Source organism: Rhizobium sp. A37_96 (assembly GCF_053521765.1).
Genome location: NZ_JBNWDS010000005.1, coordinates 229630 through 344189, shown reverse-complemented (window position 1 = coordinate 344189; position 114560 = coordinate 229630). Strand labels below are relative to the sequence as shown.

The 114560-nt window shown below is 61.5% G+C and carries 102 protein-coding genes, 2 pseudogenes and 1 riboswitch (2 of these 105 only partly in view); of the genes and pseudogenes, 49 read left to right on the top strand and 55 right to left on the bottom strand.

Features of this window, described 5'->3' with window-relative positions; all coding sequences use genetic code 11:
* The 3 genes from ACQZ6J_RS17155 to hpaR form a co-directional block, all read right to left on the bottom strand.
* Window positions 1-605, bottom strand: the beginning of a protein-coding gene (locus ACQZ6J_RS17155; RefSeq protein WP_449084948.1) for an aldehyde dehydrogenase family protein. 802 nt of this gene lie to the left of the window's left edge; the window shows 605 of its 1407 coding nt (coding positions 1-605); it begins with the start codon at window positions 603-605; its stop codon lies off the left edge, out of view.
* A 102-nt stretch (window positions 606-707) separates the two neighbouring features.
* Window positions 708-1694 (bottom strand): helix-turn-helix domain-containing protein, encoded by a 987-nt coding sequence (locus tag ACQZ6J_RS17150; RefSeq protein ID WP_449084947.1) that lies wholly within the window; start codon window positions 1692-1694, stop codon window positions 708-710.
* A 97-nt stretch (window positions 1695-1791) separates the two neighbouring features.
* Window positions 1792-2313, bottom strand: coding sequence for a homoprotocatechuate degradation operon regulator HpaR (gene hpaR / locus ACQZ6J_RS17145; protein ID WP_163985551.1), 522 nt, complete (start codon window positions 2311-2313; stop codon window positions 1792-1794).
* Between the two features lie 164 nt (window positions 2314-2477).
* Between hpaR and ACQZ6J_RS17140 the strand changes: the two genes are divergently transcribed.
* Both ACQZ6J_RS17140 and ACQZ6J_RS17135 read left to right on the top strand, forming a co-directional pair.
* Complete coding sequence (locus ACQZ6J_RS17140; protein ID WP_449084946.1) at window positions 2478-2894, top strand: NUDIX hydrolase; 417 nt, start codon at window positions 2478-2480, stop codon at window positions 2892-2894.
* A gap of 339 nt (window positions 2895-3233) precedes the next feature.
* Entirely contained in the window at window positions 3234-3698 is a 465-nt protein-coding gene (locus ACQZ6J_RS17135; RefSeq protein ID WP_163985553.1) for a Ros/MucR family transcriptional regulator, read from the top strand.
* Window positions 3699-3719: 21 nt separating this feature from the next.
* Here ACQZ6J_RS17135 and ACQZ6J_RS17130 read toward each other — a convergent pair whose 3' ends face one another.
* Window positions 3720-4991, bottom strand: a complete 1272-nt coding sequence (locus tag ACQZ6J_RS17130) for a CynX/NimT family MFS transporter (RefSeq protein ID WP_449084945.1) — start codon at window positions 4989-4991, stop codon at window positions 3720-3722.
* Complete coding sequence (locus tag ACQZ6J_RS17125; protein WP_449084970.1) at window positions 4988-5665, bottom strand: FadR/GntR family transcriptional regulator; 678 nt, start codon at window positions 5663-5665, stop codon at window positions 4988-4990. Before ACQZ6J_RS17125 ends, ACQZ6J_RS17130 begins: the two co-directional genes overlap by 4 nt.
* Before the next feature lie 383 nt (window positions 5666-6048).
* On the opposite strand from ACQZ6J_RS17125, the gene ACQZ6J_RS17120 reads away from it, so the two are divergent.
* Window positions 6049-7455 (top strand): purine-cytosine permease family protein, encoded by a 1407-nt coding sequence (locus ACQZ6J_RS17120; protein WP_449084944.1) that lies wholly within the window; start codon window positions 6049-6051, stop codon window positions 7453-7455.
* Window positions 7456-7604: 149 nt separating this feature from the next.
* Here the strand turns inward: ACQZ6J_RS17120 and ACQZ6J_RS17115 are convergent, their stop codons facing one another.
* From ACQZ6J_RS17115 to ACQZ6J_RS17105, 3 genes are all read right to left on the bottom strand, one after another.
* On the bottom strand, window positions 7605-8897 hold the full coding sequence (locus tag ACQZ6J_RS17115) for an MFS transporter (protein ID WP_449084969.1): 1293 nt from the start codon (window positions 8895-8897) through the stop codon (window positions 7605-7607).
* Between the two features lie 22 nt (window positions 8898-8919).
* Entirely contained in the window at window positions 8920-10143 is a 1224-nt protein-coding gene (locus tag ACQZ6J_RS17110) for an MFS transporter (protein ID WP_449084943.1), read from the bottom strand.
* A 239-nt stretch (window positions 10144-10382) separates the two neighbouring features.
* Window positions 10383-11075 carry a GntR family transcriptional regulator gene (locus ACQZ6J_RS17105; protein ID WP_449084942.1) on the bottom strand — a complete coding sequence of 231 codons (693 nt, stop codon included), beginning with the start codon at window positions 11073-11075 and terminating at the stop codon, window positions 10383-10385.
* A 440-nt stretch (window positions 11076-11515) separates the two neighbouring features.
* Here ACQZ6J_RS17105 and ACQZ6J_RS17100 point away from each other — a divergent pair, with 440 nt between their 5' ends.
* The 5 genes from ACQZ6J_RS17100 to ACQZ6J_RS17080 all read left to right on the top strand — a co-directional run bounded on the left by ACQZ6J_RS17100 (window position 11516) and on the right by ACQZ6J_RS17080 (window position 18501).
* The gene (locus ACQZ6J_RS17100; protein WP_449084941.1) at window positions 11516-13342 is read left to right on the top strand and encodes an ABC transporter ATP-binding protein; all 1827 of its coding nucleotides are present in this window, start codon (window positions 11516-11518) and stop codon (window positions 13340-13342) included.
* A 53-nt stretch (window positions 13343-13395) separates the two neighbouring features.
* Window positions 13396-14922, top strand: a complete 1527-nt coding sequence (locus ACQZ6J_RS17095; RefSeq protein ID WP_449084968.1) for an ABC transporter substrate-binding protein — start codon at window positions 13396-13398, stop codon at window positions 14920-14922.
* 64 nt (window positions 14923-14986) lie between these two features.
* Window positions 14987-15910 carry an ABC transporter permease gene (locus ACQZ6J_RS17090; protein WP_449084940.1) on the top strand — a complete coding sequence of 308 codons (924 nt, stop codon included), beginning with the start codon at window positions 14987-14989 and terminating at the stop codon, window positions 15908-15910.
* A gap of 5 nt (window positions 15911-15915) precedes the next feature.
* On the top strand, window positions 15916-16764 hold the full coding sequence (locus tag ACQZ6J_RS17085) for an ABC transporter permease (protein ID WP_163985562.1): 849 nt from the start codon (window positions 15916-15918) through the stop codon (window positions 16762-16764).
* A gap of 6 nt (window positions 16765-16770) precedes the next feature.
* Window positions 16771-18501, top strand: coding sequence for a M14 family metallopeptidase (locus ACQZ6J_RS17080; protein ID WP_449084939.1), 1731 nt, complete (start codon window positions 16771-16773; stop codon window positions 18499-18501).
* On the opposite strand, the gene ACQZ6J_RS17075 is transcribed toward ACQZ6J_RS17080, so the two are convergent.
* Window positions 18485-19372, bottom strand: a complete 888-nt coding sequence (locus ACQZ6J_RS17075; RefSeq protein WP_449084938.1) for a LysR substrate-binding domain-containing protein — start codon at window positions 19370-19372, stop codon at window positions 18485-18487. The genes ACQZ6J_RS17080 and ACQZ6J_RS17075 overlap by 17 nt on opposite strands.
* Window positions 19373-19476: 104 nt before the next feature.
* Between ACQZ6J_RS17075 and ACQZ6J_RS17070 the strand changes: the two genes are divergently transcribed.
* Window positions 19477-20709: a YbfB/YjiJ family MFS transporter gene (locus tag ACQZ6J_RS17070; protein ID WP_163985565.1), complete on the top strand. Its 1233-nt coding sequence runs from the start codon at window positions 19477-19479 to the stop codon at window positions 20707-20709.
* An 80-nt stretch (window positions 20710-20789) separates the two neighbouring features.
* Here the strand turns inward: ACQZ6J_RS17070 and ACQZ6J_RS17065 are convergent, their stop codons facing one another.
* Together ACQZ6J_RS17065 and ACQZ6J_RS17060 are read right to left on the bottom strand one after the other, a co-directional pair.
* Window positions 20790-21854 (bottom strand): glycosyltransferase, encoded by a 1065-nt coding sequence (locus tag ACQZ6J_RS17065; RefSeq protein WP_449084937.1) that lies wholly within the window; start codon window positions 21852-21854, stop codon window positions 20790-20792.
* A gap of 241 nt (window positions 21855-22095) precedes the next feature.
* Complete coding sequence (locus tag ACQZ6J_RS17060; protein WP_449084936.1) at window positions 22096-22890, bottom strand: SDR family NAD(P)-dependent oxidoreductase; 795 nt, start codon at window positions 22888-22890, stop codon at window positions 22096-22098.
* Between the two features lie 199 nt (window positions 22891-23089).
* Here ACQZ6J_RS17060 and ACQZ6J_RS17055 point away from each other — a divergent pair, with 199 nt between their 5' ends.
* On the top strand, window positions 23090-24028 hold the full coding sequence (locus ACQZ6J_RS17055) for a GlxA family transcriptional regulator (protein ID WP_449084935.1): 939 nt from the start codon (window positions 23090-23092) through the stop codon (window positions 24026-24028).
* Window positions 24029-24135: 107 nt separating this feature from the next.
* Complete coding sequence (locus ACQZ6J_RS17050) at window positions 24136-24738, top strand: inorganic diphosphatase (RefSeq protein ID WP_449084934.1); 603 nt, start codon at window positions 24136-24138, stop codon at window positions 24736-24738.
* Between the two features lie 504 nt (window positions 24739-25242).
* On the opposite strand, the gene ACQZ6J_RS17045 is transcribed toward ACQZ6J_RS17050, so the two are convergent.
* Together ACQZ6J_RS17045 and fdhA are read right to left on the bottom strand one after the other, a co-directional pair.
* On the bottom strand, window positions 25243-25827 hold the full coding sequence (locus ACQZ6J_RS17045) for a hypothetical protein (RefSeq protein WP_449084933.1): 585 nt from the start codon (window positions 25825-25827) through the stop codon (window positions 25243-25245).
* Window positions 25828-26331: 504 nt separating this feature from the next.
* Window positions 26332-27522 carry a formaldehyde dehydrogenase, glutathione-independent gene (fdhA, locus tag ACQZ6J_RS17040; protein ID WP_163985571.1) on the bottom strand — a complete coding sequence of 397 codons (1191 nt, stop codon included), beginning with the start codon at window positions 27520-27522 and terminating at the stop codon, window positions 26332-26334.
* 226 nt (window positions 27523-27748) lie between these two features.
* A riboswitch (cobalamin riboswitch) is annotated at window positions 27749-27952 on the bottom strand.
* Here fdhA and ACQZ6J_RS17035 point away from each other — a divergent pair.
* The gene (locus ACQZ6J_RS17035) at window positions 27941-28081 is read left to right on the top strand and encodes a hypothetical protein (protein WP_449084932.1); all 141 of its coding nucleotides are present in this window, start codon (window positions 27941-27943) and stop codon (window positions 28079-28081) included. (Overlaps the previous riboswitch by 12 nt.)
* 6 nt (window positions 28082-28087) lie before the next feature.
* On the opposite strand, the gene ACQZ6J_RS17030 is transcribed toward ACQZ6J_RS17035, so the two are convergent.
* From ACQZ6J_RS17030 to aptA, 12 genes are all read right to left on the bottom strand, one after another.
* The gene (locus tag ACQZ6J_RS17030; protein ID WP_449084931.1) at window positions 28088-30142 is read right to left on the bottom strand and encodes a beta-galactosidase; all 2055 of its coding nucleotides are present in this window, start codon (window positions 30140-30142) and stop codon (window positions 28088-28090) included.
* Window positions 30143-30246: 104 nt separating this feature from the next.
* A complete protein-coding gene (locus ACQZ6J_RS17025; RefSeq protein ID WP_449084930.1) occupies window positions 30247-33282 on the bottom strand; it encodes an aminotransferase class III-fold pyridoxal phosphate-dependent enzyme in 3036 nt (1011 codons plus the stop codon).
* Window positions 33283-33298: 16 nt separating this feature from the next.
* Window positions 33299-34018, bottom strand: coding sequence for an SDR family oxidoreductase (locus tag ACQZ6J_RS17020; protein WP_449084929.1), 720 nt, complete (start codon window positions 34016-34018; stop codon window positions 33299-33301).
* Window positions 33999-35654: an amino acid ABC transporter permease gene (locus tag ACQZ6J_RS17015; protein WP_449084928.1), complete on the bottom strand. Its 1656-nt coding sequence runs from the start codon at window positions 35652-35654 to the stop codon at window positions 33999-34001. Before ACQZ6J_RS17015 ends, ACQZ6J_RS17020 begins: the two co-directional genes overlap by 20 nt.
* Before the next feature lie 67 nt (window positions 35655-35721).
* Window positions 35722-36468, bottom strand: coding sequence for a transporter substrate-binding domain-containing protein (locus ACQZ6J_RS17010; RefSeq protein ID WP_163985576.1), 747 nt, complete (start codon window positions 36466-36468; stop codon window positions 35722-35724).
* Window positions 36469-36749: 281 nt separating this feature from the next.
* A complete protein-coding gene (locus ACQZ6J_RS17005) occupies window positions 36750-37784 on the bottom strand; it encodes a substrate-binding domain-containing protein (protein ID WP_449084927.1) in 1035 nt (344 codons plus the stop codon).
* A 13-nt stretch (window positions 37785-37797) separates the two neighbouring features.
* Window positions 37798-39501, bottom strand: a complete 1704-nt coding sequence (locus tag ACQZ6J_RS17000; RefSeq protein WP_449084926.1) for an amylo-alpha-1,6-glucosidase — start codon at window positions 39499-39501, stop codon at window positions 37798-37800.
* A 2-nt stretch (window positions 39502-39503) separates the two neighbouring features.
* The gene (locus ACQZ6J_RS16995; protein WP_449084925.1) at window positions 39504-40316 is read right to left on the bottom strand and encodes a carbohydrate ABC transporter permease; all 813 of its coding nucleotides are present in this window, start codon (window positions 40314-40316) and stop codon (window positions 39504-39506) included.
* The gene (locus tag ACQZ6J_RS16990; RefSeq protein ID WP_449084967.1) at window positions 40309-41253 is read right to left on the bottom strand and encodes a carbohydrate ABC transporter permease; all 945 of its coding nucleotides are present in this window, start codon (window positions 41251-41253) and stop codon (window positions 40309-40311) included. Before ACQZ6J_RS16990 ends, ACQZ6J_RS16995 begins: the two co-directional genes overlap by 8 nt.
* Before the next feature lie 25 nt (window positions 41254-41278).
* A complete protein-coding gene (locus ACQZ6J_RS16985) occupies window positions 41279-42511 on the bottom strand; it encodes an ABC transporter substrate-binding protein (RefSeq protein ID WP_449084924.1) in 1233 nt (410 codons plus the stop codon).
* A gap of 20 nt (window positions 42512-42531) precedes the next feature.
* The gene (locus tag ACQZ6J_RS16980) at window positions 42532-43677 is read right to left on the bottom strand and encodes an ABC transporter ATP-binding protein (RefSeq protein WP_163985582.1); all 1146 of its coding nucleotides are present in this window, start codon (window positions 43675-43677) and stop codon (window positions 42532-42534) included.
* Between the two features lie 438 nt (window positions 43678-44115).
* Entirely contained in the window at window positions 44116-45450 is a 1335-nt protein-coding gene (gene aptA, locus ACQZ6J_RS16975; RefSeq protein ID WP_449084923.1) for an omega-aminotransferase AptA, read from the bottom strand.
* 143 nt (window positions 45451-45593) lie between these two features.
* Between aptA and ACQZ6J_RS16970 the strand changes: the two genes are divergently transcribed.
* Window positions 45594-46142, top strand: coding sequence for a cupin domain-containing protein (locus ACQZ6J_RS16970; RefSeq protein WP_149635462.1), 549 nt, complete (start codon window positions 45594-45596; stop codon window positions 46140-46142).
* Window positions 46143-46182: 40 nt separating this feature from the next.
* Here the strand turns inward: ACQZ6J_RS16970 and ACQZ6J_RS16965 are convergent, their stop codons facing one another.
* Both ACQZ6J_RS16965 and msrB read right to left on the bottom strand, forming a co-directional pair.
* Window positions 46183-48036: a cytochrome c biogenesis protein DipZ gene (locus ACQZ6J_RS16965; protein ID WP_449084922.1), complete on the bottom strand. Its 1854-nt coding sequence runs from the start codon at window positions 48034-48036 to the stop codon at window positions 46183-46185.
* 18 nt (window positions 48037-48054) lie between these two features.
* A complete protein-coding gene (gene msrB / locus ACQZ6J_RS16960; RefSeq protein WP_163985586.1) occupies window positions 48055-48543 on the bottom strand; it encodes a peptide-methionine (R)-S-oxide reductase MsrB in 489 nt (162 codons plus the stop codon).
* A gap of 670 nt (window positions 48544-49213) precedes the next feature.
* On the opposite strand from msrB, the gene ACQZ6J_RS16955 reads away from it, so the two are divergent.
* Window positions 49214-49786: a GNAT family N-acetyltransferase gene (locus tag ACQZ6J_RS16955; RefSeq protein ID WP_449084921.1), complete on the top strand. Its 573-nt coding sequence runs from the start codon at window positions 49214-49216 to the stop codon at window positions 49784-49786.
* A 56-nt stretch (window positions 49787-49842) separates the two neighbouring features.
* Here ACQZ6J_RS16955 and ACQZ6J_RS16950 read toward each other — a convergent pair whose 3' ends face one another.
* The 7 genes from ACQZ6J_RS16950 to ACQZ6J_RS16920 all read right to left on the bottom strand — a co-directional run bounded on the left by ACQZ6J_RS16950 (window position 49843) and on the right by ACQZ6J_RS16920 (window position 56960).
* Window positions 49843-50787 (bottom strand): isoaspartyl peptidase/L-asparaginase family protein, encoded by a 945-nt coding sequence (locus ACQZ6J_RS16950; protein ID WP_449084920.1) that lies wholly within the window; start codon window positions 50785-50787, stop codon window positions 49843-49845.
* Between the two features lie 151 nt (window positions 50788-50938).
* Window positions 50939-51322 carry a monovalent cation/H(+) antiporter subunit G gene (mnhG, locus tag ACQZ6J_RS16945; RefSeq protein ID WP_449084919.1) on the bottom strand — a complete coding sequence of 128 codons (384 nt, stop codon included), beginning with the start codon at window positions 51320-51322 and terminating at the stop codon, window positions 50939-50941.
* A complete protein-coding gene (locus ACQZ6J_RS16940) occupies window positions 51319-51600 on the bottom strand; it encodes a K+/H+ antiporter subunit F (protein ID WP_449084918.1) in 282 nt (93 codons plus the stop codon). The genes mnhG and ACQZ6J_RS16940 overlap by 4 nt, the downstream gene beginning before the upstream one ends.
* Window positions 51597-52073: a Na+/H+ antiporter subunit E gene (locus ACQZ6J_RS16935; protein WP_163985591.1), complete on the bottom strand. Its 477-nt coding sequence runs from the start codon at window positions 52071-52073 to the stop codon at window positions 51597-51599. The genes ACQZ6J_RS16940 and ACQZ6J_RS16935 overlap by 4 nt, the downstream gene beginning before the upstream one ends.
* On the bottom strand, window positions 52073-53704 hold the full coding sequence (locus ACQZ6J_RS16930) for a monovalent cation/H+ antiporter subunit D (RefSeq protein ID WP_163985592.1): 1632 nt from the start codon (window positions 53702-53704) through the stop codon (window positions 52073-52075). Before ACQZ6J_RS16930 ends, ACQZ6J_RS16935 begins: the two co-directional genes overlap by 1 nt.
* Window positions 53701-54039: a Na+/H+ antiporter subunit C gene (locus tag ACQZ6J_RS16925; RefSeq protein WP_069610048.1), complete on the bottom strand. Its 339-nt coding sequence runs from the start codon at window positions 54037-54039 to the stop codon at window positions 53701-53703. Before ACQZ6J_RS16925 ends, ACQZ6J_RS16930 begins: the two co-directional genes overlap by 4 nt.
* Window positions 54039-56960, bottom strand: a complete 2922-nt coding sequence (locus ACQZ6J_RS16920) for a monovalent cation/H+ antiporter subunit A (protein ID WP_449084966.1) — start codon at window positions 56958-56960, stop codon at window positions 54039-54041. Before ACQZ6J_RS16920 ends, ACQZ6J_RS16925 begins: the two co-directional genes overlap by 1 nt.
* Window positions 56961-57096: 136 nt before the next feature.
* Between ACQZ6J_RS16920 and ACQZ6J_RS16915 the strand changes: the two are divergent.
* Together ACQZ6J_RS16915 and ACQZ6J_RS16910 are read left to right on the top strand one after the other, a co-directional pair.
* Window positions 57097-57330, top strand: a pseudogene (locus ACQZ6J_RS16915) (helix-turn-helix transcriptional regulator); the annotation flags it as partial.
* 239 nt (window positions 57331-57569) lie between these two features.
* On the top strand, window positions 57570-58127 hold the full coding sequence (locus tag ACQZ6J_RS16910; protein ID WP_163985595.1) for a cytochrome b: 558 nt from the start codon (window positions 57570-57572) through the stop codon (window positions 58125-58127).
* A gap of 31 nt (window positions 58128-58158) precedes the next feature.
* On the opposite strand, the gene ACQZ6J_RS16905 is transcribed toward ACQZ6J_RS16910, so the two are convergent.
* Genes ACQZ6J_RS16905 through ACQZ6J_RS16895 form a run of 3 tightly spaced genes read right to left on the bottom strand, consistent with a single transcriptional unit; the run spans window position 58159 to window position 59961 of the window.
* Window positions 58159-59040, bottom strand: coding sequence for a phosphotransferase (locus ACQZ6J_RS16905; RefSeq protein ID WP_449084917.1), 882 nt, complete (start codon window positions 59038-59040; stop codon window positions 58159-58161).
* Window positions 59030-59536 (bottom strand): GNAT family N-acetyltransferase, encoded by a 507-nt coding sequence (locus ACQZ6J_RS16900; protein WP_449084916.1) that lies wholly within the window; start codon window positions 59534-59536, stop codon window positions 59030-59032. Before ACQZ6J_RS16900 ends, ACQZ6J_RS16905 begins: the two co-directional genes overlap by 11 nt.
* 38 nt (window positions 59537-59574) lie before the next feature.
* A complete protein-coding gene (locus ACQZ6J_RS16895) occupies window positions 59575-59961 on the bottom strand; it encodes a VOC family protein (protein ID WP_449084915.1) in 387 nt (128 codons plus the stop codon).
* Window positions 59962-60094: 133 nt separating this feature from the next.
* Here ACQZ6J_RS16895 and ACQZ6J_RS16890 point away from each other — a divergent pair, with 133 nt between their 5' ends.
* Complete coding sequence (locus ACQZ6J_RS16890; RefSeq protein ID WP_449084914.1) at window positions 60095-60598, top strand: NUDIX hydrolase; 504 nt, start codon at window positions 60095-60097, stop codon at window positions 60596-60598.
* A 160-nt stretch (window positions 60599-60758) separates the two neighbouring features.
* Window positions 60759-61814, top strand: a complete 1056-nt coding sequence (locus tag ACQZ6J_RS16885; RefSeq protein WP_449084913.1) for an isopenicillin N synthase family dioxygenase — start codon at window positions 60759-60761, stop codon at window positions 61812-61814.
* Window positions 61815-61818: 4 nt separating this feature from the next.
* Here the strand turns inward: ACQZ6J_RS16885 and ACQZ6J_RS16880 are convergent, their stop codons facing one another.
* From ACQZ6J_RS16880 to ACQZ6J_RS16870, 3 genes are all read right to left on the bottom strand, one after another.
* Window positions 61819-63483, bottom strand: a complete 1665-nt coding sequence (locus ACQZ6J_RS16880) for an ABC transporter ATP-binding protein (RefSeq protein WP_449084912.1) — start codon at window positions 63481-63483, stop codon at window positions 61819-61821.
* A gap of 294 nt (window positions 63484-63777) precedes the next feature.
* Window positions 63778-64107: a 2Fe-2S iron-sulfur cluster-binding protein gene (locus tag ACQZ6J_RS16875; RefSeq protein ID WP_449084911.1), complete on the bottom strand. Its 330-nt coding sequence runs from the start codon at window positions 64105-64107 to the stop codon at window positions 63778-63780.
* Window positions 64108-64133: 26 nt separating this feature from the next.
* Window positions 64134-65366: a cytochrome P450 gene (locus ACQZ6J_RS16870; RefSeq protein WP_449084910.1), complete on the bottom strand. Its 1233-nt coding sequence runs from the start codon at window positions 65364-65366 to the stop codon at window positions 64134-64136.
* Window positions 65367-65489: 123 nt separating this feature from the next.
* Between ACQZ6J_RS16870 and ACQZ6J_RS16865 the strand changes: the two genes are divergently transcribed.
* Window positions 65490-66371 (top strand): AraC family transcriptional regulator, encoded by an 882-nt coding sequence (locus ACQZ6J_RS16865; RefSeq protein WP_449084909.1) that lies wholly within the window; start codon window positions 65490-65492, stop codon window positions 66369-66371.
* A gap of 138 nt (window positions 66372-66509) precedes the next feature.
* On the top strand, window positions 66510-67436 hold the full coding sequence (locus ACQZ6J_RS16860) for a cation diffusion facilitator family transporter (protein WP_449084908.1): 927 nt from the start codon (window positions 66510-66512) through the stop codon (window positions 67434-67436).
* Between the two features lie 20 nt (window positions 67437-67456).
* On the opposite strand, the gene ACQZ6J_RS16855 is transcribed toward ACQZ6J_RS16860, so the two are convergent.
* A complete protein-coding gene (locus ACQZ6J_RS16855; RefSeq protein WP_449084907.1) occupies window positions 67457-68359 on the bottom strand; it encodes a LysR family transcriptional regulator in 903 nt (300 codons plus the stop codon).
* A gap of 147 nt (window positions 68360-68506) precedes the next feature.
* On the opposite strand from ACQZ6J_RS16855, the gene ACQZ6J_RS16850 reads away from it, so the two are divergent.
* Window positions 68507-70543, top strand: a complete 2037-nt coding sequence (locus tag ACQZ6J_RS16850; RefSeq protein WP_449084906.1) for an FUSC family protein — start codon at window positions 68507-68509, stop codon at window positions 70541-70543.
* A gap of 5 nt (window positions 70544-70548) precedes the next feature.
* Here the strand turns inward: ACQZ6J_RS16850 and ACQZ6J_RS16845 are convergent, their stop codons facing one another.
* From ACQZ6J_RS16845 to phnF, 3 genes are all read right to left on the bottom strand, one after another.
* Window positions 70549-71715, bottom strand: a complete 1167-nt coding sequence (locus ACQZ6J_RS16845; RefSeq protein WP_449084905.1) for an acyltransferase family protein — start codon at window positions 71713-71715, stop codon at window positions 70549-70551.
* A 102-nt stretch (window positions 71716-71817) separates the two neighbouring features.
* A complete protein-coding gene (locus ACQZ6J_RS16840; protein WP_449084904.1) occupies window positions 71818-72657 on the bottom strand; it encodes a class I SAM-dependent methyltransferase in 840 nt (279 codons plus the stop codon).
* Window positions 72658-72755: 98 nt separating this feature from the next.
* Complete coding sequence (gene phnF, locus ACQZ6J_RS16835; RefSeq protein WP_449084903.1) at window positions 72756-73514, bottom strand: phosphonate metabolism transcriptional regulator PhnF; 759 nt, start codon at window positions 73512-73514, stop codon at window positions 72756-72758.
* A 223-nt stretch (window positions 73515-73737) separates the two neighbouring features.
* Here phnF and ACQZ6J_RS16830 point away from each other — a divergent pair, with 223 nt between their 5' ends.
* The 11 genes from ACQZ6J_RS16830 to ACQZ6J_RS16780 all read left to right on the top strand — a co-directional run bounded on the left by ACQZ6J_RS16830 (window position 73738) and on the right by ACQZ6J_RS16780 (window position 83404).
* Window positions 73738-74985, top strand: a complete 1248-nt coding sequence (locus tag ACQZ6J_RS16830) for an extracellular solute-binding protein (RefSeq protein WP_449084902.1) — start codon at window positions 73738-73740, stop codon at window positions 74983-74985.
* A gap of 10 nt (window positions 74986-74995) precedes the next feature.
* Complete coding sequence (locus ACQZ6J_RS16825; protein ID WP_449084901.1) at window positions 74996-75880, top strand: carbohydrate ABC transporter permease; 885 nt, start codon at window positions 74996-74998, stop codon at window positions 75878-75880.
* On the top strand, window positions 75877-76716 hold the full coding sequence (locus ACQZ6J_RS16820; protein WP_449084900.1) for a carbohydrate ABC transporter permease: 840 nt from the start codon (window positions 75877-75879) through the stop codon (window positions 76714-76716). Before ACQZ6J_RS16825 ends, ACQZ6J_RS16820 begins: the two co-directional genes overlap by 4 nt.
* 7 nt (window positions 76717-76723) lie before the next feature.
* The gene (locus tag ACQZ6J_RS16815) at window positions 76724-77524 is read left to right on the top strand and encodes a PfkB family carbohydrate kinase (protein ID WP_204326280.1); all 801 of its coding nucleotides are present in this window, start codon (window positions 76724-76726) and stop codon (window positions 77522-77524) included.
* Window positions 77525-77666: 142 nt separating this feature from the next.
* Complete coding sequence (locus ACQZ6J_RS16810) at window positions 77667-78125, top strand: phosphonate C-P lyase system protein PhnG (protein WP_163985739.1); 459 nt, start codon at window positions 77667-77669, stop codon at window positions 78123-78125.
* Window positions 78126-78127: 2 nt separating this feature from the next.
* The gene (gene phnH / locus ACQZ6J_RS16805) at window positions 78128-78673 is read left to right on the top strand and encodes a phosphonate C-P lyase system protein PhnH (RefSeq protein WP_449084899.1); all 546 of its coding nucleotides are present in this window, start codon (window positions 78128-78130) and stop codon (window positions 78671-78673) included.
* Window positions 78673-79767 carry a carbon-phosphorus lyase complex subunit PhnI gene (locus ACQZ6J_RS16800; RefSeq protein WP_449084898.1) on the top strand — a complete coding sequence of 365 codons (1095 nt, stop codon included), beginning with the start codon at window positions 78673-78675 and terminating at the stop codon, window positions 79765-79767. Before phnH ends, ACQZ6J_RS16800 begins: the two co-directional genes overlap by 1 nt.
* Window positions 79764-80675: an alpha-D-ribose 1-methylphosphonate 5-phosphate C-P-lyase PhnJ gene (locus ACQZ6J_RS16795; RefSeq protein ID WP_449084897.1), complete on the top strand. Its 912-nt coding sequence runs from the start codon at window positions 79764-79766 to the stop codon at window positions 80673-80675. The genes ACQZ6J_RS16800 and ACQZ6J_RS16795 overlap by 4 nt, the downstream gene beginning before the upstream one ends.
* On the top strand, window positions 80675-81502 hold the full coding sequence (locus ACQZ6J_RS16790) for an ATP-binding cassette domain-containing protein (protein ID WP_163985616.1): 828 nt from the start codon (window positions 80675-80677) through the stop codon (window positions 81500-81502). Before ACQZ6J_RS16795 ends, ACQZ6J_RS16790 begins: the two co-directional genes overlap by 1 nt.
* Window positions 81503-81516: 14 nt before the next feature.
* Window positions 81517-82263 (top strand): phosphonate C-P lyase system protein PhnL, encoded by a 747-nt coding sequence (locus tag ACQZ6J_RS16785; protein ID WP_449084896.1) that lies wholly within the window; start codon window positions 81517-81519, stop codon window positions 82261-82263.
* On the top strand, window positions 82250-83404 hold the full coding sequence (locus ACQZ6J_RS16780) for an alpha-D-ribose 1-methylphosphonate 5-triphosphate diphosphatase (protein WP_449084895.1): 1155 nt from the start codon (window positions 82250-82252) through the stop codon (window positions 83402-83404). Before ACQZ6J_RS16785 ends, ACQZ6J_RS16780 begins: the two co-directional genes overlap by 14 nt.
* A gap of 175 nt (window positions 83405-83579) precedes the next feature.
* Here ACQZ6J_RS16780 and ACQZ6J_RS16775 read toward each other — a convergent pair whose 3' ends face one another.
* The gene (locus ACQZ6J_RS16775; RefSeq protein WP_449084894.1) at window positions 83580-84389 is read right to left on the bottom strand and encodes an SDR family oxidoreductase; all 810 of its coding nucleotides are present in this window, start codon (window positions 84387-84389) and stop codon (window positions 83580-83582) included.
* Between the two features lie 7 nt (window positions 84390-84396).
* Window positions 84397-85590 carry a phytanoyl-CoA dioxygenase family protein gene (locus ACQZ6J_RS16770; protein WP_449084893.1) on the bottom strand — a complete coding sequence of 398 codons (1194 nt, stop codon included), beginning with the start codon at window positions 85588-85590 and terminating at the stop codon, window positions 84397-84399.
* A 108-nt stretch (window positions 85591-85698) separates the two neighbouring features.
* Between ACQZ6J_RS16770 and ACQZ6J_RS16765 the strand changes: the two genes are divergently transcribed.
* Window positions 85699-86718 carry a substrate-binding domain-containing protein gene (locus ACQZ6J_RS16765; RefSeq protein ID WP_449084892.1) on the top strand — a complete coding sequence of 340 codons (1020 nt, stop codon included), beginning with the start codon at window positions 85699-85701 and terminating at the stop codon, window positions 86716-86718.
* A 40-nt stretch (window positions 86719-86758) separates the two neighbouring features.
* Here the strand turns inward: ACQZ6J_RS16765 and ACQZ6J_RS16760 are convergent, their stop codons facing one another.
* The 3 genes from ACQZ6J_RS16760 to ACQZ6J_RS16750 are packed head-to-tail and all read right to left on the bottom strand — an operon-like array spanning window position 86759 to window position 89768.
* Entirely contained in the window at window positions 86759-87541 is a 783-nt protein-coding gene (locus ACQZ6J_RS16760; protein ID WP_449084891.1) for an ABC transporter ATP-binding protein, read from the bottom strand.
* Window positions 87538-88629 carry a FecCD family ABC transporter permease gene (locus ACQZ6J_RS16755; protein ID WP_449084890.1) on the bottom strand — a complete coding sequence of 364 codons (1092 nt, stop codon included), beginning with the start codon at window positions 88627-88629 and terminating at the stop codon, window positions 87538-87540. Before ACQZ6J_RS16755 ends, ACQZ6J_RS16760 begins: the two co-directional genes overlap by 4 nt.
* A 14-nt stretch (window positions 88630-88643) precedes the next feature.
* Window positions 88644-89768: an ABC transporter substrate-binding protein gene (locus tag ACQZ6J_RS16750; protein ID WP_449084889.1), complete on the bottom strand. Its 1125-nt coding sequence runs from the start codon at window positions 89766-89768 to the stop codon at window positions 88644-88646.
* 242 nt (window positions 89769-90010) lie between these two features.
* Here ACQZ6J_RS16750 and ACQZ6J_RS16745 point away from each other — a divergent pair, with 242 nt between their 5' ends.
* Window positions 90011-90943, top strand: coding sequence for a LysR family transcriptional regulator (locus ACQZ6J_RS16745; protein WP_449084888.1), 933 nt, complete (start codon window positions 90011-90013; stop codon window positions 90941-90943).
* Here ACQZ6J_RS16745 and greA read toward each other — a convergent pair.
* Complete coding sequence (gene greA / locus ACQZ6J_RS16740; RefSeq protein WP_449084887.1) at window positions 90927-91409, bottom strand: transcription elongation factor GreA; 483 nt, start codon at window positions 91407-91409, stop codon at window positions 90927-90929. The genes ACQZ6J_RS16745 and greA overlap by 17 nt on opposite strands.
* A 148-nt stretch (window positions 91410-91557) precedes the next feature.
* Here greA and ACQZ6J_RS16735 point away from each other — a divergent pair, with 148 nt between their 5' ends.
* The 6 genes from ACQZ6J_RS16735 (at window position 91558) to ACQZ6J_RS16710 (ending at window position 98094) form a co-directional block, all read left to right on the top strand.
* Window positions 91558-92016: a DUF1801 domain-containing protein gene (locus ACQZ6J_RS16735; RefSeq protein WP_449084886.1), complete on the top strand. Its 459-nt coding sequence runs from the start codon at window positions 91558-91560 to the stop codon at window positions 92014-92016.
* Window positions 92017-92188: 172 nt separating this feature from the next.
* Window positions 92189-93841, top strand: a complete 1653-nt coding sequence (locus ACQZ6J_RS16730) for an alpha/beta hydrolase (RefSeq protein ID WP_449084885.1) — start codon at window positions 92189-92191, stop codon at window positions 93839-93841.
* A 400-nt stretch (window positions 93842-94241) separates the two neighbouring features.
* On the top strand, window positions 94242-94760 hold the full coding sequence (locus ACQZ6J_RS16725) for a flavin reductase family protein (protein ID WP_163985629.1): 519 nt from the start codon (window positions 94242-94244) through the stop codon (window positions 94758-94760).
* A 24-nt stretch (window positions 94761-94784) separates the two neighbouring features.
* Window positions 94785-96272, top strand: a complete 1488-nt coding sequence (locus tag ACQZ6J_RS16720; RefSeq protein WP_449084884.1) for a 4-hydroxyphenylacetate 3-hydroxylase family protein — start codon at window positions 94785-94787, stop codon at window positions 96270-96272.
* A 65-nt stretch (window positions 96273-96337) separates the two neighbouring features.
* Window positions 96338-96718, top strand: a complete 381-nt coding sequence (locus tag ACQZ6J_RS16715) for a cupin (RefSeq protein WP_449084883.1) — start codon at window positions 96338-96340, stop codon at window positions 96716-96718.
* 29 nt (window positions 96719-96747) lie between these two features.
* Entirely contained in the window at window positions 96748-98094 is a 1347-nt protein-coding gene (locus ACQZ6J_RS16710) for an amidase (protein ID WP_449084882.1), read from the top strand.
* 139 nt (window positions 98095-98233) lie between these two features.
* On the opposite strand, the gene ACQZ6J_RS16705 is transcribed toward ACQZ6J_RS16710, so the two are convergent.
* Both ACQZ6J_RS16705 and ACQZ6J_RS16700 read right to left on the bottom strand, forming a co-directional pair.
* Complete coding sequence (locus ACQZ6J_RS16705) at window positions 98234-98932, bottom strand: GntR family transcriptional regulator (RefSeq protein WP_163985633.1); 699 nt, start codon at window positions 98930-98932, stop codon at window positions 98234-98236.
* 109 nt (window positions 98933-99041) lie between these two features.
* A complete protein-coding gene (locus ACQZ6J_RS16700) occupies window positions 99042-99728 on the bottom strand; it encodes a DUF2848 domain-containing protein (protein WP_449084881.1) in 687 nt (228 codons plus the stop codon).
* Window positions 99729-99966: 238 nt separating this feature from the next.
* Between ACQZ6J_RS16700 and ACQZ6J_RS16695 the strand changes: the two genes are divergently transcribed.
* From ACQZ6J_RS16695 to ACQZ6J_RS16655, 9 genes and pseudogenes are all read left to right on the top strand, one after another.
* Window positions 99967-101268, top strand: a complete 1302-nt coding sequence (locus ACQZ6J_RS16695) for an ABC transporter substrate-binding protein (protein WP_449084880.1) — start codon at window positions 99967-99969, stop codon at window positions 101266-101268.
* A gap of 78 nt (window positions 101269-101346) precedes the next feature.
* Entirely contained in the window at window positions 101347-102246 is a 900-nt protein-coding gene (locus ACQZ6J_RS16690) for a branched-chain amino acid ABC transporter permease (protein ID WP_163985636.1), read from the top strand.
* 3 nt (window positions 102247-102249) lie between these two features.
* A complete protein-coding gene (locus ACQZ6J_RS16685) occupies window positions 102250-103182 on the top strand; it encodes a branched-chain amino acid ABC transporter permease (protein WP_449084879.1) in 933 nt (310 codons plus the stop codon).
* Window positions 103179-103922: an ABC transporter ATP-binding protein gene (locus ACQZ6J_RS16680; RefSeq protein WP_449084878.1), complete on the top strand. Its 744-nt coding sequence runs from the start codon at window positions 103179-103181 to the stop codon at window positions 103920-103922. Before ACQZ6J_RS16685 ends, ACQZ6J_RS16680 begins: the two co-directional genes overlap by 4 nt.
* Window positions 103922-104602, top strand: coding sequence for an ABC transporter ATP-binding protein (locus ACQZ6J_RS16675; RefSeq protein WP_449084877.1), 681 nt, complete (start codon window positions 103922-103924; stop codon window positions 104600-104602). Before ACQZ6J_RS16680 ends, ACQZ6J_RS16675 begins: the two co-directional genes overlap by 1 nt.
* Before the next feature lie 75 nt (window positions 104603-104677).
* Window positions 104678-105202, top strand: a complete 525-nt coding sequence (locus ACQZ6J_RS16670) for a MarR family winged helix-turn-helix transcriptional regulator (RefSeq protein WP_449084876.1) — start codon at window positions 104678-104680, stop codon at window positions 105200-105202.
* A 938-nt stretch (window positions 105203-106140) separates the two neighbouring features.
* Complete coding sequence (locus ACQZ6J_RS16665) at window positions 106141-109647, top strand: beta strand repeat-containing protein (protein ID WP_449084875.1); 3507 nt, start codon at window positions 106141-106143, stop codon at window positions 109645-109647.
* A gap of 15 nt (window positions 109648-109662) precedes the next feature.
* A pseudogene (locus tag ACQZ6J_RS16660) lies at window positions 109663-109746 on the top strand (putative Ig domain-containing protein); the annotation flags it as partial.
* Between the two features lie 96 nt (window positions 109747-109842).
* Window positions 109843-112353: an autotransporter domain-containing protein gene (locus ACQZ6J_RS16655; RefSeq protein WP_449084874.1), complete on the top strand. Its 2511-nt coding sequence runs from the start codon at window positions 109843-109845 to the stop codon at window positions 112351-112353.
* A gap of 230 nt (window positions 112354-112583) precedes the next feature.
* On the opposite strand, the gene ACQZ6J_RS16650 is transcribed toward ACQZ6J_RS16655, so the two are convergent.
* The 3 genes in view from ACQZ6J_RS16650 to ACQZ6J_RS16640 are tightly spaced (at most 20 nt apart) and all read right to left on the bottom strand, a layout consistent with a single transcriptional unit that may run on beyond the window.
* The gene (locus ACQZ6J_RS16650; RefSeq protein WP_449084873.1) at window positions 112584-113357 is read right to left on the bottom strand and encodes an SDR family NAD(P)-dependent oxidoreductase; all 774 of its coding nucleotides are present in this window, start codon (window positions 113355-113357) and stop codon (window positions 112584-112586) included.
* 11 nt (window positions 113358-113368) lie between these two features.
* On the bottom strand, window positions 113369-114421 hold the full coding sequence (locus ACQZ6J_RS16645; protein WP_449084872.1) for an ABC transporter ATP-binding protein: 1053 nt from the start codon (window positions 114419-114421) through the stop codon (window positions 113369-113371).
* Between the two features lie 20 nt (window positions 114422-114441).
* Window positions 114442-114560, bottom strand: the 3' portion of a protein-coding gene (locus tag ACQZ6J_RS16640) for a carbohydrate ABC transporter permease (RefSeq protein WP_163985642.1). It continues 712 nt past the right edge of the window; only the last 119 of its 831 coding nucleotides appear in the window; the start codon falls outside the window, past its right edge — the gene reads right to left on this strand; it ends in the stop codon at window positions 114442-114444.

Here is a 114560-nt window from a genome sequence, read left to right as displayed (position 1 = left end):
TTCTCCCCGGTGATGACGTTGACGACACCGGGCGGCAGAACCTCGTTCATGATCTCGACGAGGCGGATGGTCGACAGCGGCGTCAAGGGCGACGGCTTGATGACGACGGTGTTGCCGGCCCGCACCGCCGGCACGATATGCCAGCAGGCGATCATCACGGGCCAGTTCCAGGGCGTGATCGAACCGACGACGCCGATCGGCTTGCGATGCAGCTCTACGCGGCCCTCATTGTCGTCCTGCAGGATTTCGACGGGCAGGTCGAGTTCGGCGGTGTGGCGTGTCCAGGCGAGCGCCCCGCCGATCTCGAAGCGAGAGCCAAGACCGTTGAGCGGCTTGCCCTGTTCCCGGGTGAGGATCTGGGCGAGCTCCTCGGCATGCTCGTTGATCTTCTCCGCGACAGCGCGGCACGCCTTGGCCCGCTCTTCGCTCGATGTCTGCGACCAGCTCCTGAAGGCTTCCGTGGCAGCGGCGACCGCGCGATCGAGATCCGCCTCGCTGGCGAGCGGCATATGACCGACCACGTCGCCGTTCGAGGGATTTGCAACCGGTGCATGATGGGACGTGGCAATGGGCTCGCCACCGATAAGCAGGGTATACTGCTTCACGACATTCTCCTCCCGTGACTTTCGAGAGGACTATGGCGTTAGCCGCAAAATCCGTCTTGGGGAGAAACGCGCCTCGTCTTGGACTGGAGCGCACCCTGCGCTTCAGTCCAACCTGTGACCCGACTCGGCTGCGCGAAGCAGCTCGCTCGGCGCGCAATCGAACAGCTCCTTGAAGCTGCGATTGAAATAGGAAATGTCGTTGAACCCGGCCGAATAGGCGACTTCGGCGATGGTTGTGGGGTTACGCTGCTCCTTGAGCTGCTCGATCTTTTCGCGCGCGAAGCGCAGCCGCTTGTCCCGGATGACGGTGGTGCAGGTCATGCCCATGCCCTGGAAGTCCTGCTGCAGGGTGCGGATCGAGACGCCAAGCCGTGTCGCCAGCCATTTGGCGCTGAGGTCGCTGTCGGTCAGATGCTTGTCGATGAGAATATCGACCATCTGCAGGCGCCGGCTCGCGCTGTCATGCAATGAATTCAGGCTTGCCGCCTGGATGCCGGTCGAAAGAAACGCCTGACGGGTCGTGTCGAACATCAGCTGCCGCAGATGCGGGGACGCGACGTCGTTCTCCGGCGTCGTCATCATCTTGGCGATCAGCGCCCGCAGCATCAGGGCCATCGGGTCGCTGGCTTCCAGTTTGCGGGCGACGTCAAAATCGACCTTGCTGTTCGAATACATCAGCTGCCGTGGCAGATGCAGCGACAGATGGTTGGAGAAATGCCCACGGAAATAGAAGGTCGTCGGCCGCGTGGAATCGACGAGAATGCATTCGCCGACATCGAGGATGTTCTGCTGGCCGGAATGCTCGACGCCGCAGACGCCTTCCAGCTGCAGGATCAGGAACAGGTGCTCGTTGGCATCCCGGCGAATATCATCCCAATCGCGGTGGACGTAGTCGAGATCGTTGGAGACATGGGCGAACTCCATGCCACAGACGTCGATGCGGCTGGCCGTGCCGACGACGCTGTCGCCGCGCTGCAAGGTGTGCGGATTGAAATTGCCGCAAATGCTTTGAAGATCGTCCACCCATTGATCGTAGGGTGTCGGCGCCCAACTCCGGTCAACCAGGCTGCGGTTCTGCAACAGGTCCAACGCCGCCTCCCAACAGTGCCAGCACTGTCGAAGACTGCTACAGATCCCACGGCGCGTCAATCAAATACTTAACACATTAACAAAATCGGCAACCGTCTCACTCGTCGCCGATCGACCCGTTCTCCAACTTCAGCGAGGCCAGCTCGTCCAGCATGTCGAGAAGCTTCTCCACGCGCTCCACGCCGAAGCGGGTGTCGATGTCGGCATAGACCTTCAGGCTCTCCGGCATGACGTCCTCGACGATCGCCTGCCCTGCCGCGGTGATCTGCAACAGCACTCTGCGACCATCGGCATCGTCCTTGTGCTTGGTGATGAAGCCGCGCTCCTCCAGCGAGCGGATCATGCGCGTCAGGCTCGGCGCCAGGATGGAGGCCTTGTCTGCGAGCTCCGTGGCATCGAGCTTGCCCGCCTCATGAAGCACGCGAATGACACGCCATTGCTGCTCGGTCACGTCATGCGCCGCCAGAATCGGCCGGAAATGGCTCATGACCGCTTCGCGGGCGCGCAGGAGTCCGATCGCCAGGGAGCGTCGGCGATCCCGCAGCGGTCGCTTGGATTGTGCTTTCGCAGCGTCGGGCTCCGCTGGCTGCCTGACGTCACTGTCTGTTTTGTTTTGCATTTCCACATATTCGCTCAGATTAGGGCCATCACTGATTAACATGAGAATCATTCAGCGCAAGGCGTCGCGCGAATTACAGCCAAACGGAAGTCGATTGTCATTCTCCGATAGGAATGCGTGCAAAGCCGGTTGAAACATCGCCACGAATCCGATGGGATTTGCCGATGACCAAGACGATCCGCATAGCGGCAGCTCTGTTGCTGCGCCCGAATGGCGATACATTGCTCGTGCGCAAGCGCGGCACCACTGCGTTCATGCAGCCGGGAGGCAAGGTGGAGCCGCAGGAGACAGCCGAGGCAGCCCTCGTCAGAGAGCTTTTCGAGGAACTGGGGCTCACCGCGAAGACCGAGGATCTGGCCTTTCTCGGCCGCTTCCAGGCTCCGGCCGCCAACGAGCCGGATCACCTCGTCGTTGCGGATGTATTCCGCCTGCAGGTGACCGACGCCAGGATAACCGCAACAGCCGAAATCGAGGAAGTTCGCTGGGTGTCGCCGCAGCATCCGGAAGACATCATCATGGCGCCGCTGACCGAACACCACATCCTGCCGCACCATCGCCGACAGGACCCATCCTCGGGCTGAAGATTGCGATACCGGGCGGCCGAACAAGCAAAACCAGGAACCGATTTCCCGGTGCCCGGCAGATACGCCGTTTACGAGTAACAAAACGGTCCGTGAATGGCCCGGAACCAGCCGAACGCGCGTGCCATCATGAGAAGATAAGCGGCTTATCCGCTTAGATCGGCCGAAACGGAATCGAGTATTGTGACAAAACGAGAATCAACAATCTTAAACTGCTAAAAAAGCATATTTACTATTAACATAAACCAATGTCATAGAATATCTCAAGTTTCCGCAATTTTTATTGAAAGTAAAACTCACATTGGATACATAAGTAAAAAACATTATATGAGGCCGGAAATGAAAAAGGAAAACAGCGCCAGCCACGAAAGATACATTGAGCTCACAAGCAAGATCGTTTCTGCCTACGTTCTTCGCAATGCCACTGCGCCCGAGGATTTGCCGAGGCTCATCATGGAAACGCATTCGGCACTTACGGGCTCCTTGCAACCGACGTCATCGCTGGAAAAATCGCTCAGGCCTGCCGTGCCGATCAAGAAATCCGTTACTGAAGAATATCTGATATGTCTTGAGGACGGAGGGAAATATAAGTCCCTGAAACGGCATCTTAATACTAAATATGGTCTTAGCCCCGAAGAATATCGGAAGAAATGGGGCTTGCCCGCGGACTATCCCATGGTCTCCGCATCCTATGCGGCGACAAGATCGACGCTGGCCAAGAAGGCTCTTCTGGGCCACGCGAAAAATGCGCCCGAGATTACTCCGGAGCCTGAACGCCCCCGCCGCAAAAGGAGTGCCGGCTGACACGCAGCCGGCTGCGGCAGATCATGGCGTTTCGACCGTCACCGCGTTGACGGTGATGGCGCGGCCGGCGAACCAACCGTTGATCGCGGCCCCGAGACCGAGCAGCACGAACAAGACGGAACTCCAGGCGAAGCTCCCCGTCCAGCCATGGATCATGCCGACGACGAGCGGACCGATCGCGGCGAGCAGGTAGCCGACGAATTGCGCCATGCCGGAGAGATGGGCAGCCACATGCGCATCGGGCGAGCGCAGCACGATGACGGTCAGTGCGACCGCGATCAAACCGCCCTGACCGATGCCCTGGAGCACGGCCCAGAACCAGACCATCCAGAGGGGAGCAAAGAGCAGCCCCAGGAGAGCAACGACCGCGATCACGCAGAGAGCGACGTTGATAACGCGCTGGTCCTTCCCCTTGACGGCGATATGCGGCGCGACGAGGCAAGCTGCTGCCTGCACCATGACCGAGACCGATACGATCGCGCCCGCCGTCACGCCATCAAGTCCTCGCTCGCGCAATATGGGGACGAGCCAGCCGAAGACGCAGTAGGCAAGCGCGGATTGCAGCCCCATGAACAGCGTCACCTGCCAGGCGATACGATCAGTCCAGAGACCGGTGACGCGAAAGCCGCTGCGACGGACCTGGCTGCGCGTTCCGATCACCTGCGGCAGCCAGAGAAGCCCGACCACGAAAGCCGGCAAAGCCCAGGCAGCGAGTGCGCCGCCGAGCGATCCGCCGAGCGCATGCTCGATGGGAAGCGTGAATCCGGCGGCACCCGCCGCGCCGGCACATAGCGCCATCGTGTAGCAACCTGTCATCAGCGCGGCCTTGTCCGGAAAATCGCGCTTGACGACGCCGGGCAACAAAACGTTGCCGATCGCAATGCAGGCGCCGGCCAGCGCGGTCCCGAAGAACAGCAGCGAAACCGAGGAAAAGCCACGCAACGCCGTGCCCAGTCCCAAAAGAAAGATCATGCCGAGCAGGACTCGTTCGGTTCCCATGCGCTGCGCAAGCCTTGGCGCCAGCGGCGAAAACAGCCCCAGGCAGACGACAGGCAAGGTCGTGAGGATGCTGGCGCCGAAGGACGAAAGGCCAAGTCCAGTGCGAATTTCCGGCAGAAGCGCCGACGCGCTCGAGAAGACGGGGCGAAGATTGAAGGAAATGAGCACAAGGCTCAATCCCAGCAAAAACCTGCCGATGGGGGATTTGCCTCCCTGCGCCTGCGGCGTCGGAATTTCATCCGCTTCGGCATCGATCAATTCGATGGAGGCGGGATCTTGCGAAGAGACAGTCATGACATGAGCAACCGATCAAGAGTAGCGACAATGGGGGCCATGAAGCGGCGAACGGCGGCATCGGCCGCTTCGGGATTGCCCGCCTCGATGGCATCGACGATCGCGACATGCGCCTGCATATCCGGCTCGGGAATATCCTCGTCGAGCGTCGCCTCGATGGTTTCGGCAATCGATAGAGAGAAGAACTCGTAGATTTCGATCATTGCCCTGTTCCGCGACGCCGCGACGACAGCCTTGTGGAAGGCGAGGTCACGCTCGACGAACGTGGACTTGTCTCCGCCGGCATAGTTGCCACGGGAAACCAGCAACACGCGCAGTTGCGAAACGACATCCGGAGAGTGGCGAAGGGCGGCGAGCCGGGCGGCCTCGACTTCAAGGGCAAGCCGGGCCTCGAACTGGTCCCTCAATCCGGCGCGGCGCGCCATGTCCAGGGGGCGGCTGACATCCGTGGCCGAGCGCACATAGGTGCCGGACCCTTGCCGCGTTTCCAGATAGCCCTGGGATACCAGCACCCTCACCGCCTCCCGAATCGTGCCGCGGCTGACGGACAGCATCGATGACAGAGAGGCTTCGTTGGGCAGCTTTTCGCCGACAATCCAGCGTCGGGCGGTGATTTCGCTGCGAATTGCCTCGACGGCGGTGTCCGCAAGAGTGGTTTTGGTCAGGGCGCGCATGGTCGAATTCATCAAGTCATCAGATGACTTTACGATTTAGAGGATATATGCCCCTTCGTCAATGGTCGTCCGCATTCATGCCGATTTGGATCTTCCAAGTGGCCGATCAAGCACCTGATTTGCGGAATCACTGCCCTCAATCGCATGTTCCAGTTCGGATTTGGCATGGCCCCCAAAGCACCGAAGCGCGTCGATCACTGGGCGCGCGGGAGCAGCGAAAAACGTTCGAAATCTGCGCTTGTCCCTCCTTTGCTGGCGATCCGCCTCTCCTCGCTCCCTCCCGCGACGAACGCCGGCTGGAGTAAATGTATATACACAAATGCTCCTTCCCCTGTATAAAGCGGCCCCGAGAGTATCCGAATTTTCCCCAGGAGGAGGACACGATGAACGACAGCAACGCAAGCGACGGGCTTGCTGAACGCAGAACAATCGACAGAGTACCGGAGAGTGAGCGGCACGGTTCCCCGCGGGATCAGTTTACGCTCTGGTTTGGAGCCAACCTGCAGATCACCGCGGTTCTGGACGGCGCGCTTGCGGTTGTCTTCGGAGCGGAAGCAATGACCGCAATCGTGGGTCTGGCCGTCGGCAACATTCTCGGCGGCATAGTCATGGCGCTTCATTCGGCGCAGGGCCCCCGCCTCGGCCTGCCCCAGATGATCAGCAGCCGGGCGCAGTTCGGCGTCAAGGGCGCGACCCTTCCGCTGCTGCTGGTCATTCTGATGTATCTCGGCTTTGCGGCGACAGGCACGGTGCTGGCCGGCGAGGCCATGAACCTTCTGCTTGGTTCGTCCAACCCTGCCGTCGGCATGGTCGTCTTCGGCGTGCTCACGGCGGTGATCGCGCTCGTCGGCTACAAGGTCATCCACGTCATGGGCCGCATCGCCACGGTCGTCAGCATCATCGGCTTTGCCTATCTCGCCTATCAGCTGTTCCACCAATATGACATCCACTCGGCCTTCGGCCAAAAGCCGGCGACGGTGGCGACCTTCCTTCTGGCCGTCTCGCTTTCGGCCGGATGGCAGCTGACCTATGCGCCCTACGTTGCCGACTACTCCCGCTACCTCCCGTCGTCGACACCCGATGGCAAGGCATTTTTCTATACGCTTTTCGGCTCCGCGATCGCTTCGCAGCTTGCCATGACATTCGGCGTGCTCGTCGCTGCCCTTGGCGCGAAGTTCCTGTCAAATCAGGTTGGCTTCCTCGGAACACTGGCGGGCGAAGGCGCGGTTCTGGTCTACGTCGTCATCATTTGCGGCAAGCTCACCATCAATTGCCTGAACGCCTATGGCGGCTTCATGGCGATCCTGACGACCTTTACCTCGTTCAGCAACCAGACCCGCATTTCCAGGGGCGCCAGGGCGGTCTACATCGTCGGATTCGTCGCCCTGTCCGTCCTGATTGCAATTCTCGCAAGCGCCGATTTTCTTTCGGCGTTCAAGAACTTCGTCCTGATGCTGCTGGCCGTGTTCGTCCCGTGGAGCGCGATCAATCTCGTCGACTACTACCTCATCTCGAAGGAGAAGGTGGATATTCCGGCCCTCTATGATCCGAATGGTCGCTACGGCGCTTACAATTGGACCGCGCTGGGATGCTATGTCCTCGGTGTCGTCGTGCAAATTCCGCTTCTCAATCAGCCCCTCTACGAAGGACCGATTGCGATCATGCTCAACGACGCCGACATATCCTGGGCGGTCAGCCTCATCGTGACCAGCGCGGTTTACTACCTCCTGCAACGCAACGCGAAGGTGGCGCCGAAGGAGATGATTCTGGACGCGAGAGCTCGAAGCTAGCCCACAGGCCGGAGGTTGCGGCGGTGCATCGCGCAGCCTCCGGTGCGCCTGACGCAATTCCAGGAAAAGCGCGCAGCAATTTCCGCCAGGAACCGTGTAGAAAACAAAGAGATAGAGCGGCTCCGCATTCCATGAAGCGCGGAGCCGTTCTAATTGTGACGCTTGGCCTTCTCGAAGAAGAGCAGCAAGCCAAGTCCCAGCAGACCGGCCGTAGCGCCGATAAGGGCCGTCCCGGAATAGCTGCTGACCGCCGTGCCGATCGCGAAGAGAAGAGCGCTCAAGCCTGCACTCAGGAAGATATTGACCGAGATGAGGGCGCTTCCGAGACCCGGGCGCTCGGCAATCAGATCCTGCAGATAGGTGATGGGTATGCTGATGAGTGCTGCTGCCCCGATTCCGCTGATAAGTGTCAGCGCATAGACATGCCAGGGAGCCGACGCCAATCCGAGCAGGACCAGATAGACGACATAGATAACCGTGCCGATGGCGAGCGCCGTGACATGCGTCATGATGCGTTGGGCACGCCCCCAGACGATGATGAAGATGACCTCGAGAAGGGCAACGATCCCCACGAGGATGCCGATATCGGCAACGGTCCCGTGCGCCGCGCCGGTGACGATGAGCGGCAGAATGGCGCCGTTGACGTGCAGCGTGCTGCTGATCAGCGCGACCGCGATCAGGCGCACGAAGACCGGCGGCGACATGACCTCGCCAAGCGCCGCCAGATAGGAAAGATGGTGCGCCGCCGCCTTGTCGGTGCCGTCCTGACGCGGAAGAAAAACGGCGATCAGTCCGAAGCAGGCCGCGCAGGCAAGGCCGGCGAAGAGATAGGCGGGCAGCATGCTCGCGGAGTTCGCAAGCAGAGCCCCGGTTATCCCGGGCACCAGAACCCAGGAGAGTGAGATCATCGCCCGGACACCGGAATTGACCGTGGCGACATCGTTGCGCTCCATGCCTCGCGTCGCAATCCTGACATTGGCAAAGAGCAGCGAATTGAGGGAGCCGTAGACCGGCAGAAAAAACAAGGCGCTCACAATGAAGGTCGCCTGCGCCGGAATAGCAAAGACGGCGCCGTAGCCGAGCATGCCGAAGATGGCGACGGTCAGCATCATCGGGCGATATTTGCCGAGCCGATCCGCCAGATTTCCAAGGAGAATGCTGACCACGACATTCACCGCGGCCGCGCAGAAGATCAGTGTCGAATACAGCCCGTTGCTGAGTCCGAGTTCGCGGATGCCCACCACCGACTGGTAAGGCGATGTCGCAGCTCCGGCAAAACCAAAGGCAAAGATGGCAAGCATGCTCACCCGAATGGTCGGGTCGCGGAAAACTTCGGGAAGAAGGCGGGTCATTGGCGGGTCGAGGATCTGAGAAATCACCCGTGATCCGGGCGAAGGGCTTGTAGCAGGTTTGCGGCTGCCCGGAACCTGCCAAAGTGAAATAATAGAGGCGGCAAAGGACGTCCTATTTGATGATACCCGATCGGGCCATGACCGCGAGGCCGAAGGCCGCGGCCAGCGAGAATAGCGCCGGAAGGTAGAAGACGTTCGGAAGCCCGAGATAGGCGACACCGACGCCGCCGATACCACCGCCAAGCGCGCTGGCAAGAGCCGAAGAACTCATGAAGATCGCCGAGGCTGTCGCGACCGCATTCGGGAGAAGCCGTTGGGCGACGATCAGGCCGAGGACCATGTAGAGCCCCCAGACTCCACCCATCAGGATCTGACCGGCAAACATGCCCGCGGCCGTCGGCCATGCCGCAAAACATAGGTTGGCCATCACGCCGCAGATCGCGGCGATGCACATCACCCAGAGAATCCCGATCCGCCGCGCCAGCAAGACGCTGAACGGCATCAGCACGAGTTCGATGAACGGCTGTGTTCCGATCACGGATCCCTGGATGGAAGGGTCAAGCTTGAGTTGATCCTGCATGTAAAGCAGCAGGAAGCCATATTTGATCGGCTCGCCCGCATAGACGAGGACGTAAAGCCCGGTAAATGCCAATAGCGGCAGCATCGCCGACCAGCCGACGCGACCGGTCGCCTTGGTCTGCTTGTCCGTTCGCTGCCTGGAGCCGGTCAAGGCACGCATGGTCCCGAGCGGAATAATCTGTGCAAGGAAGCAGATTGCCGTTCCCCAGAACATGGCGCGCAGGCCGATCTGAGCGGCGAACCAGGCGCCCAGGAACGGTCCGATGACCCAGCCAGCCGTCAATGCCATGCGGATAATCGCCACCACGCTGTCGTTCGCGCCCGTACCCCGGGCTTTGAGATCGTCGTGAACGGCAGTGAAAAGCTGCGACGTCGCGGATCCGGAAAAACCCAGGATGACGGTGCCGATCACGAACGGCATCCATGAGGTGGTCGAAAGGGCAATCCCCGCCCATCCGAGAGCCCCGGCAACGGCGCAAAGCCGGAAGAGGCTGAGGCGCCGGCCGGTCCTGTCGGAATAGCTGCCGACGAGATAGCCGGCGACCGGCGCGGTAAGGCCGGTCAGATAATAAAGCCCCGCCACCGGCAAGGACGCGCCAAGCTCCTTCACGAGGAAGAGAACGATCTGCGGCAGCGAAGCCGAGGTGGCAAGCCCGGAGAGAAATAGCGCGAGCGTCGCTCCGCGATAGAGTGGCGAGGCCCATACCTGCCGGAGTGCAGTGGCCCTGCTGGAGGTCGTCAAGGATTGCGCGTCCATAACCCCATGATCCGTCTTAACCGATTATCGAAATGCGTGGTCCGGTTGCGCAGCGCATAACTATCCTGATCGATTGCAGCCAAGCCAATCTTGGCTGCCCGATGGACATCACGCCTTCGTCCGGGGTGCTGCATATCCTTCCGTCAAAGCGGCTTGAGACGCAAATGGTTGCATCGCGCTTTGACCTATCCGGCGCGGATTATCCACATCATTCATCATACCAATCACATTGGCAGGTCTCAGCCGGGCATCGCCCGTGAATAGGCGGCCAGAATGAAGCGTTCCGACTGAAACAGGTATTTCTCCAGCGCTTCGGCGGCATTCGTGGCAGATCCTTCCTCAAGATGCGAAAGGATGGTCGCGTTCTGACCGACATAGGGAGCGTGGAGATATTCCGGATCGCGTATCAGGCCGAACACGAGGCGCAATTCCAGGGAGATCTGCGCGTAGAATGCGGAAAGCCGCGGACTGTCGGCCAGTTCCACGATAGCGGCGTGAAAGGCGATATCGGCGCTGCCGACTTCCAGCCACTCACCGAGATCGCGATGCCGGACCGCAGCATCGACAGCGGCCCGCATCTTGTCAACGCTCGGATGACGGTGATGCGCATTGGCGAGCGCCGAACATTCGATAAGGCGTCGAATATGGAAGATATCCATGATCGTCGTCATGCTCGGCGTGGTTACGAACACGCCGCGATTGGCCTCATGGCGCAGGACGCCCTCTTTCGTCAGCAACCGGAACACCTCGCGCAACGTATTGCGCGAGACCTGCAGCTCCTCGCAAAGAGCAGCCTCGGACAGATGACTGCCCGGCGACAGCGTTCCGTTGATCACCCGCTCGCGAATACGAGCGGCAGTCAGTTCGGCAACCGTCTGGCCGGTTTCCGCCACCGGCATCGGCTCGATGCTCGCGAGATTTGTCTGCTTCATCTGCTCTCCCGGCACTTGCGATCAATCGTCTGCCGATGTCTGCCCGTATCAAGCCTTGCTTGAAAACGAAGTAAGCAATGCCATGCTTGCCCGCAGCTGTCGGAATGTCCCCAGCGGAAAAACCGTTGGACGATTTTGCGCAAACACCTCCCATTTTTAATCGACAAAACGAAAATTGTTGAACAATATAGACCAGATTGTTGTTTGATGCTATCTCGTGCCCTAACAAATATAATGGGAACAACGGACATAGGTGCTCATGAAACGCCTGTTTTGGAGAAAACCTGACCTTGCCAGACGTGAACGGGTGTGGGCGTGAGCATGCCGGTATCCGATCTCGACAACGACCTTGGCGAGAGCTTCCGCCTAGTGAATCCAAAGCGTGACGGCGCTGCCGTCTCGAATACTATGAACGATCTACCCGATACCGAGGTCAACGCATGACGAGTGCTGCAGGCGAAAACAAACCGCTTCTGTCTGTAGCGGATCTGACCGTGCGGTTTGGCGAAAACCGCGTGGTCGAGGGACTTTCCTTGTCGGTCGAACCCGGACGAACGCTCGCGGTCGTTGGAGAGTCCGGATCGGGGAAATCGGTAACCTCGCTTTCGATCATGCGTCTCGCCGATATGATGGGCGCGCGGTTCGAAGCCGGCAGCATCCTTTTCAACGGCAGGGATCTGCTCAAGCTCCCACAGAAGGAAATGCGCTCCATCCGCGGCAAGGAGATCGCCATGATCTTCCAGGAGCCGATGACCTCGCTCAACCCCGTCTTCACCATCGGAGACCAGATCTGCGAAGTCCTGCTGCTCCATGAGAACATGAGCAAATCCGTAGCCATTGCGGAGGCCCGGCGCCTGCTCGAAATGGTGCGCCTGCCGGATGCGGAGGCGCTCCTGAAGCGCTACCCGCATCAGCTTTCCGGCGGTATGCGCCAGCGCGTCATGATCGCCATGGCGCTTGCCTGCCGGCCGAAGCTGCTGATCGCCGACGAGCCGACGACGGCGCTGGACGTAACCATCCAGGCGCAGATCCTCAACATCATGCGGAACCTGCAGAAGGATCTCGGCATGGGCATGATCTTCATCACCCATGACATGGGCGTGGTCGCCGAAATGGCCGACGACGTGGTGGTCATGTGGAAAGGCAAGAAGGTCGAGGAAGGCCCGGTTCGCGAGATATTCGCCGATCCGAAACATCCCTATACCCGTGCGCTTCTCGCCGCAGTGCCCAAGCTCGGCAGCATGGCCGGCCAGGATTTTCCAAAGCGCATGCCGCTGACGGTGCTGGACAGCGGCGAGCCGAAGGTTGTCGGCGAAGAGCGGATACAAAATACCGCATGCTATGACCAGCAGCCGCTCCTGTCGGTGCGTGATCTCTTCGTGCGCTTCGATATAAGAAAGAACATGTTCGGCCAGATCACGCATCGCTGCAGCGCCGTCCAGAAGGTCGCATTCGATATTCATCCAGGCGAGACGCTTGCTCTCGTCGGCGAATCCGGTTCGGGCAAATCGACGATCGGCCGCACCATCCAGCAATTGCAGAAGGCGCGCTCCGGCGAAATTACCTTCAACGGCAAGAGCTTCGCCGCCATGTCGCAAGCCGAGCGCTTCCGGCTGCGGCGCGACGTGCAGTATATTTTCCAGGATCCCTTCGCGTCGCTCGACCCGCGCAAGACCGTCGGCTTTTCGATTGCGGAGCCGATCAACACCCACGGTCTCATCTCCGGCTCGAAGAACGTTCGCCGCAGGGTGGACGAGCTTCTGGAGCGCGTCGGCCTGACCTCTGCCCATGCGGATCGGTATCCGCATGAGTTTTCCGGCGGCCAGCGCCAGCGCGTCTGCATCGCCCGCGCGCTTGCATCCGATCCGAAGCTCATCATCGCCGACGAGGCCCTTTCCGCGCTCGACGTGTCGATCCAGGCCCAGATCATCAATCTCCTCATGGATCTGCAGGCCGAGCGCGCGCTTGCCTATCTCTTCATCAGCCACGACATGGCCGTCGTCGAGAAGATCAGCCATCGCGTCGCCGTCCTCTATCTCGGCCAGATCATGGAAATCGGCAGCCGGCGGCAAGTCTTCGAAACGCCGATGCACGCCTATACGCAACGCCTGCTTTCGGCTGTGCCGATCGCCGATCCGACGCAGGAGCGCCGAACCGCCCTGCTTGAAGGCGAGATTCCCAATCCCGTCCGCCGCGTCGGCGACGAACCACCGATCCTGGCGCACGAGGAAATCGCCTCAGGCCACTTCATCGCCAAGAGCGCCTGAACGACCGTCAACCACCGCACCGATCTGAAGAGGAAACAGGTTCAATGAGAAAAATGACATGGGGATTGAAGACCGCCTTGACGGCGCGCGTCCTGTCGAGCGTCGCCATCAACGCCGCTCCGGCTTTCGCGGCAGGGAAAATGACGGTTGCGTCGCCGCAGGATCCCGGCAGCTGGGACCCGATCGATACGTTTCTGGTCGCATGGGCGGCCGTCTCGACCAATATCTTCGACGGGCTGACCTATCGCGGCCCCGATCTCAAGCTGGTGCCGGGCCTTGCCGAATCCTGGGAAGAGCTCGACCAGGGCAAGCGTATCCGCTTCAAGCTCCGCCACGACGTCAAATTCCATGACGGCGAGCCCTTCAATGCCGAGGCGGTGAAATTCACCTTCGACCGCCTGCTCGGCGAGCAGGGCGCCAAGGGCCCGCAGCGCTCGAACTACACCGCGATCGAAAGCGTCGATATTGTCGACGACTACACGGTCGACATGAAGCTCAAGGCGCCCGATCCGGTGCTGCTGACCAAGCTTGCTGGCTATGGCGCGATGATCGTTCCGCCGAAATACATCAAGGAAAAAGGCGAGGACTATTTCAACCTCAATCCGGTCGGCACCGGCGCCTTCAAGTTCGTTTCCTATTCGCCGAAGGTGAACATCAAGCTCGAAGCCAATCCCGATTACTGGGGCGGCGCGCCGAAGATTTCCGAGCTCGAATACCGCTTCATCAGCGAGCCGGCGACGGCCGTTGCCGAGCTTCAGGCCGGCCGCGTCGATCTCGTCATCCCGCCGACCATTCCGATCGGCATGCTCCCGGTCATCCAGGGCGACTCCAAGCTTGAAATCGCCAGCGTTCCCGGCCCGACGGTCGATGCGCTGCGGTTCAACACCCGTGACGGCATTACCGCCGATCCGCGCGTGCGCAAGGCCATCATCATGGCCGTCGACCGCGACACGATCGTCAAGTCGATCCTGGCGGGCCAGGGGAGCGAGATCGTCAGCTTCCAGAATTCGCTCTCCTTCGGCTACGATCCCGATCTGAAGCCGCTTCCCTATGATCCGGCAGGCGCCAAGAAGCTGCTTGCCGAAGCCGGCGTGAAGCCCGGCGCAGCGCTTCAGCTCGACATTCGCGGCAATGACGCGACCATGAACGAAGTGGCGCAGGTAATCGCGAGCTACCTGCAGATGGTCGGCCTCACCGCCACCATCAAGCCTTACGAAACCAACGTTCTGCTGAACGATATCATCCCGCAGGGCAAGACCGGCGCGCTGTTCCAGCAGAAATGGGGCGGCTGGACCTTCGACTACGACAACACCGCCTATTCGATGTACCACTCCGGCGAAAAGTGGAATCCTTACGAAAAGGACGCGACGCTGGACAAGCTGCTGGAATCCCAGCGTCCGCTCACCGATCGCGCCGAGCGCGAGAAAGTGCTCAAGGACATCGGCAAATACGTTGCCGACAAGGCACTGGAACTGCCGCTCTACAACTCCAATGCGATCTACGGCGTCAGCAAGCGGGTCAAGGGCTTCGTGCCCGCGCCGGATACCCGCATCAAGCTGAACGAAGTCACCGTCGAGTAATCGTCACATGCGGCGCCGCCGGCATTGCCGGCGGCGTCCATCCAGGAACTTTCGGGAAAAGAACGTGGCCGGTTTTCTTATCAAGCGATTGCTGCAGGCGATTTTCGTCGTGATCGCCATCACCCTTCTCGTCTCCTTCGCCATCCGCCTCACCGGCGATCCCGCCCTAATGATGTTTCAGGGCGGCGGCAGCATGACGGAAGAGGACCTCGCGCGCATTCGCGCCGCGCTTGGCACGGACCAACCCTTCATCGTGCAGTATCTCACCTTCCTGAAGGGGCTGCTGACGCTGGATTTCGGCCGCAGCTTTACCGGCGGCACGCCGGTTTCCCAGCTGATCGCCAACGCCCTGCCGGCGACGCTGCTGCTTGCCTTCATCTCCATGGTGGTCTCGATCGCGTTGTCCATTCCGCTCGGCATCAAGGCGGCGACGGCGCGCGGCAAGACGGCGGACCAGATTATTCGCGTTCTCTCGCTCCTCGGCCTGTCCTTCCCGAATTTCTGGCTGGCGTTGATGATGGTCCTGCTGTTTTCCATCACCCTCGGCTGGCTGCCGCCGAGCGGCATGGTCGGCATTTCGAGCTATGTCATGCCGGCCCTGACGATGGGCGTGATCCTGACGGCGACGAATGTGCGTCTGGTGCGCACTGCCATGCTGGAAACGCTGCAGTCGCAATACATCATGGTCGCGCGCGCCAAGGGCCTCAGCGAAAGCAAGGTGCTGTACAAACATGCGCTGCGCAATTGCGCCATTCCGCTCATCACCTATTTCGGCATCCAGTTCGGCGTGCTGCTCGGCGGCATCGTCGTCATCGAGCGCGTCTTCAACTGGCCCGGTCTCGGCACGCTGGCGTTCGACGCCGTCGGCGCGCGCGACTATCCGGTACTGCAGGGCGTCATCACCGTGCTGGCGCTGTTCATCGTCGGCGTCAACCTTCTCGTCGACATCGCCTACGGCCTTGTCGATCCCCGCATCCGCACGGAGTAACGCCCATGGCCGCCACGACTTCAAGCCGTTCGCGTTTCTACAGCTTCGAATTCATAGCCGGCGCGCTGATCACGGTCGTCATCTGCCTTGCCGTGCTGCTCTCCGACGTCCTTTTTCCCGGCGGCGCGGAAAAGATCGACCTGATGGCGAGGCTTGCGAGGCCCTTCGCTAGCCTCGCCCATCCCTTCGGCACAGACCCTCTGGGCCGGGACGTGCTTGCCCGCGTCGTCGCCGGCGGCAGGATATCGCTGACCGTCGGTCTCACCTCCGTCATCGGCGGCGTGGTGCTTGGCGTGCTGGTCGGCCTTGCGGCGGGCTACTATCGCGGCATATGGGATATGCTGCTCATGCGCTTCGCCGACATCCAGCTCGCCATGCCCTTCATTCTTCTGGCGATCACCTTCATCGCCATCGTCGGCGGCAGCCTCACCAACACGATCATTCTGTTGATCGTGTCGCAGTGGGTTCAATATGCCCGCCTGGTGCGCGGCTCCGTGCTCAGCCTGCGCGAGCGGGAGTTCATCCTCTCGGCGCGCGCGATCGGCGTCAAGGACTGGCGCATCATCTTCCAGCATCTGCTGCCGAACCTCATCGGCCCGGTGATCGTGCTGATGACATTGAACATCGCCAACAACATCCTGCTGGAAAGCAGCCTCACCTTCCTCGGACTGGGCGTCGATCCTACCATTCCGAGCTGGGGCGGCATGCTCGCCGACGGACGCACCTATCTGCAAACCGCCTGGTGGGTCAGCCTTTTCCCCGGCGTCGCGATCCTTTTGACCGTGCTCGGCCTCAATCTCCTGGGTGACTGGCTGCGCGACAGCCTCGACCCGACGGGCAGAACGACAAGGTAAGACATCATGACCGTGATTTTCGAGAGAAGTTTTGAGCGCACGCTGTCGCGTCTCGTCGCCGATGCCAAGCCCGGCCAGAAGTTCGAGGCGTGGACCTTCGACGACCGACAAAGCCGTCAGGAGGCGGAGCGCAGGCTGAAGAAAATGGGCGCTCAAGCGCGCATTCGCAGCGCCTACAAGCCGCTGGTCAACGCCTTTATCGAGGAAATCGACCTGCAGGATGTGGATGCGATCGAGATCCGCTATCCGGTGCATCCCAATGCGCCGGAGAACCGCTTCCGGCTTGAAGCCTATCCGCTTGCGGCGATGGTGGGGAAGCGCGAGATCGCCTTCGTTGCAAGAGCCGACAGCGACTTTCATTATGACGTCCTGTTGAAAACCAGCGCCGGCGGCGAGCGCCGATTGAGGGTGCTGGTACCCAATCGCATCCACATCGATGCAGCCGGAGAGACGAGCGTCTCTCCGACCGGCTGGCTCGTGCGCGATGGCAATGCCACGGGCGAACGGCTCCTCACGGACTACGAAGAGCTTTTTGAGGCCACCATCACCGCGATTACCCGCCATGACTGGGGGGCAATGGAGCCCTATTTCGAAGAACTCAATATCCGCGTCGCCCTGCCGGCATCGGATGAGACGTTGCCGCTCGGCGACGAGGTCATGAGCCTGCGGGAAGCGCTGCACGAGGACTTCTACTTTTCACTGCTCGAATTCTTCCAGAAGAAATCCGGCCGGCCGCTTGGCGATCGCGGATTGAAACCGGGACAGATCGTTCCGCAGATCGTGCAATCCGAAGGCGAAATCTTCGCCAAAGTCGAAACGCAACCGCTGTCCTCGCATTACTGGGATGGGCCCGAGCAGCAGCTGGAGACGGCAGCCGAACCTCTGGCCGTGCAGCAGATCGAGGCCGAGCTTAGCAAGATCGGCGGCGACGCATTTGAAGCTGTCACGCGCTCCGGACGCACGGTCATGGCCCGGTATATCAAAGGCGGCGACGCGGCCGTGATGGTCAGTGGCGGGCAGCACGCCAATGAGACGACCGGCGGTGCGGGTGCGCTCCGAGCCGCGCAACGGCTCGCCAAGATCGCTGGCGCCCATTTCACCATCTCGCCGCTGGAAAATCCCGACGGCTATGCGCTGCACCAGCGCCTGCGCAAGGACAGCCCGCGGCACATGTATCATGCCGCGCGCTATACCGCGCTCGGCGACGACCTCGAATATCGCACCGAGGACAATGCCGGCCCCTATCTCTGCGAGAAGAAAATCCGGTTCGAGGCCGAGAGGCGGAGCGGCGCGCAGCTGCATGTCAATCTGCATGGCTACCCGGCCCATGAATGGACGCGCCCGCTCTCCGGCTACGTTCCCCGCAATTTCGCCATGTGGACGCTGCCGAAAGGCTTCTTCCTGATTGCCCGCTATCACGCCGGCTGGGCGGCACAGGCGGAACAGCTTCTGGACAAGGTCACGAAACACCTCGGCACCATTCCGGGGCTTCTGGACTACAACGACCGCCAGATCGCGCTCTACGAAGTCCATGCCGGCGAAACCGGCTTCCGCATCATCAACGGCTTTCCCTGCCTCGCCGATATCGACGACCGCCATACGGTGCCGATGACATTGATTACCGAATATCCGGACGAGACCATCTACGGCGAGGCGTTTGTCGCCGGTCATACGGCACAGATGGAAACCGTGCTTTCGGCCTATCGCGCCTGGCAGGAGATCATGGCGTCGAGTTAAGCGGAACCGGCCCGGGCCGCGCCATGTCGAGAAGCGCGGTCATGGCGCTGGAGGTATAGGCGTCCGAACGGCGCACGAAGAGCGTTTCGACCAGGGAACGCCCGGATGGGAGCTGGTGGATTGCCACCCTGCCCTCTCTATGAGCAGCGGCAACGACACCTTTCGGCAAAAGGGTGACGCCGACGCCGGCCGACACGCAGCTGATGATCGTATCGAGGGAACCGAATTCCAGCGGCTTCGACGTGACGACGCCCATGTCGGCAAGAAGCGACTCCAGCCGCTGCCGATAGGAACATCCGATCTGGAAGACGATGGTCTTCAGATCGGCGATACCGGCCAGGTCTTCCATTGCGCCAATGGCGGGCGACGTAACGAGAACAAGTTCCTCCCGAAAGACCACCTCATGGTCAAGATCGGGATGGCTGACCGGGCCTGCCACGAACGCACCCTCGACCCGGCATGCGACGACATCGTCGATCAGCCTGCGGGTCGTGCCTGTCGTGACGACGAGGCGCACCTGGGGGTAGGTCTTGGCAAATCGGCCCAGCAGCGGCGACAATCGTAGCGCCGTGGTTGTCTCCAGGCTGCCGATCGCGAGCGTCCCGGCCGGAGACCCTTCGTCCAGTGCTGCGGTGCGCGCATCGGCGAGAAGTTTCGCAATGCGGCCGACGAACGGCAGGATCCGCTGTCCGGCCGGCGTCGTCGATACGCCCCTGGCATGCCGCTGAAACAGGCTGACGCCCAATTCCTCTTCGAGTGCCCGGATACGCGCCGTCACATTCGATTGAACCGTGTGCAGCTCCTGCGCCGCCCGGTTCATGCTGCCATGCCGCGAGACTGCCTCGAAAACCCTGAGATCGGATGCGTCCATTGCCTGCATATCTCCTTTTGAGATAACTGCTCTCATAATAATTCAGTTTTTATGATATATCTCGCGGCGTATTCTCTCAAGCACCGACAGTTGAGAGAATTTCCATGACCGACGCGACGACCCATGAAATCGACCGGAACCACCACGGCACCCGGATGGCATGGCGCGCTGTCCTCTCGGCGTTCTGCGCCTGCCTCATCGGCATCGGACTTGCCCGCTTCGCCTATACGCCGCTTCTGCCTGCCATCGTCGACGCGCATTGGTTCGAAGCCTCCGCCGCCGCCTATCTCGGCGCGGCCAACCTTTCCGGCTACCTGGCCGGCGCCTTGCTCGGGCGACCGGTCGCTGCGCGCATCTCCACCGTCCTGACCCTCCGGATCATGATGCTGGCCGCAACCGCGGCGTTCTTCGCCTGCGCTTTCCCGATCAGCTTTCCATGGTTCTTCGCGTGGCGTTTCGCGGCCGGCCTCGCCGGCGGCGCCCTGATGGTATTGGCAGCGCCGGCCGTCCTGCCGCTGGTTCCGCCTTCCCGCCGGGGCCTTGCCAGCGGCGTGATTTTCATGGGCATCGGCGCCGGCGTTGCGCTGTCGGGCACGCTGGTTCCGTTGTTGCTGCAGCAAGGGCTACGTCAAACGTGGCTTGGCCTCGGTGCCTTGTCGCTGCTGCTGACGGTCGTCGCCTGGGCGGGATGGCCACACGACGATGCAATCGACTCGGCACCGGCGCAACATGCTGCGCATCTGCCGAAGCGATGGACGTTACGGGCGCTCTATATCGAGTATGCGCTGAACGCCGCCGGCTGGGTGCCTCACATGATCTTCCTCGTGGATTTCGTCGCGCGTGGTTTGGGAAGCGGCCTGCAGGTCGGCGCGGAATATTGGGTCCTGTTTGGCCTCGGCGCGACCGTCGGCCCCATCCTTGCCGGACATCTCGCGGACCGCACCGGCTTTGCCGCGGCGCTGCGCTTTGCATTTCTCCTCGAGGCCGTCGCCGTCGCCATTCCCGCCTTCGGCCTCGGGCAAGGCTGGCTCATCGTCTCGAGCCTGATCGTCGGCGCATTCGTGACCGGCACGGTTCCCCTGATGCTCGGAAGAATCGCGGAACTGCTGCCGCACCATCCGGCGCAACAGAAAACCGCATGGAGCCTGGCGACCGTATTCTTTGCCCTGTTCCAGGCGGCCGCCGCCTATGGCTTGTCCTTCGTCTTCGCCCGAACCGGTGGAAACTACTACATGCTCTTCTTCATCGGCACCGGCGCCATGGTCCTCGCTTTGGCGATCGATCTCGCCGTCGCGGCCTTCGTCCGCGCCCCACGGGAAAATGCCCGGGCGCCATGAGGCGTGACAGGGAAAGATCGTGGTGGCCGTTGAAATTGAGCCGACATGCGCGAAGCATCCCATAGAATTCCGAAACTAGCTCAGCCCATCGCCTGCCGGATGGTTTTCGAGAGGCGTAGCAGGAACTGGGGCCGCGAAGAGGCTACGAGCTTCCAGGATAGAACGGCCTTCGCCATTCGCCGAGGCAGGAGGCCGACGGAAAGAAACCAGGCGGCCAGCAGCGCCCGGCGCCGTCGGGAGGCATTCATCTTCAGGCTGGCCGCCACTCCGGCGGCCGCAAGGGAAAGCCGCGAGTCGCTGGAGACCGGGTGTCGCTCCCTATCGATGCAAAGCGATGCGAGGCGCTCCTCCAAATGCACGGGGTCGCGCAGACCGGCACCATCGGACACATCCAGGCCGATCTCCGTCGCCTGATCCGACAAGGCTTCCAGCCGGCGAAAGTCGTGCTCGATACGCCAGCGCGCGCGCTGGCCGAGCTTTTCCGCAAAGACGGAATGGTTGGCGCCATGAATGCGGTAAGCGCCGAGGCAGTCGTCGATGGACGTCACCTCGCCATGCAGAGGCGCTACGGTGGCAAGATATCCATCGGCGCCCTGCCGAAACTCCCGCTCCGGTACCGGCATGACCCTGTCCAGCACCGAGCGCTTGAAGGCAAGACCGCTTGTCACCGTCGTCTGATAGCGACCCTTTCTCAGCAATTGCGGAGTGACGTCGCCAGAGTCGAACGGCAGCTCCGCTGGCGGAAAGACGTCCTTTACGTGCATGTCCTCATCGACGATGTGCAGCCTGAACTGAACCTGAGCCGTCCTCTCTTCCCAGGCGTCGACAACCTCCGATACAGCGTTCGGATAAAGGTAATCATCCGCGTCGAGAAACAGCACGATCTTGCCGTGGCTGGATGCAAAGCCGGTGTTGAATGTGGCGGCATGTCCGCCATTCACCTCTCGCAGGCACGTCTTTATTCTCGGGCCATAGGAGGCGACGACGTCGGCTGTTGCATCCGTCGATGCATCGTCGACGACGATGACTTCGGCGGCGTCGTAGTTCTGTTCCAGCGCGCTGTCGATACTGCGCCTCAGGAAGCGCGCGTAATTGTAGTTTGCGATAACGATGGAGACGGGAGTGCGGTCTTGAGTGGAATACATCGCATTGAACCTCGCAGATCTGCTTTGGTCGCGGCGAACCTTCTCGTCAGGTCCTGTGATTGAACTCGCTGCCGGCAAGAATGCGCCGTAATGCGCGGGATACGCCTCATAAATATTCAAGCAGCGGCTGCATGGATCGTGCCGATCCTCTTGGCCCTCCCGAGCCTCGTCAGTTTTGTGGCTTTTGAATGGCCGGCGTTCATGATGTGAACGCCGGCCGCCCCATCATTCGACCGTCTCTCTATTTCACCAGGTAACGGCGAGCAGCCGCCGAGCGGGACAGATTGGGCATAAGAGCCTGCCGCGCGTCCTCGTAGGCTGTCTGCAATTGCGCGTCCTCGAGCGCGGGGATTGTCACCAGTTCCCCCTGGTCAAAGCCCACCAGGGAAGCATCGACCATTTCTTCCGCTGGCATGACGATCTGAGACGGCAAATGCTCGACGGGCATGCCGGCAATCGCCCAGAATTCCGTCGCCGTCGCCCCGGGCAGAACAGCCTGCACGCGAATATTCCTGTCGGCGAGCTCATGCTTGAGAGACTGGCTGAAGGCGAGCACGAAAGCCTTCGTGCCACCATAGACGCCATTCAGGAGTTCCGGCGCGATTGCGACGATCGAGGCGATGTTGATGATGGAGCCGCCGCCGCGCTTCACGAAGCCCGGCACGGCAGCATAGGTGAGCCTCATGAGCGCCGTGACATTCAGCTCGACCATCTGCTGCATCTTGTCCACGTCGGCGTCAAGCAGGGGCGCCGTTCCGCCAAACCCGGCATTGTTGACGAGTGTCGTAATCGTCTCGTCGGTCTTCAACACTTGCTCGATGCGACGCAGATCGCTCGGAGAGCCCAGATCGGCGGCAATGGTTTCGACCTTCCGCCCCGTCTCGGCGCTCAGGCGATCTGCAATGGCCGAAAGACGCTCGCCATTGCGCGCAACCAGAATGAGGTCGAAACCTCGCCTGGCAAGCCGATCTGCGTAGATGGCGCCGATACCTGAAGAGGCGCCTGTTACCAATGCTGTACCTGCTGAATTCGTCATTGCCTTGATCCTTATCTCGCGGAGCAGCTCTCGTCCGTGTCGAAGACGACCATACGCTTGAAACCGGATGACCCAAATGTCATATTCACCACGTTTTAGGACACAACCCACGCCGCGAGGTCCGGTCGGCTATCGCCGTTTGACACGGGATCTCGTCCGAGAAATGCTACAGGCACCTTTTACAGCCACGAGCGTCACCATGCATTCCATCGGATTTCTCGTCTTTCCCGGTTTCCAGGTCATGGGCTTCACCGCGGTGACGGCCTTCGAAGTCGCAAATCTGGCGAGGGAAAGGGAGCTATACCGCGTAACGCTGCTTTCGGAGACCGGCGGGCTTGTGCGTTCGTCGGCAGGATTCAGCGTCGAAACGGAGGCTTTCGGCAGCGGCTCCTTCGACTCTCTCGTCATTGGCGCCGCCACGCAGATCTCGTCGATGTCGCCGGCGGTTCTCGACTATATTCGCGAAGTATCGAAATCCTGCCGGCGCGTCGTCGCACCCTGTACCGGGGCCTTCACCTTGGCCGAAACGGGCCTGCTCGATGGCCGCCGCGCGACGACGCATTGGCTTTTCGCCCGAGAGCTGCGCGATCGGTTTCCCGCGCTGAAGGTGGACGAAGACAAGATCTTCATCATCGACGGATCGATCTGGACATCGGCGGGCATGACCGCGACCATAGATCTTGCGCTCGCGATGATCGAGAAGGACCATGGCGAGGAACTGGCGCGAACCGTGGCCAGAAAACTCGTCGTCTATCATCGCCGCGCCGGTGGACAGTCTCAGTTTTCGACCCTGCTGGAACTGGAGCCGAAATCCGACCGGGTTCAGCGAGCGCTCGATTTCGCCGGGCGGAACCTGCGCAAGATCGTATCGGTCGAGGAAATGGCTGAAGCCGCAAGCCTCAGTCCTCGTCAGTTCAACCGCGTCTTTCGCAGCGAAACCGGCCAGTCGCCTGCCAAGGCGATCGAGAACATGCGGGTGGAGGCGGCGCGGTTGATGATCGAGGACGGCCGCCATTCGATGGACGAAATCGCCGTCGAAGTGGGCTTTGCCGACCGCGAACGCATGCGCCGCGCCTTCTTGCGCGTGCTCGGCCAACCGCCGCAGACGATCCGCCGCAATGTGCGCGCGTTCGGATAGACGCCAACGGTCACGGGCACTTCCCTGTGCATTCATAGATTTATGTCACAAGCCCGTGACAACCCCTGATTATGGCGATAGCGTTCAACCTTAACGCGGGGGCGTATATGAAAAAGCTTATCTCCGTCATTGCATTGACGATCCTGTCCGGCAACGCGGCTTCGGCCGCCGACTACGTGTCCTATATCGACTATCCTCAGCCGAAGGACGAAAGCCAGGAATTCTACACCGCTATCGAGATTCCGGCCGGCAGCTTCACCAAGTACGAAATCGACGCCAAGACCGGTCACATCGTTGTCGATCGCTTCCAGTCCATGCCGGTCGCCTATCCGGCGAACTACGGCTCCATCACCAGCTCGCTCGGTGGTGACGGCGATCCGCTCGATGCCATCGTCTACACGCGCGAGCCGATCGTTCCCGGCGCCATTGTCCGCGTTCGGGCAATCGGCGTCATGAAGATGATCGACGGCGGCGAGGTGGACGACAAGATCGTTGCCGTACCGACGACCAAGATCGACCCGACCTACGACGACATCAAGGAAATCTCCGATCTTCCCAAGGTCGAGCAGGACCGCCTGCAGGCATTTTTCCGTGTCTACAAGCAGCTTCCAGACGCCCGCAAGGTTGTCGAAGTTGGCGGCTTCGAGAGCGCCGAAAAGGCGCGGAACGAAGTTGCCGCCGCCATCAAGGCGTATAGCGAGAAAAAGTGAAATCGGCCGAAAGGAGCGGCCTTCGCCGCTCCTTTCGGATTGGCGGCGGGGCGCGTGACGAACGTGACTTGCTTCCTGCCGTGAGAAGCAATCTTCCCAAGGCCGGGCGTGATCGCGCCCCCTCGATCACTCGGCCTGCGGGAGGCGCCACCCTATCCATTTGCCCGATGCAGCCGTGCCGTCCTCTGCGGGCTGCTTCGGTATTGCAGCTTGATATCAGCTGAGAGATCCTGCCGATCCATCGACGTCGCCAGTGCCGCGTTTCTTTCCCTCGCCTTGCGGCGTGTTGCCAGGCCCTATGACCTGGACAACACCGAAGGCAGATCTGCCTTCATTACAGATCTGCTTGCGTCGCCTCGTTCATCTCCCGATGATGCGGTGAGATCAGGCATCAGGAGTGGCTGTATCGGCACAGCCTTGCGCTCGGCTGTATCCCGAACGGGAGATGCTCAAGCCGCTCGACAGCGGCACAATAAAGCCCGCACGAAGCGGGCTTTATTGTCTTTACTCGGCAGCGCCTGCAGTTTTCGGCTTGCGAGTGCGCTTCGGCTTTGCCGTTTCTGCAACAGCCGGCGCCGGAGCAGCTGCAGGAGCAGCCTTGGCCCGAGCAGCCTTGGGTGCCGCCTTGCTGGCAACGGATTTGGCAGCAGCCGGCTTTGCTGCGGCAGGCTTGGCCTTCGCCTTGGTCTTCGAGGCAGGTGCATCTCCCCCGGTCTTTGCCGCATTCAAAAGTGCGACGCGACGCTGGCGGTTCTGCTCGAGCGCCTGCTGGAAGCCGACGTCGTTCTCCGCGTGATAGGTGAGATCGTCGAGAAACTCTGCCACGTCCTTGACTGCTTCGACGACGACATAGCTCAATCCATGGCCGGCATTGACGGAGTCACGGCCAACCGTCACGCCGAAGCCGCCGGGGACGCGCTGGAACCAGGTGGAGCGCCACTTCTTGAAACCAGCTGAATCGCGCTCGTACTCCTCCAGATATGCCTTCTGTTCCGCTACTCGTGCACGAAACGTATCGACGACATTCCGTGCGCCAGCCTTTGGCTTATCAGCCTTCTTAGAAGACCATTTATCAAGAAAGTTTGCCATTTTTCTGTTCTCTTCGGGTTAGCGTTCCTTGCCAAGCCGTCGTTGCTTAGGAAGCGATGACGGAGCTCCTCCATAGGGATGCCCCTATAAATGTAAAGGATAGATGTATAATGGCAACACCGACTGCTATTATCGATGACGATTAGCCTTGGCGGCAGCGCCGTTTGACGCTTTTCCTGATCCCGAAGGCGCATGATTTTACGGTTCAGCAGCTCATGAAAAGATGTCTCGTCACCTTCTGAGTGGTGAGAGCCTTCTGCTTCAGATGAGACCCGTGAGCATCGCTAACCAGGACCTCCGTCCATATCTGCCCGACATCTTCGGTGGCGGCAACGGGCCGCCGTTTCCAACGCGATTTGACTTGGCTTGGAGGTTTATTGCCCTTTTGTTGCCCGGCAAACTCACGAGCATTTAGGGAAACAGTACCGTGAGCGGGAATGCATGATCCCGCTCACGGTCATCTTCATCTGAGAGCCCTTGCGTGGTCGTATGAGCTTCCGTGCCTCAAGCTGCCTTCAACAGCTCACCATGCGGATCAAGGACAAACTTCGTGGCAGCGCCCTGGTCGAAGCTTTCATAGCCTTGCGCCGCATCTTCGAGCGAGATGATCCTGGCGTTGACGATATCGGCAATCGGCAGCCTGTCATGTAGGATCGCCTGCATGAGTTGCCGGTTGTACTTCAGAACCGGCGTCTGTCCGGTGTGGAAGGATTGCGCCTTCGCCCAGCCAAGACCGAAACGCAGCGACAAGCTGCCCTGCTTGGCCGCGGCATCTGCTGCACCCGGATCTTCCGTCACATACAATCCGGGTATCCCGATCGACCCTGCTGCGCGGGTGATCTCCATCATCTGATTGAGCACGATTGCCGGCTGCTCGCCGCCGGAATGACCGCGTGCCTCGAAGCCGACGGCATCGATGGCGCTGTCCACCTCGTTGGAGCCGACGACCTGGGCAATCATGTCGCCGAGACGATCGCTCTTGGAGAGATCGATAGGCTCGAAGCCGACCTTGGCGGCGTGCGCGAGACGATCCTTGTTGAAGTCGCCGATCATAACGACAGCCGCGCCCAGGATGCGGGCGGAGGCGGCTGCCGCGAGACCGACCGGGCCTGCGCCCGCGACATAGACGGTGGAGCCCACGCCGACGCCCGCGCGGACTGCACCGTGAAAGCCGGTCGGCAGAATATCCGACAGCATGGTGAGATCGCGGATCTTGGCCATGGCCTTGTCGCGGTCAGGAAACTTCAGCAGGTTGAAATCCGCGTAGGGCACGGTGACGTAGCGCGCCTGGCCGCCGATCCAGCCGCCCATGTCGACATAGCCGTAGGCGCCGCCGGCCCGCGACGGATTCACCGTCAGGCAGACGCCAGTGTCCTGCGACTTGCAGCAACGGCAGCGGCCGCAGGCGACGTTGAACGGAACCGAGACGATATCGCCGATGTCGAGCATCTCGACATCGATGCCCTTTTCGATGACCTCTCCGGTGATCTCATGGCCGAGCACGAGGCCCGGCATGGCGGTCGTGCGGCCGCGCACCATATGCTGGTCGGAGCCGCAGATATTCGTGGAAATCACTTTCAGGATTACGCCGTGCTCGATGCGGCGGCCATCCGGCGCCTCCAGCTTCGGATCGTCGATATCGCGAACCTCGACCTTGCCGGGTCGCATGTAGACGACGCCTCTGTTCCCAGTCATGCCATCTCCTCCTTGATTGAACGCTTGAACATCCTCGCCCGGAATCCCGGGCATCTTCGGATCGGCCCGCTCCTCAACGGGCTGAACAGCAGCGAAATCGGTTCCGGCAGCCGCGACTTCAGCGGTGACCGGGCCGGCGCATGCATGACTGCTACGAAAGCTGCGAGATTGGAACCGGGCGATCTCAAGACGCCCGCATTCGCCTCTCGATCACCCGCCGTGATCAATCAAGCCTGCCGTCAAGGCTGGTTTCCGGGCTTCGGACCTGTCCGTTCGGACGCTGTCGACAACCTTCCCGGCAGTTGTGCCAGTGGCATCCGTCGATAGTATTCGGTCCGCTACCGTTGCGGGGGCAGCACCGGCCTGCGACCGGTTTCCCAATTATCCACCGGCACGCTTTGCCGATGGCACCTTGAATATGACCAGAAGATCACGGCAGGCGCCATGGCGCGCACAGGAAAACGACATCGGCGCCCTGCACGACGACATCAGGCATTTTGTCGGTATTGCCACAGGCAAGCTGTCGCACCGCGAACGGCAGGCGGAGCCTGCCGTTTGAGACGCATCACTCGGCCGCAGCACCCTTGGCTCCATCGAGCCAGACCGCCACGCCGACAGGCGCAAGCACGCGGTTGCCGATCAGAAATTCGGCATCCTGCGCTGCGGGGACAGCCGCCACCGTGCTTCCATAGTTGAAGGCGAAGTGCAGCCTCCCGCGCCGCGCAAGGCGCAGATCGCCGAGATCCGGCAGGCTGCTCACGCCGGCCCAGGCAAACGTGTCGCCCATGAGCTTCAACAGGAACTCGTCGCGCGGCAGCGTGGCGCAGTAGCGCGCGATGTCATTGCCGATGACGGCCGGTGAATCCGGCCGATAGTCTCCCTGGAACGTCGCCAGCACCGTCTCCGTAGTCCGGATCGTTTCCCGCCATGTGGAGGTCTCGTGGCTGGAATTGCCGTAGAGAACGGTCTCGGACTGGAACGGCGGCAGAGACTCGACGCGCGTGACGCGGAAATCCAGGAGGTCGCCAAGCACGCCCGGCGGCAGATCGGCGGGAATATGCATGTCGCGGGTCTTGCTGCCGCTGCGAGGCCCGAACAGCGCCTTGGCGCCGGAAGCCTTGAGGCGCGCAATGAAATCCGGATCGGGAATGACGAGATCGGGTGCCAGCACCAGCCTGTATCCTTCGAGATCGGAATGCTGGCCGATGAAATCGACGTCCACGCCGAGGCGCGACACGGCGGAATACCAGTCGAGCGCAATGGCGGAGGCGGCATAATCGCGACCCTGCGGCAAGGCGCGGGTGGCAAAGCGGGATTCATAATCGAGCAGCAACGCAACGGCGGCTTTGTCGCGCGCCTCGCCCTTCGGCAGCAGCTTCATCTCGGCAATGACCTGCGCCACTTCCTTGTAGCCCTGATCCTCTTCGCTGTTCGGCAGAAGGAGGCCTGCATGGAATTGCTCCTGCGCGAACGGCGCCTGCCGCCAGCGGAAATAGGAAACCATGTCGATACCGTGGGCATAGGCGAGCCATGTCCACAAGCGCACCATGCCATCGGCCGGAGACTGGTTGTGCGAGGCCCAGTTCACCGGTCCCGGCTGCTGCTCCATGACCCAGGCCCGGCCGCGGCCGACCGCCCGATAGAGGTCATGATTGAAGGCCGTTTGATCGGGATCGCCGACGCGCAGATAGCGCTGCTTTTCCTCGGTGCTCAGCCGGCCATTGATGAGCCCGCCCATGGGATAGACGTCCCACGATGCGATATCGATATCTTCGCCGACCTTGTAATGATCGAAGTCGGTGTTCTGCGACATGAAGTTATGCGTGACCGGCCGGCCCGGTGAGTGGCGGCGGATGATGTCGACCTGCGCCTTGTTGAAGCTCTTCACCTGATCGGACGAGAAGCGGAAATAGTCGACCAGATGCGTCGGGCTCGGCTCCTCGACCAGATTGTTGGGCAGATCCACCTCGTCGAAGCTGTTGTAGTGCATGCTCCAGAATGTGGTGCCCCAGGCGCGGTTCAGCTCCTCGATCGTGCCGTAGCGCGCGGCCAGCCACTCGCGGAAGGCGTGGAGCGCCACTCGCGAATAGCTGTGAATCGTGTCGTGGTCGCCGTACTCGTTATCGGTCTGCCAGGCATGCACGAAGGGATGCTTGCCATAGCGCTGCGCCACTGCTTCAGTGATACGCGCGGCTTCCAGACGATAGCGCTGGCTGGAGAAACAATAGTGCCGGCGCGCGCCGAACTTGCGAACGGCGCCGCGCGCGTCGACGGGCAGGATGTCCGGGTAACGATCCACCAGCCACTTGGGAGGAGCGGCCGTCGGCGTGCCGATGATGACCTTCAATCCCGCCTTGCCGAGCACCTCGACCGCGTCGTCGAACCAGTCCCATTGGAAGACGCCGGATTTCGGCTCGATATGCGACCAGGCAAATTCGCCGATGCGCACCCAGGCGAGCCCCAGCTCCACCATGCGCGCGGCATCTTCCTCCCATTTCGTCCGCGGCCATTGCTCCGGATAATAGCAGACGCCAAGTTCCAGCATGCCGGCATCCGGCCGGCTGGCATCGAAATTGTTCTGTCTGGCGAGCGGCTTGTGCACTGTCTTGTCCTTCTTCATTCAAGTCGCCGAACGTCGGGCATCACCCTTTGTCGCAGTCGAAATTTAAACGTTTATATCGCCGCCGAAATCGTCGCGACGTGATCTCTGTTCTGGATCAGGGGCTAGCGAGGAGGCAAACGAGACAAGGTCTCATCGAGCCCGTCGAGAAACCGGTCGCAATCCTCCGCGCTGAAGGGCGCCGGCGGCTTTACCTTCAACACGTTATGATGCGGCCCCTCGCTGCTGAGCAGGATGTGATGCTTGCGCTTCATCTCGGCGATCACGAAATCCAGTTCCGCGGCGGCGGGCTCCAGCGTCTCACGATCACGCACAAGCTCGACGCCGTTGAAGAGGCCATGGCCGCGCACGTCGCCGATGATCTCATGGCGCGAAGCAAGGGCGCGCACGCCATCCATCAGCCGGTCGCCGACGACGCGGCAATGATGCATCAGCCGCTCGTCGCGGATGACGTCGAGAACGGCAAGGCCGATCTCGGCGGAAACCGGGTTGCCGCCGAAGGTGTTGAAATACTCCATGCCATTGGCAAAGGCGGCCGCGATGGCCTCCGTCGTAACAACGGCGGCCATCGGGTGGCCGTTGCCGATCGGCTTGCCCATCGTGACGATGTCGGGCACCACGTCCTGCAATTCATGAGCCCACATATGGCTGCCGACGCGGCCGAATCCGACCTGCACCTCGTCGGCCAGGCAAAGGCCGCCCGCCGCCCGGACATGGGCGTAGGCTTCCCTCAGATAGTTGGCCGGGAGCGTCAGTTGGCCGCCGGTGCCGAGGATGCCCTCGCTGAAGAAGAGCGCCGGACGCCGGCCTTCCACCGCCAGGGCCGCGACCTGGTCGCGCACGTCATCGGCATATTTGCGGCCGGCATCCGCATCGCCATAGCGGAATCTGCCACGATAGAGATCGGGCATTTCAGCAACGCGCACATGCCGCGGCCGCCCTTCCCCGCCCTTGCCGGCGAACTTGTAGGGGCTGACGTCGATCAGGCTCGACAGGTGTCCGTGATAGGCGTGGTCGACCGTGATGATGTCGCGGTTGCCGGTATAGGCACGCGCCAGCCGGATCGCGAGATCGTTCGCCTCGCTGCCAGAATTGACGAAGAAGCAGACGTTGAGCGGATCGGGCAAAAGGTTCGCCAGGCGACGGGAATATTCGACGAGCGAGTCGTGCAGATAACGCGAGTTGGTGTTGAGCTTGGCGATCTGCGCCTGCGCTGCCTTCACCACCCGGGGATGGCAATGGCCGACATGGCAGACGTTGTTGACCATATCGAGCCAGCGGGTGCCTGCCTCGTCGATGAGATGGGCCCCTTCGCCGCCGACGATCTTCAGCGGCGTTGCGGAATAGGCGATACTGAGCGAACGGCCGATCCGCCGGTGACGCTCGCGCACCAGAAAATCCTTGTCCCGCGCAACGATGACCGAAGCGGGCGTGGAAAAGCCGAACACCACGCTCGGGTCGGGACTGATGGCCCGCCAGACCTGCCATTGCTCACCCACGCCGACACCGTGCATCCGCGCACCGAGGCCGAGATGGTCCGTGACGATCTGGAAGTGCAGATGTGGCGACCAGTTGCCGTTTTCAGACGCCTCGCCAAGGGTGCAGAAAGCCTCGCCCCGGGCGACAGCCTGCCCCACGGCCAGCCTGGCAACGCTCTGGCGCGAAAGATGGCCGTAGAGCGTCCAGAAGATATCTCCCTCTTCCGTGCGATGTTCGAGCAGCACCGTGGGACCGAAACCGAAATCGACCGCATCGTCGTGAATGAAGGCGACCGCACCGGCAAAGGGCGCATGAACAGGCTCACGCGCCGGGGCAAAAAGATCGATGCCGAGATGAACCGTCCGGCGCTGGCCGGCGGTTGGGGTCTCGTAGGCATCGCCCTTGTAGACGATGCGATCCTCCGCGTAGAGGCCGATGGCGAAATCGGCTCCGGCCTGGCCGACGCGCTCTTCGATCAGCCGTTCGGCCCCGGCGGCATCGAGCGTCGCCCATGCTCCGGCATCCGGTCCGGTCGCCGTCAGATCGAGCGCAAGCACCTTCGGCTTGGTCAGCGACGGCTTGAGAACTCCGGCAAAGTCATGAGCGTTTCTTTCCAGCCAGCGCTCGATGCGGGCGCTGTGCGGGATCGGCTCGAAGCCGCAGGCATCGCGGATGCGGGCAACCGCCAGCGAGCGGTTCTCCCGCTGCAGGCGCTGCAGTTCGCGCCAGACATCCTCCTGGCTGACCAGCAGATAGGTGTTTTCCGGATTGTCGCGGATCTGCTTTGCCGCCATGCACATGCTGACCGCGTAGCGCGTGCAGGTCAGATCGAAGATGAGCTCCGCCTCGATGTCGCTGATGGGATTGACCGCGTGATAGGCGCCGGCAAGGCGCGCGATCGCATCCACCGGATCATCCGCGCCGATCAGCGCATAGGCGCCGGCGACGGCGATCTCGATGACGCGCCAGGTCTCGACCATGTCGCCGAAATCGAGCAGACCGCTGACCGCGCCGGCGTCATCCAGTAGAACGTTGTAGTCGTTGGCGTCGTTGTGAATGACCTGACGCGGGCATTGCCGCAGCCGCGGCAGCACCTCATGGAGGAAGCGGTCGAGAACCGCTCTTACGACCGCCTGCTTGTCCGCATCGGCAATGAAGACCAGGTTTTCCAGATGCATGTCGGCGTGGCCGATATCCCAGGCATAGGAGCGCGTTGCGCCCGGATGGCTGAAGCTTTCGAGGCTTCGGTCCATCTCGCCCAGCAGCCGGCCAAGCGTGACGATACTCTGCCTGCCGCGTGCCGGCGATTTCGACCAGACACTGCCGGTCAGCCAGGTCAACAAGCGCGCCGTACGCTGGCCACGCAGCTCGGCGGCGATTGCCGTGGAACCGCTTTTGTCCGGAAGCGCACGCGAAATCGGAAGCTCCGGCGCGGCTTGAGCGAGATGATCGAGCACGGCGACCTGCATGGCAAGGTCGTCCGCATCGCCCGGAGCGTGCAGCTTGAGCAGGAAGCGGGTTCCGTCCTCCGCCTCGATGCAATAGTTCAGGTCGTGCTCGCCGGGCAGCGCGATAATCCTGCCCGAGATGCCGTAGCTGTTGCGGAGAAGCGCGTCGATTGCTTCGATCTCACCGCCATGCTGCCTGTTCGCGTCGGTCATTGCCCCGCCCTTTCCCTTACCAAGATACAGTCTTGCCGTCGTAGGCCCGGAAGCTTCCGGTGACGGCCATCGTCGTCGTGTTGATCAGGGCCTTCAAGCAATGCGCACTTTGCGCGATGTCGACGACGGCATCCGGGCCGCCCATGTCGGTACGGATCCAACCCGGATGCAGCGAGATGACGGCAATGCCGTCGCGCTGAAAATCCTGCGCGAGCTTCACCGTCGCCATGTTCAACGCCGCCTTCGAGCACCGGTAGGCATAATCGCCGTCATCATCATCGACGGTGCCTTCCGCGAGCGAACCGGCGCGGCTGCTGATATTGACCAAGAGCTTGCGTTGGCCCGCGAGGAGATTGGGCCGGAGCGCCCGCGCGATCAGCAGCGGCGCCAGCGCGTTGACCCGCATGACCTCCATGAAATCATCGGCATCGAGCGAGCCAAGACCGCCGGTGTCGCCACGAACGGCGGCATTGTTGATGACGATATCGATCGCCTCGCCTTCGAGAGTTGTGCCAAGCGCCTCGATCGAGGCGGCATCCCCGACATCGAGAGAATGGCGCTGCATGAAACCCTTCGGCTCCGGCGGCATCTCGCGCATGCATGCCAGCACGCGCCAGCCCGCCTGGGCATAGAGCGAGGCGAGCGCATGGCCGAGACCCCGCGACGCGCCGGTCACCAGGACCGTGCCGGCGGTCGCGTGCGGCCCTGCGGAACGATCAGCGATGCTTGACGTCATACTTCTTCTCGACGAGGCTTACGAAGCTTGCGGCAGCAAGCGTCAGCAGGATGTAGAGAACCGCCGCGGAGTTATAGGGCGCGAACGGCAGGAAGCTCGCCGACTGGAACTCGCGCATGCGCTGCGTGATGTCGCGGATCGACAGGATCGACAGCAGCGACGTGTCCTTCAGGATAGCGATAAGCTCGTTGCCGAGCGGCGGAATGACGATGCGGAATGCCTGCGGCAGGATAACCAGCCGCGCGGTCTGCCAGCGGTTGAGCCCGATGCTTGCCGCAGCTTCGATCTGGCCAGCCGGGATGGCATTGATGCCCGAGCGGAAGATCTCCGCAAGGTAGGCCGAATAGGCCAGCGCCATCGCGACGATGCCGCGCATCAGGTTCGGAGGATCGAATACGCCCTGCGTCGCGTCCTTCAATGCGCCGCTGAGCGGCAGGCCGACATAGAGGACGATGACGAGCATCGGAATGCCGCGGATCGTATCGACGATGAACTCGGAACCGATCGACAAGGGGTGGCGGCGATGCAGAAAGCCGCCGAGGGTCAGAAGACCGATCACGATGGCGACGACCGAGAAGGTGATGCCCGCGGCCCGATCGCGATCGTTCAACGCCTGCGTACGCCAGACGATCGGCCAGTCGGAGGGAGCGGATGCAGCCGGCAACAAGGCACCGCTGACATCCTGCTTCTTGCCGATTGCCTCGATGGCCTGCTGCGGCGTGACGAAGGTCCTGACCGGCGTTTCCGTCTTGGGAGCACCGTCGTACTGACCGAAGCGCACCGCGCTGATGAGACCCGACGGGGTGTTGGTGACGATGCCGATCTTGCCGCCGAGCGTGCCGGCAAGAACATAGTCGTCGCGCGGCTGCAGCAGGAACCACGCCGAGAGCGCGGCAAGGCAGACCGTCATGATGATGAAGGCCATCAGGCTCGAGCGCGTATAATGCAGTTTCTGCAAGCCGACCCAGACGAGGCCGAGAGCGGCGGCGAGAAGATAGGCCGCGATGGCGGCGCGGATCGTCGTCGCAAGACCGGAAGCGAAAGCGATATAGGCAATCAGGAATACAAAGGCGAGGCCAGCGCCGTTGACGACGGCAAGCAGCCAGACGCCTGCGCAGCGCACGGCGCTTTCGGCCGGCACCACGGCACGATTGCCGGCAGCGAGCAATCCGAGGCCAGCGACCAGCAAGAGCGCATAGGCCGGCCAGATCCAGGCTTCGACGTGACGCACCATGACATCCGCCTCCGGTGTCAACTGGCGCGGCGTGACACCCTTGATCACGAGATCGGACTTGAACGGATCGACGCTATTGGCGACCACCGAAGCGATGAAGGGATGCACCATATCGCCCGCAAGGATGGCTGCGGTCGCGACCAGCCCAAGAAGCGCCACAGCGATCGTCAGGCGAGGCCGGGCGACCTTCATCTTCGACAGAGCGAGAACGCCGATGGCGGATGCGAATGCTATGGACAGCAGCAGGAAGCCGGGCACGAAGGCCGCAGATCCCGGCTCCACGCCGAGGATCGCCTGCAGCGAGCGCTGATAGTCCGGAGACGATGCGAAGAGATAGACGATGAAAGGCAGCGCCGCGAGAATGATGAGGTTGCTGGGCCGCACGCTTTTGATGAATGACATTCCGGCCTCCAGCGCCAGATCGAACAGATGATGCCGGGAGCGCGATGATACGCTCCCGGCAAAAGACTTACTTGAGGCCCCAATACTTGGCGACGAGCTTATCGAGCGTGCCGTCCTTCTTGATCTCCTGCAGGCCTTCGTTGAAAGCCGCGACATTCTCGTCGCCCTTGCGGAAGACGAGACCAATCGGATCGGACTGAAGACCCTTGATGGCCGCGACCAGCTGGCCCGCGAACTCGCGCTCATAGGCGGCCGCATTCGCGCCGTTGATGACGACGCCGTCGACATCCTTGTTCTTGAGCGCGATGATTGCCGCGCTGAAGGTGTCGTACGCAGCAACGTTTTCCTTGCCGACGAGGCCCTCGGCCACCTGCGCATCCGTGGTGTTGGCCTGCGCCGAGAGCTTGCGGCCCTGCGCCTTGAATTGCTCGAGCGTGATGCCCTGGTCTTCGGCGCGCGTCAGTACGACCTGGCTGTTGACGATATACGGATCGGAGAAATCCATCGCTTTCTTGCGCTCGTCGGTGATCGACACGCCCGAAGCCACCAGATCGAAGCTGCTTTGGTCGAGCGCCGCGAAAATGCCATCCCAGCCCGTCGTCACGAACTCGGCCTGGCAATGGATCTTGGCGCAGATGGCGTTGACGACATCGACGTCGAAGCCGACGATCTGACCGCTTGCCGGATCGATGCTCTCCATCGGCGGCGACGTGGTGTCGGAGCCGACCTTGAGCAGCTTGCCGCCGAGATCGGCGGCATGGGCAGCGCCTGTAGCCAGCATGGCAAACGCAAGCGTCATGACAAATTTCTTCATTTCTTCCTCCTCAACCATCGGCACCGCCACCGCGGCGGCACGCGACAAAACTCCTCAGAAGACCCAGCCCCTCGACGCCATCCATCCGATCTTCGCTTCATGCCTTGGTTTCCTAACAAGGAATATAAACGTTTTCAATACAAAATATAAACGTTTTTATTGCCGATACTCACAATTTCCAGCAGGAGAGCGTGCGACATCGAAGAGCAAGGGAAACCGGCTCCGAAACGGAAAAGACGTCTCGGATAATTTCCGCTCGAATGCAGGAAAGGCGGGCCTGCTCAGCGCTTCGGGCCGACTCGATCGTCCGAACGCTCGATCAGCTTGGGCATGATGAGCGCCTGAAGAGCCTCAGGAGGCTCGCCCTCCATACGGCGAAGAATATAGCTCCCCAGCAGCTCGCTCGGCTCGTTGATCGGCAGGAAATAGGTGGTGATCGGCGGCGCGAAATATTGACTGACATTGAGATCGTCGGTCGCATTGATCACCGCATCGCGTCCATGCACCAGACCGCGCTCGTGGAAACCGGAAAAGGCCCCGAGCGCCGAGGCTTCGTTGGCGCAGATATAGGCCGTGGGCGGATCGGCCAGCCGGGACATCGTCAGGACGCTCTCGCGACCGAAAGCAGGCGTCAGCCGGTCGTGAACGACAAGGGCCGGGTCGAACGGCAAGCCTGCGATATCCAGAGCACCGCGATAGGCATCGAGACGGGTAATCGCGTAGCTCAGATCCGCCATCGGATTGATGAGCGCGATGCGCCGGTGGCCGCGCTCGACAAGGCGTGCGACCGAACGACGGATCATCTGCTCATTGTCGGCATCGACATAGGCGTGCGGATCATTATGGATCGTCGTGCCATAGGTGACGAACGGGAAATCGGCATCCTGCATGATGCGGACGCGGGGGTCGTCGGCGCGCGTACCGGAGACGATGATGCCATCGGCCTTCTTGAGCGAGACGATCTGCCGGATGGTCGCGAGGCTCTCCTCGAAATTGCGGACGGCATAGAGGGAGACGCGGTAAGGACTTTCCTCGAGCGCCCAGGAGATGCCGCTCAAGAGCTGGGCATATTCGACGCCTTCCCATTCCTGCTGTTTCGGCCCCGGCGCGGTCATGATGGCGGCCACCTGATAGGTCTTGCCGGTGCGCAGCTGTACGCCGTGCATGTTCAGCTCGTAGCCGACGCGCTCGGCAGCGGCGACGACGATCGCGCGGGTTTCCGGACGGACCTGCGGCGAATTCTTGAGAGCTTTCGATATGGTTGCGATCGAAAGGCCCGTTTCCTGCGCGATAGTCTTGATCGTCGGTCTCTGCATGCAGTTCGGCTCGCTACGGCTGTTTCGTGCTGAGGGAGGCGGCCAAGAGAATATAGACGGCGGATGTCCAGGCAAAAGCCCGGTCGCGCAATCCCCTCCCCGACCGAGCGTCGAAGTTTTCGGCCATACCGCTTTTGGAAGCAAGAGAACAGAACTTTTCCGCGATTGTTCGCGCCATTTCCATTTCTCCTTGTTTGCGCAAGCCATCCCAGAGCAGCAGCGTGGTCGGCGCCCAGATCGGGCCGCGCCAATAGCCATCATCCTCATAGAAGGGGCTCTTCACGCTTTCGGTTGCCGGCCCCCATTGCGTGACGTATCCGCCATCGGCGAGCCGCGTCACCAGTTTTCGCGCCATATCGCGCGGCAATCTCTCGCCGAGGAGCAACGGCATGAACTGGATCAGGTTCTGGTCGGGCAGTGCGCGGCCAGGGTCTTGCATCAGGCGTGCGCGAAACGTCTCGCCGGTCCAGAGATCCCGGAAAAGCATCGCCTGCAGCCGATCCGCCTTCTGCTTCCACTCCTCGGCGCGCAGCCGATCGTCGTCCAGAAGGGCAGCAAGCGCATCGCAGGCAAGGATGAGGAAAACGGGCAGATCCGGCGTGACGACCGGGCCGCCTTCGGCAAAGAAGGTGGAATTGTCCCAGCCGCTGTCATTGCCGTGAAAGTAGCACGGAAGCGCATCGTTGCCGGTGCGGGCATGGGTCAGCCAATAGTCGACCTGGCGGCCGATCGCGGTCCTGAGATAGGCCTTGCGCTCCGCCGTCAGGAAACCCGGCTGCATTGCCTCGATCAGTGAGACGGCCCAGCCATGCACCGGCGGTTTCGTGAAGGCAAAGAGCACGTCGCGATCGTTGAGGTAATCCGGCAGCAGCCCCGAGGCGTCCTGATGATCGAAGATGACGGCGAACTGGTCAAAGGCCAGATCCTTGTCGACCCCGGCGACGCCGAAAGCCGAGAAAGCGTTGTCCCAGCTCCAGACGTTGATCATGTGGTTCTTGGACATGTAGATCGCCGGTCGGGTCAGTGCGCCGCCTGCGGGGACGGTATTGGCCCACAGAAGATAGCTTGCGAGGCGATGCGCTTCCGCCTGATCCGAAAGGCCGTGCGGCATAGCCTCATGCCACGCGGCAAATTCCGTGCGCGCCCCGGCCAGAGCCTGATCGAACGAACCGGGCAGCTCGCGCGGCGGTACGGCACGGAAAAAGTCGATATTGCCTTCGAAGGCACCCTCTCCGGAGAAGGTGAAACTGACTTTCTCCGAATGATCCCGCTGCCAGGAGCCGGTGACGGCGAGCGAGCCGAGATCGGCGCGCGGGATGAACTTCACGTTCTCGGCGGCAGCGACCAGACACGGCTCGCCCTGCGGCGTGCGATAGAGGTAGTCGTAGCGCGACCCTTCGAGGTGAAAGCGCACGCCGCCGCCCGCGCCGCGGATATGCAGCCGCTCCCCTTCGCCTATGACGAATTCGGCCGCGCCGTGATTGCCGCGCACGATCAATCGCTCAGGCGCAAGTTCGAAAGCCGGCTTCGCCGGATTGCCCGACATATCGAGAAAGTCCACGCGACACAGCCGCCCGAGAGACGGTCGCTCGTCGCCGCCCGCCACGAAGCGCAGATAAAGCGCCTGCTCACCGGCGGCTCCGGGCACGGACATCATCGACAGGGTAAGGAAACGCCCCCGCCGGCTGAAGGGGATATGAGCGATATCGAAGAGCATGGCTACCCCTTGACCGACGAGCCCACGGCGCCGTCCATGATGTAACGCTGCGCCAGGAAGAAGAGCGCGAGCGGCGGCAGGCAGAGCACCACGGTAATCGCCGCGATCGACGTCACATCCACCTCATGCAGCCCCTTGAACATCGAGAGACCGAGCGTCAGCGTGTACTTGGATTGATCGTTGAGGAAAATCAGCGGCCCGAGATAGTCGTTCCAGGCATTCATGAAGTGAAACGTACCGACCAGGACGAGCGCCGGCATCATCAGCGGCAGGTGAATGCGCCAGTAGATATCGAAGGAATTGGCACCATCCATGCGCGCCGCTTCGTCGATCTCGATCGGCATCGTCATGATGTACTGGCGCAGCAGGAAAACGAAGAAGGCATCGGCGAAATAGGCCGGAACGATCAGCGGCTTCAGCGTGTTGATCCAGCCGAGCAGATTGAATTCCATATAGAGCGGGATCATCTTGACGTCCCAAGGGATCATCATGGTGGCGAGAAGCAGGATGAAGAGCGGATCCCGGCCGGGAAACTTGAAACGCGCAAAGCCATAGGCAACCAGCGAGCTGGACATGAGCTGGCCGATGGTCGAAAACACGACGACAATGAGCGAATTCTGGAAATAGGTGCCGAAAGGCTGCTTGCTCCAGGCGGCGGCAAAGTTTTCCCAGTGCCATTCCGAGGGCCAGAAGACCGGCGGAAACCGGTAGAGATCGGCCTGGCTCTTGATGGCCGTCATGAAGGTCCAATAGAAGGGCGCGATGAAGAGAGCGGAAAGCAGGATGAGGGCGGAATAGAGCAGCGTCTTACGCATGATCGCCTCCCTTTTCACGAACCTGGCCCTCGTAATAGACCCATGCCGCCGACCAGCGCATGACGAGCAGGCTGAGAGCGAGCACGATGATGAACATCACCCACGAGCCCGCAGCCGCATAGCCCATATCGAAATATTTGAAGGCATTGTCGTAGATGTACATGGCGAAGAAATAGGTGGAGCCCAATGGGCCGCCCTTGGTCAGCAGCAGCGCGATCGTCAATTGCTGGAAGGCGGCGATGATCGAGGTGATGAAGGTGAAAAGCAGCATCGGCCCCAGCATCGGCAGGGTGATGAACAGCATCTGCGCCCAGCCCGGAATGCCGGAAACGGTCGCCGCCTCGTACAGTTCCTTGGGGATCGCCTTGAGGCCGGTCAGCAGGATCAGCATCGTGCCGCCGAAACCCCAGAGGCTGGCGATAAGGATCGCGATGATTGCCAGGCCCGGATCGCCGAGCCAGTTCGGCCCATCGATGCCGACCAATGACAGCATGAAGTTCAAAAGGCCGTATTGCCGGCTGTAGATCCAGCTCCAGATCGTTACCAGGGCAACGCCGGAAATAACGCTTGGCAGATAAAAGGCGGTACGGAAGAACCCGCTCCAGACTGTAGCGTGATGCAGCAATAGAGCGATCAGGAACGACATGACGATGTTGAACGGCACATAGATCGCGGCGAACTTCACCGTGATCCAGAGACTGTCCCAGAACTGGGGGTCGTCGAAGAGCATGGTGCGATAGTTCTTGAGGCCGATGAAGGTGCGCGCGCCGACCACCGGCCAATCATAGAAGCTCATGGTCAGTGAAAACAGCAGCGGACCGAGAGTAAAAAACAGGAACCCAAAAATCCATGGGGAGATGAAGAGATAGGCCGGCAGATGGCTCATAAGAGCCGATTGCCGTTTCTGCGTTAGCGGCCTTACGCCGTCTGGATGCATCATGTTCATCTCCCCGCTCCCGCGCCTACTTCAAGAACCGTTGCGAACGCTTCACGGCATCATCCAGATGTTGCTTGGCGTTGCCCTGGTCGATCATCGTCGCTTCGATGGCGCGGGCGAGATTGTCCTGAATCTTCCCCCAGTTCGGGTTCTTGAGGAAGGCATGCGTCTCCTTGTCGGAGGTTGCGAGAATGTCGAAGAACGGCTTGTAGACCGGGTCCTTCGTCATGCCCTTCGCCTCGGCGACGCTGGAGCGCACGGGAAGGTCGTTGGTGCGCATGGCGACGGCTTCCGGCGAGGAGAAGAATTTTACGAATTCCCAGGCAAGGTCGGGATGGGCGGCGTCCTTGGCGATCGAAATCGCCGAAACACCGAGCGCCGAATGGGCGGTCTTGTCGCCGAACTTCGGCAGCGGCGCCACGCCATAGCTGAAGCCAGCCGCATCGATGCCGGCCTTCGACCACATGGCGCTCTGGAACATGGCAATCTTGCCGTCCTTGAAGAGTGTCAGGCCGGTGGTGTCGTCGCCGACATTGAGCGTGACGGCCTCTTCCTTCTTCGCCACGTCGGCGAACATGTCGAGCACTTCGGCAGCCGCATCGCTGTTCATGTAGCCGTCGATCGTCTTGCCGTCGTCGGAGATGTATTTGGTGCCGTTCGACCAGAGGAACTGCTCGAAATCATAAGGGTCCGGCTTGGCATCGACGGCAAAGCCGTAGATCTTCTTGTCCTTGTCGCGGAACTTTGCCGCCTTGGTGCGCAGGTCGCTCCAGGTCCAGCCATCCTTCGGCTCCTCGACGTTGGCGGCCTTGAACATGTCCTTGTTGTAGAACACGACCTGCGTCGTGAAGCCCGCCGGCATGCCGTAGATCTTGCCGTCGACGCGCGTCGTGTTCATCAACCCCTTGGGGAAATCGTCGGGCTTGATCTCGGCGGCATCGCGCGCAATCAGATCGTCGAGCGGCATCAGCGAGGTGTAATACTGCGGAAAGTTCCACATATACATGACGTCGGGCGGATTGCCGGCGCCGAAGGCTGCCACCAGCTTCTGGTCGAAGCCGTCGGCATAGGGCTCCACCTGCACCTTCACGCCCGGATGCGTCTCTTCGAATTTGCTGGCGATCTTCTGCTCGATCGCAAGGCTTTCGCCTGAGTCCCAGGTGGCAAACCGCAAAACCTGATCCGCCCGCGCCGCCGTGGCTCCGGCAAGCGTCAAGGCGATCAGTGAATTGACAAAGATCTTCGCACTCTTCTTCATTCCTCTACTCCCGTTCCGGATCAGGCGACCCGCTTCCCCTTTTCATGATGGATAAGAGCCTGCGTCTCGGCATCGAGGCGGCGGCGCACCGCGCTCCCCTCAGCGTCGAACAGGTAGCAATGCTGCGGCGGCAGCCGCAGATGGACCGTTTCGCCGTTGGCGACCGGATGCGTGCCACGAACCACCGCCGTCATGTCGCGGCCGTCGTCGAGATGGATATGCACATGGCTTTCCGTGCCGAGCCGCTCGACGAGACGGACAGTTCCGGCAATCTCTCCCTCGCCGGCGGAGACGATTTCCATCTTGTCCGGCCGGATGCCGAGGGTGAACTTGCCGTTCGGGCGGATTGTCGGCGGGTCGGTTTCGAAGGTCACGGGTCGCATCAGGCCGCCGCCCGAAAGAGTGATGCCCGAACCCTGGCCCGACGCTCCGGCCACCTCGATGAAGTTCATGCGCGGCGAACCGATGAAGCCGGCCACGAAAAGATTGGCAGGCTGGTAGAACAGCTCCAGCGGCGTGCCGAACTGGCTGACCTTGCCCTTGTCGAGGACCACGACACGATCGGACAACGTCATCGCCTCGACCTGATCGTGCGTCACATAGATCATGGTCGTGCCGAGACGGGCGTGCAGCGCGGCCAATTCGACGCGCATCGTCACGCGAAGGCCGGCATCGAGATTGGAAAGCGGCTCGTCGAGCAGAAAGAGCTTCGGTTCGCGCACGATGGCGCGGCCGATGGCAACACGCTGCCGCTGGCCGCCGGACAGCTGGCGCGGCTTGCGGCCGAGCAGCTCCTTGATGCGCAGGATATCGGCGACATTCTCCACGCGGCGGTCGATCTCGCCGCGCTTCATCCCGTTGAGCGCCAATCCGAAGGACAGGTTCCTGCGGACGTTCATATGCGGATAGAGCGCATAATTCTGGAAAACCATGGCAATGTCGCGCCTGGCCGACGGTTCGTGGGTGATGTCACGCTCGCCAAGACGGATGACGCCACCATCCAGCTTTTCCAGACCGGCGATCGAGCGAAGCAACGTACTCTTGCCGCAGCCCGAAGGACCCAGGAAACAGACGAATTCTCCATCCGCAATGTCGAGGTCGATGCCCTTGAGCACTTCCAGCGAACCAAAGCCCTTGCGGAGATTATCGATACGAATGGGTGCCAACGGTTCCTCCCTGTCGGCGATGCAAGCATCTTGTTAAACGTTTATATCAAAATAAAAACGTTTAATTTCTTTGTAAAGGGCCTTTGATGCGCTTTATGTCAGGATGTGGATGACGGCTAGGACAAGCCGTCTCAATGAAGATTTATCCGGCCGCGAATTTCTCGCTCGCGGCGAATCTTCCGTCATGTGCAGGGGAGGATTCCGAGAAGGCTTCGATGTCGGAAAAAGCTCACGACATCGTATGGCCACTGCGTTCAAATGCATCGGGACGCTAGATGGCCATACGTGTGGTTCGGCTTATGGCTATGGGGAAAGCGCATCTGCTTCTGGACGAGGCCGAACTTCGGATGGCAACGGACCACCCGCAGATCGGGCGCGGAAAGATCCATGGAAGGACGTCTGGCCGGCGCCATCAGCGCCGGCCAGACCTGCAAATTATCAGGCCGCCCGCTTCAGCGCATCGGCCAGCATCGAGACGATCGTTTCGATCTGCTCGCGTTCGATGATGAGCGGCGGCGACAGTGCGATGATGTCACCCGTCACGCGGATCAGCAGCCCCTTCTGGAAGCAGTCGACGAAAACGTCATAGGCGCGCGTGCCGGGAGCGCCGTCGCGCGGTGCCAGCTCGACGGCTCCGACGAGGCCGAGATTGCGGATATCGACCACATGCGGCAGGCCCTTCAGCGAATGCAGCGCCTTCTCCCAATCGTCCGCCAGCTCGGCGGCGCGCGTCAACAGCCCTTCCTCCTCGTAGATCTCCATCGTCGCGAGGCCGGCAGCGCAGGCGACCGGATGTCCCGAATACGTATAGCCGTGGAAAAGCTCGATCTGGTTTTCCGGGCCGGTCATCAGGCCGTCGTAGACCTTGCGGCTGGCAAAGACCGCACCCATCGGTATCGTACCGTTGGTGATACCCTTCGCGGTGGTGACGAGATCGGGAACGATACCGAAATATTCCGTCGCGAACGGCGTGCCCAGGCGGCCGAAGCCGGTGATCACTTCGTCGAAGATCAACAGGATGCCGTATTTGTCGGCAATGGCCCTCAGCCGGTCCAGATAACCCTTCGGCGGCAGGACGACGCCGGCGGAACCGGACATCGGCTCGACGATGACGGCGGCGATCGTCTCAGCGCCGTGCAGAGCGACCAGCCGCTCCAGATCCTCGGCAAGTTCGATACCATGCGCAGGCAGCCCCTTGCTGAAGGCGTTGCGCTCGATGTCGAGAGTATGGCGCATGTGATCGGCGGGAATCTGCGGGAAGACGCGGCGGTTATTGACGAGGCCGCCGACGGAAATGCCGCCGAAACCGACGCCGTGATAGCCCTTTTCCCGGCCGATGATACGGGTGCGCGTGCCCTGCCCGATGGCGCGCTGATAGGCGATGGCGATCTTGAGAGCGGTGTCGACCGATTCGGACCCCGAACCGGTGAAGAACACACGGTCAAGTCCCGCTTCGGGGCCGCCCGGCGCATGCGCGGCAAGCTTGGCGGCAAAATCGAAGGCGATGGGGTGGCCCATCTGGAAGGTCGGAGCAAAGTCCATGGTGGAAAGCTGGCGCTCGACGGCCTGCGCGATCTTCTTGCGCCCATGGCCGGCGTTGACACACCAGAGCCCGGCCGTACCGTCGAGCACCTTGTTGCCGTCGACATCGGTGTAATACATGCCATCGGCGGCGGCGAGCAGCCGAGGCGCTGCCTTGAACTGCCTATTGGCAGTGAACGGCATCCAGAAATTGTCGAGAACAGGGGTATTGGGGTGCGTGATCTTGTCCATTGTCGCCTCCATTGCGCTATCCCTGACATCAGCGATTTTCCTGTTCCGAACAAGTCCTTTTCTTGATCCACTTAAGGCATTGATTTTGCTTTTCCGGCATGGGATGTTTTCGATATTTCGAACATCTGAAACCCGAGGCCGTGATGTCCGTCGATATCGGCAATCGCCTGCGTCATCTCCGCCTGGCGCGCAACCTTTCCCAGCGCGAGCTTGCCAAGCGCGCCGGCGTGACCAATTCGACAATCTCGCTGATCGAATCCAATTCGGCCAATCCGTCCGTGGGCGCGCTGAAGCGCATCCTCGACGGCATCCCGATCGGGCTTGCCGAATTCTTCGCCTTCGAGCCGGAAGCGCCGAAGAAGGCCTTCTATGCGGCCGAGGAACTGGTCGAGATCGGCAAAGGACCGATTTCCTATCGCCAGATCGGTGAAAATCTCTTCGGCCGCAGCCTTCAGATCCTGAAGGAATGCTATCAGCCGGGGGCGGATACCGGCAAGGTGCCGCTGGTACATGAAGGAGAGGAAGGCGGCATCGTCCTGTCCGGCCGCCTCGAAGTCACCGTCGATGACGAACGGCGCATTCTCGGGCCAGGCGACGCCTATTACTTCGAAAGCCGCCGCCCGCACCGCTTCCGCTGTGTCGGGCCGGTGCCCTGCGAAGTCATCAGCGCCTGCACGCCGCCCAGCTTCTGATTTCTCGCCGGGCGGCCTTTTCAGGAGTAGACGGCCTCGGTCAGCCGAACGTGAACGCGTAGGCCTGGGCGCCGGGATCGAGGAACTTGATCTCGAACGTATGGTCGGAGACCGGGCCACTTGTCCGAACGAGCTGGTAAAGCCTCTGCCCTGTTACAACGCCGTTGCCGTCCGCATCCGTATCGACGCCATGGCTGTCCGCCGGCGGCTTGCCGTCGATGGTGATCTGGAACCGGACAGGCTTTCCGTCCGCCGCCGGTCCAAGCACGAGATGCAGGTCGCGGGCATGGAAATGGTAATACAGGCGACTATCGGTGCTGTTTGAGGTGGCCTCCTGTCCGCCAACCGTCCAGTTGCCGGCAAGACCCCACTCGTTGAGTTTCGGAGTTGCCGCGACATAATCATGGGCAGCATCGTTCACCGTGCCAGCATCATCGACAAAGTTCTGCGAACGCAGGTAGCCGACATAGGTTTCCGGCGACTGGACATCCGCTTCGTCCGAGGCTGCGGCCTCGGCGCCCGTTGCCTTTACCGCGACGATATCGCTAGAGACATTTGCCTTGCCGGCTTCGGCAAGCAGCTGCTGGATCACCCTCTCGGACTGATCGTAGTCGCCTTCGCCGAAATGGTGGTGGCGCACCTGCCCCTGTGCGTCGATGAAATAGTGGGCGGGCCAATATTCGTTATCGAAGGCACGCCAGATCGCGTAGTTGTTGTCGATCGCGACGGGATAGGTGATACCGAGATCGGCAATGGCCTTCTTCACATTGTCGACGTTCTTTTCAAAGGCGAATTCGGGTGCGTGCACGCCGATGACGACAAGGCCCTGATCCTTGTACTTCTGCGCCCAGGCTTCGACATAGGGAATGGCACGCAGGCAATTGATGCAGGAATAGGTCCAGAAGTCGACCAGAACGACCTTTCCCTTCAACCCGGCCGCGGTCAGCGGCGGCGAATTCAGCCATTGCACGGCACCGTCGAGCGAGGGAACGGGACCTTCGACCGGCAGCTGCGCGGCGGCAGGCTTCTGTGTCATCGCCATTGCCATCGAACCGCCGCCGGCGGCTCCATCCGGCTTTGCGCTCATCATCATCTCGTTGGTGGCGCTCATCATCGCACCGCCGTCATTCTTCATGACGACCGATGACGGCTTGTTCGGATCCTGGGCACGGAGGCGGTCGACCAGATTCTGCTCGAGCGATGCTGTGCTTGCGAGGGAGGCCTGTGTCAAGAAGCCTGTATCCAGCCCCATTGCGATCGCAACGACCGCGACCAGCACGGCAACGCCGACGCCACGGCGCAGCCACTCGCCGATGCCGAGCGATTGCTTCATCGCCTGGTAAACGCGGCCGCCGATCAGAAGTGCAAGCGCAAGCGATGTGGCCGCGCCGAGCGCATAGGCAAGCAGCAACAGCGTCGTGCCGACGCTTGCTCCCTGCAGCGCCGCCCCGGTCAGAATAAGGCCGAGAACCGGCCCGGCGCAGGGCGCCCAGAGCAGACCGGTCGCCACGCCCAGCAGCAACGATGCCGCAACCGCGGACCCTCCGCTCCGGCTCGAACGATCGGCCGATTGCGACAGCCGCGCGCCAAGCGACACGAGCGGGCGCGTCAAGCGATCCGAAAGCGACGGAAACAGCAGAATGATGCCGAAAAGCGCAAGCAGCGCCATGGCCGCATAGCGTCCATATTCGTTGGCCGTCACCGCCCAGCCGCCGCCGAAGGCTGCAAGCGTCGTAACGGCGGCAAAGGTCGCCGCCATGCCGATCAGCATCGGCAGTGTGCTGCGCAGGAAGGGTTGACCAGCCCGCGCGAAGACGAATGGCAAGACAGGCAGGATGCACGGGCTGACGATCGTCAGAACACCGCCAAGATAAGCGAGAATAAACAAAAGCATCGGTCGGTCTCTGATCGTTCAGGCAGTAGCCGGATGAAATTTCATGGCAACGCCATTCATGCAGTAGCGAAGTCCGGTCGGTTTCGGCCCGTCATCGAAAACATGGCCGAGATGGCCGCCGCAGCGGCTGCAATGCACCTCGTTGCGCACCATACCGAAAGACGCGTCGCGCGACGTTGCCACCGCCCCGTCGAGCGGCGCCCAGAAACTTGGCCAGCCCGTGCCGCTGTCGAACTTCGTGGCCGAGGAGAAGGCATCCTGATCGCAGCCGGCGCAGGCGAAGTTACCCTTGCCATGCTCGTTCAACAACGCGCTGGTGAAGGGCCGTTCGGTTCCCTCTTCCCTCAGGACGGCATACTGGTCTGATGTCAATATCTTCTGCCATTCCTCGTCCGTATGGGAGACGGGAAAATTCGCGGGCGTTTTGGCTGCGGCGGAACCATAGCCCAGTCTCAAACCGATGGCACCAAGAACCGTTGCTAGAAGCACTCGTCGTCTATTCAGCATCGCACCGTTCTCCTTCAGCGGATAAGCCGCCGGCTCAAAGGACATTCGAGCTGCCATAGTCCGGGCAGCGGCATGTCGCGTCACTATGGATTACGGAAGAGACGGCCATTTTGTTACACACATGCTGGTGAGAACACCAAAACGTGATCCGGATGGCCCATAGCCTTTATAGCAGACAAACTGCTCACTAACATCAGCGGTGGAGACAAGCCTTCAAAGAGAGCGGGTCAGACGCGTATCGCCGTTCTGGGCAGACAGTTGAAGCCCACGTCAGAAGGCGAGGAGATGCCGCGTCGCAATCACCGGATCCGGTTCGCCGAACGAAGACGCCAAAGGCATCGGCAGGGAAGAAAGGACCGGACCGCGAAAGGGGGTTCGCCCCTCGTAAACGGAACGCTCTCACGGCCGGTCCCGATGTTCCTGCCGGCTAGGCCCGCAAGAGGCGGCGCTTTTGCGCGCCCATTGCGGCAATATATTGGCTGGCGCTAAAGAATATGCCGCCGGATCGAACGCTTGATGTGCAATCGGAAAAGGCTCGCGAACGCATTCCTTCGATGTTGCTATAATTCCGACGAACAGTAGTATCCATGGCCGCCACACGCAGAAAGAGCAAAACCAGGTATTGGTGCGGGGATCGCATGCGCAACACACCATCGGCGAGGCGTTCCAGATGACCAGGCAATCGCTCCCTCGTGTTTCCATCGGGACGGCGCGCCTCTGCCTGCGGCCCACCTCTGCGACCGACGCGGGCCGGGCGTTCGAAATCCAGCGCGATTGGAACGTGACGCGCATGCTGGGCAACGCCACTTATCCGCCGGACAAGCGCGCCATAGGGGACTGGTTTTCCAGCCATGAGCGTGAATGGGCCGACGGCACGGCCTATCGTTTCGCGATCGAGCAAGCCGGAAGAATGATCGGTATCGTCGACGTCGATGGTATCGACGGCCGTTTGGGTAGCCTGGGCTACTGGCTGGAGAGATCGGCCTGGGGCAAGGCCTATGCATTCGAAGCGGCGCAAGCGCTGATCGGCTTCGTTTTCCAGGACGCCGGCCTGTCGAGGCTCGAATCCGGTCATGCTTCCGACAACGCCGCCTCGGGTCGCGTGCTGACGAAACTGGGCTTCGAGCAGGTCGGCAGCAGGGAGCTTTTCTCGCACTCCCGCCGCGAGTCCATCGTTCAGCGCTGCTATGTGCTTGAAAAGGAAGCACGAAATATCGGCCTCAAGGCCGACACGGGAGATTGAGAGCCTGCTTCTTGCCGAAGCGAGAGCCGGCCGATGGCCTCACACGAAGGCTTCCATCACAGATCGATTTCGAAGACCTGCTCGTGGGTCGCGACGAAGGCTCTGCCTTCGGGCGTCACCCAGCCGCGAAACATCCCCGGCGTATTGTAGGGCGCGACAGCCACGCCTTGAGCATCGATAGCCACCAGCCCGGCACCGATCTGGTGAAGCGCGAGGTCTCGCATTACAAGCCCTTCCGTTGCGGTCGCGATATCCTGCTTCAGATAGGCCACGCGAGACGCCACCTCATGCCCCAGGACATAACGAATGAAGAACTCGCCCTGACCCGTGCCCGACACGGCGCAGACGCCGTCGCGCGCATAGGTGCCCGCGCCGATGATCGGGCTGTCGCCCACACGCCCTTCCGGCTTGTTGGTGTATCCCCCCGTCGAGGTCGCAGCCGCCAGGTGGCCTGCGGCATCGAGCGCGACCGCCCCGACCGTGCCGTGCTTTTCGTTTTCCGTCCCGTCGGTGCCGGCGGCGGCATGGCGTTTCATCGCCTCCAGCGCCTCGACCCGCTTCGGCGTGGTAAAATAGGATTGCGGCTCGATCCACAGGCCCTTGGCCTCGGCAAAGCGATCGGCCGCAGACCCGGTCATGTAAACGGCACGGCCGTCCTCCATCAACGCGCGCGCCGCCTTGACCGGATTACGGATCGCACGCGATGCGCTGATGGCGCCGGCCTCCAATGTTGCCCCGCTCATGATCGAGGCATCCAGTTCGTGCAGGCCGTTTTCGTTCAATGCGGCACCATGCCCGGCATTGAAATGCGGACTGTCCTCCAAGACCACGACCGCAGCCTCGACGGCATCGACCGCGCTGTCGCCGGCCCGCAGCCGCGCATAGCCCGCACGCAGGGCGGCGGCCAGATCGCGGCGAGCCCCTTCCCATTCCTCTGGAGTCATGCTGTCCTCCGGCATGACGCCGCAGCCACCATGAATAGCCAGCGCGATCTTCGTCATTTCCTGCTCCGCTCCTGTGTCGTCATATCGCTCTTGCCGATGACCGCCCCTGAATGAGGACCGATCGGTCTGACCAGGCTTGCATCCTTACTCTTACGCACCGCCCGTCGCCAGACAGCATCGGCCACACATGAAAGAAAGGATCAGGCGCCTATGACGAATGGCTTCCGGGCGGCGTTTCTTCGGGCGACTGTTTGGGCGGAACATTGCCGTTCTGCTCAACACGATCGCGATGGAGCGCCGCACGGGCGAGCAGCATGAAGGTGACCGGCGTCGTCACCGTCACGAACACCCCGATCAGCAGTTCATGGATGACGAGCGATTGCGTCGAGGCCGAGAAGAAGATCATCGACGCGATCATGATCGCACCGATGCCGCCGCTGGTGCCCAATGTGGGCGCGTGGATACGCTCGTAGAACGTTCCAAGCCGCAAAAAGCCGATGGCGCCGACCAGGGTAAAGAAGGCGCCGACGATGAGAAGCCCACCGACGGGGATTGCCGCCCATAAAGGCATGCTTTCAAAGGGCGTGCTCACTCGATCACCTCCCCGCGCATCAGGAATTTCGCCAGCGCAACGGTCGCGACAAAGCCGAGCATGCCGATCACGAGCGCCGCCTCGAAATAGACGACGCGCCCGGTGCCGATGCCAAAGGTCAGCAGGAGCAGCATGGCGTTGACGTAGAGTGTGTCGAGCGCGATGATGCGATCCTGCGCGCGCGGTCCACGAAACATGCGAATGGAAGCAATCGCCATCGCGGCCACGATCATCATCTGCGCGATTGCAACGGACATCTGGATGATGGTGGCGCTCATGCGAATATCTCCATCAGCAAGCTTTCATAGCGATTGGCGACCGTATCGCGCCATGCCGCCTCGTTCTCGAGGTCGAGGACGTGCAGCAGCACGGTATTGTCGTTGGAATCATATTCCAGCCATGCGGAGCCTGGGGTGCTGGTCAGGATGATGGCGAGCAGCGCGAGCGAAATCTGATCCCTGACCCTCAACTCAAGGACCACGAAGCCCGGCGTGGCGGTGCGCGACCGACCCCTCAGGATGATCCATGCCACCTGCAAATTGGATTTCAGGACGTCGAAGACGACCCGGAAGAACAGCTTGGGCAGCAGATACCATTTCCGCAGCCGAGGCTTTCTGGGCCGCAGCGACGCCATGCCCCAGGAGGCAAAGACTGCAACGACAATGCCGAGGATCAACTGGCCAAGCGTGAAGCCGTTCAGCAGCAACCACATCAGGATCAAGCTCAGCGCCAGAAGCGGATAAGGCAACATCACAGGCCTCCCGCTTTGCTTGCCTCGACCGCGGCGGTAGCCGGCGCGACAACAGCGTTGCGAACCGCATCCACATAGACGCTCGGATCGCTAAGGGTGCGAATGGTCGCGTCCATGTACCGCATGACGGGGCCAGCCCAGATGGTCAGTGCCAGCGTCAATGCGAGCAGGCCCATGACCGGAAATATCTCGATGACGAGCACGCGCGGAACCGTGCCCTCGAGCGAACTCCAGAATGTGCGTATGCCGGCGCGCGTCATGGAGATCAGGGCTGCGATGCCGGAGAGGATGACGAGCAGGATCAGCGTCCAGACGGCAGCGCTCGGAGGAATACCGATCGCGCCGGTTCCCATCATGGCTGAAAGCATGGCAAACTTGGCGACGAAACCCGAAAGCGGCGGCAGGCCGGCAAGCAGGATGCCGCAGGCGGCAAAGCAGATACCGAGCATGGCCATGGTGCCGGGCATGGTGACGCCCTCGCCTTCCGCCGGCTCCTTCTCCTCTGCATCGCCATACGCCTCCATGGTGACGGCGAGAACGCTGGCGCCGGCATCCTGTCCGCGCTCCACGAGCTCGATCAGCATGAAGAAGGCGCTAATCGTCAGGGTCGAGCTGACGAGATACATCAAGGCACCGGCTGAAATCGAGCCGTCGTTGATGCCGATCACCGTGAGCAGGGTGCCGGACGAGACGAGCACCGCAAAGCCGGCCAGCCGGCCGAGCGCCTGCGACGCCAGCACGCCGACGGTTCCGAAAATCAGCGTCGCCATGCCGCCATAAAGAAGCACGGGCGCGCCGAATCCTGCGGAAGGCCCGGTGCTGAACAGGAGCATCGTCAGCCGCAGAATGACATAGATGCCGAGCTTGCTCAGAATGGCGAATATGCCCGCGACCGGCGCCGACGCCGCGCTATAGGCCGTCGGCAGCCAGAAGCAGAGCGGCCACATGCCGGCCTTGATGAGGAAAGCAATGCCGAGCACGCCGGCGCCCGCCTGCATGAGCATACGGCGATCGGCGGACATTTCCGGAATACGGACTGCGAGATCCGCCATGTTCAGCGTTCCCGTCGTACCATAGATCAGGCTGACGCCGATGAGAAAGAGCAGCGCCGCCGCGAGGTTGACGGCAATGTAGTGCATGCCCGCCTTGACCCTGAGCGGCCCGGAGCCGTGCAGGAGCAGGCCGTAGGACGCCGCCAGCATGACCTCGAAGAAGACGAAGAGGTTAAAGAGATCGCCGGTCAGGAACGCGCCGTTGACGCCCATCAGCAGCAGCTGGAACATGGTGTGAAAATGCGCCCCGACCGCGTGCCAGCGCGCCAGCGAGAAAATCAGCGCGGCGACGGCGACGATGGACGTCAGCAGCAGCATGAGCGCCGAAAGCCCGTCGAGCACGAGCACGATGCCGAAGGGGGCGCTCCAGTTTCCAAGCAGATAGGCGCGCTCCTGACCGGCCGATCCGCCTTCCGTGCGGAAGAGCGCGAGCGCGATAACCACCAGCAGGAGCGTGGCGGCCAGACTCACGAGCGCCTTCAGCGTGCGCGAGCGCTCGTCGATGAACAGAAGCAGCGCGGCCGCAATCAGCGGAACGAGGATCGGCGCGATGATGAGGTGATGCGACCAGCCCGTCATTTCCGGTCGCTCCTTCCATCCACATGGTCCGTGCCGGTCAGGCCGCGCGAGGCCAGCAGGACGACGAGGAACAGGGCCGTTGTCGCGAAGCCGATGACGATCGCCGTCAGCACCAGGGCCTGCGGCACCGGATCTGCAAGCGCACGCGTCGCGGTGCCGTCGCCAAGCAGCGGCGGCACGTTTGTCTTCACGCCACCCACTCCGAATATGAAGAGATTGACCGCATAGGACAGAAGCGACAGCCCGATGATGACCTGATAGGTGCGCGGACGCAAGATCAGCCAGACACCACAGGCCGTCATCACACCGATCGCAATGGACAAGATGAGTTCCATCAATCCCCCTTTGCCTTGTCCGCATCGAGCGCGCGCAGACGGTTGATGCGGATCGACTGGTGCGCGAGGGCCACAAGGATCAGAACCGTGGAGCCGACCACAAGCATAAAGACGCCGAGATCGAAAAGCAGAGCGCTGGCGGCCGGTACCTTGCCGATCAACGGGACGTCCAGATACTGGAAATGCGACGTCAGGAACGGATAGCCGAAGAACCACGCCCCGATACCCGTTGCCGTCGCCACCAGAAGCCCGGCTCCCATCCATCGCAGCGGCAGGATGCGGATGCGATCCTCCGCCCAGCGCGTACCGCCGGCCAGATATTGCAGCAGGAAGCCGATCGAAAGCGTCAAGCCGGCCGAGAAGCCACCGCCGGGGGCATCATGCCCGCGCATGAAGATATAGACCGACAGGGCAATCACGAACGGGAACATCCATTGCATGATGACGGAAGGCACCAGCAGATAATCGCGCACAGTATCGCCGGCGGACCGCTCCGGCCGCTCCTCGTCGAAGCGGTTCTGGATCCGCTGCTGCTCCGGCATCTCCATGCTGTCCGGCGCCGGACGGAAACGGCGCAGCAGCGCATAGACAGTCAATGCGACGACGCCGAGGACCGCGATTTCGCCCAGAGTATCGAAGCCGCGGAAATCGACCAGGATCACGTTGACGACGTTGCGGCCGCCACCCTTCGAATAGGCGTTTTCGAGGAAATAGTTCGCGATGGCGTCCGGCACCGGCATGGTCATGACGGCGTAGGAGATAAACATCATGCCGATGCCGCAGATGACGGCCAGCGCAAGATCGCGGAAGCGGCGGAAACGAGCGCGCAGGTTGACCGTATCGTCGATCCCCTCATTCCGCTTCGGCAACCAGCGCAACCCCAGCAGAATGAGAACCGTCGTGACGATCTCCACGAGAAGCTGCGTGATGGCGAGATCGGGCGCGGAAAGCCAGATGAACGTCATGCAGACGATGAGCCCGACGCCGCCGAGCATCACCAGGGCGGCGAGCCGGTGGTATTTGGCAAAGAAGGCGGTGCCGATCGCCAGGCAGATGCCGATCGCCCAGATCGCCGCGAAGACGGGGTCGGCCCCCGAAAGCGCAAAATGCGTCGCCTCGAAGCCGGAGAGATAGAGGGGAAGCAGCCCTGCCGCAAAGCCGGTGACGACAACCCAGCGAAGCTGCGGCTGCAGCTTGCGCGTGCCGATTCGCTTTTCAGCGATTCGGGCCCAGTGCCAGGAGACTTCCACCAGCACCCGCTCGAAGATGCGCTGCCCCTTCAGCCGGCGGAAAATGGGTGGCCCGTCCTCGCATCGACCCAGATAATCCTTGAAAGCAAAGTAGAAAACGGTTCCGCCGACCAATGCGATGATGCTCATGACCAGCGGCAGATTGAAGCCGTGCCAAAGCGAGAGGCTGTATTGCGGCGTATCGGCGTGCAGGACGCTGACGACGGCTGCATGCAGGAAGGGCGCGACCGACAGGGCCGGGGCGATGCCGACGACGAGGCAGACGACGACCAGGAGCTCGATCGGGAAGCGCATCCAGCGCGGCGGCTCATGCGGCTTGGCGATCGGCAAATCGGTCGGCGGCGGCCCAAAGAAGACCGTCTGGATGAAGCGCAGGGAATAGGCGACGCTGAATGCGCTCGCCAGCGTCGCCACGTAGGGGAGCATGCGGTCGAGAACGGAATCGGCGTGGGTCTCTATGGCCTCGGCAAAGAACATTTCCTTCGACAGGAAGCCGTTGAGCAACGGAACGCCGGCCATGGCCGCGCTCGCGACGATCGCAAGCGCCCCGGTGAACGGCATGTAGCGGAAGAGCCCGCTCAAACGGCGCATGTCGCGGGTGCCCGTCTCGTGATCGATGATGCCGGCCGCCATGAACAGCGACGCCTTGAAGGTCGCGTGGTTCAGCATATGGAAGATGGCGGCGACCGTGGCGAGCGGGCTTCCGAGGCTGAGCAAGGTGGTGATGAGACCGAGATGGCTGATCGTCGAATAGGCGAGCAGGCCCTTCAGGTCCTGCTGGAACATCGCGAAGTAGGCGCCCAGCAGCAGCGTGATGATGCCGGCGGCGCCAACGATATAGAACCACTCGTCCGTGCCGGCGAGAACCGGCCAGAAGCGCGCAAGCAGGAAGACCCCGGCCTTCACCAGCGTCGCGGAATGCAGATAGGCCGAGACGGGCGTCGGCGCCGCCATGGCGTTCGGAAGCCAGAAATGGAAGGGGAATTGCGCACTCTTCGTCAGCGCTCCCAGCAGGATGAGGATCAGCGCAGGCAGGTAGAGCGGGTGGTTGCGGATGACGTCTCCCGAGGCCAGGATCTTGTCCAGATCGTAGCTGCCGACGATATGGCCGAGCAGGATTAATCCGATCAGCAGGCAGAATCCACCGATCCCCGTGATCGTCAGCGCCATGCGGGCACCATCGCGCGCGGCGGCGGTGTTGTGCCAATAGCTGATCAGCAGGAAGGAAAAGATGCTCGTCAGCTCCCAGAATATCGAGAGCAGGATGACATTGCCCGACAACACGATGCCGAGCATCGCTCCCATGAAGGCAAGCAGGAAGGAAAAGAAACGGGGAACCGGATCTTCTTCCGACATATAGTAGCGGGCATAGACGATGACGAGAAAGCCTATGGCGGTAATGACGAGCGAAAACAGCCAGGCGAAGCCATCCAGCCGGAGACTGAAATCGAGCCCGAGCTGCGGCAGCCACTCTATGCTATAACGGACGACGCCACCGTCCTTGACGGCGGGATAGAAGCTCGCTGAAATCAGCAGCGCCAGAAATGTGGTCGTCCCGGCGATCCAGGCCGGACCGCGCCGAGACTGTGTGCGCAACAGGCATACGGAAAGAAGACTTCCGATAAACGGCAGAGCCAAAAGTGCCAGAATGAAAACAGGCCCGCTGGTTATCCCAAAACGTCGTTCCTTCGCTTGGCCGGCTCCGGTCAGACTGCCATAATGGCACCCCCTAGAAAACCGTCGAATTATGTCCTATATGATAGATATTGCCCAATATGGGCAGCTTTGAACCCGGCGTCAAGGTGAAATGGCGATGATTTTGACACCAGCGCTCTGCCGAGCAGCCCGCGGCTTCCTTGATTGGACGCAGATGGACCTTGCCGACCGCTCGGGCGTATCGCGCAGCACGATCCGCGACTATGAGGGCAATCGCCACAGCCTGCATCGGGCCACGGAAGCCCAGCTTCGGCAGGCGCTCGAGACGGGAGGCATCGCCTTCTTCCGTATCGACGGACATGAGATCGGCATCTGCACCAAGGCTCTTCCCGTTGCGGCCCCTGCGCCGAAGCATACCGAAAGCTGCGAGATCATCTCCTCTTCCGCCGAGCGAGGGCATACGGCCTCTTCGAAAACGGGACAGTAGCATCGAATATGGCTGCCGGCTCACCGGCGGCGGATGCTCCACCGCTCGCGAGAAGGTGAACGGACGAGCCCTCAAATCAGCCATATTCCAGCCGATCAAACCTCCGCGCCGCATCCCCCAGACGACCGGAGAAACATATGTCCACCACCACCGAAGCCTCGGCAACCGTATCGACGACCCGATACCGGCCATCGCAACGGATCCTGCATTGGCTCATGGCCATCGTCATCATCTCGGCGCTCGTCATCGGCCTCTATTGTTCGTACCTCACGCCGGGCGTCCCCTTGCGCCGAGCCCTCCTCGACGTGCATAAATCGCTCGGCATGACGGCGCTCGTCCTCATCGCAATCCGCCTGCCGCTCAGGCTCTCGCTTGGCGAGCCCGCCTATCGGCGGCCGCTTGACGTCTTCAACCACTATGCCGCCCGCGGCGCGCATATCCTGCTCTACGCCCTGATGCTCCTGATGCCGCTTGCCGGCTACACCACCTCCGCCGCCGGCGGTCACGATCTGCCGTGGTTCGGCCTCTTCCAATGGCCCAATCTGCTGCCGCTCGACAAAGGGCTGGAGAGAACAGCCGCCGAAATTCATGAATATGGCGCCTATTGCCTGTACGCCGTCGTCAGCCTTCATATCCTGGCGGCCCTCTGGCACCATTTTTTCCGCAAGGACGAGGTGCTGCAGCGCATGCTGTAGCAGGCATTTGTATCGCAGACAGATCGACCTGCTATCGCATGCCGAGACGAGCCAGGGTGAGGCGCGATTGTTCGCAGAGCGCCTCGTTTTTCCCACCCCGATAGTAGCTCAAGGCAATGACGGCGGCATAGAGTGCCCATCCTTCCGCGCGAAGCCAATCGGCATCGCCAACACCGCAAGCATCGCGAAATGCCTCACGAGCGGAAGGGTCGACCCAGGTCCACGCGGCGGCATAGTCGGCAGCCGGATCGCCGACGGCACAAAGACCCCAGTCGATGACCCCGGTCAGCAGCCCACCTCTGGCGATCAGATTATCCGCCTTGATATCGCCGTGTAGCCAGACCGGCGGGCCGCGGTGAACGGTGGCGCAGGCCCGCTTCCAAAGCCTGATCGCTGCATCCGCATCGATTTCATCCGCAAGAATGTCGATGGCGGGAAGCGTGACCGACGACAGGGCTTCCAGCGTCACGCCCCGACGATGGTTGCTTTCTCCCGCCAGCGGCGCGCCCTCCGTCTCCACGAGATGCAGGCCGTTCAGGAAGTTCGCCAGCGCAAGCGCTGCCGCAAGCGGATCGGCAATATTTCGCGGCGAGGCAATATCGCCTTCCATCCAGTCGAAAATGCCGAAATCGCCTTTCAAGCCAAAATCGAAGCTCCCACGAAAACGCAGTCGCGGCACTTCGAGCGGCAGCTCTGCAAAGCGAGGCAGCCAATCGAGCTCCTTGGAAATCAGATTGGCCGCGGTCTCGCGGCGGGGAAGACGCAGCAGCAGTTCCTCTCCCAATCGATAGATGGCGTTGTCCGTGCCCGAAGAGACAAGGCGGCGAATGGGAAGATCGGCCCATTGCGGCGTCACCTGCGAAAGCAGGCGCCGGATCGCGGAGTCTTCCAAAACGATATCATCAAGCATCATCGAGCCGATCAGCCGTCTGTTGTTGCAGGAGGCTGACAGCCTTCCGTCCTTGCCATCGAAGCCGGTGGGTGTGGCCAGCTTTCGGATCGAACTGAAAGCCCAATGTCTCCCAGAATAAGGCCGCGCCGGCATCGTCCGTATTGACTGTCACGATTGTTCCATTCGCAATCGACCGGCTCAGGAGCGTCATCGTCAGTTGACGACCGATGCCATGGCGCCGGTGGGATGGACGAATGTAGAAGCGGCGCATGCGCATGGCGGACGTCATGTCGGGATCGACCGTCAGTCCGCCGATCCCGGCAAGATCGCCATTCACCCGGGCCGCGACAAGGGCCTCATGCACTCCGGTAAACCGCTGCCTGCCACTCTCCCATTCGGCATGCAACCTCTCGACAAACCGCTTGCCCTCGCGGGCGGCATCGTGGCGCAGCATCTCGAAATCGTACGGAAGATCGACGGCAATCTCTTCGAATTGGAGATCCTGTCCGAACCGCATCCTCATTCTCCCCCGTTTCAAGCCGAAGAGCAAAAGCGTCAGTCGGCCGCCAAGTCCAGCTGAGACTCGCCGATTTCTACCGCATGGCCGTCGGGATCATAGAAGCGGAACACGCGCTGCCCCCATTCCTGTCTTTCGACGGGATGAATGAGGTCCACATGCGGCGCGATCGCCTCGAACGCTGCATCCACGTCTCCATGTTCGAAATAGAGAAGAATGTTTCCGCGGCCATACGGCTCTGATGTCTCATCGCTTTTCTTCCAGATCGTTCGTTCCAGCGATTTGCCGTCGTGAATCGCAAAGCCGGTGTCGAAGAGCACGAAGTTGCCGAAGTCGTGCACAATCCCGAGGCCAAGCAGCTCGCCGTAAAATGCCTTCGAGCGGGCAATGTCGGTCACGAAAGGAATGGGATTGACGAAGCGCATCACCAAAATCTCGTCCAATGGGGAGGATGAACCGGGAGAGAAACAACCTATAAACGACTTCGATACACCTCAACACCAGAAGCGATACAGGAAAGATGATCTTCATCGTATCGCGCAACCGGAGGGTCAATCCGTGACGGAAACCGCGCGCACCATGATTGTCATCGACTCGGCAGAATCCCGCTTTCAATTGCGGGCGGGCGCCTTGATCCGCTCCAGCGATCATATCCTCATTCATCGCGCGGTCGGAGAGACGTTCTGGTCTCTGCCCGGCGGCCGGGTGGAGTTTCACGAGGCCGGCGCCGAAACGCTGGCCCGCGCGATCGAGGAGGAAATCGGCTGCAAGGCGGCTGTCGGCCCCTTGCGCTTCATCATCGAAAACTTCTTCGAACTTTCCGGCCGACGCGTTCACGAAGTCGGCTTCTACTATGAGGCGGAGCTGTCGCAGCCGCTCCCGTTTCACGAAACGGAAATCGTGCATCGGGTGAAGGACGGCAATGCGGACCTCGAATTTCGCTGGGCACCCGCCACACGGGCTGCGCTCGACCGGTTCGAGTTGGTGCCGCCGACCTTACGCGATCTGGTCGAGGCCGGGCCCGAGGGAATTCGGCATTTCGTGCGTCGGGACGTGGTCTGAGCGCGACAGACCGGGCACAGCAAAAACCGTTCCAAAGATCGGAATTCTTTAAGATTATCTTCTTTGCCTTTGGGGCGGATGGATTCTAGCGTGCCTCAATCCACGATTGGCAGCTCGCATCTGCCTCGATAACAAGACTAGCTTGAAAGAGGAAACCCCGTTGACCCCTCACACCTCGCCGTCGGGCATCGAAACATCATTGCCGACGCTCGATATCTCCCGATTCTACGCCTCAACCGCAGAACGCCAGGCATTCGTCGCAGAACTTCGTACGGTGCTGTACGATCATGGTTTCTTCTATCTGACGGGCCACGGTGTCGATCCTGAACTGATCAGGGGCGTCGTCGCGACGGCGAAGCGCTTTTTCGCCTTGCCGATGGAAGAGAAGCTCAAGATCGAGATGGTGAAGTCGCCGCATTTTCGTGGCTACAACCGCGCCGGACAGGAGCGTACCCGCGGCGAGCAGGATTGGCGCGAGCAGCTCGACATCAACACCGAAAGCGCACCTTTCGAGATCGGCCCGGACACACCGGCCTGGCGGCGGCTACAGGGGCCGAACCAGTGGCCGGAAGCATTGCCCGAACTCAAGCCGCTGCTGCTTGCTTATCAAGCAGAGGTGACGCGCATCGGCATCGACGTTCTGAAGGCGATCGCCGCGGCGCTCGGCCAGGATGAAAACGTCTTTGCCGACATATACGAGCCGCAAGCCTCGCAGCTTCTCAAGATCATCCGCTATCCGGGTCGCGACGTCGCCGAAACGGACCAGGGTGTCGGCGCCCACAAGGACGGCGGCTTCGTCACCGTGCTGCTGCAGGATACGACACCCGGCCTGCGCGTGCGCACGGAAGATGGCGTCTGGATCGCCGCGCCGCCGGTTCCCGGCACCTTCATCATCAACACCGGGGAATTGCTCGAGCTTGCGACAAACGGCTTCGTGCGCGCCGACGTTCATGATGTCATCGCGCCGCCTGCCGGTGTCGAGCGGTTTTCCGTTGCCTTCTTCCTGGGCTCCCGGCCGGACGCCACGATTCCCGTCATCGAACTGCCGGATGATCTGAAGCGCGCCGAGCGCGGCATCTCGGTCGATCCGCTCAATCCGATCTTCCGCGACGTCGGCCAGAACCAGCTCAAGAGCCGGTTGCGGTCGCACCCGGATGTCGCCCGCGCCCACTATGCGGATCTCCTGACATCGGAACAAGCAGCGGCGGCTGGCTGACGGCCTAGGCCCCGACAAGGTGGTTCATATCCACCACCTTGTCGGCCCCGGTGATCACCGAACGCCTGTGAGTGATCGCAAGGACGGTGACATCGCGGGCAAGCCTGCGAATGTGCTCCATGATGTCACGCTCCGTCGCTTCATCGAGAGCCGAACTCGCCTCGTCGAGAAAGAGGATGGCGGGGTTGCCGTAGAGGGCACGAGCAATCGCAATGCGCTGGCGCTCGCCGCCGGAAAGCTTCAAGCCGCGCTCGCCAACCGTCGTTTCCAACCCCTCGGGCAAGGCATCGATAAAGGGAAGAATCGCTGCCTTCTCGGTAGCAAGCCGTAACCGTCCTTCATCTCTCGGCCGACCCAGCAGAATGTTCTCCGCAAGGCTCTCGTTCAGCAGAATGGCGTCCTGCGGCACGACGGCGACGGCCGAATACCAATCGGCACGGTCGATCGACGCAAGATCGATACCGTCGATGGAGATATGTCCGGAATCCGGTTCCATCGATTTCAGCATCAGCTTGAAGATCGTCGACTTGCCCGAACCGGTTTCGCCGACCAGAAACGTGATACCCCCGCGCTCCGCTTCGAAACTGACATCCGCCACGCCACGACCATTGTCGTAAGCATGGCTGACACGCTCCAATACCAGCCGGCCTTTCTCAATCGCCAGCGATGTCGATTGAGAAATCTGGCGCTCTTCCGGCGCTTGCCACATCCGTGCCAGCGGTGCGAGCGTTGCGCGGGAACGAGCCAGATCGTCGATCGCGTGGGCAATCATATCGAAGGGCATGTTGAGCTGAAGCAACAAGGTATTGAACAGAACGATATCGCCGACCGTCACCTCGCCGGCATTGTAGCGCGGCAGCAACAACAGGAAGGTCACGGCAAACTGAACCGAAAGCCCCAGTCCCAGCACAGCAATATAGCCAACGCGTTGCAAGACGTAACCCCGCCATGCGTCACGCACCTCCGCCGCCTTGATGGTGAAGCGCCGCTTCATCCAGTCATGACTGCCGAAGTGGCGCAGCGTTTCCATGGCATTCATGGCATTTCCGACGAAACGTGCGTTTTCCTGGCCGGCACTGATCGCCTTGTCCAGGAAAACGCGCGCGCGGCGGACGGAAATCACGGTCAGCGCGATCGTCGCCGCTCCATAGAGCACGACGATCAGGGTTACTTCGATGTTGATGAGCGCACCGAGCGTCAGAAGCGTGAGCAGGATCTGGGTGACGCCGGGAATGAGCACGGCGAGGCCAAGCTGTATGAGCATCGCCAGCGCACCGCTGCCGCCTGCGCTCGCGGTCTGGATCTCGCTCGGATTATACTCGACGAAGAAGGCCGAAGTCTTCGTCAGAATGCGGGCAAAGAAGCGCGTTCTCGTGATGAAGCCGAGATTCTGCGAACTCATGAGCGAAAGATATTGCGCCATATGCTGGAGTGCGGACGCCGCACCCAATAGGACTGCATAGGTCAACAGGCCCAGCACCACTCCCTTGACGGCGCCGTCGTGGGGCAAGCGATCGATAATTCGGGAAAAGACATAGGGTGCGGCGACACTGCTGATGCTGGAGAGAAATACGACACTGACGCAAACGAAAAGCATCCTGCGATCGGATTTCCAATAGGCGCGCAGGATTTCATTGATGGGCTCAAGGATGCTGGTTTTCTCAGCCATCGAAACAACCTGATCTGTGAAGCCACAAGCCCCGACCGGCACCGGCATAGGGTGCGGAGAACTGGCGGGAACTGGAGATTATTCGGAATCGCGGGGCGCAACCTATAAGCGCTAAAAATCTATACTGCAATACTCATGAAATGATATATCAGGTGCCTTGAGTCCGGCGTTCGTCAAGAGCGCGAAAAGCCGCTCCGAGGGTCGGAGCGGCTTTTCGTGACGACATGACGTCGCGCGGCAATCGCAATGGAGACCGGGCGAGCAAATCTCCGGCTCGCCGCGGATTCGGATGCGTTAATGCTGGCTGCCGGGCACGACGACGCGCATGCCGTCGATAACCTGGCTTGCAAGGATCTGACAGCTCAGACGGCTATTGGCAGCCGGCTCCATGACGAATTCGATCATCGTCGCTTCTTCCTCCGAAGGAGGTGGCAGGAGATCGAGATGGGGTTGCTCGATATAGCAATGACAGGTGCCGCAGGCCAAGGCGCCACCACACTGCGCCACGATACCATCGATGCCGCTCCTGACGGCGACCGCCATCAGCGTCTCGCCATCCTGCGCATGCACACGGGTTTCGCGCCCGGCGGAATCGATAAACACGATTTCACACATTGTACTCATATTCTCCCTGCTTTTATCGGTCCGCCTCAAGCGGCAATGAGGCTGATGTCGAGACGCTTCGGGCCGCGCACCGATAGCCCGCGCTTGTAGGTGGGGCTTTCCTCCAGCAGCTCGATGAAGCGGGTGCGCTGCAAGAGCGTCGAGAAAATGATCTCCATGTCCAGCCGGGCCAGATGGTTGCCAAGACAGAAATGGGCGCCGCCGCCGAAGGCCAGATGGCGATTGGGCGTGCGCTCGACATTGAACCGATCGGGTGCTTCGAACTGCTCGGGATCGCGATTGGCCGCGCCATAGAGCAAGCCGACCTTCGTGCCCCTCGGCAGACGCATGCCGGCAATCGTCTTTTCCTCCGTCAGATAACGATGGAAGAACGGCAGCGGCGACTCGAAGCGGAACATTTCCTGAATGGCGGCCGGCATCACGGCCGGCGTCTGCCTGAGCTTGGCCAAGGCATCCGGATACTGCAGGAGGGCATGCATCCCGCTGCCCAGCACATCGATCGTCGAGCCGTGTCCCGCCATCAGGATCAGCATGCAGGTGGAAACCAGCTCGTCCTCCGTCAGCTCGCCGGCGACATGCGCCTCTGTCAGCCGACAGAGAAGATCCTCGCGCGGATTGCGCACGCGATCGGCGATGAGCTCCTTGAGCAGTTCGTAGAATTCCGTCGTCGCGCGTTCGGCGATCGCCTTGCGTTCGGCGCTACGGTCGACGTCGAAATATTGCACGACCTCTTCCGACCACTTGCGCAGCTGTCCAGCATATTCCGCCGGCACGCCCAGAACCGAGCCGATGATGTGGCCCGGAACCTGCGAGGCGAGATCCTCGACGAAATCGATCTTGCCCGCCTGAAGCAGGCGGTCGAGCAGGCGATCGACGAAATCCTGTATCATTCCGCGCTGGCGCGCCACGAGTGCCGGGGTAAATTCACGGAACACCTTGCGGCGCAGCCGGTCATGGGTTTCCCCATCGGAATCGAGCAGGCTGAACTGCACGAAGCGGGAATGGTTCGGCATGTCGTGCCAGTTCTGGCGAACCTTCTGCTCCTCTATCTCCTCGGGAGAGAGAAAGAACTCCAGGGAGCGCACAAGCGTCTTGTCGGCAGCCGCGGCGGCGACATCCTGGTAGCGCGACAGCAGCCACACGTCGAATTGCTCGTAGTAGACCGGGCCGGCGGTGGCGCGCAGCTCCCGGTAGGAAGCATAGGGATCGTCTGCAAACGCTTGCGAGAGCGGGTCAAATGCTGGGGTTGCCGTCGTCACGATCGGGACCTCCTCCATTCTGGTTGATCCCTGACAGAATAAATGACGGAACGGCAGAAAGACATGGATGCAAACCGCAGCTATATGGATAAAACTCTCATCCCCGGATAAGGGCGCCTCGCGATGACCGACGAAACAACCCCAGAAGCCGCGTCTCCCCTGGACGAAGTCTTCTTCCAGACGCCGGGCAGGCTATCGCGCGCCTTTCCCTACGCGCTTCTTGCCGCCGGTCGCCGGGTCTCCATGCCCAACGAGATGCCGATCGCCCAACGGTTCAACCAGCATACGCTGATCCTCACGCTCAACGGAAAAGGCCTGCTCGAGGTCAACGGCCTTTCGAGCTTCCTGCAGGAGGGAACGATCGCCTGGCTGGATTCCTCGATGCTGTATTCTCACCGCTGCGAGTCGCGCCATTCGCACTGGTCCTATCTGTGGCTGGGATTCGTCGGACATGGGCTCGACACCCTGTTCGACAGCCTCGACGTGATGGCGAACCCGGTCTTCGAGATGACGAACCCGCGCAATATGGAGGCGCTGTTTGCCGGAATTCTCGACGAAGTGGAGGGAAATGGCTTCCTCGCCGACAGCCGCTGTTTCGCCTTGCTTGCTCAGCTGATTTCCTCGCTGGTATCGGAGCGCGCGGACGGCGGCGACCTCGGCGGCGCCGTGCAGCGCCTGCAGCGCGTGATGGAGATGGTCCGCGCCGACTTGACCCATCCCTGGACCATCGGCGAATTCGCCACCGCCGCCAATCTCAGCCCGGCGCAGTTCTTCCGCCGCTTCCGGCAACGGATGGGAACGACCCCCGTCGATTGGCTGCGCCACGAGCGCATAAATGCCGCAAAGTCGCTGCTGGTCGTGACGGATGCGCAGATCGGCGGCATCGCCGCCAGATGCGGCTACCCGGACCCCTTCCATTTTGCCCGCGACTTCAAGAAGCTGGTCGGCGTCACACCGAGCGAATTCAGGCGGCAGGGACAGAGCGCCAGACCAAGCGGTGCCTGACGGATCAAACAGCCTGTTCGTGATCCCACGAAGAAGAAGACTTGCCCCGATTGGCTCCGGCCATGCGACACGATAAGACTCCGGCCTGGATATGAAGCTACCGGACGCGCATGCCGCGCCTCCACCGGGGATTGAAAAATGACAACCGAACAAAGCGTCCTGCGCGTTTCCATTATCGTGACGTTCGTTCTGGCGGTGGCCGGTATTGTCTTCGGTCTTCTCTCCGGCTCCTACGCGATCGTCTTCGACGGCGTCTATGCGCTGACGGATGCGAGCATGACGATCGTTGCGCTGATCGTCTCCAACCTCATCGTGTCTTCTGCAACGAACACGGCGGCTGGCGGCAGGTTCGCCAAGCATTTCACCATGGGCTTCTGGCACCTCGAACCCATGGTACTCGGCCTCAACGGCGTCCTTCTGACGGGAGCCGCGGTTTATGCCTTGATCAACGCGATTGGCAGCATCATGGCCGGCGGCCGGCATCTTTCCTTCGACCAGGCCATCATCTACGCGGTGCTGACCATGCTCATTGCCCTCCTGATGGCCGCCTATGGCAGGCGGGCGAACGAGACGCTCAGATCCAATTTCATCGCGCTGGACGTCAAGGCCTGGATCATGACGGGCAGCCTGAGCGGCGCGCTGCTGCTTGCCTTCATCTTCGGCTTCTTCATCCAGGGAACGAGCCTGCAATGGATGTCGCCTTATGTCGACCCGGTTGCGCTCGCTCTGGTCTGCCTCATCGTCATTCCCATGCCGATCGGAACGATCAAGCAGGCTTTTGCCGATATCCTCCTCGTGACCCCTTCGGATCTGAGAGAACACGTCGATCGCGTGGCGACCGACATCGTTCGGCGCCACGATTTTCAATCCTACCGCTCCTATGTCGCACGCGTCGGCCGCGGCAAACAGATCGAACTCTACTTCATCGTGCCGCCGGACGGACCGGCGAAGAAGCTTGAGGAATGGGACCGCATCCGCGACGAGATCGGCGAGGCGATCGGCGACGAAGGTCCCGACCGCTGGCTGACGATCGCCTTCACGACCGATCCCGAATGGGCCGATTGAGCGGCTGCGCAGGCAGGCCTCTATATCCGCCAATCCTGGAATACCTCGGCGAGAAAATCGACGAAGCTGCGCACCTTGCGATCCGAGGTGGCCCGCCTCGGAAAAAGCGCGTTGAGCTCGATATCATCGGCACGCTGCCATTGCGGAAGAACGACTTCGAGCTCGCCGCGCGCAAAATGCTGCGGAGCAAGCTGAGGCGATATCAACGCTATGCCCGCACCGGCGGCGGCCTGCCGGATGATGGTCGTCGCCTCGTTGGACATCAGGATCGGCTTGACGACAACCTCGGCCACATCGCCTGATAGCTCCTGCAGCCGAAGCGTCGCCAGCTGGGTTGCTGCCCCCATGATCATGACGGCATGTTCCCTCAAATCCTGCGGGCGTTGGGGACGGCCGAACCTGTCGAGATAGGCGGGGCTTGCGGCAAGATGAGCGCGAGACCTTCCAAGCGTGCGTGCGGAATAGCCGGAATCCGAAAGGGAGCTGGTCCTGAGCGCGACATCGAAGCCATGCTCGATCAGATCGAGGGGGTAGTTATCGTAGGTAAGCGCAAGCTGCACTTTCTGATAGCGCTGGCGAAACTCGCCCAGCCTGGGCTCCACGACACTCAGGCCAAGAGTGTAGGGCATGAGGACACGCAGCATCCCCTGCGGCTCTATGCGCACCGCGCGCGCGGTCTGGTCAGCCTCCTCCAGGATCTCTTCAGCCCGAATGCATCGCTCGTAATAGTCGCGCCCGGCGTCGGTGACCCACACACGTCTCGTCGTGCGATAAAACAATTGAACGCCGAGATCGTCCTCGAGCTGCTTTACGCGCCGGCTCACACTGGTCAAAGGCAGCCGCAGTTGCGTCGCAGCGGCCGTGAAGCTGCCGCGCTCCACGACGCGGAGGAAAGTCTGAATGCTCTCGAGATCCGTGATCATACTCTGCCGTTTCAGCGGGATAATGCTTGCCCGCGCCTGCGTTGGATCCTTCGCCACTGCCTCGACCATATTCTACCATTTTCAGCAATAATATGTCTCAAAAATACGCTATTATCTTTTCCCGCCCATAGTTTTATCAGTGCGCCCATGACGGCGGCATCTTTCAACTCGGCAAAACTATTCGGCTCCATGGCGCGCGGGTTTGCGCTTCCGCAATCGCTGACGTGGCCAGCGGTCGGTTTCGCGCTGCGCACGACGGCCGCATCACTGGTGGCACTCTACATCGCCTTCCTGCTCAATCTGGATGATCCGAAATGGGCGCCGATGACGGTCTGGATCGTAGCCCAGTCAAGCCGCGGCATGTCGCTCTCGAAAGGCCAGTACAGAATCCTGGGCACGGTCATCGGGGCCGTCGCCGCAGTCACGATGGTCGCACTTTTCGCGCAGGTCCCGGAGCTGTTCGTTCTGTCGCTCGCCCTATGGCTCGGGCTTTGCACGGCGCTTGCCACGGGCTTGCGCAACTTTCGCGCCTATGGCGCGGTGCTTGCCGGCTATACGGCGGCAATCATCGCCTTCGATTCCATCAGTTCGCCGCCGGAGGTCTTCGACATTGCAATCGCGCGCGTGATCTACATCGGCCTCGGGATCATGACGGAAGCGGTCTTCACCACCATTTTCGCTCCCGGCGCACCGCTGCAGGAGACCCAGGGCCGTCTGGCGACATATCTTCGTCAGGTCGCCGATCTTTGCGCCCGGGCGTTGCGCGGCCAGGCCAACACTGCCGGCTTCCAGCGACTTCTGACCGGCGCGCTCGAACTGGACGCCGCCGCGGAATATGCGGCAGCCAGCTCCAGTTCCGTACGCAATCGGTTCGGTCATTTGCGCGGCGCCACCGTCGCAATGCTCACTCAATTGGCCGTCGCGCAGTCTCTGCGCGAACATCTCGCAGCGCGACCGGATCTCGATGATCCACTCGTCGGGAAAACAGCAGGCCTGCTCGACGCGATCGGCTCCGCGCCGAAGATCGATCCGAATACCGTTGCCGCGTTGCGGGCGGAGGTCCGGGCCGCTCTCTCCGAAGCGGCCCGCAGCTCCGACGACGGGATTCCGCCCCGGCTGCCGATCCTGGCTCACCTCGACAGGCTGCTGGAGGGGGCGCATGATGCACTTGTGCGTCAGGCTCTGTTTTCGAACGAGAAGGCGCCATCCTCTCGGCTCAAGCTCTCCTTTCACGTCGATCATCTCCTCGCCCTTCACAACGGCATTCGCACCTTTGTCGCCATCGTCATCGGATCGTGGTTCTGGATCGCAACCGTCTGGCCGTCCGGCCCAAGCTTCATCGTTATCCTCGGCGTTATCTGCGCCCTGTTTGCGACCCGGCCCAACCCGGTGGCCGGCGGGATGGGCTTCCTGAAAGGCGGGCTGGTCGCGGTGCTGGCCGCCGCCCTTTGCAATTTCGCCATCCTGCCGATGCTGTCGGACTTTACAGAGCTGGCCGTCGTCATCGGCATCATCATGTTTGCAACGGGCCTCGCCATGCGAAACGCTCGCACCGCCGCTCTGGCGACGAGCTTTGCCTTTCTGTTCCTGGATCTGGTCGGGCCTGACAACACCAGCCGAGCCGATGCGGCATCCTTTCTCAACGGCGCGTTGGCGCTGCTGCTCGGCGTCGGAGCAGGCGTTCTCGTCTTCACGCTGCTGTTTCCATCCAATCTGCCGGCAAAGAGGCGGCGCCTGCAGCGCGCAACGCGGCATGACCTGGCGGACATCGGCCAGACGCCTTATCGCTGGACAAGGGAGCATTGGCTCAGCAGGACGGTCGACCGACTAAGCGGGCAAGCCGCGACAAATGTCGGCGTTCCGGAGAAGCAGGCCGAAGGAGACCTGCGGGGAATGCTCGCCGCGCTCACGATCGGCGAGGCGGCGATCACGCTGGCCGGACTGGCAAGAGAGCACCCTCGCCTCTCCAAACCGCTGAATGCCGTGCTGCGCCGGCTCGGTCGCGGCGATCCGGCGGCCCTCGCAAAAGTTTCGCGCGACGCCGCCAACCATCTTTCCTATTGGATCGACAAACCCGAAGCCCCGGCACGCCACACCCTCATCCGCGCGGCGACACAGCTGGATGCCGTCGCCTCGGCCGCATCAAACCATGCCGATTTTCTGAGCGGGAAACGAGCCGCCTGAAAACGTCATGCGCTCTCGGTGTCGGCCGTCGGGAGGGGATCGGTCTTGGCCCGCTTCCGCTGTGCCGAGCCAAGCACGATGCGTTGAACGCGGCTCGTCAGCGGTTTTTCGACACCTTTGAAAAGCGCCAGGGCAAATACGGCGGCACCAAGCGTCGCGACGACGACAAACAGGCCGAGAGGAAGAGCCCCGCCGACAAGTTTCACCCAGATCGCGCGCATTGGCCTTAGAATAAAGGGATGGGCGAGATAGAGGCTATAGGAGGCATCTCCGAGCGCAACGCCCCAAAAAACGAGCCGCTTTTGCGGCAAGACAGGACCGATTGCAGCCGCCAGAACGAGTAAAGCCGCGGGCAGGCCGCTCCGCAGGAATTGCGGCAAGGCCGCATCGTCCCAGGGCGCGGAGATGCGTATGAAGCCAAGAAAGCCGACGGCCATCAACACGAGCGCCGCTCCGCCGCCGATCCTCACGCCGCTGCGGAAAATCAGGGCGACATAGACGCCGAACAGGAACTCCAGGATGATGGGGCTTGTCCAGAAAGCGATCTGGACATGATTTGGATCGACGAGATTCCCGACGAGCGCCATGCCGACCATGAGCACCGACAGCCATACCACGCCCAGCCTTATCGGCAGCAGGAGCGCGGCTGCGAAGAACACATAGAACAGCATCTCGTAGTTCAGGGTCCAGCCAAGCGCGAGCACCGGCCTGATCTCGTCGACGCCGCGTCCGGACGGGATGAAGAAATAGGATGCCAGAACATGGGACACCGAGCCGATCGGGACCGTGAGCAGCGAGGGCGCCACGAGCGCGCCAAGCAGCATGACGCTCGTCAGCAACCAATAGAGCGGGATTACGCGTGCACAGCGCCGCAGGAAGAAGCGTCGCGGAGCGCCGCTCCTGCCGAACTCCGATGCCGCCGTGTGGGTCATGATGAAGCCGGAGAGGACGAAGAATATGTCGACGCCGAAACCGAGATTCCATGCGGAACCATCGACCGCCGCCCGCCCCGTCGCTCCGGCCAGCGTCTCGGTTTCGTGCAAGGCATGCGCGACGACAACGGACAAAGCTGCCAGCGCACGCAGCACCTGGAGGTTCAAGAGCATGTGAGGTGAATTGCCGGCATCGCTGCCCGCCTTGCGGCCCTCAACTATGTCCCTATAAAACCTCACCAGAAATCCCAGCAGAATTTTTCTTGGATCTCCTTGATATACCGAACGCTCTAACAACTCGTCGCCGCGCGCATAAGGCACCGGTGCCGCTTCAAATCATGGTTAGTCTTGAGTTAAGCCTGCGGATGCTTGAGCGGTCGCCAGGATGACGTGCGCCTGAATTTTGGCGGAAACCTCGCCGCTGCCGTGCCTGTCGGCGATCGCGGATGCAGCATAGTCGGTTGCGGCTTCCAGCCTTCCCGCTTCTCTCGCCTCGATTTCGTTGCGAAGAAGAGTTCCCTGGCAATAAGCAATGGCTGGGAGGCGTGGCGAGGAGGCGCGGCTCCGCTCGGCTTTCGTTTCGATCACCACATCAGAGAAACCGGCGCTCTCCAGCTCGATGCGGATCAGTTCCTTGTCGTGATAGCCATGCGGCGTCCGCGCCAGAAAGCGCGGTGGATCATCCGGAAAAATCCTGGCGAGAGCGTTCGTGACGTCATCCGCGAAGATGTTTTCCTCGATGCGATCCCATACGTTGAACAGAAACCATCCTCCCGGCCTCAGGACTCGCCTTGCTTCGCGATAGGCCGACAGGCGATCCGGAAAGAACATCGCGCCGAACTGGCAACAAACGAGATCGAAGGCCGCATTTTCAAATGGAAGCGCCAGGGCATCCGCCTGCCGCCACGTTATGCGGTTATCCGGGGCCTGCCGAGCGGCGGCATAATCGAGCATAGGTTGGTTGAGGTCGGTGACGACATAGCTTGCATTGGCGGCTAGCCTGGGCGCCAACACTCGGGTGACGGCCCCGGTGCCCGCGGCAATTTCCAGGACGGCCCCTGGCGCCAGTAATGCCGCCCGCCGCACAAGATCGGCGGCAAACGGCTCGAAAATCAACGGCACCATGTAGCGGTCGTAGTTTTCCGGAATCGAGCCCGCGAATACCCTGTCCGTCTCCAACATCGCCATCACCCGCCACGTGCTTGACAGCTTTTCATTTTAGCACATGGCAGCCGGTGCGTCATTGCATCTCCGGGAGCGCATCGCACCGGGCCGATCCGTCAGCCCGCTTCGCCGCGCGCAAGCACGTCCAGAAGCTGGCTGGTATTGTCGATCGAGAACTGGACGCGCTCGCCCGGCCAGACCGACTCGGAATAGGAGATCGGCGTGCCCTTGAGATCGACGTCCACCTTCCTCAGCGCCACCACCGGCTGGGACATGGACTGGCTGAGCTGCTTCGCCTCCTCGCTCGTCGGCAGACGGACGATGATGTCGGTGCGCAGGCGGATATAGTCGGGTATGCCGTATTCGGCCAGAATGACGGTCACGCTTCGACCGCTGCGCCGCGCCTCGTCGAACCCCGGAAAGCGGCGAACAGGATAATAGGCGTGTGAATAGTTGATCGGTTCCTCGTCGGCGAAACCCCGCCTGACGATGTGGTAGACAGGCTCGCCATAGGGAAGCCGCAGCGCCTCCGCGATCGCCTCGGAGGCCGGAACCACCTCTTCCTGGATCGCCTGCCCGAGCGGCTCCCTGCCCTGATCGAGAAGGTTCTGCGAAAAGCGCGTGCGCTCCGACAAGCGGTAATCGAGGCGGCTGTCCCGGACAAAGGTTCCGCGCCCTTGCTCGACCAGCACGAGGCCGCGACTTTCGAGACGGGAGATGGCACGCCGGATGGTGTGACGCCCGACGCCGAAACGTTCCATCAGGTCGGTTTCAGTCGGAAGCTGCGCCTTGGGCGACAGGCGGCCGGTCAGAATATCCTCGGCAATATCACTCTCGACCTGTTGCCATTGCCCGTGCAGCGACTTTTTCTCCATGCCTGCCTTCCGAAATCATCATGTCATTCGAATGTCATATATCGGCTACAGCATCGCTTTTCAATCTCCACCCTGCCATCGAGATCCAACAAACGGCCGCTAAAGTCAATTTCATCATTAAACTCCTCGCATTTAGCCACGGCCCTGTTCATATGGGTGTCATTTGCCATCGCTAGATAAATATTCGGATGTTTTATTATTCATTCGGATATTGGGGATAAAGATGGTAGGGCTTAATCGTCGTCAATTTATCGCGGGCACGACCGCAGTCATCGGCACATCGATCGCCATGGCCGGTAAGGCCCGGTCCGCCGACGCGGCTATCGAGATCTCGAGCACCTGGGGCGCTGACAAACCGTTCCAGAAGGTTGTCGATGCCTTCAACGCAAAGCAGCTCGGCGTAACGGTGACAAACCGTTTCGACGGCGATTATGAAGCCGTGACCGCCAAGGCTGTCGCCAGCATTGCCGCAGGCCGTCCGCCGGCCATGATGGTCACCGGCTGGAAGTTCGGTTATTTCGCCAAGCGCACGCTTGCCGCCCGCGATCTGCGCGAGATCGATGCCGCAAAGGCGGAGGCAATTCTCGCCAATTTCCGCTCGTCCGTGCTGCCGCTGGTCACCATCGACGGCGCGGTCATCGGCCTCCCCTGGGCCATGTCCACGCCGATCACCTACATCAACAGCGAGATCTGGAAGGCGGCCGGCCTCGACCCGAACCTGCCGGAAACGCCGGATACGACATGGCTTTACGAGAACGCGCGCAAGCTCGATGCCGCGCTCAAGGGCAAGCACCCGACCTACCGCTCGCCGCTGTCGCTCTCCAACAACGAATGGACGAGCCAGTCCTTCATCCAGAATGCAGGCGGCTTCATCATCGATCCGGACGGCAAGCTGGCTCTGAACAGCCCGGAAGCGATCGCCGGCATGAGCGAATATTGCGCCCCCGCGCACGAGGGCCTGTGGCTGCCCGTCAGCGACAAGGAACAGACCGCCGCATTCCAGTCCGGCGCTCTCGCCATCTGCACGACCAGCTCGACGGCCGCCGTCACCTTCCCCTTCGGCGCGGCCAAAGCCGTTACGACCAAGTTCCCCGGGCTCGGCGGTCACGCGCGCAAGATGAACAGCGGCGGCAACTTCCTCGCCGTCTACACGCACAACAAGGAACAGGCGGAAGCCTCGCTTGCCTTCCTCGAATTCTGCGCCTCGAAGGAAGGTCAGGCGCTCTGGTCGCAGACCGGCTACCTCAATACGTCGGTGCACGACATTCCGCTGATCAACGAATACATGAAGCCCGCGGCCGCACAGCTGACGGATGGCCTGACCGCCGAGACGATCTGGCCCGGCAAGCGCGGCCTCGAAGGCCAGGCCGTGTGGCGCAAGTGGGTTTCGCGCATGCTGCTCAAGGAAACGACCGTTGCCGATGGCATCAAGGGCGCTCACGACGAGCTGGCAGGACTGATCCAGGCATAGGCGCAGCATCATGCCATTCCGTTTCAGACCGCTGGCCCCATACCTGTTCGTGGGGCCGGCCGTTCTTTCCGTGGCGATATTCCTCTACGGCCCGCTGATTGCTTCGATGTTGCTGTCGGTGGTCGACTGGAACCTGCTGTCGGCAGACATTCGCTTCGTCGGCGTCGACAACTACGCCTCCATTTTCGACAACCCCGATTTTCGCATGGCCGCGTGGAACACGCTGCTCTACTGCATCGTGCTCATCCCGGCCGAGATCGTCATTCCGTTGATCTTTGCCGTGATGCTGCATTCGGTGCGCAAGAATCCGCTGCAGGGGCTTTATCGCGGCAGCCTGTTCCTGCCGACGATCGTTGCCTATTCGGTCGCGGGCGTTGCCTGGTCCTGGCTGTTCAACCCGGTCAATGGCCTGTTCAACGAGGTCCTCGGCCATTTCGGCTTTCCGCCGTCGCGCTGGCATACGGATCCTAATCTTGCGCTTCTCTGCGTCAGCCTCGTGACCTTCTGGAAGACCTTCGGCCTCAACATGCTCCTATGGCTGGCGGCGCTGGCAAACCTGCCGCATCAACTACGCGAGGCATCGCAGCTCGATGGCGCCGGCTCGACGCGGCATTTCTTCAACATCAGCCTGCCGCTGATGACGCCGACCGCCTTCTTCATCAGCGTCACGACCTTCTTCCATGTGCTTGACGACATCGTCGGCATCATCGACGTGCTCACCCATGGCGGACCGGCGGGCAGAAGCTCGAGCCTGCTGTATTTCCTGTGGCAACAGGGCCTGCTGTTCTTCCAGTTCGGGCCGGCCAGCGCCGTCGCCGTCATCATCATCGTTCTTGTGCTCGCCGTCACATGGCTGCAGTTTCGTGTCAGCGAAAAGCGGGTGCACTACAGATGAGCGGCATCGGCCATAGACTTCACAGGTTGCTGCTTCATATCGCGCTTCTGGCAATCTGCATCGTCACCGTGTTTCCGCTGGTCTGGATGGTGTCCGCGGCCTTTACGCCCAATGACATGATCATGGCGAAAGCTCTGCGCTTCTGGCCGGAAAACCCGACGCTGTCGAATTTCACCACCGCCGCAAGCCGCCATCCGATCTGGATGTGGCTGTGGAACTCCATGCTCACTTCGACCCTCATCACCGTCGGAAAGCTTGTTCTTTCCGTACCCGCGGGTTTTGCCTTCGGGCGGCTGGAGTTTAAAGGGAGGCAAGCGCTGTTCTGGTTCGTCATCGCCACCATGTCCTTTCCGAACGTGCTGGCGATCATCCCGACCTATATCGCCGTGGTGAAGCTGCAGGCCTTCAACACCTACGGCGCGATGATTGTCCCATCGATCCCCTATATCGGCTTCTACGTCTTCTACATGCGGCAGGCGTTTCGCTCGCTGCCCGCTTCGATATTCGAGGCGGCCCGCATCGACGGAAGCGGCCTCTGGCGGCAATTCATCGAGATCGGCGTTCCGAACGTCATTCCGGCAATATCGGCCCTTTCGGTCATTTCCTTCATGGGCGCCTGGAACATCTATCTGTGGGGCCAGCTCGTGCTCGATGACGCTTTCAAGAAGACGCTGACGACCGGTATCGCGTCCTTTGCCGATCTTGAAGGCGCCGACCGCGCCTGGGGGCCGCTCATGGCCACGAGTTTGCTGTCGATCGTGCCCGTTCTTCTGATATTCCTGCTGGCGCAGCGTTTCATCGTAGATGCGCTGGCGCCCGGCATTGACGACAGATAGGCAAAGCATGCCCCGTGTAATTGTTATCGGATCGGTCAATCACGACCGCATATGGCAACTGGACGCACCGCTGGTTCCGGGCGGGCGAATGCAGTTTTCCTCCCGCACAACCCGGCTCGGCGGCGGCGCCTTCTATACCGGCCAACAGCTTCTGGAATTGGGAGCCGACGTCGCCATCGTCTCGCGGCTGATGCAGGACGAGCAGGGAGAAGCGGCGCTCCAGTCACTCAGAGCATCCGGCTTCGACACGGACTACATAACGATGGCCCCGGGAGAGACGGCGCCGCTGGAAATATTCCTCGAGCCAAGCGGCGAACGAACGATCATAGGGCCGAGCGGCCGTTCCCAACCGCTCACGGCCGCCGGAAATCTGTCAGGCGCGGGCGTCTACATCAATGCCCTCGCCCTCGCTGCAAGTCTTGTCGATCAGATCAGCCTCCAGCCGCTCGTCCTCTCGCAATTTCCGCTGCGGCCGGCGACACCGCGTCCGGCCGACTATGTCATCTCCTCCCGCGACGACGTTCCCGACGATCTTACCCTTGCCTGGCGGCGCGCCGGCGAGATCGCCGGTTCGCGCCTGAAGATGCTCGTGCTGACCGATGGCACCCGCCCGATCACCCTGTTCGACGGCTCGGCGGCCATCGAAGTCGAGCCGGCGGCAAAGGTCGATACGGCAAACACCATCGGCGCCGGCGACCGGTTTGCAGGCTCTTTTCTGCTTGCCTTGCTGGAAGGGCAGCCGCCAGCCGCGGCAGCGCGCGCGGCAAGCCGGACCACGGCGGAATGGCTACGCCGGCGCGGCGACTGAAGAGCCGGCGCCGCTTCAGAAATCTCCTTAGGCAAGCCAAAACGTCGTGGACAATTCATTCGAATGATTATAGTAGTCATTCGAATAATTCAGGCGAGTCCTCGCCGATCCCAGACGAACCCTAAGGCCCAAGGAAAAGATGATGACTGAGGAGAAGACCGGCAATCCGGTCAGCGCATCCTACGATCATGCGCAGGCGCTGGAAATTCTCGCTGCCGCCCGTCCGGCGAACATAAAGGCATCCGCCGAAAAGGTGCTCGACACGCTCGGCGAGGTCGACGTTATCGTGAACCGTACCGGCCTCGCGATGCTGCCGCTCATCGATACCGTTCGCAGCACCGCCTTTCATCTGGGCGAAGTCCTGGTGTCCGAAGCGCATATCCGCGTGCCGGATCGCGCCGTGGAAGGCTACGGCGCGGTGGTTGGCCGGGATCTCGAACATGCCATGGCGATGGCTGTCATCGACGCGGCGATCACCGCTGGCCATCAGGCCGATCTCATCCTTGCACTCCTCGATAGCGAACGGCTTCACCAGAAGGAGGAAGACCGGCTGCTGCTGCAGAAAGTCGAGGCGACCCGCGTACAGATGGAGACATTCTGACCATGGCGCACAATCTCCTGCCCACCGTGGACGACACCCGTACAAACGCCACCTTCGATGAACTCCTGTGGGCGCTGAGCCGCCCCGGCCAGCTGCGTGAGCTGCCTGCCGAAGGCTTCTGGCCAATTGCCGAAAGCCTGCTCGATCGCGAATGCAGCTTCCATGTGACGAACGATCCCTCGCTGGATCAGAGGATGACCGCAACCGGAGCAAGACGAATGCCGCTTGCCCATGCGGGCTACGTCTTTTCCGTCATCGGCTCCGCCGAGAACGTCGAAGCCTTGTCGGCATTGCAGATCGGCAACCTCCTCTATCCGGACGATGCCGCGACCCTGTTCGCTCCCGCGCGTTTCGGCTCCGGGCAACGGCTGCGTCTTTCCGGCCCCGGCATCAAGGACAGCCTCACGATCGAAATCGGCGGCGTCGATCCCGGCTTCTGGCAGATGCGCGCAAAGGCGATCCGCTATCCGCTCGGCTGGGATCTCTATCTCGTCGACGGCAAACGCCTGCTCGGCATTCCCCGTTCCACGAAAATCGAGGTGCTCTGATGGCCTATGTAGCAACCCGTGGCGGCGAATACGCCATCGACCAGGCGGAGCGGCTTTTCCGCGCCGATCTCGGTCCGATCACGCGCGAGCGTGTCGAGGCCGTGCGGACCGGCCTTCCCTATCTCATCGACCGGCTGATGGGCGAAGCATCGCTTTATGAACCCGATCTCGCGGCTTTGGCGCTCGCCCAGGCCGGCGGCGATCTCTACGAAGCGATCCTGCTGCTGCGCGCCTACCGGACGACGCAGCCGCGCATTGCCGTCGCCGAGCCGGTCGACCAGCCGGATCTCTTCACCGTTCGCCGCATCTCGGCCGCCTTCAAGGATATTCCGGGCGGCCAGATATTGGGGCCAACGCTGGATTACTCCCATCGTCTGCTTCAGGTCGAGGTGCTGCAGGGCGAGGACTACGTGCCGGAAGCGGTGATCCCGGCCGCCGAACCGGCGCCGGCGACCCAACCGTCGCTCACCAGCTGGCAGAAGGCGCACGGGCTCATTCCCGATCATCCGGTCAAGACGGTCGCGCCCGATGAAATTCCGGACCTGACGCGCGAGCCCCTGCTCTTTCCAGCCACTCGTGCCCACAAGCTGCAGAGCCTGGCGCGTGCCGACACCGGCGGCACGCTGGCACTCGGCTATGCGACGATGCGCGGCTACAGCGCCGTGCATCCGACGGTCAACGAGCTGCGTCTGGCCTACGCCCCGGTTCGCCTGCGCCACCCATCGGGTACGATCTTCAGCGCCGGCCGCGTCCGCGTGAGCCAGACCGAAGTCATCTCGAAGTCCAGGGAGCTGCAACTGGGCTTCTCGGCGACTTTCGGCTGGAACGAGGTGAAGGTGATCGCGGCGGCAACGCTCGATCTTGCCTCCAGCCAGCCCAATCCGCATCCGGCCTCCAACGAGGAGTTCGTTCTCTATCACACCGAGCCGGTCGAAAGCTCCGGTTTCTGCATCCACTTCAAGCTTCCGCACTATGTCACGTTCCAGTCGACTCTCGATGCGCTGCGCCGCGTCAAGACGGACAAGGACGCCGCCGCCGCAAAGCCGGCTGTTGCAGAAAAGTTTGCCTCGCAACAGGAGGAGATCGCGCTATGAAACTTCAGGAATTGACCAAGCCCTGGATGGCCTTCAATTACGGCTTCCTCGATGAATCCGCCAAGCGCGAAATGCGCCGCCGCATTCTGAAGGCGATCGCAGTGCCCGGCTATCAGGTGCCCTACGCCAGCCGCGAAGTGCCGATCGCGCGTGGCTGGGGAACAGGCGGACTGCAGGTGACGCTGACGCTGCTCAAACCGACCTCCGTCGTGAAGGTCATCGACCAGGGGTCCGACGACTCGGTCAACGCCAGCAGCATCCGCAAGTTCGTGGCGCGCGTCGGCGGGGCCGTGGAAACGGAAGACACGATGGCAGCGACCATCATCCAGTCCCGTCACCGCATTCCAGAGGAAAAACTGCGCGACGATCAGATTCTGGTGCTGCAGGTGCCGAACCCCGAGCCATTGCGCCCCGTCCAGCCGGATATGTCGGTCGCACGCGAAATGCATGGCGATGCCGATTACGGGCAGCTCTGGCTCGTGCTTTACGAACAGCTCGTCAAATCGGGACGGATCATGCAGGGTTCGAGCTATCCGAGCATGGTCAACGGCCGGCATGTGATGACACCCTCGCCGATTCCTCGCTGGGATGTCCCCAAGCTCAATCAGGCCGACCACCTGACGATCCTCTCGGCCGGCCGCGAAAAGCGCATCTTTGCCGTGCCGCCCTATACGCGTGTCGAGCCGCTGGTTTTCGACGACGTGCCCTACCGCGTCGAGGATCACCAGGACAAGACCTGCTACCGCAGCGATGTCACCGGCTTCTTCATGAACGAACTTCCGCAGGAAGACGGCTCCTCACAATACGAACTGTCCGACAGCCATTTCGGCGTGAAGCACATCCGCAAGTCGGAGGCCGAAACGGTCGAGATCGGCGAAACCTGGTACAACAATGGAAGGATGGACTGATGGCCGCGCTCGATCCCATTCAATCGGCAGAGCTGACCCGCCAGCCGCCGCGGCTGATGCTGGCTGAACCCATCCTGACGATGCGTAACATTGCGCGCAACTATGGCGACGTCACCGCCCTTGGCGGCGTCGATGTGACTGTTTATCCGGGCGAAGTCCTCGGCATTGTCGGTGAATCCGGCTCCGGCAAGTCGACGCTTCTCAGAATGATGAATCTCGAGGATACGCCGGACACGGGAACCTATACTCTTGCCCTTCCCGGGCATGAAGGCCGCAACCTCTTCACGCTCGACCGCTTCGAGCGGCGGATGCTGCGCGCGCATCATATCGGCATCGTCTACCAGAACCCACATCTCGGCCTTTTGATGAACCACACCAGCAGCGGCAATGTCGCCGAACGCCTGCTGATTGCCGGCAATCGCAACTTCGCCGAGCTTCGCGAACGGGCCCGCCAATCGCTCGACGCATCGGAATTTCCGATCGAGCGCATGGACGCCCGGCCGAACGAGCTCTCCGGCGGCATGCAGCAGCGCGTGCAGCTTGCCAAGGCGATTGCGCTGGAGCCCGCCGTGCTGCTTCTCGACGAGCCGACCACCGGCCTCGACGTTAGCGTTCAGGCGCTGGTTCTCGATACGCTGAAGCGGCTGCAGCGCGAGCGTTCCATCACCATGGTTCTGGTCTCGCACGATCTCGGCGTCATCCGCACGATGGCGGACAGGGTTATGGTCATGCGGCGCGGCAGGGTCGTGGAACAGGGTCTTGCCGACCAGATCTTCCAGGATCCGCAGCACGCCTACACCCAGCAGCTCGTTCACGCCAAGCTTTGAGGGAAACGCAAGAGATGAATATTCAAGTTTCCGCCCGGCAGGCGCCGCCTCCGGTGCTGCGCGTCGAGGGCCTTTCGAAGCAGTTTGAGATGCATCACCTCAAGCGCACGCTGTTTGCCTTCGAAAACATCGATTTCGAACTGAACGCGGGCGAATTCATCCTGCTGAAGGGCGAGAATGGCGCAGGCAAATCGACGCTGCTGCGCACGCTCTACCGCTCCTACCTGCCGCGTGCCGGCCACGTCTACTATCACACGCAGGAGGGTGTCATCGATCTGGCGACGGCCGCCGATGTCGATATCGCCGTGCTGCGCCGCCGCGAAATCGGCTTCGTCACGCAGTTCCTCAATGCGCGCCCGCGCGTCGCGGCCGAAGAAATCGTCGCCGAGCCGCTGAGGCTTGCCGGCAGGTCGCATTCCGACGCCCTGGCGGAAGCCCGTCGCTGGCTCGATGCCTTCGGCGTCAAAAAGCAGCTCTGGTCGGCCTATCCGTCGACATTCTCCGGCGGCGAACAGCAGAAGGTCAATCTGGCCCGCGCCCTCATCCTGCCGCAGCGCCTTCTGCTGCTCGACGAGCCGACAGCCTCGCTCGATCATGCCGCCCGCCGGGCGCTGGTCGAAAGATTGGCACAGCTCAAGGCGTCCGGCGTTTCAATGATCGGTGTCTTTCACCACCCCGAGGATGTAAAGGCATTGATCGACCGGGAGCTTCATCTGGAAGCCATCAAGATCGAGGACGAGCAAGACGATGTGGCTGAGTAATTTTGAAATTGTGCTGGAGGACCGCGTGATCGAGCGCGGCGCCGTCAGGATCGCGGATGGAGTGATCACCGACATCAGCGAACGCCCCGTCGAAGGGGCTGACATAGATGGCCACGGCCGGCTCCTGCTGCCCGGCTTCGTCGATATGCATGGCGACATGATCGAAAAGGACGTGGAGCCGCGGGTCAATGTCCGTATGCCGATCGAGCTTGGCGTCTACGATCTCGACAAGAAGCTTGCCGCCTGCGGCGTAACCACGGCCTATGCGGCGGTGGCCTTTACGCCCGCCACCTACGGCCATGTCCGCTCGATCGATCATACCCGTGCGATGATCGAAACGCTTGCATCGATGCGGGAGGAACTGCTGATCGACCATCGCGTCCATGGCCGGTTCGAGGTGACTTTTCTGCCTGCCGTGAAAGAGGCAAAGGCGCTGATCGACGCCGGCGCGCTCCACCTGATTTCGCTCATGGACCACACGCCGGGCCAGGGACAATACCGGGATATCGAGCTGCATATCGCCAACACGGCAAAGGCAAAGAAGATCAGCGAGTCTCAGGCAGCGGAGCTTGTGAAGCAGCGCATGGCCGCACGCAGCGAGCATGGCGACAGCATGGACATCATCAACGGCCTGGCCGAACTTGCCCGCGAGAATGACGTGGTGCTGGCCTCGCATGACGACGACACCGTCGAGAAGGTGGTGCTCCTGCATAGCCTGGGCGCGGCAATCAGCGAGTTTCCGATCAATGTCGCGGCCGCCGCCGAGGCCAAGCGATTGGGATTGGCAACGGCGATGGGCGCGCCGAATGCGCTGCGGGGCCTTTCCTATTCCGGCAATCTTTCTGCGCGGGAAGCCTATGAGGCGGGCGTGCTCGATATCCTTGCGAGCGATTACCATCCATCGGCCATTCTTCCGGCTGTCATCGCCCTTGCGGAAATCGGCACCGGCGGTCTTCCCGCCTCCACCGCATTGGCAAGCGCCAATCCTGCAAAGGCGCTCGGCCTCCATGACCGTGGCCGGATCGCCAAAGGGCTGCGCGCCGATCTTCTGATCGCCGAGCGCGGCCGGGTGCCGCGCCTGCGCACCACGATCCGTGGCGGCAAGATGGTCTGGTCCGACGGCTCGATCAAGGGCTTCTGAGCCGGAAGGCAGGGGCGGCTGGCACTTTGCTTCCATGCACAGCACCTGATCGTCAGCCAAGGGTATGGCAATGACGCAGAGTCATTGCCGCATGACCCCTTCTCCTCTCGGGGAGAAGGAGTGTGCGGCTACGGTCGTCGGCGGGAATGTATTTCCCTCCCCCTGACTGCCTTCCTCACATCGCCTGCTGCGGATGCGGCGTTCCCTCGTAGGCGCCCCAGATCGATTGATCGAAATTGATCGTGGCCCCAGTCATCAGCCCGGATTCCTCGGACGACAGGAAGGCGACGGCGCGTGCGACCTCGGCGGGGTCGACGAGCCGGCCGAAAGGTTGCTCAGCGGCCGCCTTCGCCAGCCAATCCTCCGCTGCGCCATGATATTCGCGTTGAATGCGGTCCTCGCCATCGCTCGACATCCAGCCGATATTGAGGGCGTTGACCCTGATGCGGTTCCGGAGCAGCGAGAAGGCCGTATTTCGCGTCAGCGTATCGAGCGCGCCCTTGGACGAACAATAGGCGCTGATGAAGGGCTGACCGGCCATCGACGACATCGAGGAGATGTTGACGATCGTGCCTTCGATGCCGTTGGCGATCATGTTCTTGATCGCATCCTGCATCAGGAAGAACGGTGCGCGCACATTGACGGCGAACATTCGGTCGAACAGATCCGGATCGGTATCGAGAATGGTGCCACGATCGGTAATGGCGGCGACATTCACCAAAGCATCGATACGGCCGAATTTTTCAGCCGCCGTTTCGATGACCTTGCGGCAATCCTCGACCCGGCCGAGATCGGCCGTCACGAAGGCAACCGGTATGCCGTAGCGTTCGCCGATCTCCCGTGCCTTGGCTTCGCCCTTGGCCGTGCTGCGGCCGCAGATCGTCATGCCCGCCGCTCCGCGTTCGGCAAAGAGGCGGGCGACTTCCGCACCCAGTCCCTGCGTACCGCCGGTCACGACGGCGAATTTTCCATCCAGTCGGCTCATCGGATCCTCAAGCCTCCCTGCGTGCGGCATGGGCGGCAATCAGCTCGGCAAACTTTCCGGCATCCGTTCCGGCATCGATCGCCTCGGCCATGATCTGCGCCTGCGTTTTCGGTGCAAGCCCCCCGACCGGCGGATCGCTGTCGAGATTGGTCGGGAAGGCATAGCCCTCTGCGGTCGATGCGATCACATTGGCCGCCTCGGCACGGCTGAGCGCGCCTGCCTTGAGAGCGGCCAGAAGCGCGGGATAGGCCGTCACGGACATTCGGCTGCGGTTGACGCTCTCCATCGCCCGCCCGAAGGCCGACGATACCTGCAGGAGGTTGGCCATGCGGTAGATGTCTTTCGAGACATTGTTGCCGGCGCCGTGCATGACGGCCGGATTGAAGAAAACGGCGTCACCCTTCGTCAGCGGTAATTGAACATGATGCTCGGCAAAATAGGCCTGAAACTCCGGTCGGCCAAAGGCGATATAGCCCTCGAAGAAGGTTTGCGAATAGGGCAGGAACAGCGTCGGACCGCTTTCGAGCGGCATGTCGCAATGCGCGACCGCGCCCTGCAGCGTCAGCAACGGCGAAACGGCGTGGATATGGCCGGGATAGGCCTGCATCTGCTGCGGCGACATGAAGCCGAGGTGATAGTCGCGATGCGGCTTCTGCGCGGTGCCGCCCGGATTGACCCGGTTCATCTGCGCCGTCATCTGATAGCCGACCCCGAGCCAGGCTTCCGACACCATGGCGACGGCGGTGGAGGCATAGTAACGCGCAAAATTCTCTGGGTCCGCCAGGCAGTGCTTCTCCAGCACGTTCCAGATGCGGTCATTGGCGCCGGGCTTGGCAAAGTGATCGCCGGCACCCTTGCCCTTCTCTTTCTCCTCGCGGACGATGGCTTCGAAGACGGCGGTCGCGCGATCGACAACGGCCGTATCGGGCATGGCATTCTTGATGACGACGATGCCGGGACCGGAGGTGAAAGCCTCGACCCACTCGGCCATCAGGGCGCGGCGCTCGTCTTCATTCCCGGCAGCACTGCGAACCCTGTCCCCGTCATAGATGAGGATATTCTTCTCGATCCCCGCAGCCAAAGGCCAGTCCGCCGGATCGGCGGTCTTTTCGACCAGGCTCTTGAAAGTACTGAAACTGCCGCAATCGGCCGAAAGCCAAACCTTCTGGCTGCGCCGGCTGGCGAGCGTCTGAGCGTCCATGGTGTTCTCCTCCCAAAGTGACGTTGGACTTATGAGATTGATCGTAGTCTTGGCACGGTCTATGAGAAAGATGCTAAACACCTCAAAAACACCTCAGAAAGGGCCGCCTTGAAATCGCGTTTCCCATTGAAAGACATCGCGCTGCAGGCCGGCCTCAGCCTTGCGACGGTCGACCGGGTCATGCATGAACGCGAAGGCGTCCGCGCCGTCACCCGAGCACGGGTCGCGGCGGCGATTTCCGAACTGGAGCGGCAATATGTGCAGTCGGGCCTTGCCGGACGGCGTCTCGTCATCGATGTGGTGATGGACACGCCTCAGCGCTTCTCGGCCGCCGTCCGCGAGGCTTTCGAGGCCGAATTGCCCGGTATGCGCCCGGCGTCATTCTCTGCACGGTTTCATGTGGCCGAGACGATGAGCGAGCAGGAGCTTCTGTCGATCCTGCGTTCCATCCATCGGCGCGGCAGCCACGGCGTCGTGCTCAAGGCCGCCTCCACGCCTGCCATTGCCGAGCTGGCCGCCCAGCTCATGGCGGCAAAGATCCCTGTCGTCACGCTCGTCACCGATCTGCCGGAAAATTCGCGCATCGGCTATGTCGGCATGGACAACCGCGTGGCGGGAGCAACTTCCGCCTATCTGCTCGGCCGCATGGCCGGAGCACAGGCAGGCAAGATATTGGTGACGCTATCGAGCAGCCTGTTTGCCGGCGAGGACGAGCGCGAACGGGGATTTCGCCACGTTCTGGCGGAGCGATTCCCCCATCTTTCGGTCGTGCGCGTTTCCGAAGGCTTCGGCGTCGACCGTACCACGGAACTGCTTGTCCATGACGCGCTGGCGCGCGAGCCGGAAATCCGTGCAGTCTACTCTGCCGGAGGCGGCAATCGCGCCATATTGAAGGCCTTCAACGATGCCCGGCGCGAATGCACGGTCTTTGCGGCGCATGATCTCGATCAGGACAATGTCAGGCTTCTCGCCGCCGGCGAGATCACGTTCGTCATTCATCACGACCTCCGCCACGATGCCCGCAGCGCCTGCCAGCTCATGCTCGCCTATCACCGGATGCTGCCGGCCGATTTCAAGGTGGCGCCGTCTCGCGTCGCGATCGCAACCCCGTTCGAACCGGCGCATTGACCGGCAACCGCAGGACCGTCCTGAACACCCGCCCACAGGACTACCGCGACAGCGTCCCGTCGACCATGATCTGAATTCGCCCGAGGCTGCAACGCTCCACCCTGGCTTCGATCCCATAGACGTCGGCGAGCAATTGCGGAGTGACGATCTCCTCGGCTCGTCCGTGAACCGTCAGGCTACCGTCCTTCAACACCGCAACCGAATCCGCATATCGAAGCGCAAGGGGGACGTCGTGAAGAACAGCGATGACGATCGTGCCCCGCTCACGCGCCAGCGCCGCGGTGCATTCCATGACATGAATCTGGTGCTTGAGGTCGAGCGCGCTTGTCGGCTCGTCGAGCATCAGAATCTCCGGCCGGCGCACGATCGCTTGCGCAAGGGCGACGATCTGGCGCTGGCCGCCGGAAAGCTCCGAAAGCGGAAGCATGGCAAGCTCGTCTGCTCCGAGCCGGGCAAGGGCGTCATAGGCCTCCCGCATGGCTGCCTGTCGTCCGATCATGCCGCTGCACGCGCTCATCACCGCTTCGATCACGGCCAGGCGAATGCCCGGCGGCTGCGATTGCGGCATATAGGCGATCCTCTTGGCGCGCTCGACCCTTGGCAGGCGGGCGAGGTCGACACCGTCGAAAACCACCTGTCCCGAGGCGGAACCAAGCCCGGCAATGCCGCGCAGCAATGTGGACTTGCCGGCCGCGTTCGGCCCGAGCAGCGCCAGAACCTCGCCACGCGGAACCGGCCCAAGCGAAAAGGAGCGGACAATCTTTTTCCGTCCGTAGGCAACGGTGAGGCCGCGGATGACGAGGCCAGCCTTGTCATCCGTCATCGGCTCGGCTTCCCATTGAAAATCAGGGCTACGAACACGGGCACACCGACGAGTGCCGTGACGATGCCGACTGGCACGACGAGCCCTGGCAGAACGATTTTGCTCGCAATAGAGGCAAGCGAGAGCAGCAGGGCGCCGATCAGCGCACTGGCGGGCAGCGCAAACCGCTGATCCTCGCCCACCAGGAGCCGTGCGATATGCGGGCCGACAAGGCCAATGAAGCCGATCGTGCCGACGAAAGCGACCGCCATGGCCGACAGAAGGCTCACCCGCAGCAAAGAGAGATAGCGCAGCCTGACGACATCGATGCCGAAGCTGATTGCCCGCTCCTCCCCCATGCGCAATGCCGTCATCTGGCCGGCAGAGGCAAACGACAGCGGCATGATGACGACAAGGGCAATCGCGAGAACGGCAACCTTGTCCCAATTGGCCCGCGCAAGGCTGCCGACCGACCAGAAGACAAGCTGCTGCAGCACATCCTCGGTCGCGACCAGCTGAAACAACAGGATAACGGCGTTGCAGCTGAAGACCAGCGCGATCCCCAAAAGCACCATGGTTTCCATGCTGGCAGCCCGCAGGCGCGAGAGAGCATCGAGCAGGAGCACAGAACCGAAGGCGAAAACGAAAGCGGCAAGCGAGACCAGCCAGTTATAGGGCAGCCAGGAAAGCGCCAGATGGAAGACGATGACCGTCGATGCCCCGAGCGCCGCCGCCGAGGCGACGCCAAGGGTGAAGGGACTGGCCAGGGGGTTGTTGAGAATGACCTGCATTTCCGCTCCGGCGAGCGATAGCGATGCTCCAACAAGCACCGCCATGAGCGCGAAAGGCAGGCGAACGTTCCAGATGATGACGCGATCGGTGGGAGACAGCTCCGCCGAATGGAAAATCCCGTGAAGAAGGTCTGCCGCACTCATGCCGGACGAGCCCGTAACGACATCATAGCCGAACGATATCAACAGAAGTCCAAACAGCAGGACCATGATGGCCAGACGCCGGACCACGAGGCTGCGATAGGCGACCTGTGTTTCGGCAAAGCCGGCGGTCTCGCCGGCATCCGGCCTGTTCCCGGAAGCTACCGGAGCATCCATTCACCAAGATCCCGTCAATTCGTGGCGCTGGGATCGACCCAGTAGGTGCCGGTGTTGTCGATGGCCAGCAACGATTTTGCCATATCCTGCTGTGTCTTGGCTGGGTCGATATCCTGAAACAGCTCGGGATGAATCCACTTCGCCAAAGCCTCTATGGCGACGATGTTGTAGGGGGAATTGTAGAAATCGTGCCAGAGGCCATATGCCTTGTGATCGCGGATCGCTCCAAGTTCCTTGAATTCCGGACGGGCAAGAACATTTTCGAGGCTCTTCTGCGCCGCAGCCTTTTCCACGCCCGCGCCCAGCAGCAAACCGGGAGAGCGGTTGCCTGTGGCGATATAAATATCCGGATCGGCATGGAGGACATATTCGACGGCGACATCGCCAATGGCGCCCGGCACGACGCTTGCCGCGATGTTGCGCCCGCCAACTGCGGAAACGAACTGTCCAAGGCCGCCATTGCCTGTCGTGTGACCCGCAGCCTGCCATACGCCCGCCAGAAGTTCGACGAAGACGCTCGGCTTCTGCTCGTCCTTCAAGGCTGCGACGCGCGAGGTGATCCGGTCGAGATGCTGGGCATAGAAATCGGTGAATTGCTTTGCCTCGGCCTGACGTCCGATCGCCTCGCCGATCGCGGCGATGCTCTTCGGCGTGTTCTCGATGGGGGAGACACGGAAATCCACGTAGAGAACGGCTATACCTGCCTGCGCCAGCGTATCCGCGATCGGGCTATGCGCCTTCGGCCCCTCGCCCGCGACGCTGAAGATCACGAGATCGGGCTTGAGCGCGAGGATGGTTTCGACACTGACGCTGACTTCCGAAGTCTCGCCGATCACGGCGATATTGGCGACGTCGGGAAATCTCTTCTTGTAGGTCTCGAAGCTGTGCGGATCGAGCTTGCGCAGATCATTCTGCCATCCGACGATCCGCTGAAACGGATTGTCGCGATCGAGCAAAGCCAGCGCGTAGCTGAGCCGTCCTTCCCCCAGCACGATGCGCGAGACATGGTCGGGCACGTTGACCTTGCGGCCAAGGACATCCGTTACTTCGGCCGCATGCGAAATCGCCGGCAAAACCAGGCCGATCGATATGACGGCAAGAACACGCAGAGCCCTGAACAGCGCGCTGGCAATCGTCATCGAGAACTCCTTGGTGATTTCCAAAATGATTAAAGTGGTTGTGCAAGCCGGCCAGTTGCGCGAAGCGGAATGCGCCGCATCGAGCCCATGCCAGCCGGATCAAGCGTCTCTTGCCTTAATTTCTCCAGGCGGAGAACTGAAACCTCGTCATATCGATATGCATAATATGAATTTGGCTCTCCACTTTTTCCCGCAAATGTGCATTTTGCAGATGCGAGATGAACTATCGACGGCCGGCCAGTATGCAGACCCCCAATATAAACAGCATCGATCTCAATCTCCTGCGCGTGTTCGACGCCGTTTTTCGCGAGCGCAATATACTGCGCGCTGCCCAACGCCTTGGGATGAGCCAGCCGGCGGCAAGCCACGCTCTGGCTCGCCTGCGCCACTCGCTGGATGACGACCTGTTCGTCCGCTCGGCGCAGGGAATGCTGCCGACATCGCGCGCCGAGCAGCTGGCCGAACCCATACGGCAGGCGCTGAGCTACTTCGAACTCGGCCTGCAATCGGGATCGTTCGAGCCCGCGACGTCGCGCCAGCAGTTCAAGCTCGCGCTCGACAACAGTTCGACGATCGCGCTGACATCGAAGATCGTGTCCGCCGTCGGTGCTGCCGCGCCGGGTATTTCACTCAATCTTCGGCCGAGCGGCACGATCGACATCGACCGGCTGCTTGATGCCTCCGAGCTCGACCTGTTCATCGGGCGCCCCGGCGAGGATCGCGAGCGCTTCGCATCCGAGGACCTGAGCAGCGACGATTTTGTCGTCGTCCACCGATCGCAGATTCGAGCGACGCAAAGCCCGATCACCGCCGACGAGCTCGTTGGCAGGCCGCATCTGAACCTGTCGTCGGCTGGGGACGACACCGGGTTCCTCGATCACTGGCTTGCCGAGCAACATCTTCGCCGCGACGTGAAGCATTCGGTGCCGTTACTCGGATGTACCGCGGTGTTGCAGGAACAGGACATGTATGTCCCCATGAGACGCCCCATTGCGGAAGCGATCTGCAAGGGTTCCGGGCTGGCGATCAGCGAACTTCCATTTGCCTCTCCCAGGATAACGACGTGCATGCACTGGCATAGGAGACTGGATTCCCAGCCGGCGCATATCTGGTTGCGGGAGACGATCAGGCGGGTGGCGGGATCACCCGGGAAACGGCCTATTCGATCGCAATGATCTCCAGCTCGTCGGCGCCAAGGCTCATGACATCCCCCACCGCTTTCCCCATCAGTAGCCTTGCCACCGGTGACACGTAGGAAATCGATCCGGCCCTGGGATCGGCCTCGTCTTCTCCGACGATGCGGTATTTCTGTACGCGGCCGTCTTCACGGCTGAAAGTCACCGTGCTTGCGAAGGCAACGATATCGGTCGAGGCGGGCGTTGGCATGACTTCGGCGGTTCGCAGCCTCTCGGCGAAATAGCGGGCATCACGCAGGGGGATGGAGGTCTGGCGCCGGCGTTCGTTGATGTCTTCGATCGCGTTCGCCGTTTCACAGGCTTTGCGCGCCTCTTGCAGCTGAAATTCCAAAGCCTTCAGCCCCGCCTCCGTGACGAGGTTCGGATGCGGAGAAACGGGCCGGTCAGGCAGCACGGTTTCCGCAGCTGTTTCAGCACTTTCCTCCTTCATGAACGCAGTGCTCAATTTCAAACTCCATTTCGACGCATTGTATTTTCGGACACTCCGGCAAGGCCCCCCGATTGGCAATTCCAACGGCCGCTTGAACGCCGGAGCGGCTGATTGGCAAATCAGCCCTATACTATAGACCAGATGGCAACCTTGGAGAAATGCAATGACCGATAGAAAGCCCAAGTCGCCGACAAAAGCCGCGTCCGCGGTGGCGGTATCGGAACCGAAACTGCTTTCGGGCGGCAACCCGCAGATTGCCAAGGGTTACGGCGACGCGCCGGTGCAGGCCTATATCGCCGCCATGCCCGGCTGGAAAAGCGAGATCGGACGCCGGATCGATGCGCTCGTCGTCAATTCCGTTCCTGGCGTGCAAAAGGCGGTCAAGTGGAATTCGCCGCTCTACGGCATGGAGGGCGATGGCTGGTTTCTGGGCATCCATTGCTTCACGAACTACATCAAGGTGGCTTTCTTTCGCGGCGCGTCGCTTCAGCCGATCCCGCCCGGCGATTCCAAAAGCAAGGAAACGCGCTACCTCAATATTCGCGAGGGCGATACGCTGGACGAAGCGCAGTTGAGCGACTGGGTGAAGCAAGCCAGCCGATTGCCCGGCGAGCGCATGTGAGCGCCATGCGCCCAGGAGACAGGATTGGACACCGCCTGAACCGACAGATCGGTAAATATGTTCAAGGAGATTTCTTGGCATTCGGGACGCCATTGCGTAGCATCGCGTGAAGTCGCAACACGTCCTGCGGGCAATCTCTGCCCGCGCCCCCCAACGCAGACAAGGGATCGCCATGCGTCGTCTGGACAAGGAGATGTTCCGCTCGCTCTCGCTCCTCGGCATGATCCTGGGCCTTATCTTCTTCGCGGCTTCGCTCACACCCAGCCTGATGCCCCGCTCCTATCTCGTTCAGGGCGCCCTCTCCGGCATAAGCGCCGGCGTCGGCTATATGATCGGCACAACGCTCACCTGGCTCTGGATCTACCTGCAGCTGCCGGTTCCCAAGGGGTCGTTGAGACCGGCGCGATGGTCGATTGGCATTGCCTGCCTGATCCTTTGCCTTGCCGCACTCTGGCACGCGACCTTCTGGCAGAACTCCATCCGCATTTTGTGGAAGATGCCGCCGATCGCCAGCGCCGACCCTTACTGGCTTGCGGCCGTGGCGGCGGCGACCTTTCTGGTCGCGCTGATTGTCGGCCGTCTCTTTCGCATCGCCTGTCTGCTGTTTTCGCAATGGCTGTCGCGGATGGTGCCGAGCCGGCTTTCAAAGGTGATCGGCGTCCTGCTTGCCGTCGCATTGTTCTGGTCGATCGGCCAGGGCATCCTGCTCCGGCTCGCGCTCGATGCCGCCGATGCTTCGTTCCGGCAGGCGGACGCGCTGATCGAGGACGACCTCCCCATGCCGCAGGCTGCCGTCAAGACGGGCAGCTCTGCCTCTCTCGTCGCCTGGCAGGGATTGGGGCGCCAGGGCCGGCATTTCGTTACATCCGGACCCGCCGCCTCCGAAATCTCAGGCTTCTGGAACACGCCGGCAAAGGAACCGCTTCGCATCTATGTCGGCTTGAACAACGCTGAAACCAGCAAGGAACGCGCAGCGCTTGCCCTGAAGGAGATGATACGCCAGGGCGCCTTCGATCGGTCCATGCTTGTCGTGATCGTGCCGACCGGAACCGGCTGGATAGATCCGGCCGCGATGGATACGCTCGAATATCTGCAGCATGGCGATGTCGCCAGCGTCGCCGTGCAATATTCCTATCTGACGAGCTGGATGTCGCTGCTGTTCGAGCCGCAGCAGGGCGAAGAGACGGCGATAGACCTGTTCGATGCTGTCTATGGCTACTGGTCGAAACTGCCGCGCGATACGCGGCCCAAGCTCTATCTGCACGGTCTGAGCCTCGGCGCGCTCAATTCGCAGCTCTCGCTCGATATCTACAATGTCATCGGCGATCCGGTGAACGGTGCGCTCTGGAGCGGCCCGCCCTTCCGCAGCGCCCGATGGAAAGCGGCGACAGCGGCCCGAAGCCCGGACACGCCGGAATGGCTGCCGAGATTTCGCGACGGATCTGTCATCCGCTTCGCAAACCAGGAACACGCACCGGACCAGTTTGCCGCCCCCTGGGGCCCGCTGCGTGTCATTTATCTCCAATATGCCAGTGATCCGGTGGTGTTCTTCGACGCCGCTTCCGCTTACCGCGAGCCGGAATGGATGAAAGCGCCGCGCGGGCCCGATGTCTCGCCGCAGCTGACCTGGATACCGGTCGTCACCATGCTACAGCTCCTCTTCGACATGATGATCGCGACGACATCGCCGATCGGCTACGGGCATATCTATGCACCCCAGCACTACATCGATTGCTGGATATCGTTGACCGACGCCCGGATTTCGCCGGAGGATCTCACACGGCTCAAATCGCTTTTCGCGAGCCGCTTCGGCATGGCGAACTAGCACCGATCCACATTCGGGATTCCGTTTGATCATGCGCCCTGCCTCATTCCGTTGCAGATTTCGTGCGTCGGGACGATCAGGCAATTTGCGACGTCTGAATGCCGGCCCGACCGGAAGCCGGGTTCTGCCTTGCACCTCCCACCTGTTCAGCAGACGGTTGAGCACGAGTCGACGTGAAATCCTGGGCCGATGACGCCCGGTGAAATTTCCAGGCGCAAGGTCTCTTCATAGCCGCACCAGTCCGCGTCGTTGTTCCCCGATAGGAAGAACCTTGCGATGTGTCAAATACTTAACGCGCCCACGCTCTCAATGATGCAGTGAAATATCACTGCATTGACTTTATCAAAATTAGCTTTATAACTTAGCTATATTGCAAGAGATCGCGACAGGAGGAAGAGCGATGGACGAGCGGCAATTCCGCAACGTGCTTGCCGAATATGCGACCGGAGTGACCATCGTCACCGCCAGGACGAAAGCCGGTGAGAAGATCGGCATGACGATGACCTCGTTCAACACGGTCTCGCTCGACCCGCCGCTGGTGTTGTTTAGCGTCGGCGTCAAAGCACTGAGCCTTCAGGCGTTGCGCGAGGCCGATGCCTATGTGGTGAACATTCTCGCCCGGACTCAGGAGCACCTGTCCAACCAGTTCGCCCGGGCCGCGAGCGACAAATGGGCGGGCGTGCACCACACGGAAGGCCATAAGGGCGCTCCGCGGCTGACCAACGCCATCGCCCAGTTCGAATGCGAACCCTATGCATGCCACGAAGGCGGCGATCACCTGATCTTCCTCGGTCGCGTCGTCAATTTCCATACGTCCGATACGGCGACTGAACCGCTGCTGTTTTTCCGCGGCCGCTATCACAGCGTCGCCGGCCCGCGCATCGATGTCGATGCGTGGCCCCTGCCCCTGCACTACTGAACTCTCTGGAGGATGAACAAGACAATGAGCAAGTCCGAAACCAAATCCGGCAAGGAGCATCTTGCCAGCCTGCGCGACGGCCGCGAGATCTTCATCAATGGCGCCCGCGTCGACGACGTGACGACGCATCACGCCTTTGCCAATGTCGCCCGCTCGGTCGAAAAGATGTTCGACTTCGCGAACAATCCGGCCAATGCCGACCTGATGACCTACGTCACACCCGAAGGCGGCCGCGCCAACCGCATATGGGAGATACCGGGCACCTATCAGGACCTCGTCAAGCGCCGCGCCGGCCTAGAGGCATGGACCGGTCTGCATGGCGGCTTCCTCGGCCGCGCGCCGGATCACGTCGCCTCCTGCATCGCCGGCATGTACATGGGTCTTGACGTCTTTGAGGACTATAATCCCAAATTCGCGCGCAACCTCGCCGACTATTACAAGTACGCACGCGACAACGACCTGTACCTCACCTACGTCATCATCAATCCGCAGGCCGATCGCTCCAAGAGTGCCGCCGAACAGGCCGACCCGTTCCTGACGGCCGGCGTGGTCGATCGCGACGCGGAGGGCATTACCGTGCGCGGCGCAAAAATGCTGGCGACCGGCGGCGTCGTCGCCAACGAGGTTTTCGTCACCTGTATCCAGCCACTAAAGGCAGGCGAGGAGAACTATGCGCTCTCATTCGCCATTCCCATGAATGCCAAAGGCCTCAAGATCCTTTCCCGGAAGTCCTATGAAGCGGCCTCGCCCTCGGTCTTCGACAATCCGCTCGCAAGCCGCTTCGACGAGAATGACGCGGTGCTCTACTTCGACGACGTGAAGGTTCCGTGGGATCGCGTGTTCGTCGATGGCGACGTTGCTATGTGCGCAAAGCAGTTCCATGCGACACCTGCCCATGTCTACCAGAACTATCAGGCGATGATCCGTCTGTCCGTCAAGCTTCGCTTCCTGGTGGGGATCGCCAAGCGCACGACCGACGTCAATGGCATTTCGCAGTTCCCGCAGGTGCGCGAGATGCTCGGTCAGCTCGCCGCGGAAGCCGGCATGGTGGATGCGCTCGTTGCAGCGATGGAGGCGAAGGGCAAGCAGGTCGGCTCCTACTTCGTGCCGGATGCCGGAACGCTCTACAGTGCGCAGGTGCTGACCCAGCAGCTCTATCCGAAAATCCTCAACACGTTGCGCGAGCTTGCCGGCGGCGGCATGATCATGCTGCCGTCCTCTGTAGAGGATTTCGGCAATCCGGAACTCGCCCGCCTCATTGACAAGACGCAGCAATCGCCGGCCGCCTCGTCCCGCGATCGCGTCAAGTTCTACAAGCTCGCCTGGGATGCGGTCGGCTCCGAATTCGGCTCGCGCCATCACCAGTATGAAATGTTCTATGCCGGCGCGACCTTCGTGACGAAGAACCATGCCTTCCGCACCTACGACTGGTCCGCCGCCGACAGCCTTCTGCAAGGCATCCTCGACTCCTACTCGCTCGAGGATAGCCTGACGGCCGGCAAGGCTGCCTGACCTTATCTCTCGCGGGCACGCCTTGCGGCGTGCCCGCTTTTTCACGCTCGCCACAGGAGGACCCCATGCCGGTCAACAAGAAACACGATGAATTCTACACGCTTGACATGTCTGCGGGCTGGGAAGTACCCACCGGCTATCCGCAGGGCATCAAGCAGAAGATCCTTTCCGGCGCGCTCGACGAGGACAAGCGTCGCGGCACCCGCACACGCCTTCTGAAATTCGATCCCGGCGTCTTCACGACCAAGCCTTTCGAGCACGAATACTGGGAAGAGGTCTATCTCGTCTCCGGCGACCTGACGGTCGGCAACGACCAGGACGGCAATGGCGGCGAGAGCTTTCCGCCGAACACCTATGCCTGCCGGCCTCCGCATGCGCCACACGGCCCGTTCAAGTCGGAAAAAGGTTGCCTGCTGCTCGAGATTCACTATTTCGATCCGGTTTGAATGAGAGCATGGGCAGGAGACAAAAGAAGATGCGCGCAACCCTGAAGGAACTTGCCTCGAACCTTGCGACAGGCGCGGTCACGGCGTCACAGCTCGTCGAGGAAACGCTGGCGCGTATCGCCGACGAAACCGGCGAAGGTGCGCGCGCCTTCGTCAAGGTCCACGCGGACAAGGCGCGCACCGCGGCGAAAGCCGTCGATAACCTGCGCAAGGCGGGTCTCGAACCGTCGCGCTTCGCGGGCATTCCGATTGCAGTCAAGGATCTCTTCGATCTCAAGGGCGAGCCGACGCCCGCCGGATCGAAGGTGCTGGCGAACGCCCAGCCGGCCGAGGCCGATGCCCCCGCGATCGCACGCCTCAAGGCCGCGGGCTTCATTGTCGTCGGTCGCAATAACATGACGGAATTCGCCTTTTCCGGCGTCGGCATCAACCCGCATTATGGCACGCCCGCCAACCCCCATGACCGCGGGATCGGCCGCATTCCGGGCGGCTCCTCCTCCGGTGCCGCCGTCGCGGTTTCGGACGGCATGGCGACCGCGGCGATCGGTTCGGACACGGGTGGATCCTGCCGCATTCCGGCGGCGCTCTGCGGCATCGTCGGCTACAAGCCGACGGCCAGTACCGTGCCACTGAAGGGCGCACTGCCTCTCTCCTTCACGCTCGATTCCACCGGTCCGCTGGCAAACAGCGTCGATTGTTGCGCGACCCTGCATGAAATCATGAGCGGCATGCCGCTTCACGGCGAGGCCGAACGCTCCATCGCCGGCCTGCGCATCGCCGTACCACAATCCGTCGTCTTCGACGGCATCGAGCCGCACGTTGCAAAGGCTTTCGAGGCTGCATTGAAGCGCCTCGCCGACGCTGGCGCGAACGTGACGGAAATCGCGCTCAAAGAGTTCGAGATGGTCGGGCGCATCAATGCCAAAGGCGGCTTTCCGGCGCCCGAGGCGCTTGCCTGGCACCGCGATTTGGTCGAAGAACAGGGCGAACTGTACGATCAGCGGGTCAGAGCCAGAATCCTGCGTGCGAGGGATCAGACGGCCGCCGACTATATCGACATGCTGCACCTTCGCCGCGCCTACATAGATCGGGCAGGCAAGGCGATCTCTCCCTATGATGTCATCGCCATGCCCACCGTGCCGATGATTGCACCCACCATCGCCTCGCTGGAGACGGATAATGACCTCTTCGTGAAGACCAACCTTACCCTGCTGCGCAATCCGACGCTGATCAACATGCTGGACGGTTGCGCAATCTCCCTGCCCGTTCAGAAAGAGGGCGAGGCCCCGGTCGGCCTGATGCTGGCGGCTGCCGGCGGGCGGGATGCTGCATTGTTTGCCATCGCGCGGACGGTGGAAGCGGCATTGCGGCAATAACGTCCGGCGAAAGCCTTTGTTCGGCGGCGTTCTCCCAAGAACGGGAAGCCGTCGCCGGGCTGGTTCGACATATTCCCCTCTCCGCTTGGGGAGAGAGCCGTGCCGACGGTCGCGCTCGATCGCGCGCGTCACAATGCCCTCAGAACTGCCGAACGATATTGTCGCGAAAAGCTTCGATATGCTCGCGGATGGCTTTTTCCGCCTGCTCCGGGTCCCGGTTGCGGATGCCTTCGATTACCGCCGCGTGCTGCTCGCAGACGCGGACATGCTGCTCGTTCGAGCGCAGCGAAATGAACCATAGGCGGGTCGAGCGGTCGTGCAGGTTGCCCATGATGTCGGGCAGCAGCGAATTGCGCGAGCTGGCCGCCAGGGCGGCATGGAAGGCACGGTCGAGGTTCATCATCGTCTCGATCTCACGGCTCCTGGCTGCCTCCCAGGTCGCGTCGAGGTTTTCGCAGAGCCGGGCGATATCCGCGGGCTCGGCCAGCTCCGCCACCCTGCGCACGCAGAAGGCCTCGTTGACCAGGCGCACGTCGATGATATCGAAGATCTCGTTGAGGCTGATGGGCTTGACCATAACGCCCTTGCGCGGCAGTACGTCGATCAGGCCGTCCGCCGCCAGCCGGTCGATCGCCTGGTGGACGGGCGTGCGCCCGATGCCGAGCTCGCTGCTGAGCACGCCTTCGCTCAAAACCTCGCCCGGCTTCAGATCGCAAGTGATGATGCGCCGCTTGATCGCCTCATAGGCTGTGTCGCGCAGGGACACGACGGGGTCGCCGCGCCTGCGCCGCGCGGGTGTGGCGTCGTCGGTCTCGCCAGGTGATGTTTCGGCCGTCATGTCTACATTCCGGATTGCTCTCTCGCCGGTCCGTTCGTGCGGGCCGGCAAGATCGATTAGTATCGACTCGCCGGGCGCAAGCAAGCGGGGTGCGCCACCTTTCCGCAGATCAACCCGCGACCGGTAACGTCTTCACATCATAGCCGAACACGATCTTGCGCTGCAAAACCGGATCTTCCAGCTCGCCTTCGAAACGCGTTGCCGGCCGCACGCCTCCGATGGCCGACATGGTGCCGCCGAACATGGCAGTCCCATCCGGCAACCTGCCGTCGGTCGCCCAGCCGGCAATCAGGTCTTTCGGCGCAAGCAGGCCGGAAATCGGCCCCTCCTGGTAGAGCACGCGTTCGCCGTCGATCACGGCATAGCTCCTCAGGATCAGGTCGTCCCAGTGATCCGCCACCTCCTCGAAGGGCCAGACCGTGGTGGCGACAGGCTTGTCGCAGACCTGCTTGGAGACGGTGACGCCGTAGGCTTCCACCTTGCGGTCCGTATGGTCCGAGCCGACGCCGACATGCAGCTTGCCGCCAGCGGCAATCAGCAGGGCCTCGACCTCGCCGCTGCCATCGGTCCCGGCGTCTTCGATCCGCGGGGCCGTCGTCAGGCGCGCCGCGGCGACGCGGTAATAGGTCGGGGTTGCGGCAGGACGGGCAACGCCGAGCGCTTCCAGCTCGCGAATATGATGCTCCATCGCCTCCTTGTTGCGGCCGGCCCAACCGGCGATCACGAAATCGGCGACGTCGAAGGCGACGGGCGTGTGACCCTCGCGGCTTTCCAGGGTGAAATGCAGGGTGGTCATGGCGGTACGGCTCCTTGGGTATCGGCACCCCGCAAAGGGGTTAAAAGGCATTTATTTGTGGCAGTGATATTTCACTGCAGTTTTATCTTGCATATCAGATGAGTTTACGCAATCATCAAAACAGGGCGCAGGACGAGGAAACCGGCGCCAGAACCGACCCGGACGTGTCGCCTCAAGCAGCGATGCCGCATGGCCGGACGCAAAATACCCGGAACACCGGAAAACCAGAGGGATAGAGATGATCAGCTACCGTGGAGTTCTTCGTTCGGCCGTTGCCGCCGCCGCCATGCTCGCCGCCGCCGGCGCCGCATTTTCGCAGGAAAAGCCAGCCGCCCTCGGTGTCGGCGTGTTCAGCTTCACCTCCGGCGGCACGGCTGCCTACGGCAAGCCTGGCCGCGATGCCGCCGAACTGATGATCGAGCGTATCAACGCCAAGGGCGGCATCGGCGGCGTGCCGCTTTCGGCAACCTATGTGGATGAAGGACAGGGCACCGAGGGCGTGATCGCCGAATACCGCAAACTTGCAGGCGATGCCGCCAACCAGGTGATGATTGCCGCGCTCTCTTCCGGCAACTGCATGGCGCTGGCCCCGATCAGCGATCAATTGAAGGTGCCGACCGTCGGCTGGAACTGCGACACGCACCAGCTCTATCTCAAGGATGCTCATCCCTATTTCTTCCGGCCGAACGGGAATACCGTGCCGGAATTCGTCGCCTATGCCGCCTATCTTCTGGCTGTGAAACCGGATGTGAAGCGCATCGCCATCATTAACCCGGACTATGCCTTCGGACACGACGCCGCGAAAATCTTCACGACGGCGATCAAGACCTTCAAGCCGGATGTGGAAGTGGTGGCCGAACTATATCCGAAGCTTGGCGCCGGAACCTATCAGACGGAGATCTCCCGGCTGACCGCCGCCCGCCCCGATGTGATCTTCTCCAACCTCTGGGGCGGCGACCTCGAAAACTTCGTGCGTCAGGCAACCCCGCGCGGCCTGTTCCGATCCTCCCAGGCAATCCTCGCTCTCGGCGAGTCCTCCATGCAGAACGTGCAGATTCCGGACGGCGCGATCGTCGGCGTGCTGGGTGATGGCTGGTGGATGTCACCCGATGCCGCCGCCAATCCGGAAACCAGGGAGTTTGCCGAGGCCTACAAGACCAAATACGGCAAATGGCCGGTCTTCCCGGCCATCAAGATGGCCAACAGCTTCCTCTACGTGCAGGCAGCATACGAAAAGGCCATGGCCGAAAATGGCGGCAAATGGCCGAGCCGCGACGAGGTTGCGGCCGCCATGAAAAACAGCGTGGTCAAGACGCTGACCGGCACGATGCAGACCCGCGCCGACAATGATGGCGTGGTCGACCAGATCATCGGCGTCACCGCCAAGGCGAACGGCCATGACGGCACGGTCATTGCCAATATGGTGCGCTACAAAGGGGCCGATCTCATGCCGCCCGAGGGCGAGGATCCGATTGCCTGGATCGATACGCTTTCCGGGAGCCTGCTTTCCAAGCTACCGCAGCCCGGTTCCTACAAATAGGTTTCGGCCGGCAAACGCCCTTCCCCTTACCCTCCATCTTGCGCAGGCACCCCGTGCCCTGCGCACGGAGTTCAATTCATGTTCGGAACCATCGTCCCTCTTCTCATCGACGGTCTGGCAAACGCGGCGCTCGTCTTTCTGGTCGCCGTCGGCCTCACTCTCGTTTTCAGCGTTTTGCGCGTGCTCAATGTCGCGCATGGCAGTTTCTACTCGATCGGCGCCTATGCCGCGGCGTCGCTCAGCCTCTGGGTGGTGAGCGCGGGCCTGCCGGCGGGGCTGACCTTCGTCGCGCTCTTCGGAAGTGCCGCAATCGTGGCCCTCATCGTCGGCCCCATTGTCGAGCGCACGCTGATCCGCTGGACCTACGGCAAGTCGGAGGCCGTACAGATCCTCGTCACCTTCGGCCTGTTTCTCATCCTGGAAGACCTGCAACGCATCGTCTTCGGTGTCGATTCGATCTATGAGGATACACCGGTGCAGATGCTCGGCAGCATCGAGATCGGCGGCGTGGTGTATCTCACCTACCAGCTTCTCCTGATTTTGTTCGCCATACTGCTCCTCATCGGCCTCAAGCTCTTCATCGGCCATACCCGCATCGGCAAGCTGATCGCTGCCGTCGTCGCCGACCGCGAGGTCTCCCAGGCGATGGGCATCAATACCAATCGCGTTTTCATGATCGCCTTCAGCCTCGGCGTCTTCCTCGCCGCGCTCGGCGGGGCGCTGACGGTGCCTCAGGCCGGCGTCTCGCCGGGGCTGGGCGCCGATACGATGGTACTTGCCTTCGCCGTCGCCGCGATCGGCGGCCTCGGCAAGATCGAGGGTGCGGCGGTCGCCGCGGTCATCGTCGCGCTCGCCCGTGTGGGCGCCGTCTATTTCGCTCCCGAACTCGATGCAGTCGCACCTTACCTGGTGATGCTGCTCGTTCTCCTGTTCCGTCCTTACGGGCTGTTCGGTTCCGCAACGACGAGAAAGATCTGAAACATGGCTCGCCTTGTCATCGCCGCCGGCGGTATTGCCGCCCTCGTCGCGGCCACCGTCGCTTTCCCCTGGCTCGAATTCATACTGACGCTCGCTATCGCCAAGGGCCTTGCCGCCCTCGGCGTCGCTATCCTGCTGCGCGGCGGGTTGATTTCCATAGGTCACGCCATGTTCTTTGCCGTCGGTGCCTATGCCACCGCTTTTGCCATGCGTGATTTCGGCATTTCCGATGTCTTCGCCCTGTTGCTGATCGCCAGCGTGGCATCGCTTGCGGCCGGACTTCTCATCGGCGCCTTCGTGGTGCGCTATCGCGCCATCTTCTTCGCCATGCTGAACCTTGCCATCTCTATGGTGATGTTCTCCCTGCTGGCAAAATTCTACGGCGTCACCGGCGGTACGGACGGCATGCGCGTTGCCACGCCGACCGTGCTCGGCATGGCGATGGAGGCCAGGAGCTTTGCCAATTTCCTGTTCTATGCCTCCATCGCGCTGATGATTCTGGCCTGCCTCGCGGTGAACGCCTACTTCAAAAGCCCGCTCGGCGAGGCATTGTCGGCAGTCCACAGCAATGAGATCCGCCTCGAATATCTCGGCATTCCGGTGCGCGGTGTCCTTCTTGTCGCCTACGCCCTATCGGCGCTTCTCGCCGGCATCGGCGGCACGCTCGCCGCGATGACCATCGGGCATGTCCTGCCCGATATGGCCTACTGGACCGATTCCGGCCATCTCGTGCTGGTCGCGGTGCTTGGCGGCATCAGCGGAACAGCCGGACCGTTCGTGGGCGCGATCTTCCTCGAACTGGTGCATACATTCGCTGCCGGCTACACGGATGCCTGGAACATGATCGTGGGCGCTGCGTTGCTTGGCGTCATCTTCTTCCTGCCCAAGGGCCTGATCGGCTTGTTCAACACCGCCAGGAAGGGAGACCTCGCGTGACCGTTCTACTCGAAGCGAAGAACCTTCATATCACCTTCGGCGCGGTGAAAGCAGCCAATGGCGTGGATCTGCATATCGATGAGGGCGAGTTCCTCGCCATCATCGGCCCGAACGGTTCCGGCAAGACGACCTTTCTCAATCTCTGCACCGGTTACATCAGACCGTCGGATGGCGAGGTCTATCTCGACGGCAAGCCGATCACCCGCCTGCCGCCGCGCACCATCGCGCGAAAGGGCATCGCGCGGGCCTTCCAGATCCCCCAGCTTTTCCTCGAACAGACGGTGCTGACCAATCTGATGTTGGCCATCGCCTCGCGCGAGGGCCTCTGGCAGGCCGGCAGGGCGCTCGATCGTCAGGCCTATCGCGATGAGGCTACCGCGCTGCTTGCCATGTTCAATCTTGCGGATTGTGCTCCGGCGCTCGCTTCAAGCCTGCCGGAAGGCCGGCGCAAGCTCGTGGACATCGCCATTGCCCTGGCGCTGAAACCCCGGCTCGTACTTCTTGACGAACCTACCAGCGGCGTCAGCGCGCTCGAACGGTTTGCCCTGATGGAAACGCTGATGGGCGCGCTCCGGCAGGCAAAGGTTTCCGCCCTTTTCGTCGAACACGACATGGACGTCGTGGAACGCTATGCCGACCGCGTCGTCGTCTGGGAAGCCGGCCGGGTGATGGCGCAGGGCAAACCGGACGCCGTCTTCAAGGATCCCCGTGTCATCGAAAACGTGATTGGAGTGGCATGATGCTGACCGTCTCTTCGCTCGACGTCTCATTGGCGGGAGCAAAAATCCTGCGCGACGTGACCTTTTCGTTGAAGCCCGGCGTCACGACCATACTCATCGGGCGCAACGGCGCCGGCAAGACGACGCTGTTGCGGGCCATCATGGGGCTGGTGCCGGCCGACTCCGGCTCGATTGTCCTGGATGGAAAGGACATTCTGCCGCTCGCCGCCTTTGCCCGCGCTCCGGCCGGCATTGGTTATGCGCCGGAGGACCGGCGGCTGATCCCCGAATTCAGCGTCGAGGACAACATCCTCCTGCCCGGGCAGGCCTTGAAGCTGTCCCGAGCCGAAATCAAACGCCGTCTGGAAAAGGTCTATGCGCTTTTGCCGGAATTGCACATCATGCGGGCACGCCCCGGCAACGGCGTTTCCGGCGGGCAAGGCAAGATGGTGGCGCTTGGCCGGGCGCTGATGGTGGCGGAAAAGCTCTTGATGCTCGACGAGCCCTTCCAGGGTCTCGCTCCGGCGCTTGCACTCGACTACGCACGCACGCTGTCGCGCCTGCGCGAGACCATGCGCGACCTCGCGCTGTTCATCACCGAATCCAGCCCGAACCTCCTGAAGTCCGTGGCGGACGAGACGTTGCTTATCGAGCGCGGCGCGGTGAGCATCCAGCCGCGGGAAACGCAAATGACGGCGTGACACTTGTTGAGCGGACGGTCGGTCCGCTCTATATATCGCCTCAGCTAGTTAATTTACAAAGCTGAAGGACGAATGATGTCGGTGACGATCAGCAGGCCCGAACTGATCAAGGATGGCGACGACGCGCCCTTTCGCCAGATGATCCACGATGCGCTCGGCTTCAGTACCCGGCTCCTCGAAATCCGCAACCGGCTCGGCGAGGTCATAGGCCTTTCCGGTCCGGCTTTTTCCATCCTGATTGCCATCGAGCATCTCTCGAAGGAGGCCGATGTCGGCATCAGCCAGGTGAGCGAGCATCTGCACCAGTCCGGCGCCTTTGTGACGCTGGAGGTGGCCAAGCTCGTCAGGGCCGGCCTCGTCGACAAGTTCGCCAACCCGGAGGACGGCCGCCGCGTCATCGTCGAGGTGACGGACAAGGCACGCGCGCTTCTGACCGAGCTTGCCGAAACCCAGCGCCCCGTCAACGACGCGATTTTTGGGGCGCTCGATCCGGACGAGTTTCGCGCCTTTGCCGACATCGCCACAAAGCTCGTCTCCGGCACGGACGAGAGCCTGGCTCTTCTACGTTACAGGGCCGAGCAGCGCCGCAGCCGCACCTAAAGCATCCCGCGGCTTCCCAAATCGCAGCAAGGTTCTACCCGTTATTTTCGATAGTTCTGACCTGAACCTGCTTCGCACTTCAGCCGGAGGACGCAGAAGTTTGCTGGCCGCAGGTTTGCACAGCCGAAGCCGATGATCTCATGCGGCCAGGTCTGCGTGCTGAAAAACAACCGGAGGAATGGCAATCGACACTCCCGATCGCTCATAGCGAACTGGATCGCGGAGAGACTTGCATTGGCTCGAATCGACAGTATCCCCGCCAGGGAATCGGACATCGATTCCCTGGGTGTGATTCTTTGCTATTCCATGTCCAAATCGAAGGTGCATTTACTGAAAATGCGCTCTCCATGATTGTATTGATTCGACCGCGGGGAAAGCTATGGCCGGGAGGCGAACTATCGATTTCGCGATCCCATCCCAAACTCCTGGGTTAGCGCCTCGCTATGAAGCCACGTTGAATCTGTCCGAGCCTTTTGCCGCATGCAAAGTCAGAATACATTCCGAGGAATTACCAGCCGAATCCCAAGTATCGTTATGTTTATTCGGCATGTTCTTCAGTGTCTATTAGAAATAATTCACACAATCATTTAATAAAAATCATTACCAATTTCTTAATATTGGAACGCCGTGAAGCATAGCTGGCGGATAATTGAATATTTTCCATCGCAATCCCAGGCAGCATCCCAGCGGGTCAATTGACGTTTCTTGCCCTGCCGAATTACGAAACCGTGCCAAAGCATGACACAGGGCATGCCAACCTCATGTTGCTGAAAAGCCACAGACATGCGGTTCTAAATTTTCTAGTAAAACTATTATTTCCCAATGCAGGCGCGCACGTTTAAATCCATCTTCGCGGATGGAGGGATGCGCCGGGAATGGCACTGGCAGATCGTCTTGCAAAGCTTGCCTATCCTTGACGGCTTGAGGGAGCCATCCATATGCATTTTCGAATGGTCGTACCGGCTGCCATCTTCCTGCTAGCGACGATTCGAATTCTGGCGAAGCGCTTTCAGAAGTTCGCGCCGGCATTTTTCTCAGCTGTTTTTCTGGTTGCCTTGCAGGGTTTCGCAACCCCGTCCTACGCGCTGTCGTCCGGCTGCACCGCTTTGTCGGGTTACTTCGATTCTGCAAGCGGGGGGTATCACGGGACCTCCAGCGCATCCAATTTCAACACAGGCGAGCGCGTTGTCGTTACCTGGACGAGCGGAAACGGCGGTTCCAATTACTGGATTACGTCGGGAGGCGCCACGGTATTTGGCCCGTCGACAGGCACCGGCACCTATACGGTCCCATCCACAACATCCAACCCGATAGCAGTGGTCGTCAACAATACGGGCAACTTCCGGATCGACTGGAGTTGCTTGGCCCCGCTCGGCGCGGCTCCGACGGTAACTGCCCTGTCGCCGACAACGGGACCGACCGCGGGCGGCACAAGCGTCACACTGACCGGTACGGGTTTCACCGGGGCGACGGCCGTGCATTTTGGCGCAACGAATGCGCCAGGCTTCAGTGTAAATTCGGATAGCTCCATAACCGTGTCATCGCCTTCCGGGAGTGCCAGCACTGTAAATGTCACGGTCACGAATCCCGGTGGAACGTCGACAACAGGCGCCGCGAATCAATTCACCTATGTCTCTCCGGTGACGGCAACGACTGCGATTGCGTCGAAAGCTGCCACGCAAGCCAGGGCCGTCTCGGCATTCACACCCGTCACGGGCTCGGGTGGCACCGCTCCACTGACTTATAGTATCTCGCCGGCACTTCCCGCCGGGCTAAGCGTGAGTGGCTCCAGCGGCACTATTTCAGGCACGCCCAGCGTGACCTTGGCACCCTCGAATTTTACCGTCACCGTCACCGACACGAACGGACTGACTGCATCTGCGGGATTCACATTGGCAGTCAATTCGGCGGTAACGGCAACGCAGGGAGTTCCCTCGACGGCGTTGACTGCCAATCATTCCGCAACCGCATTCAGGCCGGTGACCGGCGGCGGTGGAACGGGCAGTTTGACTTATAGCGTCTTCCCGACGTTACCTTCAGGCCTGTCGTTGGATGCGTCCACCGGCTTCGTATCGGGCGTTCCAACGGCGACCAGCAGTGCAGCGACCTATACCGTAACGATCACCGACATCAACGGCGCAACGGCCAGCAACACGTTCAGTCTGGCGGTCAACGGGTCGCCAACGGCCACGCAGGCGGTTGCCTCCATAACGTTGACGAGCGGTCATGCAGCCACCGCCTTCACGCCTGTGACAGGATCGGGCGGGACCACGCCGCTTACCTACAGCATTTCGCCGGCATTGCCCGGTGGCCTGTCGTTCAACGCCTCAACGGGCCTCGTCTCCGGGACCCCGACGTCGGCAAGCGGCACAGCGACCTATACTGTGACGGTCACCGACACCAACGGCGCAACAGCCAGCAACACCTTCAGTTTGACGGTAAACGGCCCGCCGACAGCCACGCAGGCCATCGCCTCTGTCGCGTTGACGAGCGGTCGTGCGGCGACCGCCTTCACGCCTGTGACGGGATCGGGTGGGACCGCGCCGCTTACTTACAGCATCTCGCCGGCATTGCCCGCGGGCTTGTCGATCAATGCCTCGACGGGCGCGGTCACAGGCACTCCGACGACCTCGCTCACAGCGACCACCTTCATAGTGACGGTGACGGATTCCAACAGCACGACGGCAAGCAATAGTTTTATTCTGGTCGTGAATAGCCCGGTAGCGGCCAGCCAGGCGGTGGCATCCGCAACTCTGACGGCCAATCACGCCGCGAGTACCTTCGTACCGGTCACAGGGTCTGGAGGCACTGCGCCGCTTGCCTATGGAATATCACCGGTGTTGCCGGCGGGATTGTCGTTCGACACGAGTACGGGCGCGGTCTCCGGTACGGCGACGTCGGCTAGCAGCGCGACGACCTATACGGTCACGGTTACCGACACCAACGGGTCCAATGCCAGCCAGAGCTTTAGCCTCGCTGTAAACGGCCCGATAGCCGCAAGCCAGGCAGTTGCCTCCACGTCGCTGACGACCGGTCACGCGGCAACTTCGTTCACGCCTGTCACCGGCAGCGGCGGAACGGGAACGCTGTCTTATGCCGTCTCGCCATCGCTGCCATCGGGACTTTCGTTCAGCACCGCGACCGGCACCATATCCGGAACGCCGACTGCGGCGAGCGGCGCGACCACCTACACAGTCACAGTCACAGATATCAATGGTGCGACGGCAAGTGCGACCTTCGGCTTGACGGTCAACAGCGCAGTAGCCGCAACACAGGCGGTCGCGTCCACATCCTTGACGAGCGGACACGCGGCGACCGCCTTCACACCCGTCGCCGGCAGCGGCGGCACCGGAACCCTGTCTTACGCCGTCTCGCCATCCCTGCCGTCAGGCCTGGCATTCGATACGGCAACGGGCGTGGTCTCCGGCACGCCAACCTCGGCAAATGCCGCGACCACCTATACCGTCACGGTCAGCGACACCAATGGCGCCACGGCCGCCGCAACCTTCAGCTTAACGGTAAACGGCGCGGTGACCGCGACACAAGCCGTCGCTTCCGCATCATTGACGAGCGGACACGCCGTGACCTCGTTCACGCCCGTCACCGGGAGCGGCGGGACGGGAGCCCTGTCCTACAGCGTCTCGCCATCCCTGCCGGCAGGCGTTGCCTTCAGTACCTCCAGCGGTGCTGTGTCGGGATCGCCAACGGCGGCAAGTGCGGCGACCACCTATACCGTGACCGTCACGGACGCCAACGGCGCCGCTGCGACTGCGACCTTTAATTTGACAGTGAACGGCGCAGTGACCGCAACGCAGGCGGTCGCTTCCGCATCGTTGACGAGGGGCCACGCGGCGGCTCCGTTCACCCCCGTCACCGGCGGCGGCGGGACGGGCACCTTGTCCTACGCCATCTCACCTTCCCTGCCGTCAGGACTTTCGTTCAGCACCTCGAGCGGCACTGTGTCGGGAACGGCAACGTCGGCAAGCACCACCACCACCTATACCGTCACCGTCACGGACGCCAACGGCGCGACGGGCAGCGCTACCTTCAGCCTGACGGTGAATGGCGCGGTGACGGCCACCCAGGCGATTGCGTCCACGTCGCTGACGAGCGGCCACGCGGCAACCTCCTTCACACCGGTTACCGGCAGCGGCGGCACCGGAGCCCTGTCCTACACCGTCTCACCTTCCCTGCCGTCGGGGCTTTCGTTCAGTGGTTCAAGCGGCACTGTGTCGGGAACCGCAACGTCGGCAAGCGGTGCAACGAGCTATACCGTTACCGTCACCGACGCCAACGGCGCGACCGCCAGTGCCGCCTTCAGCTTGGCGGTAAACGGTGCGGTAACGGCAAACCAGATAGTTGCTTCCACGACGCTGACGAGCGGCCATGCGGCGACCTCGTTCACGCCCGTCAGCGGCAGCGGCGGGACGGGCGCCTTGTCCTAAAGCGTCTCGCCTTCCCTGCCGTCGGGTCTTTCGTTCAGTGCTTCGAGCGGCACGGTATCGGGAACCGCAGCATCTGCCAGTGGCGCAACGAGCTATACCGTCACCGTCACGGATGCCAACGGCGCAACGGCCAGTGCCGCCTTCGACCTGACCGTGAACGGTGCGGTGACGGCAACGCAGGCGGTCGCCAGCACAATGCTCACAAATGGGCATGCGGCGACATCATTCACGCCCGTTACCGGCAGCGGCGGGACGGGCACCCTGTCCTACGCCGTCTCACCTTCCCTGCCGTCAGGGCTCTCGTTCAGCACCTCCAGCGGTACGGTTTCGGGAACGCCGGCATCGGCGAGCAGCGCAACGACCTACACGGTGACCATTAGTGATGCCAACGGCGCGACGGGCAGCGCCACCTTCAGCCTGACGGTGAATGGCGCGGTGACGGCCACCCAGGCGATTGCGTCGACGTCGCTGACGAGCGGCCACGCGGCAACATCGTTCACACCCGTCACCGGCGGCGGCGGGACCGGCACCTTGTCCTATAACGTTTCGCCATCCTTGCCTGCAGGCTTGACGTTCAATACGGCGACAGGGGCGGTTTCCGGTACGCCAGGTGCCGGAAGCGGCACCGCCTCATATACCGTCACGGTCACCGACACCAACGGCGCCACAGCCAGTGCGGCCTTCAGCCTGACGGTAAATGGCGCGGTAACAGCCACCCAGGCGATCGCCTCCCAGACATTGATACTCGGCCATGCGGCATCCACCTTCGCTCCGGTCACGGGGAGCGGCGGGACTGGAGCTTTGACCTACGCGCTTTCACCGACGCTCCCGTCGGGCCTGTCGTTCAATACGGCGACAGGCGCCATCTCCGGCATACCAACGGCAATAAGCGGTGCAACGACCTATACCGTCGCCGTCACCGACACCAATGGCGCCGCTGCGAGCGCAACCTTCAGCTTAACGGTCATTCTTCCGACCTTGACGTTTACGCCCACCAGTCTCCCGAACGGCGTGGCCGGCAATGCTTATGCGCAAACCATAACCGCCTCGAGCGGGATGGGGCCATACTCCTATGCCGTCAGCAGCGGATCTCTCCCCGATGGGCTGTCGCTCGACACAGCAACCGGAAAACTCAGCGGCACGCCGAAGGGCGCGGGCGCGAGCAACTTCACGATCACGGCGACGGACGTTCATACCGCAACCGGGTCGATCACCTACGCTTTGACCATCTCCGGCCCGGCCATCACCGTTGTTTCTTCAAGCGCTACGGTCGTTGCAGGCGTCTCGACGACGATAGACCTGACCCAGGGCGCGACAGGCGGCCCCTTCACCGGCGCCCGGCTGGTTTCACTGTCGCCGGCTTCGGCGGGCACGGCGATGATCACGTTGGGTGATACTGCGGCAGCCTCCGAAATGGTCGTTGCCGAGGTCGTCAGCGCCGGGCACTACAAGCTGAAATTCACGGCATCGCCGGACTTTTCCGGCACCGCGGTGGCAACCTTCACGCTCAGCAACGTCTTCGGATCCTCACCGCCCGGCACGGTAACCTTCGTCGTCACACCACGCAAGGATCCCTCGAAGGATCCCGATGTCATCGGCCTTATCAACGCGCAAACGGATGCAGCCAAGCGCTTCGCCGAAACACAGATCTCCAACTTCAACGATCACCTGGAACAGCTTCACGGCGACGGCTGCCTGCAGAATCAATGGGATCTGACGGTCAGCGACAATCGAAGCGGATCAAAAGACAATTCGACCACCCCTCAGACGGATTCATCGGACGACGGTCTGATTGCGCGCAAGGGCAAGGACAAGCCAGCCCATCCTCAAAAGGCTCGGGACGACAGCAAGGATCGTTGCTCGCCCTTTGGAGAGGGAAGCATTGCGGTGTGGACCGGCGGCTTCGTGAACTTCGGCTCGAGGAATATCAGCTCCCTCGACCAGGGCTACGACTACACGACCGTCGGTGTGAGCGCGGGCGTGGACTATCGCTTCAGCAAATCCTTTACGGCCGGCGTCGGCCTGGGTTACGGAAGCGATCAGAGCCGCATCGGCGACAATGGAACGCAGAGTGACGCAAAGTCCTATAGTTTCGCGCTGTATGGCAGCTATCATCCGACGTCGGACACGTTCATCGACAGCTTGGCGGGTTACGGACTGCTGAACTTCGATTCCAAACGGTTTGCGGTGGATACCGACAGCTTTGCCAATGGTTCCCGCGATGGCCATCAGTTCTTCGGCTCCGTAACGACGGGCTACGAATATACCAATGACGGCTTCCTGATCTCTCCCTACGGACGTCTTTCAGCGTCCCGATCGACACTGGATTCCTTCACGGAATCCGGGGCGGACTGGGCGAACTTAAGTTATGGATCGCAGTCGATCGATACGCTCACGGGTACGCTTGGCCTACGGGTCGCATATAAGATCGGCACGGATTGGGGGTTCATCACTCCGCGCGCCCGCTTGGAGTATGGGCACGACTTCGCCGGAGACAGCAGCGTTTCGCTCGGCTACGCCGATCTGCCGAACTCCAAGTTCGACCTGAAAACGCTCGGGACCGGAAACGACTACGCGACGGTTTCCGTCGGTGCCGATTTCAAGGTAGGGCAAGACCTGACAATTGGCGCAGAGTACGGGACGACACTGGGGCAGACGGGCACGACACCGCAACAAGTGCGCCTGAGCATCCGCGAACGCTTCTAGCGCGCCTTCGAACGGCAGCCGCACAGCCTCCGCCGGGACATGGGAGACGTCACCCAATCAGCCAAATGGGTACGTCCACGTTGGCCCATAGGGCTGTCAACGACATCGGACGCTGTGCCTGAAAAGCACAGCGCTCAAGTCCGATCGCCAGCACGAATATCGGCGCTGAAATCGGCGGCACGTATGAGTGAGAGCCGGTTCCTGTCGGCAATCAAAAGATCAATCTCCGCCTAAGCGCCGAGATGCATTCCACTGTCGATCACGATGCATTGGCCCGTGACTTTGCTGGCCCGGTCGCTCAACCACAAGATGGCATCCGCGATGTCGGCGGCATCGGGAATGCTTTTCAGAGGGGATGCGTCGATCAAGTTTGCCTTGAAGTCGCCATAGGAGGCTTCATCATGCCAGGAGAGCGCCCAGGTCGTATCGACGAAGCCGGGGCAAACGGAGTTGACGCGGATCCGCGGCGCCAGCGTTCGTGCCAGGCCCATCGTCATCGTGTTGATCGCGCCTTTCGATGCGGCATAGGCAAGCGATGAGCCGGAGCCGGAGAAGGCGGAATTGGAGGAAACGTTGACGATCGACCCTAGCTCTGCCTGTTTGAGATGGGGTACGGCCGCGCGGATCATCTGATAGGTGCCGACGACGTTGACATCGAAGATATGGCCGAAATCCTCGGCATTCGAAGCTTCCAGATCGGTTGCTTCGGCATAGCGGGTCACGCCTGCATTGTTGACCAGCGCATCAATCCGGCCGAAATGCTTCACTGCGGCCTCCGCGATTGACCGGCAATCGGCATCATCGGCGATGTCGCCCCGAATGCAGATCGCGTCGACACCCCGGATCCGGCATCGATCGGCAACAGCCTCCGCGCCTTCGCGGTTGCGGCTGTAGTTGACGACGATATCGTAGCCGGCCGCGGCAAAGGCGAAAGCGGCCGCAGCGCCGATCCCCGAACCGCCGCCGGTGACAACAACGCATTTTCTGCCCGTTTCCTCGATCATCTCTTGCCCCTTCAGTCGCGGATGCGCCGGCCGTCGGCATCGAACAGGCAAACCTTGCTCGTATCGATCCTCAAGCGGACGTCTTGCCCCGGCTTCGAGATCAGGCGCTCATGAAGCGTCAGCGTGATCCGCTGCGCGCCCGCCTGGACGATCACTTCCGTCGAGGCGCCCGTGGGTTCGATAATGTGAACCGTTCCCGGCACGCCCTGATCCGACAGACGAATATGTTCGGGGCGGATGCCGTAGAAAACACGCTGGCCATCGGCAGCGCTCGAGACGGGCAGCGTCAGTCTCATGCCGTCGCTTGTTTCGAAGGCGCCAGCCTTGACCTCCCCTTCGAGGATGTTCATCGCCGGAGAGCCAATGAACTGCGCGACAAAAATGTTGGCCGGATCGTCGTAGAGGTCCAAAGGCGTTCCGGATTGCTCGACAACCCCTGACCGCATAACCACGATTCGGTCGGCCATCGTCATCGCCTCGACCTGATCGTGGGTGACGTAGACCGTCGTTGTCTTCAGCCGCTGGTGCAGCGCCTTGATTTCGGCGCGCATCTGCACGCGCAGCTTGGCATCGAGGTTCGACAAGGGCTCGTCGAACAGAAACACCTTCGGATCGCGGACAATCGCGCGGCCCATGGCGACGCGCTGGCGTTGACCGCCGGACAATTGACGCGGATAGCGGGTCAGCAGATCCTGCAGTCCGAGAATTTCCGCGGCCCGCATCACCTTTCCATCGATCTCCGGCTTCGGCACCTTCTTGAGCGAAAGCGCAAACTCCATGTTTTCGCGGATGGTCATGTGCGGATAGAGCGCATAGTTCTGAAAAACCATGGCGATATCGCGCGCCTTGGGCGCGATATCGTTGATCACATTGCCAGCAATCGCTATCTCGCCATCGGTAATCTCTTCCAGTCCCGCAATCATCCGCAAGAGCGTGGACTTTCCACAGCCGGAAGGTCCGACGAGTACGACGAATTCGCCATCCGGGATGTCGACCGAGATGTCCTTGATGATGCTGGTTTGCGCGTAGCTCTTGCTGACATTGCGGATTTGAACGGAGCTCATGTCGAGATTCCCTTGCCTGGCTATTTCACGGCGCCTTGCGTGATGCCGGCGATAAACTGCTTGGAGAGGATGATATAAAGAAGCGTGATCGGCAGCGCGGCCAGCGTCAGGCCGGTGAACATGACGCCCCAATCGGTGG

What these genes read in the sequence shown, in the direction of transcription:
- ACQZ6J_RS16655 (WP_449084874.1), top strand. Translation starts at nt 109,843, where the DNA reads ATGCTCACAAATGGGCATGCGGCGACATCATTCACGCCCGTTACCGGC.
- ACQZ6J_RS16930 (WP_163985592.1), bottom strand. Translation starts at nt 53,704, where the DNA reads ATGACGGGCTGGTCGCATCACCTCATCATCGCGCCGATCCTCGTTCCG.
- ACQZ6J_RS16970 (WP_149635462.1), top strand. Translation starts at nt 45,594, where the DNA reads ATGTCCGTCGATATCGGCAATCGCCTGCGTCATCTCCGCCTGGCGCGC.
- ACQZ6J_RS16995 (WP_449084925.1), bottom strand. Translation starts at nt 40,316, where the DNA reads ATGCGTAAGACGCTGCTCTATTCCGCCCTCATCCTGCTTTCCGCTCTC.
- ACQZ6J_RS16755 (WP_449084890.1), bottom strand. Translation starts at nt 88,629, where the DNA reads ATGGATGCTCCGGTAGCTTCCGGGAACAGGCCGGATGCCGGCGAGACC.
- ACQZ6J_RS16710 (WP_449084882.1), top strand. Translation starts at nt 96,748, where the DNA reads ATGCGCGCAACCCTGAAGGAACTTGCCTCGAACCTTGCGACAGGCGCG.
- ACQZ6J_RS16715 (WP_449084883.1), top strand. Translation starts at nt 96,338, where the DNA reads ATGCCGGTCAACAAGAAACACGATGAATTCTACACGCTTGACATGTCT.
- ACQZ6J_RS16840 (WP_449084904.1), bottom strand. Translation starts at nt 72,657, where the DNA reads ATGTTGGAGACGGACAGGGTATTCGCGGGCTCGATTCCGGAAAACTAC.
- ACQZ6J_RS16895 (WP_449084915.1), bottom strand. Translation starts at nt 59,961, where the DNA reads ATGCGCTTCGTCAATCCCATTCCTTTCGTGACCGACATTGCCCGCTCG.
- ACQZ6J_RS17105 (WP_449084942.1), bottom strand. Translation starts at nt 11,075, where the DNA reads ATGAAGCAGACAAATCTCGCGAGCATCGAGCCGATGCCGGTGGCGGAA.
- aptA (WP_449084923.1), bottom strand. Translation starts at nt 45,450, where the DNA reads ATGGACAAGATCACGCACCCCAATACCCCTGTTCTCGACAATTTCTGG.
- ACQZ6J_RS16860 (WP_449084908.1), top strand. Translation starts at nt 66,510, where the DNA reads ATGACAACCGAACAAAGCGTCCTGCGCGTTTCCATTATCGTGACGTTC.
- ACQZ6J_RS16880 (WP_449084912.1), bottom strand. Translation starts at nt 63,483, where the DNA reads ATGGCTGAGAAAACCAGCATCCTTGAGCCCATCAATGAAATCCTGCGC.
- ACQZ6J_RS17045 (WP_449084933.1), bottom strand. Translation starts at nt 25,827, where the DNA reads ATGGCAAACTTTCTTGATAAATGGTCTTCTAAGAAGGCTGATAAGCCA.
- ACQZ6J_RS16855 (WP_449084907.1), bottom strand. Translation starts at nt 68,359, where the DNA reads ATGATCACGGATCTCGAGAGCATTCAGACTTTCCTCCGCGTCGTGGAG.
- ACQZ6J_RS17080 (WP_449084939.1), top strand. Translation starts at nt 16,771, where the DNA reads ATGACCGTGATTTTCGAGAGAAGTTTTGAGCGCACGCTGTCGCGTCTC.
- ACQZ6J_RS16700 (WP_449084881.1), bottom strand. Translation starts at nt 99,728, where the DNA reads ATGACCACCCTGCATTTCACCCTGGAAAGCCGCGAGGGTCACACGCCC.
- ACQZ6J_RS16820 (WP_449084900.1), top strand. Translation starts at nt 75,877, where the DNA reads ATGAGCGGCATCGGCCATAGACTTCACAGGTTGCTGCTTCATATCGCG.
- ACQZ6J_RS17095 (WP_449084968.1), top strand. Translation starts at nt 13,396, where the DNA reads ATGACATGGGGATTGAAGACCGCCTTGACGGCGCGCGTCCTGTCGAGC.
- ACQZ6J_RS17110 (WP_449084943.1), bottom strand. Translation starts at nt 10,143, where the DNA reads ATGGACGCGCAATCCTTGACGACCTCCAGCAGGGCCACTGCACTCCGG.
- ACQZ6J_RS16940 (WP_449084918.1), bottom strand. Translation starts at nt 51,600, where the DNA reads ATGAGCGCCACCATCATCCAGATGTCCGTTGCAATCGCGCAGATGATG.
- ACQZ6J_RS16925 (WP_069610048.1), bottom strand. Translation starts at nt 54,039, where the DNA reads ATGGAACTCATCTTGTCCATTGCGATCGGTGTGATGACGGCCTGTGGT.
- ACQZ6J_RS16955 (WP_449084921.1), top strand. Translation starts at nt 49,214, where the DNA reads ATGACCAGGCAATCGCTCCCTCGTGTTTCCATCGGGACGGCGCGCCTC.
- ACQZ6J_RS16665 (WP_449084875.1), top strand. Translation starts at nt 106,141, where the DNA reads ATGCATTTTCGAATGGTCGTACCGGCTGCCATCTTCCTGCTAGCGACG.
- phnF (WP_449084903.1), bottom strand. Translation starts at nt 73,514, where the DNA reads ATGGAGAAAAAGTCGCTGCACGGGCAATGGCAACAGGTCGAGAGTGAT.
- ACQZ6J_RS16785 (WP_449084896.1), top strand. Translation starts at nt 81,517, where the DNA reads ATGAATATTCAAGTTTCCGCCCGGCAGGCGCCGCCTCCGGTGCTGCGC.
- ACQZ6J_RS16815 (WP_204326280.1), top strand. Translation starts at nt 76,724, where the DNA reads ATGCCCCGTGTAATTGTTATCGGATCGGTCAATCACGACCGCATATGG.
- ACQZ6J_RS16705 (WP_163985633.1), bottom strand. Translation starts at nt 98,932, where the DNA reads ATGACGGCCGAAACATCACCTGGCGAGACCGACGACGCCACACCCGCG.
- ACQZ6J_RS17025 (WP_449084930.1), bottom strand. Translation starts at nt 33,282, where the DNA reads ATGACCGACGCGAACAGGCAGCATGGCGGTGAGATCGAAGCAATCGAC.
- ACQZ6J_RS16825 (WP_449084901.1), top strand. Translation starts at nt 74,996, where the DNA reads ATGCCATTCCGTTTCAGACCGCTGGCCCCATACCTGTTCGTGGGGCCG.
- ACQZ6J_RS16875 (WP_449084911.1), bottom strand. Translation starts at nt 64,107, where the DNA reads ATGAGTACAATGTGTGAAATCGTGTTTATCGATTCCGCCGGGCGCGAA.
- ACQZ6J_RS17125 (WP_449084970.1), bottom strand. Translation starts at nt 5,665, where the DNA reads ATGCGCGCCCTGACCAAAACCACTCTTGCGGACACCGCCGTCGAGGCA.
- ACQZ6J_RS17140 (WP_449084946.1), top strand. Translation starts at nt 2,478, where the DNA reads ATGACCAAGACGATCCGCATAGCGGCAGCTCTGTTGCTGCGCCCGAAT.
- ACQZ6J_RS16900 (WP_449084916.1), bottom strand. Translation starts at nt 59,536, where the DNA reads ATGCGGTTCGGACAGGATCTCCAATTCGAAGAGATTGCCGTCGATCTT.
- ACQZ6J_RS16745 (WP_449084888.1), top strand. Translation starts at nt 90,011, where the DNA reads ATGCAGACCCCCAATATAAACAGCATCGATCTCAATCTCCTGCGCGTG.
- ACQZ6J_RS16905 (WP_449084917.1), bottom strand. Translation starts at nt 59,040, where the DNA reads ATGATGCTTGATGATATCGTTTTGGAAGACTCCGCGATCCGGCGCCTG.
- ACQZ6J_RS17015 (WP_449084928.1), bottom strand. Translation starts at nt 35,654, where the DNA reads ATGTCATTCATCAAAAGCGTGCGGCCCAGCAACCTCATCATTCTCGCG.
- ACQZ6J_RS16685 (WP_449084879.1), top strand. Translation starts at nt 102,250, where the DNA reads ATGGCTCGCCTTGTCATCGCCGCCGGCGGTATTGCCGCCCTCGTCGCG.
- ACQZ6J_RS16730 (WP_449084885.1), top strand. Translation starts at nt 92,189, where the DNA reads ATGCGTCGTCTGGACAAGGAGATGTTCCGCTCGCTCTCGCTCCTCGGC.
- ACQZ6J_RS17020 (WP_449084929.1), bottom strand. Translation starts at nt 34,018, where the DNA reads ATGACGTCAAGCATCGCTGATCGTTCCGCAGGGCCGCACGCGACCGCC.
- ACQZ6J_RS17030 (WP_449084931.1), bottom strand. Translation starts at nt 30,142, where the DNA reads ATGAAGAAGGACAAGACAGTGCACAAGCCGCTCGCCAGACAGAACAAT.
- ACQZ6J_RS17005 (WP_449084927.1), bottom strand. Translation starts at nt 37,784, where the DNA reads ATGCAGAGACCGACGATCAAGACTATCGCGCAGGAAACGGGCCTTTCG.
- ACQZ6J_RS16780 (WP_449084895.1), top strand. Translation starts at nt 82,250, where the DNA reads ATGTGGCTGAGTAATTTTGAAATTGTGCTGGAGGACCGCGTGATCGAG.
- ACQZ6J_RS17050 (WP_449084934.1), top strand. Translation starts at nt 24,136, where the DNA reads ATGAAAAAGCTTATCTCCGTCATTGCATTGACGATCCTGTCCGGCAAC.
- ACQZ6J_RS16775 (WP_449084894.1), bottom strand. Translation starts at nt 84,389, where the DNA reads ATGAGCCGACTGGATGGAAAATTCGCCGTCGTGACCGGCGGTACGCAG.
- ACQZ6J_RS16735 (WP_449084886.1), top strand. Translation starts at nt 91,558, where the DNA reads ATGACCGATAGAAAGCCCAAGTCGCCGACAAAAGCCGCGTCCGCGGTG.
- ACQZ6J_RS16865 (WP_449084909.1), top strand. Translation starts at nt 65,490, where the DNA reads ATGACCGACGAAACAACCCCAGAAGCCGCGTCTCCCCTGGACGAAGTC.
- ACQZ6J_RS17065 (WP_449084937.1), bottom strand. Translation starts at nt 21,854, where the DNA reads ATGTATTCCACTCAAGACCGCACTCCCGTCTCCATCGTTATCGCAAAC.
- ACQZ6J_RS16670 (WP_449084876.1), top strand. Translation starts at nt 104,678, where the DNA reads ATGTCGGTGACGATCAGCAGGCCCGAACTGATCAAGGATGGCGACGAC.
- phnH (WP_449084899.1), top strand. Translation starts at nt 78,128, where the DNA reads ATGGCGCACAATCTCCTGCCCACCGTGGACGACACCCGTACAAACGCC.
- ACQZ6J_RS16750 (WP_449084889.1), bottom strand. Translation starts at nt 89,768, where the DNA reads ATGACGATTGCCAGCGCGCTGTTCAGGGCTCTGCGTGTTCTTGCCGTC.
- ACQZ6J_RS16795 (WP_449084897.1), top strand. Translation starts at nt 79,764, where the DNA reads ATGAAACTTCAGGAATTGACCAAGCCCTGGATGGCCTTCAATTACGGC.
- ACQZ6J_RS17055 (WP_449084935.1), top strand. Translation starts at nt 23,090, where the DNA reads ATGCATTCCATCGGATTTCTCGTCTTTCCCGGTTTCCAGGTCATGGGC.
- ACQZ6J_RS16985 (WP_449084924.1), bottom strand. Translation starts at nt 42,511, where the DNA reads ATGAAGAAGAGTGCGAAGATCTTTGTCAATTCACTGATCGCCTTGACG.
- msrB (WP_163985586.1), bottom strand. Translation starts at nt 48,543, where the DNA reads ATGCTGAATAGACGACGAGTGCTTCTAGCAACGGTTCTTGGTGCCATC.
- ACQZ6J_RS16760 (WP_449084891.1), bottom strand. Translation starts at nt 87,541, where the DNA reads ATGACGGATGACAAGGCTGGCCTCGTCATCCGCGGCCTCACCGTTGCC.
- ACQZ6J_RS16910 (WP_163985595.1), top strand. Translation starts at nt 57,570, where the DNA reads ATGTCCACCACCACCGAAGCCTCGGCAACCGTATCGACGACCCGATAC.
- ACQZ6J_RS16690 (WP_163985636.1), top strand. Translation starts at nt 101,347, where the DNA reads ATGTTCGGAACCATCGTCCCTCTTCTCATCGACGGTCTGGCAAACGCG.
- ACQZ6J_RS16830 (WP_449084902.1), top strand. Translation starts at nt 73,738, where the DNA reads ATGGTAGGGCTTAATCGTCGTCAATTTATCGCGGGCACGACCGCAGTC.
- ACQZ6J_RS16800 (WP_449084898.1), top strand. Translation starts at nt 78,673, where the DNA reads ATGGCCTATGTAGCAACCCGTGGCGGCGAATACGCCATCGACCAGGCG.
- ACQZ6J_RS16965 (WP_449084922.1), bottom strand. Translation starts at nt 48,036, where the DNA reads ATGCTTTTGTTTATTCTCGCTTATCTTGGCGGTGTTCTGACGATCGTC.
- ACQZ6J_RS17100 (WP_449084941.1), top strand. Translation starts at nt 11,516, where the DNA reads ATGACGAGTGCTGCAGGCGAAAACAAACCGCTTCTGTCTGTAGCGGAT.
- ACQZ6J_RS17035 (WP_449084932.1), top strand. Translation starts at nt 27,941, where the DNA reads ATGACCAGAAGATCACGGCAGGCGCCATGGCGCGCACAGGAAAACGAC.
- ACQZ6J_RS16850 (WP_449084906.1), top strand. Translation starts at nt 68,507, where the DNA reads ATGACGGCGGCATCTTTCAACTCGGCAAAACTATTCGGCTCCATGGCG.
- ACQZ6J_RS17010 (WP_163985576.1), bottom strand. Translation starts at nt 36,468, where the DNA reads ATGAAGAAATTTGTCATGACGCTTGCGTTTGCCATGCTGGCTACAGGC.
- ACQZ6J_RS16950 (WP_449084920.1), bottom strand. Translation starts at nt 50,787, where the DNA reads ATGACGAAGATCGCGCTGGCTATTCATGGTGGCTGCGGCGTCATGCCG.
- ACQZ6J_RS17060 (WP_449084936.1), bottom strand. Translation starts at nt 22,890, where the DNA reads ATGACGAATTCAGCAGGTACAGCATTGGTAACAGGCGCCTCTTCAGGT.
- ACQZ6J_RS17120 (WP_449084944.1), top strand. Translation starts at nt 6,049, where the DNA reads ATGAACGACAGCAACGCAAGCGACGGGCTTGCTGAACGCAGAACAATC.
- ACQZ6J_RS16810 (WP_163985739.1), top strand. Translation starts at nt 77,667, where the DNA reads ATGACTGAGGAGAAGACCGGCAATCCGGTCAGCGCATCCTACGATCAT.
- ACQZ6J_RS17070 (WP_163985565.1), top strand. Translation starts at nt 19,477, where the DNA reads ATGACCGACGCGACGACCCATGAAATCGACCGGAACCACCACGGCACC.
- ACQZ6J_RS16990 (WP_449084967.1), bottom strand. Translation starts at nt 41,253, where the DNA reads ATGCATCCAGACGGCGTAAGGCCGCTAACGCAGAAACGGCAATCGGCT.
- ACQZ6J_RS16645 (WP_449084872.1), bottom strand. Translation starts at nt 114,421, where the DNA reads ATGAGCTCCGTTCAAATCCGCAATGTCAGCAAGAGCTACGCGCAAACC.
- ACQZ6J_RS17075 (WP_449084938.1), bottom strand. Translation starts at nt 19,372, where the DNA reads ATGGACGCATCCGATCTCAGGGTTTTCGAGGCAGTCTCGCGGCATGGC.
- ACQZ6J_RS16790 (WP_163985616.1), top strand. Translation starts at nt 80,675, where the DNA reads ATGGCCGCGCTCGATCCCATTCAATCGGCAGAGCTGACCCGCCAGCCG.
- ACQZ6J_RS17135 (WP_163985553.1), top strand. Translation starts at nt 3,234, where the DNA reads ATGAAAAAGGAAAACAGCGCCAGCCACGAAAGATACATTGAGCTCACA.
- ACQZ6J_RS16720 (WP_449084884.1), top strand. Translation starts at nt 94,785, where the DNA reads ATGAGCAAGTCCGAAACCAAATCCGGCAAGGAGCATCTTGCCAGCCTG.
- fdhA (WP_163985571.1), bottom strand. Translation starts at nt 27,522, where the DNA reads ATGACTGGGAACAGAGGCGTCGTCTACATGCGACCCGGCAAGGTCGAG.
- ACQZ6J_RS16650 (WP_449084873.1), bottom strand. Translation starts at nt 113,357, where the DNA reads ATGATCGAGGAAACGGGCAGAAAATGCGTTGTTGTCACCGGCGGCGGT.
- ACQZ6J_RS16725 (WP_163985629.1), top strand. Translation starts at nt 94,242, where the DNA reads ATGGACGAGCGGCAATTCCGCAACGTGCTTGCCGAATATGCGACCGGA.
- ACQZ6J_RS16935 (WP_163985591.1), bottom strand. Translation starts at nt 52,073, where the DNA reads ATGTTGCCTTATCCGCTTCTGGCGCTGAGCTTGATCCTGATGTGGTTG.
- ACQZ6J_RS16675 (WP_449084877.1), top strand. Translation starts at nt 103,922, where the DNA reads ATGCTGACCGTCTCTTCGCTCGACGTCTCATTGGCGGGAGCAAAAATC.
- ACQZ6J_RS17000 (WP_449084926.1), bottom strand. Translation starts at nt 39,501, where the DNA reads ATGCTCTTCGATATCGCTCATATCCCCTTCAGCCGGCGGGGGCGTTTC.
- ACQZ6J_RS16770 (WP_449084893.1), bottom strand. Translation starts at nt 85,590, where the DNA reads ATGGACGCTCAGACGCTCGCCAGCCGGCGCAGCCAGAAGGTTTGGCTT.
- ACQZ6J_RS16695 (WP_449084880.1), top strand. Translation starts at nt 99,967, where the DNA reads ATGATCAGCTACCGTGGAGTTCTTCGTTCGGCCGTTGCCGCCGCCGCC.
- ACQZ6J_RS17130 (WP_449084945.1), bottom strand. Translation starts at nt 4,991, where the DNA reads ATGACTGTCTCTTCGCAAGATCCCGCCTCCATCGAATTGATCGATGCC.
- ACQZ6J_RS17085 (WP_163985562.1), top strand. Translation starts at nt 15,916, where the DNA reads ATGGCCGCCACGACTTCAAGCCGTTCGCGTTTCTACAGCTTCGAATTC.
- hpaR (WP_163985551.1), bottom strand. Translation starts at nt 2,313, where the DNA reads ATGCAAAACAAAACAGACAGTGACGTCAGGCAGCCAGCGGAGCCCGAC.